73 protein-coding genes are annotated in these 86,475 nt (G+C 67.2%); 42 read left to right on the plus strand and 31 right to left on the minus strand.

The features are described from left to right. The first annotated feature begins 161 nt into the window (after positions 1-161). From C664_RS03490 to C664_RS03505, 4 genes are all read left to right on the plus strand, one after another. Entirely contained in the window at positions 162-1,301 is a 1,140-nt protein-coding gene (locus tag C664_RS03490; protein ID WP_004253327.1) for an ABC transporter permease, read from the plus strand. Continuing rightward, complete coding sequence (locus tag C664_RS03495; protein ID WP_004253332.1) at positions 1,298-2,113, plus strand: ABC transporter ATP-binding protein; 816 nt, start codon at positions 1,298-1,300, stop codon at positions 2,111-2,113. The genes C664_RS03490 and C664_RS03495 overlap by 4 nt, the downstream gene beginning before the upstream one ends. Positions 2,114-2,199: 86 nt before the next feature. Next, complete coding sequence (locus C664_RS03500) at positions 2,200-3,144, plus strand: MlaD family protein (protein ID WP_004253336.1); 945 nt, start codon at positions 2,200-2,202, stop codon at positions 3,142-3,144. Further along, positions 3,141-3,815, plus strand: a complete 675-nt coding sequence (locus C664_RS03505) for an ABC-type transport auxiliary lipoprotein family protein (RefSeq protein WP_004253339.1) — start codon at positions 3,141-3,143, stop codon at positions 3,813-3,815. The genes C664_RS03500 and C664_RS03505 overlap by 4 nt, the downstream gene beginning before the upstream one ends. Positions 3,816-3,834: 19 nt before the next feature. Here C664_RS03505 and C664_RS03510 read toward each other — a convergent pair whose 3' ends face one another. Further along, on the minus strand, positions 3,835-7,041 hold the full coding sequence (locus tag C664_RS03510) for an error-prone DNA polymerase (protein WP_004253341.1): 3,207 nt from the start codon (positions 7,039-7,041) through the stop codon (positions 3,835-3,837). Positions 7,042-7,242: 201 nt separating this feature from the next. Between C664_RS03510 and C664_RS03515 the strand changes: the two genes are divergently transcribed. The 4 genes from C664_RS03515 to gltX all read left to right on the plus strand — a co-directional run bounded on the left by C664_RS03515 (position 7,243) and on the right by gltX (position 11,482). Beyond that, positions 7,243-8,214, plus strand: coding sequence for an ABC transporter substrate-binding protein (locus C664_RS03515; protein ID WP_004253343.1), 972 nt, complete (start codon positions 7,243-7,245; stop codon positions 8,212-8,214). Positions 8,215-8,305: 91 nt separating this feature from the next. Beyond that, positions 8,306-9,196 (plus strand): ABC transporter permease, encoded by an 891-nt coding sequence (locus tag C664_RS03520; protein ID WP_004253346.1) that lies wholly within the window; start codon positions 8,306-8,308, stop codon positions 9,194-9,196. 1 nt (position 9,197) lies between these two features. Further along, positions 9,198-9,992 (plus strand): ABC transporter ATP-binding protein, encoded by a 795-nt coding sequence (locus tag C664_RS03525; RefSeq protein WP_004253347.1) that lies wholly within the window; start codon positions 9,198-9,200, stop codon positions 9,990-9,992. Positions 9,993-10,069: 77 nt separating this feature from the next. Next, positions 10,070-11,482 (plus strand): glutamate--tRNA ligase, encoded by a 1,413-nt coding sequence (gltX, locus tag C664_RS03530; protein WP_004253348.1) that lies wholly within the window; start codon positions 10,070-10,072, stop codon positions 11,480-11,482. 80 nt (positions 11,483-11,562) lie between these two features. Here gltX and C664_RS03535 read toward each other — a convergent pair whose 3' ends face one another. From C664_RS03535 to lysS, 6 genes are all read right to left on the minus strand, one after another. Beyond that, positions 11,563-12,000 carry a phasin family protein gene (locus tag C664_RS03535; protein WP_004253351.1) on the minus strand — a complete coding sequence of 146 codons (438 nt, stop codon included), beginning with the start codon at positions 11,998-12,000 and terminating at the stop codon, positions 11,563-11,565. A 153-nt stretch (positions 12,001-12,153) separates the two neighbouring features. Beyond that, complete coding sequence (locus tag C664_RS03540; RefSeq protein ID WP_004253354.1) at positions 12,154-12,801, minus strand: response regulator; 648 nt, start codon at positions 12,799-12,801, stop codon at positions 12,154-12,156. A gap of 11 nt (positions 12,802-12,812) precedes the next feature. After that, a complete protein-coding gene (locus C664_RS03545) occupies positions 12,813-13,937 on the minus strand; it encodes a PAS domain-containing sensor histidine kinase (protein WP_038010767.1) in 1,125 nt (374 codons plus the stop codon). Positions 13,938-14,115: 178 nt separating this feature from the next. Beyond that, positions 14,116-16,035, minus strand: coding sequence for a bifunctional tRNA (5-methylaminomethyl-2-thiouridine)(34)-methyltransferase MnmD/FAD-dependent 5-carboxymethylaminomethyl-2-thiouridine(34) oxidoreductase MnmC (mnmC, locus tag C664_RS03550; protein WP_004253360.1), 1,920 nt, complete (start codon positions 16,033-16,035; stop codon positions 14,116-14,118). A gap of 37 nt (positions 16,036-16,072) precedes the next feature. Next, positions 16,073-16,993 carry a DUF808 domain-containing protein gene (locus C664_RS03555; RefSeq protein ID WP_004253362.1) on the minus strand — a complete coding sequence of 307 codons (921 nt, stop codon included), beginning with the start codon at positions 16,991-16,993 and terminating at the stop codon, positions 16,073-16,075. 8 nt (positions 16,994-17,001) lie between these two features. Continuing rightward, positions 17,002-18,501: a lysine--tRNA ligase gene (gene lysS, locus C664_RS03560; protein ID WP_004253365.1), complete on the minus strand. Its 1,500-nt coding sequence runs from the start codon at positions 18,499-18,501 to the stop codon at positions 17,002-17,004. Positions 18,502-18,765: 264 nt separating this feature from the next. Here lysS and C664_RS03565 point away from each other — a divergent pair, with 264 nt between their 5' ends. Further along, complete coding sequence (locus C664_RS03565; protein ID WP_004253369.1) at positions 18,766-20,553, plus strand: methyl-accepting chemotaxis protein; 1,788 nt, start codon at positions 18,766-18,768, stop codon at positions 20,551-20,553. 10 nt (positions 20,554-20,563) lie between these two features. Here the strand turns inward: C664_RS03565 and C664_RS03570 are convergent, their stop codons facing one another. From C664_RS03570 to prfB, 5 genes are all read right to left on the minus strand, one after another. Beyond that, positions 20,564-21,403: a phosphate/phosphite/phosphonate ABC transporter substrate-binding protein gene (locus tag C664_RS03570; protein WP_083483042.1), complete on the minus strand. Its 840-nt coding sequence runs from the start codon at positions 21,401-21,403 to the stop codon at positions 20,564-20,566. 104 nt (positions 21,404-21,507) lie between these two features. Further along, entirely contained in the window at positions 21,508-24,300 is a 2,793-nt protein-coding gene (locus C664_RS03575; protein WP_004253376.1) for an AAA family ATPase, read from the minus strand. Beyond that, positions 24,300-25,016, minus strand: coding sequence for a hypothetical protein (locus C664_RS03580; RefSeq protein ID WP_004253379.1), 717 nt, complete (start codon positions 25,014-25,016; stop codon positions 24,300-24,302). The genes C664_RS03575 and C664_RS03580 overlap by 1 nt, the downstream gene beginning before the upstream one ends. A gap of 11 nt (positions 25,017-25,027) precedes the next feature. Beyond that, positions 25,028-26,308 (minus strand): hypothetical protein, encoded by a 1,281-nt coding sequence (locus C664_RS03585; protein ID WP_004253382.1) that lies wholly within the window; start codon positions 26,306-26,308, stop codon positions 25,028-25,030. A 449-nt stretch (positions 26,309-26,757) separates the two neighbouring features. Then, a protein-coding gene (gene prfB, locus C664_RS03590) for a peptide chain release factor 2 (RefSeq protein WP_157353923.1) occupies positions 26,758-27,862 on the minus strand; the annotation gives its coding sequence in 2 pieces (ribosomal slippage) (positions 26,758-27,780 and positions 27,782-27,862; 1,104 coding nt in all). Between the two features lie 345 nt (positions 27,863-28,207). Between prfB and C664_RS03595 the strand changes: the two genes are divergently transcribed. Further along, positions 28,208-30,859 (plus strand): bifunctional diguanylate cyclase/phosphodiesterase, encoded by a 2,652-nt coding sequence (locus C664_RS03595; protein WP_004253387.1) that lies wholly within the window; start codon positions 28,208-28,210, stop codon positions 30,857-30,859. Between the two features lie 13 nt (positions 30,860-30,872). Here C664_RS03595 and recJ read toward each other — a convergent pair whose 3' ends face one another. Continuing rightward, positions 30,873-32,576: a single-stranded-DNA-specific exonuclease RecJ gene (gene recJ / locus C664_RS03600; RefSeq protein WP_004253390.1), complete on the minus strand. Its 1,704-nt coding sequence runs from the start codon at positions 32,574-32,576 to the stop codon at positions 30,873-30,875. Continuing rightward, entirely contained in the window at positions 32,573-33,649 is a 1,077-nt protein-coding gene (locus C664_RS03605; protein ID WP_004253393.1) for a hypothetical protein, read from the minus strand. The genes recJ and C664_RS03605 overlap by 4 nt, the downstream gene beginning before the upstream one ends. A 172-nt stretch (positions 33,650-33,821) precedes the next feature. Here C664_RS03605 and parS point away from each other — a divergent pair, with 172 nt between their 5' ends. Together parS and C664_RS03615 are read left to right on the plus strand one after the other, a co-directional pair. Then, positions 33,822-34,292 (plus strand): type II RES/Xre toxin-antitoxin system antitoxin, encoded by a 471-nt coding sequence (gene parS, locus C664_RS03610; RefSeq protein WP_038010770.1) that lies wholly within the window; start codon positions 33,822-33,824, stop codon positions 34,290-34,292. Further along, positions 34,292-34,804 carry an RES family NAD+ phosphorylase gene (locus C664_RS03615; protein ID WP_004253399.1) on the plus strand — a complete coding sequence of 171 codons (513 nt, stop codon included), beginning with the start codon at positions 34,292-34,294 and terminating at the stop codon, positions 34,802-34,804. Before parS ends, C664_RS03615 begins: the two co-directional genes overlap by 1 nt. 73 nt (positions 34,805-34,877) lie before the next feature. Here C664_RS03615 and C664_RS03620 read toward each other — a convergent pair whose 3' ends face one another. Together C664_RS03620 and C664_RS03625 are read right to left on the minus strand one after the other, a co-directional pair. Next, the gene (locus C664_RS03620) at positions 34,878-35,240 is read right to left on the minus strand and encodes a hypothetical protein (protein ID WP_004253402.1); all 363 of its coding nucleotides are present in this window, start codon (positions 35,238-35,240) and stop codon (positions 34,878-34,880) included. 234 nt (positions 35,241-35,474) lie between these two features. Continuing rightward, entirely contained in the window at positions 35,475-35,681 is a 207-nt protein-coding gene (locus tag C664_RS03625) for a cold-shock protein (RefSeq protein ID WP_004253404.1), read from the minus strand. Positions 35,682-36,047: 366 nt separating this feature from the next. On the opposite strand from C664_RS03625, the gene C664_RS03630 reads away from it, so the two are divergent. Then, positions 36,048-38,159 (plus strand): YgiQ family radical SAM protein, encoded by a 2,112-nt coding sequence (locus tag C664_RS03630; RefSeq protein ID WP_083483044.1) that lies wholly within the window; start codon positions 36,048-36,050, stop codon positions 38,157-38,159. 22 nt (positions 38,160-38,181) lie between these two features. Here C664_RS03630 and C664_RS03635 read toward each other — a convergent pair whose 3' ends face one another. Beyond that, positions 38,182-40,191 (minus strand): GGDEF domain-containing protein, encoded by a 2,010-nt coding sequence (locus C664_RS03635; protein ID WP_232435058.1) that lies wholly within the window; start codon positions 40,189-40,191, stop codon positions 38,182-38,184. Between the two features lie 176 nt (positions 40,192-40,367). Here C664_RS03635 and C664_RS03640 point away from each other — a divergent pair, with 176 nt between their 5' ends. The 3 genes from C664_RS03640 to C664_RS03650 all read left to right on the plus strand — a co-directional run bounded on the left by C664_RS03640 (position 40,368) and on the right by C664_RS03650 (position 44,541). After that, positions 40,368-41,624 (plus strand): lipoprotein-releasing ABC transporter permease subunit, encoded by a 1,257-nt coding sequence (locus tag C664_RS03640; RefSeq protein ID WP_004253414.1) that lies wholly within the window; start codon positions 40,368-40,370, stop codon positions 41,622-41,624. Next, positions 41,617-42,312: a lipoprotein-releasing ABC transporter ATP-binding protein LolD gene (lolD, locus tag C664_RS03645; protein ID WP_004253417.1), complete on the plus strand. Its 696-nt coding sequence runs from the start codon at positions 41,617-41,619 to the stop codon at positions 42,310-42,312. The genes C664_RS03640 and lolD overlap by 8 nt, the downstream gene beginning before the upstream one ends. Positions 42,313-42,516: 204 nt before the next feature. After that, positions 42,517-44,541, plus strand: coding sequence for a methyl-accepting chemotaxis protein (locus C664_RS03650; protein WP_004253419.1), 2,025 nt, complete (start codon positions 42,517-42,519; stop codon positions 44,539-44,541). A 63-nt stretch (positions 44,542-44,604) separates the two neighbouring features. On the opposite strand, the gene C664_RS03655 is transcribed toward C664_RS03650, so the two are convergent. Continuing rightward, on the minus strand, positions 44,605-45,150 hold the full coding sequence (locus C664_RS03655) for a DUF2062 domain-containing protein (RefSeq protein ID WP_004253421.1): 546 nt from the start codon (positions 45,148-45,150) through the stop codon (positions 44,605-44,607). A gap of 145 nt (positions 45,151-45,295) precedes the next feature. Between C664_RS03655 and C664_RS03660 the strand changes: the two genes are divergently transcribed. Together C664_RS03660 and C664_RS03665 are read left to right on the plus strand one after the other, a co-directional pair. Then, positions 45,296-47,731, plus strand: coding sequence for a DNA internalization-related competence protein ComEC/Rec2 (locus tag C664_RS03660; RefSeq protein ID WP_157353926.1), 2,436 nt, complete (start codon positions 45,296-45,298; stop codon positions 47,729-47,731). 187 nt (positions 47,732-47,918) lie between these two features. After that, entirely contained in the window at positions 47,919-48,725 is an 807-nt protein-coding gene (locus C664_RS03665; RefSeq protein ID WP_004253425.1) for an alpha/beta fold hydrolase, read from the plus strand. 9 nt (positions 48,726-48,734) lie between these two features. Here the strand turns inward: C664_RS03665 and rsgA are convergent, their stop codons facing one another. From rsgA to C664_RS03680, 3 genes are read right to left on the minus strand one after another with little or no spacing between them, the layout of a single operon-like run. Then, complete coding sequence (gene rsgA / locus C664_RS03670; protein ID WP_004253428.1) at positions 48,735-49,679, minus strand: ribosome small subunit-dependent GTPase A; 945 nt, start codon at positions 49,677-49,679, stop codon at positions 48,735-48,737. Next, complete coding sequence (locus tag C664_RS03675; RefSeq protein ID WP_004253429.1) at positions 49,676-50,017, minus strand: hypothetical protein; 342 nt, start codon at positions 50,015-50,017, stop codon at positions 49,676-49,678. Before C664_RS03675 ends, rsgA begins: the two co-directional genes overlap by 4 nt. Before the next feature lie 23 nt (positions 50,018-50,040). Then, complete coding sequence (locus C664_RS03680; RefSeq protein ID WP_004253431.1) at positions 50,041-51,315, minus strand: M48 family metallopeptidase; 1,275 nt, start codon at positions 51,313-51,315, stop codon at positions 50,041-50,043. Positions 51,316-51,473: 158 nt separating this feature from the next. Here C664_RS03680 and orn point away from each other — a divergent pair, with 158 nt between their 5' ends. Continuing rightward, positions 51,474-52,022: an oligoribonuclease gene (gene orn, locus C664_RS03685; protein ID WP_004253433.1), complete on the plus strand. Its 549-nt coding sequence runs from the start codon at positions 51,474-51,476 to the stop codon at positions 52,020-52,022. 4 nt (positions 52,023-52,026) lie between these two features. Here the strand turns inward: orn and C664_RS03690 are convergent, their stop codons facing one another. After that, a complete protein-coding gene (locus C664_RS03690; RefSeq protein ID WP_004253436.1) occupies positions 52,027-53,682 on the minus strand; it encodes an ArnT family glycosyltransferase in 1,656 nt (551 codons plus the stop codon). A gap of 176 nt (positions 53,683-53,858) precedes the next feature. Further along, complete coding sequence (gene rpmE, locus C664_RS03695) at positions 53,859-54,077, minus strand: 50S ribosomal protein L31 (RefSeq protein ID WP_004253439.1); 219 nt, start codon at positions 54,075-54,077, stop codon at positions 53,859-53,861. A 190-nt stretch (positions 54,078-54,267) separates the two neighbouring features. Between rpmE and C664_RS03700 the strand changes: the two genes are divergently transcribed. The 4 genes from C664_RS03700 to C664_RS03715 all read left to right on the plus strand — a co-directional run bounded on the left by C664_RS03700 (position 54,268) and on the right by C664_RS03715 (position 57,414). Beyond that, entirely contained in the window at positions 54,268-55,287 is a 1,020-nt protein-coding gene (locus C664_RS03700) for a tRNA dihydrouridine synthase (protein ID WP_004253442.1), read from the plus strand. A 30-nt stretch (positions 55,288-55,317) separates the two neighbouring features. Then, positions 55,318-56,019, plus strand: coding sequence for a tRNA (guanine(46)-N(7))-methyltransferase TrmB (gene trmB / locus C664_RS03705; protein ID WP_004253445.1), 702 nt, complete (start codon positions 55,318-55,320; stop codon positions 56,017-56,019). A gap of 54 nt (positions 56,020-56,073) precedes the next feature. Beyond that, the gene (locus C664_RS03710) at positions 56,074-56,802 is read left to right on the plus strand and encodes a YecA/YgfB family protein (protein WP_004253448.1); all 729 of its coding nucleotides are present in this window, start codon (positions 56,074-56,076) and stop codon (positions 56,800-56,802) included. A 237-nt stretch (positions 56,803-57,039) separates the two neighbouring features. After that, positions 57,040-57,414, plus strand: coding sequence for a YkgJ family cysteine cluster protein (locus C664_RS03715; protein ID WP_004253451.1), 375 nt, complete (start codon positions 57,040-57,042; stop codon positions 57,412-57,414). Positions 57,415-57,435: 21 nt separating this feature from the next. Here the strand turns inward: C664_RS03715 and C664_RS03720 are convergent, their stop codons facing one another. Continuing rightward, complete coding sequence (locus C664_RS03720) at positions 57,436-58,344, minus strand: ATP adenylyltransferase family protein (protein WP_004253455.1); 909 nt, start codon at positions 58,342-58,344, stop codon at positions 57,436-57,438. A 96-nt stretch (positions 58,345-58,440) separates the two neighbouring features. Here C664_RS03720 and C664_RS03725 point away from each other — a divergent pair, with 96 nt between their 5' ends. After that, the gene (locus C664_RS03725; protein ID WP_004253458.1) at positions 58,441-58,665 is read left to right on the plus strand and encodes an RNA-binding S4 domain-containing protein; all 225 of its coding nucleotides are present in this window, start codon (positions 58,441-58,443) and stop codon (positions 58,663-58,665) included. Positions 58,666-58,691: 26 nt separating this feature from the next. On the opposite strand, the gene C664_RS03730 is transcribed toward C664_RS03725, so the two are convergent. The 3 genes from C664_RS03730 to C664_RS03740 all read right to left on the minus strand — a co-directional run bounded on the left by C664_RS03730 (position 58,692) and on the right by C664_RS03740 (position 61,312). After that, positions 58,692-60,392, minus strand: a complete 1,701-nt coding sequence (locus tag C664_RS03730; protein ID WP_004253461.1) for an NAD-binding protein — start codon at positions 60,390-60,392, stop codon at positions 58,692-58,694. Between the two features lie 62 nt (positions 60,393-60,454). After that, positions 60,455-60,838 carry a DUF6394 family protein gene (locus tag C664_RS03735; RefSeq protein ID WP_004253464.1) on the minus strand — a complete coding sequence of 128 codons (384 nt, stop codon included), beginning with the start codon at positions 60,836-60,838 and terminating at the stop codon, positions 60,455-60,457. A gap of 75 nt (positions 60,839-60,913) precedes the next feature. After that, positions 60,914-61,312: a YchJ family protein gene (locus C664_RS03740; RefSeq protein ID WP_038010782.1), complete on the minus strand. Its 399-nt coding sequence runs from the start codon at positions 61,310-61,312 to the stop codon at positions 60,914-60,916. 279 nt (positions 61,313-61,591) lie between these two features. On the opposite strand from C664_RS03740, the gene acnB reads away from it, so the two are divergent. The 3 genes from acnB to C664_RS03755 all read left to right on the plus strand — a co-directional run bounded on the left by acnB (position 61,592) and on the right by C664_RS03755 (position 67,521). After that, positions 61,592-64,189 carry a bifunctional aconitate hydratase 2/2-methylisocitrate dehydratase gene (acnB, locus tag C664_RS03745; RefSeq protein WP_004253469.1) on the plus strand — a complete coding sequence of 866 codons (2,598 nt, stop codon included), beginning with the start codon at positions 61,592-61,594 and terminating at the stop codon, positions 64,187-64,189. 197 nt (positions 64,190-64,386) lie between these two features. After that, positions 64,387-66,690, plus strand: coding sequence for a diguanylate cyclase (locus C664_RS03750; protein WP_004253473.1), 2,304 nt, complete (start codon positions 64,387-64,389; stop codon positions 66,688-66,690). An 18-nt stretch (positions 66,691-66,708) separates the two neighbouring features. After that, positions 66,709-67,521: an ABC transporter substrate-binding protein gene (locus tag C664_RS03755; protein WP_004253475.1), complete on the plus strand. Its 813-nt coding sequence runs from the start codon at positions 66,709-66,711 to the stop codon at positions 67,519-67,521. A 25-nt stretch (positions 67,522-67,546) separates the two neighbouring features. Here C664_RS03755 and C664_RS03760 read toward each other — a convergent pair whose 3' ends face one another. Continuing rightward, positions 67,547-68,569, minus strand: coding sequence for an LLM class flavin-dependent oxidoreductase (locus C664_RS03760; RefSeq protein ID WP_004253478.1), 1,023 nt, complete (start codon positions 68,567-68,569; stop codon positions 67,547-67,549). Positions 68,570-68,630: 61 nt separating this feature from the next. Between C664_RS03760 and C664_RS03765 the strand changes: the two genes are divergently transcribed. The 5 genes from C664_RS03765 (at position 68,631) to C664_RS03785 (ending at position 72,768) form a co-directional block, all read left to right on the plus strand. Beyond that, positions 68,631-69,536 carry an ATP-grasp domain-containing protein gene (locus C664_RS03765; protein ID WP_004253481.1) on the plus strand — a complete coding sequence of 302 codons (906 nt, stop codon included), beginning with the start codon at positions 68,631-68,633 and terminating at the stop codon, positions 69,534-69,536. A gap of 109 nt (positions 69,537-69,645) precedes the next feature. Then, positions 69,646-70,437 carry an ABC transporter substrate-binding protein gene (locus C664_RS03770; protein WP_038010794.1) on the plus strand — a complete coding sequence of 264 codons (792 nt, stop codon included), beginning with the start codon at positions 69,646-69,648 and terminating at the stop codon, positions 70,435-70,437. 129 nt (positions 70,438-70,566) lie between these two features. Continuing rightward, positions 70,567-71,259, plus strand: a complete 693-nt coding sequence (locus C664_RS03775) for an ABC transporter permease (RefSeq protein ID WP_004253486.1) — start codon at positions 70,567-70,569, stop codon at positions 71,257-71,259. Beyond that, positions 71,256-71,981 carry an ABC transporter permease gene (locus C664_RS03780; protein ID WP_004253490.1) on the plus strand — a complete coding sequence of 242 codons (726 nt, stop codon included), beginning with the start codon at positions 71,256-71,258 and terminating at the stop codon, positions 71,979-71,981. Before C664_RS03775 ends, C664_RS03780 begins: the two co-directional genes overlap by 4 nt. A gap of 22 nt (positions 71,982-72,003) precedes the next feature. Continuing rightward, positions 72,004-72,768, plus strand: a complete 765-nt coding sequence (locus C664_RS03785; RefSeq protein WP_004253493.1) for an ABC transporter ATP-binding protein — start codon at positions 72,004-72,006, stop codon at positions 72,766-72,768. 39 nt (positions 72,769-72,807) lie between these two features. Here C664_RS03785 and C664_RS03790 read toward each other — a convergent pair whose 3' ends face one another. Next, on the minus strand, positions 72,808-73,953 hold the full coding sequence (locus tag C664_RS03790) for an MFS transporter (RefSeq protein WP_038010874.1): 1,146 nt from the start codon (positions 73,951-73,953) through the stop codon (positions 72,808-72,810). A 204-nt stretch (positions 73,954-74,157) separates the two neighbouring features. Here C664_RS03790 and C664_RS03795 point away from each other — a divergent pair, with 204 nt between their 5' ends. Then, complete coding sequence (locus C664_RS03795; RefSeq protein WP_004253498.1) at positions 74,158-75,057, plus strand: LysR substrate-binding domain-containing protein; 900 nt, start codon at positions 74,158-74,160, stop codon at positions 75,055-75,057. 19 nt (positions 75,058-75,076) lie between these two features. On the opposite strand, the gene C664_RS03800 is transcribed toward C664_RS03795, so the two are convergent. Together C664_RS03800 and C664_RS03805 are read right to left on the minus strand one after the other, a co-directional pair. After that, positions 75,077-76,066: an HpcH/HpaI aldolase/citrate lyase family protein gene (locus C664_RS03800; protein WP_004253501.1), complete on the minus strand. Its 990-nt coding sequence runs from the start codon at positions 76,064-76,066 to the stop codon at positions 75,077-75,079. 110 nt (positions 76,067-76,176) lie between these two features. Continuing rightward, on the minus strand, positions 76,177-77,166 hold the full coding sequence (locus C664_RS03805) for a malate dehydrogenase (protein WP_004253503.1): 990 nt from the start codon (positions 77,164-77,166) through the stop codon (positions 76,177-76,179). Positions 77,167-77,401: 235 nt separating this feature from the next. On the opposite strand from C664_RS03805, the gene C664_RS03810 reads away from it, so the two are divergent. The 9 genes from C664_RS03810 to C664_RS03850 form a co-directional block, all read left to right on the plus strand. Next, positions 77,402-78,130, plus strand: a complete 729-nt coding sequence (locus C664_RS03810; RefSeq protein WP_038010876.1) for a GntR family transcriptional regulator — start codon at positions 77,402-77,404, stop codon at positions 78,128-78,130. A gap of 111 nt (positions 78,131-78,241) precedes the next feature. Further along, on the plus strand, positions 78,242-78,631 hold the full coding sequence (sdhC, locus tag C664_RS03815; protein WP_004253518.1) for a succinate dehydrogenase, cytochrome b556 subunit: 390 nt from the start codon (positions 78,242-78,244) through the stop codon (positions 78,629-78,631). After that, positions 78,625-78,972, plus strand: a complete 348-nt coding sequence (gene sdhD / locus C664_RS03820; protein ID WP_004253521.1) for a succinate dehydrogenase, hydrophobic membrane anchor protein — start codon at positions 78,625-78,627, stop codon at positions 78,970-78,972. Before sdhC ends, sdhD begins: the two co-directional genes overlap by 7 nt. Positions 78,973-78,974: 2 nt before the next feature. Next, positions 78,975-80,768, plus strand: a complete 1,794-nt coding sequence (sdhA, locus tag C664_RS03825) for a succinate dehydrogenase flavoprotein subunit (protein WP_004253524.1) — start codon at positions 78,975-78,977, stop codon at positions 80,766-80,768. Positions 80,769-80,799: 31 nt separating this feature from the next. Next, positions 80,800-81,510 carry a succinate dehydrogenase iron-sulfur subunit gene (locus C664_RS03830; RefSeq protein WP_004253526.1) on the plus strand — a complete coding sequence of 237 codons (711 nt, stop codon included), beginning with the start codon at positions 80,800-80,802 and terminating at the stop codon, positions 81,508-81,510. A gap of 15 nt (positions 81,511-81,525) precedes the next feature. Continuing rightward, positions 81,526-81,762, plus strand: a complete 237-nt coding sequence (locus C664_RS03835; protein WP_004253529.1) for an FAD assembly factor SdhE — start codon at positions 81,526-81,528, stop codon at positions 81,760-81,762. Positions 81,763-81,822: 60 nt separating this feature from the next. Further along, positions 81,823-83,118, plus strand: a complete 1,296-nt coding sequence (gltA, locus tag C664_RS03840) for a citrate synthase (RefSeq protein WP_004253532.1) — start codon at positions 81,823-81,825, stop codon at positions 83,116-83,118. Between the two features lie 161 nt (positions 83,119-83,279). Next, positions 83,280-86,132, plus strand: a complete 2,853-nt coding sequence (locus C664_RS03845; RefSeq protein ID WP_038010878.1) for a 2-oxoglutarate dehydrogenase E1 component — start codon at positions 83,280-83,282, stop codon at positions 86,130-86,132. 24 nt (positions 86,133-86,156) lie between these two features. Continuing rightward, positions 86,157-86,475, plus strand: a 319-nt coding sequence (locus C664_RS03850; protein WP_004253536.1) for a biotin/lipoyl-containing protein, incomplete at its 3' end; no start/stop codon positions are given.

The raw sequence follows: 86,475 nt of genomic DNA on the forward strand, positions 1-86,475 counted from the left end.
GCGCGGCGCGCGTGACGGTGATGACACTCTAGCAAGAATTGTTGCACTGCACTTTAATTGGTCCGCTTGACGGTGCATGCGGTGTGACAATCTGCGGGTGATGACGAATTGGTGAGGGTTTCGATGAACACAAGGCTGGGCAACAGGGAGTGCGGAGCGCGATGACGAGCGCAGGCGAAGGCACGGTCGTGTTGTCCCGCAGCGCAGGCGAGAGCCGCCTGGCGCTGAGCGGCGACTGGACGATCGCGCACTATGGCGCACTCGCGTCGCGCGTTGCGGCCTTGCGGTCGCAGGTCGAGTCTGGCACGCGGGTCGAGGTCGCCGCGTTGGGCGCGCTCGACACCGCCGGCGTGGCCTTGCTGCACGATCTGCTGGGCGCCACACACCTCGCGCACCTGGCCGGCGATGCGAGTCCGCTGGGCGCGGAACGGCGCGCGCTGCTGAAGGCCGTGGCGGATGCCCTCACGAGCGAACCCGCTGCGCCCCTGCGTCGGGGCTACGCGTTGGGCGACGTGCTCGAGCATGTCGGCCGCACGACGGTGGTGTTCTGGCGCCATGTCGTGGATATCGCCGGCTTCATCGGCATCACGCTGCAGACGGCCTTCGCTGTGCTGCTGCGGCCGCGACGCTGGCGCATGACCTCGCTGGTCGCCAACCTCGAGCGCACGGCGCTGGATGCCGTGCCCATCGTCGCGTTGCTGACCTTCCTGGTCGGTGCGGTGGTGGCCTTTCTCGGCGCCACGGTGCTGGCGGAGTTCGGCGCCAGCATCTTTACCGTCGACCTGGTGGCCTATTCCTTCCTGCGCGAGTTCGGCGTGCTGCTGACCGCGATCATCGTCGCCGGCCGCACCGCGAGTTCCTTCACCGCGCAGATCGGCTCGATGCGCGCCAACGAGGAGGTGGACGCGATCCGCGTGCTCGGGCTCGACCCGGTCGAACTGCTGGTGCTGCCGCGGGTGGCGGCCTTGCTGATCGCGCTGCCGATGCTCACCTTCGTCGCGATGATCTCCGGCATCGTCGGCGGCATGCTGGTGTGCGCCGCGAAGCTCGACATCTCGCCGGTGATGTTCCTGTCGGTGGTGGAGAACAACGTCGGCATCACGCATTTCCTGGTCGGCATGGCCAAGGCGCCGATCTTCGCCTTCCTCATCGGCATCATCGGCTGCCTCGAGGGCTTTCGCGTCAGCGGCAGCGCGCAGTCGGTGGGCGAGCACACGACCTCGGCGGTGGTGCAGTCGATCTTCACCGTGATCGTGGTCGATGCGGTGGCGGCGCTGTTCTGCATGGAGATGGGCTGGTGAAACGCCCTGGCGAGAACATCATCGAGGTGCGCGGCGTGCGCAACCAGTTCGGCACCCAGGTGGTGCATGACGGGCTTGACCTGGACGTGCGCCGCGGCGAGATCCTGAGCGTGGTGGGCGGGTCGGGCACCGGCAAGTCGGTCCTGCTGCGCACCATCGTCGGCCTCAACCGGCCGGCGGTGGGCACGGTCAGCGTGTTCGGCGAGGACCTGCTGACGCTGCCGCCCGCGCGCCGCAGCGCGGTCGAGCGCCGCTTCGGCGTGCTGTTCCAGAAGGGGGCGCTGTTCTCGTCGCTGACGGTGGCCGAGAACGTGGCGCTGCCCTTGATCGAGCATGCCGGGCTGAAGGCGGCCGATGCCGCGCGGCTGGCGCGGCTCAAGATCGCGCTCGCTGGGCTGCCGGCCAATGCCGGCGACAAGTATCCGTCGGACCTGTCTGGTGGCATGGTCAAGCGCGCGGCGCTGGCGCGCGCCCTGGCGCTCGACCCGGACATCCTGTTCCTCGACGAGCCCACCGCCGGCCTCGACCCGATCGGCGCGGCGGCCTTCGACCAGCTGATCCTCACTTTGCGCGACGCGCTCGGGCTGACGGTGTTCATCGTCACCCACGATCTCGACACCATCTACACCATCACCGACCGCATCGCCGTGCTGGCGCAGAAGAAGGTGCTGATCAACGACACGCTCGCGGCGGTGGCCGCCACCGACGATGCGTGGATCCGCGAATACTTTCACGGGCCGCGCGGCCGCGCCGCTGCGGATGCAGCACAGGCGAGCGGCTGCGAACCCGAATCCACACCGGAGCAAACCTGAGATGAAACGATCCCTACGCGCATTGCGTTTGCTGTCCACCAAGGGGGCGCAGGCCGCCCTTGGGGCGACCCGGCGGGAGGCCTGACATGGAAACGCGTGCCCATCACGTGCTGATCGGCTTCTTCACCGTGCTGGTGGTCGGTGCGGCGTTGCTGTTCGCGCTGTGGCTCGGCAAGGCCGACGCCGACAAGCAGTTCCAGAGCTACGACATCGTCTTCCAGGAGGCGGTGAGCGGCCTGTCCAAGGGCAGCACGGTCGAGTTCAACGGCATCAAGATCGGTGACGTCTCCAGCCTGCGGCTCGACCCGCAGGACCCGCGCCGGGTCATCGCCCGCGTGCGCGTCGATAGCGCCGCGCCGGTGCGCACCGACACCCAGGCCCGGCTGGTGCCGGCGGGCATCACCGGGATGTCGATCATCCGCCTGAGCAGCGGCGAGAACATGGCGAGCCCGCCGCTGACCGCCGCATCGGGAGACGAAGTGCCGGTCATCATCGCCACGCCGTCACCGCTGACCAAGCTCCTGGCCGACGGCGAGGACGTGGTGCTGAACGTCAACGAACTGCTGATCCAGGCACGTGAGCTGTTCTCGGCCGACAACGTCGACAGCATCGGCCGCACCCTGCACAACCTGGAACAGGCGACCGGCACGATCGCAGCCGAGCGCGAGGAAATCACGCTGGCGCTGCGCGAACTGGCGCGCGCCAGCGGGCAGGCCAACGCCGCACTGGTCGAGGCGACGAAGCTCGTCGGTGCAGCCAACCGGCTGGTGGACGTGCATGGCGCGCAGACGCTGAAGAGCGCGCAGCAGTCGATGGCGGCGTTCGAGCGCGCCATGCTGACGGTGGATGCCCTGGTCAGTGACAACCGCGGCGCGCTCGACAGCGGCGTGCGCGGCGTGGCCGAACTCGGCCCGGCACTGGCCGAGCTGCGCGACACGCTGGCCTCGCTGCGCGCCATCACGCGTCAGCTCGAGAACAGACCGACCGACTATCTGCTCGGCCTCGAGCCGGTGAAGGAGTTCACGCCATGAGCATCCGCAAAGCCGATGTTTCGTCCCTGAACCGGATCGCGGCCCGTGCCGGCCTCGTTGCCGTGATCGTGCTGTCCTCGGCCTGCTCGGTGCTGCCACGGCCCGAGCCCGTCGACACCTATCTGCTGCCGGGCGCGCCGGCGAGTCGCATGGCTGCGCAAGGGCAGGGGGAGCCGACCTTGCCCGTGTCGCTGCGGGTGTCCCGCCCGGTGGCGGGCACGCAGCTGTCCGGCCAGCGCATCCTCGTCGTGCCCGACGCGAACCGCGTCAGCGTGTACAAGGGCGCGAACTGGAGCGAACCCGTGCCGGTGCTGCTGCGCGACCGCATCGTCGAGGCCTTCCGCAGCGACGGCCGCATCGCGGCGCTGAGCAGCGATGAACAGCGGCTGCAGGCGGACTACGAGATCGCCAGCGAACTGCTGGCCTTCCACAGCGAGTACCGCGACGGTGCGCCCGAGGTGGTCGTGCGCCTGGACGCGCGCCTGGTCCAGCGCGACGGGCGCCGGATCGTCGCCTCGCGGCTGTTCGAGGCGCGCCAACGCCCGGCGGGCGTGGCGGTGCCGCAGGTGGTGGCGGGCTTCGGCGAGGCATCGACGACGGTTGCGGACGCGCTGGTAGGGTGGGCGGCCGGCGAGATCGCACGCTGCCTGCCGAAGGCCTGCGCCGACTGAAATCGCGCCTGGGGCGCGCTCAGTGAAAGTCGCGGCTCCTGGCCTGCAGCGTGCCCAGCAGTTCGGAGTGGTCCACCACCCGGCTCGCCACCAGATGCACGACCCGCCCCTGGCGGCTGATCTGGCCGAACACGCCCATCAGCCGCGCGCCGAGCAGGATGCGGCGCTGCTGCTCGAACAGCTCGGGGCGGACGATGACGTTGGTCAGGCCGGTCTCGTCCTCCAGCGTGACGAACAGCGTGCCCTTGGCGGTGGCCGGGCGCTGGCGGCAGGTGACCAGTCCGGCGCCGCGAGCGAGCATGCGGTCGGGCGCGCGGGCGATGTCGGTCGCGGTGAGGAAGCGTAGCCGCGCGAGCTGGTCGCGCACGAATGACAGCGGATGGCGGCCCAGCGTGAAGCCGAGGCGGGCGTAGTCGGCGAGCAGGTCCTCCGTCTCGGCCGGGGCGGCGAGGCTGACGGCCGCATCACCTCCCGGCGCATTCGCCAGCACGCCGGGCAGGGGGGCTGCGCCGCTGGCCTGCCACAGCGCCTGGCGGCGATGACCGGCCAGCGTGGCCAGTGCGCCACCGGCGGCGAGCGTGCGCAGCGTGCCGGCATCGAGCCGGGCGCGGGCGGCGAGCTCCTGCACGTCGGCGAAGGCGTGCGAGCGGCGGGCCGTGGCGATGCGGGCGGCAGCATCCTGCCCGAGGCCGTGGATCATGCGCAGGCCGAGGCGAACGGCGGGCTGTGGCTGAACGGGGGGGGTGGCGCCGGCATCCGTCGGTGCGGGCGTCGTCGGGTCCGAGATCTGCACGCCTGCCGGCTCCAGCGTGCAGTCCCAGTCGCTGACGGTGACGTCCGCCGGGCGCACTTCCACGCCGTGGCGGCGTGCGTCCTGGATCAGCTGCGAAGGCGAATAGAAGCCCATCGGCTGGCTGTTGAGCAGCGCGGCGAGGAAGGCGGCGGGTTCGAAGCACTTCAGCCAGGCCGAGGCATAGACCAGCAGCGCGAAGCTGGCGGCGTGGGATTCGGGAAAGCCGTAGCTGCCGAAGCCCTCGATCTGCTGGCACAGGCGCTGGGCGAAATCGGCGTCGTAGCCGTTGTCGGCCAGGCCCTGCAACAGCTTGTCGCGGTAGCGCTCGAGCTCGCCCTTGCGTCGCCAGGCACCCATCGCGCGCCGCAACTGGTCGGCCTCGCCACCGGTGAAGCCGGCCGCCACCACCGCGAGCTGCATCACCTGTTCCTGGAAGATCGGTACGCCCAGCGTGCGCGCCAGCACGCCGCGGATCTCCGCGCGCAGGCCGTCCATCGGGTCTTCGTGCCGCGCCGCGCGTTCGCGCGCGTGCAGGTAGGGATGGACCATGCCGCCCTGGATCGGACCGGGGCGCACGATGGCGACCTCCACCACCAGGTCGTAGAAGCAGTGCGGCTTGAGGCGCGGCAGCATGGTCATCTGCGCGCGCGATTCGACCTGGAACACGCCGACCGAATCGGCGCGCGACAGCATTTCATACACCGCGTGCCGTTCGCGCGGAATGCTCGCCAGCGTCAATGACTGCCCGCGCCAGGCCGACACCAGCGCCAGCCCGCGGCGCAGCGCCGACAGCATGCCAAGCGCGAGCACGTCGATCTTCATCAGGCCGACCGCGTCGAGGTCGTCCTTGTCCCACTGGATCACGGTGCGCTCGGGCATCGCGGCGTTCTCGACCGGCACCAGCTCGTCGAGCCGGCCGCGGGCGATGACGAAGCCGCCGACATGCTGCGACAGGTGGCGCGGAAAGCCGATGAGTTCCTCGGTGAGTGCGACCAGGCGCCGGGTGACCGGGCTGGCGGGGTCGAGTCCGGCTTCAGCCAGGCGCTCGGGCAGGATGCGGCGGCCGTCGAACCAGTGGTGCTCGCGCGTCAGGCGTTCGATCTGCGTCTCGCCCAGGCCGAGCGCGCGGCCGACGTCGCGCAGCGCGCTGCGGGCGCGGTAGCTGATGACGGTGGCGGCGAGCGCGGCGCGGTCGCGGCCGTACTTGCGGTAGATGTACTGGATGACCTCCTCGCGCCGGTCATGCTCGAAATCGACGTCGATGTCGGGCGGCTCGTTGCGCTCGCGCGAGATGAAGCGCTCGACCAGCATGATGCCCAGGGTCGGATCGACTTCGGTGATGCCCAGCGCCCAGCACACGGCCGAGTTGGCCGCCGAGCCGCGGCCCTGGCACAGGATGCCCTGGCTGCGGGCGAAGCGGACGATGTCGTGCACGGTGAGGAAGTAGGGCTCGTAGCCGAGTTCGGCGATCAGCGCCAGTTCGTGTTCGATCTGGGTCCGCACCGACGGTGGTGCCGTTGCGTCCGTCTGGTCGCGGTAGCGCCAGGCCAGGCCGTCTTCCACCAGGCGGCGCAGCCAGCTGGCCGGTGTTGCGCCATCGGGCACGAGTTCGGCCGGGTATTCGTAGCGCAGCTCGTCGAGGCTGAAGCTGCAGCGGGCGGCGACGGCCAGGGTTTCGGCGAGCAGCGCGGGTGGATAGCGGCGGGCGAGGGTGTCGCGGTCGTGCAGCCGGCGTTCGGCGTTGGGGGCGAGCGCCAGGCCCGCCTCGGCCACGCTGCAGTGCAGGCGTAGCGCCGTCATCACGTCGGCCAGCGGGCGGCGCGCGGCGTCGTGCATCAGTGCGCCGCTGGCGGCCACGGCCGGGATGCCGGTGCCACGGGCGATGCGGCGCAGCAAGGTGATGCGTGCGCGGTCGCGGCCGTCGAGCTGCGTCGTCACCGCGATCCACGCTCGACCGGGAAAGTGCTGCGCCAGCCAGGCGGCGTCAGCCTCCAGTGCAAGGTGGTCTTCTGCGCCGTCCTTCAAGGGCGGAAAGCCGGGAGGGGGCACGAGCAGGGCGAGGCAATCGGGACAGGCGCCGTCGAGCATCGCCCGCGTGATCCGGTAGGTGCCCTTGTCGGCGGCGCGCCGGGCGCGGGTGACGAGGCGCGACAGCTGGCCGTAGCCGGCGCGGTTGGTCGCCAGCAGCACGACGCAGGGACCGTCGGCCAGATGCAGCTCACTGCCGATGATCAGCTTCGGGCGATTGTCCTCGGGCAGTGCCTTCAGTGCGCGATGGGCGCGCACGATGCCGGCCAGCGAGCATTCGTCGGTGAGGGCGATGGCCGCGTAGCCGAATGCGGCTGCCTGCGCGACGAGCTCCTCGGGGTGAGAGGCGCCGCGCTGGAAGCTGAAGTTGCTCAGGCAGTGGAGTTCGGCATGTTCGTTCGCCATGTGTTGACTGTAAAAAAATACAGTCATCGAGGCAATGCCGGCTTCCGGATCTCGCCTCGTTCGCTGGCGCAGCGTTCAATTTCGGGTCCACCACAGTCGCCTAAATCATTGATGCCCGGTACACTTCGCAGCCTTGCTCCGCCCCGGCGGAGCGAAGCCTGTCCAACCTTCCTGGCCGAGATGGCCGCAGAGGAGTCCTGAATGCCTTTCATCAAGTCCCGCAAGGTCCTGTTCGGTGCGATGGCGCTGGCTTTTGCGATGGCGGCACCGGTCCATGCCCAGCAGAAATCCGTCGCGATCACCGCCATCGTCGAGCATCCGGCGCTGGATTCCGTACGTGACGGCGTCAAGGAAGCGCTGACCGCCGCCGGCTACGAGGAAGGCAAGAACCTCAAGTGGCAGTACCAGAGCGCACAGGGCAACACCGGCACCGCGGCGCAGATCGCGCGCAAGTTCGTCGGCGACAAGTCGGACGTGATCGTCGCCATCGCCACGCCCTCGGCCCAGGCCGTGGCTGCGGCGACCAAGGACATCCCGCTGGTGTTCTCGGCGGTGACCGACCCGGTGGCGGCCAAGCTGGTGCCCTCGATGGCCGCGTCGGGTACGAACATCACCGGCGTGTCCGATGCGCTCGAACTCGGCAAGCAGATCGAGCTGATCAAGCGCGTAGCGCCCAACGCCAAGCGCGTCGGCATGGTGTTCAACCCGGGTGAGGCCAACTCGGTGGTGGTGCTGGAGCAGCTGCGCAAGCTACTGCCCGAGCACGGCATGAGCCTGGTCGATGCGGCCGCGCCGCGTTCGGTCGACGTCGGCTCGGCCGCCCGCAGCCTGATCGGCAAGGTCGATGTGTTCTACACCAGCACCGACAACAACGTGGTGTCGGCCTACGAGGCGCTGGTCAAGGTCGGCATGGATGCCAAGATCCCGCTGATTGCCGCCGATACCGACAGTGTCGGGCGCGGCGCGGTGGCCGCCTATGGCATGGACTACAAGGCCCTCGGCGTGCAGACCGGCCAGATGGTGGTGCGCATCCTCAAGGGCGAGAAGCCGGGTGCCATCGCCCCCGAGACCAGCAACAAGCTCGAACTGCACGTGAACCCCGGCGCAGCCCGGAAGCAGGGCGTCACGCTGTCCGAAGAACTCGTCAAGGACGCTTCCAAGGTCGTCCAGTAACAACGACCCGCACGCGGCCGGCTGGTGCCGGCCACGGCGGGTGCTTCCCTTCTGAACGCCCGCCAGGTTTCCTCCCCCAACGGTATCCCCCATGTCCCTCTACACCCTGCTCGGGGCGCTGGAGATCGGCCTGATCTTCAGCCTCGTCGCCCTCGGCGTGTACATCTCCTTCCGCCTGCTGCGCTTCCCCGACCTCACCGTCGACGGCAGCTTCCCGCTCGGCGGCGCCGTGGCCGCCACCATGATCGCGGCCGGCTACGATCCCTTCGTCTCGACCATCGTGGCGACCATCGCCGGCGCGGTCGCGGGGCTGATCACCGGCTGGCTCAACGTGCGCCTCAAGATCATGGACCTGCTCGCCAGCATCCTGATGATGATCGCGCTGTACTCGATCAACCTGCGCATCATGGGCAAGCCCAACGTGCCGTTGATCATGGAGCCCACCGTCTTCAACCTGCTGCAGCCCGAGGCGCTGGCGGACTACGTGTTCCGTCCGCTGCTGCTGGTGTTCGTGGTGCTGGCGGTGAAGCTGATGCTCGATGCCTACTTCGCCACCCAGAGCGGTCTGGCGATCCGCGCGACCGGCTCCAATGCGCGCATGGCGCGGGCGCAGGGCGTCAATACGGGGCTGGCGGTGCTGGCCGGCATGGCGCTGTCGAACGCGCTGGTGAGCCTGGCTGGCGCACTGTTCGCGCAGACCCAGGGCGGAGCGGACATCTCGATGGGGGTGGGCACCATCGTCATCGGCCTCGCGGCGGTGATCGTCGGCGAGAGCCTGCTGCCCTCGCGCAAGCTCTACCTGGCGACGATCGCGGTAATCGTCGGCGCCATCGTCTATCGCTTCTTCATCGCACTCGCGCTCAACTCGGACTTCATCGGCCTGCAGGCGCAGGATCTCAACCTCGTCACCGCGGTGCTGGTGACGGTCGCGCTGGTGGTGCCCAAGCTGCGCGCCCACTGGTCTGGAAAGAAGGGAAACTGAGATGTTGAAAGCAACCGACCTGCGCCTGACCTTCAACCCCGGCACGCCGATCGAAACCCAGGCCCTGCGCGGCATGAGCCTCGAGATCCCGACCGGACAGTTCGTCACCGTGATCGGCTCCAACGGCGCCGGCAAGTCGACCTTCCTCAACGCCGTCTCGGGCGAACAGCGTGTCGACAGCGGCAGTATCGAGATCGACGGCATCGACATGACCCGCCAGCCGGTGTGGGGGCGCGCGCGCCATGTGGCGCGGGTGTTCCAGGACCCGCTCGCCGGCACCTGCGAGGACCTGACGATCGAGGAGAACATGGCGCTCGCCAAGATGCGCGGCCAGCGCCGCGGTTTCTCCTTCGCGGTCAAGCCGGCGCTGCGCGAGGAGTTCCGCGCCCAGCTCGCCACGCTCGGCCTCGGCCTGGAGAACCGCCTGTCCGACCGCATCGGCCTGCTCTCCGGTGGCCAGCGCCAGGCGGTGAGCCTGCTGATGGCGGCGCTGCAGCCTTCGCGCCTGTTGCTGCTCGACGAGCACACCGCGGCGCTCGATCCGCGCACCGCCGCCTTCGTGCTGGAGCTGACCGTGCGCATCGTCGCCGAGCACAAGCTCACGACGATGATGGTCACGCATTCGATGCGCCAGGCGCTCGACGTTGGCCAGCGCACCGTGATGCTGCACCAGGGCCGCGTGGTGCTGGATGTCTCCGGCCCCGATCGTGAAGGGCTCGACGTGCATCACCTGCTCGACATGTTCGAGAAGGTGCGCGGCGAGGAGGTCGACGACGATGCGCTGCTGCTGAGCTGAGCGCCGGCCCCCCCGTCAGCTCCTTTTCAATCCCTTAGAATCCGCGCTTCGCCCGAGCGTCACCAACGAATTCCACCATGTCCCAGTCTCCTGCTTCCCGTCCCGTCCGTACCCGCTTCGCCCCCAGTCCCACCGGCTACCTGCACATCGGCGGCGCGCGCACCGCGCTGTTCTCGTGGGCGTTTGCCCGTCGCCATGGCGGCACCTTCATCCTGCGCATCGAGGACACCGACGTCGCCCGCTCCACCCCCGAAGCGGTGCAGGCCATCCTCGACGGCATGCACTGGCTGGGCCTGGAGCATGACGAGGGCCCGTTCTACCAGATGCAACGCATGGACCGGTACAAGGATGTCATCCAGCAGATGCTGGCCGCCGGCACCGCCTACCACTGCTACATGTCGTCTGAAGAACTCGACCGCATCCGCGAGGAGCAGCGCGCCCGCGGCGAGAAGCCGCGCTATGACGGCCGCTGGCGTCCCGAGGCGGGCAAGACCCTGCCGCAGCCGCCGGAAGGCGTGCAGCCCGTGGTGCGCTTCCGCAACCCGACCGACGGTGTCGTGGCCTGGGACGACCTGGTGAAGGGGCGCATCGAGATCGGCAACGCCGAACTGGACGACTTCATCATCGCTCGCGCCGACGGCACGCCGACCTACAACTTCTGCGTGGTGGTGGACGACTGGGACATGGGCATCACCCACGTCATCCGTGGCGACGACCATGTGAACAACACCCCGCGCCAGATCAACGTGCTGCGCGCGCTCGGCGCCGAGGTGCCGCTTTACGCCCACCTGTCGATGATCCTCGGCGACGACGGCACCAAGCTCTCCAAGCGCCACGGCGCGGTGAGCGTGATGCAGTACGACGACGACGGCTACCTGCCGGACGCGGTCATCAACTACCTGGCGCGCCTGGGCTGGAGCCACGGCGACGATGAAGTCTTCAGTCGTCAGCAGTTCGTCGAGTGGTTCGACCTCGACCACATCACGCCTTCGGCCGCCCAGTTCAACACCGAGAAGCTCAACTGGCTGAACGCCCAGTACATCAAGAAGGCGGACGACGCTTTCCTGGCCGCGCAGGTGGCGAATCGTCTTGCCCGTCGCGGCGTTAACCCCGAGACCGGCGTGACGCTGGAGGCGGCGGTGGCGCTGTACAAGGATCGTGTCGCGAACCTGAACGAACTGGCCGATTCGGTCGAGTTGTTTGTCGCGGACGTGCATCCGGCGCCCGAGCTCATCGGCCAGCACCTCACCGATGCGGCGAAGGCGGCGCTTGCCAGCCTGCGCGGACGCCTGGCGGGCGCCGACTGGAACAAGGCGGCGCTGTCGCAGGCGATCAAGGACACCATGGCCGAGCACGGCCTGAAGATGCCGCAGGTCGCCATTCCGCTGCGGGTGGCGGTGCTGGGTGTGCCGCAGACACCGTCGATCGATGCCGTGCTCGAGGTGCTCGGGCGCGAACGGGTACTGGCACGTCTGGACCGCCATGCCTGAGCTGGACTGCCTCGCCGCGTAAACGACGAAGGCCCCGGAATTCCGGGGCCTTCGTCGTTCTACCGCGCGCGTTTCGGCGATCAGGCCGCCTTGCGCGTCGTCCGCGTGCTCGCCGGGGTGGCGATCATTTCCAGGCCGGCAGCCGGCGTCAGCTTGGCGACTTCGCCGAACAGCGTCTGCATCGAGCTGCTCATTTCGTTGATGTGACGGGTGCCGATCTCGGCGACTTCCGACTGCGTGCGCAGGCAGATCTCATTCACGTTGCGCAGGTATTCCGCAGCCTGCTCCAGACCCTGGTGTTGCGCGGCGATGCGGTCGGCCAACTGGTTGGGCAGGGCTTCGCCACTGACCGGCAGGCTCTGGGCCGAGGCGAAGGCGCACAGCGAGCGGGCGGCACCGACGTTCAGCGCAATCAGTTGCTCGGTGGCATCGAGCACGATGTCGGTGAGCGACTGGAAAGTCTGCAGGCTGGATTCGGTGGTGGTGGAAAAACGCTGCATGGACGGATGGATGTTCATCTGGTCTTCCTCTCGATTGACTCGGAGCGTGTGTGGAGCCCAGATGCTAATGCCTTGGGCATGAGCCGGATATACCTCGTTCTTGGTGTTTATACGTACCGGAAAACCGGTAGATCGTGTCACGTGGTGGAAAGGTGGCCGAACTTGGAACGCTCAGTCAGCCGCCCGGCATATGCCGTTGACGATGGCGTAGCGGGTGAGATCGGCGACGTTGTGCAGATCGAGCTTGCGCATGATGTTGCGGCGATGGACCTCGACCGTCGACGCCGCAATGTGCAGCCGATCGGCGATGCGCGCCGAGGTATGGCCTTCTGCGATCAGCTGCAGGACCTGACGCTCGCGGGCGGTGAGTTGCCGCGCACTGGCCTGCGCATCGGTGCCGAAGCGCAGGGCGCTGGCAATGGCGCCCGCCACATCCGGGCACAGGTAGGTGCGTCCCTGCCTTACGTTGTGGATGGCGCGCAGCAGTTCGTCGCCCGCGTCGGCCTTGGTCACGTAACCGTGTGCGCCGGCGTTGAGCAGGTCGATGACGAACTGGCGGTCGGCGTAGGCGGACAGGCCGATCACACGGATGTCCGGGCGCACTGCATGCAGGCGCCGCGTGGCTTCGATGCCGTTCATGCCCGGCATGCCGATGTCGATGCAGACGATGTCCACAGGCGCTTGCTCGACGAGCCGCAGCAATGCCTCGCCGTCGGCGGCCTCACCGACCACTTCGATCCCGGGATCGTTCTCCAGCAGCGCGCGCAGGGCGTGACGGAACATCTGATGGTCGTCGGCGAGCACGATGCGTAGCTTCATGGCGGACTCCTTCATGCGGTGCACGGCGGTACCGCAAGTTCCACTTCGATGTCGCATCCCTGATCCGCAGCCGAGCGTAGCTGGAAACGCCCGCCGGCCAGTTCGGCGCGTTCGCGCATGGTGATCAGGCCGAGCCCCGGCCTTGTGCCGGGCTGCCCCAGTTCCGCGGGCTCGAAGCCGCAGCCATCGTCGCTGATCCGCAAGCGGATGCATCCGTCCTCACTGTGCAGGCTGACGCGCACGAGGCTGGCGGACGCATGCTTGGCACAGTTGGTGAGTGCTTCCTGTGCGATGCGGAACAGCAGTGTCTGGAGGTCGGGCGGCAAGCGAATGTCGTCGTCGGCCAGATCGAGCAATACCGCGCTGCCGCTATGACGTGCGACCTGATTGGCGTATTCGCGGATGGCCGGCGCGAGGCCGGCGTAGTCGAGCGTGGCCGGGCGCAGTGTCGTGCAGATCTCGCGGATGCCCGCATCGGTGTCGGCCAGCAGCGCGATGGCATCGTCGAGCAAGGGTTCGAGTTCCGTGCGTACCGGGGCGGGCAGGGCGCCGACCAGATTGGTGAAGGTCAGCTTCAGCGCGGCCAGGTTCGGGCTCGCGTGGTCGTGCAGGGCCGCAGCAAGTTGTCGTCGCTCGCGTTCGCCCACGTCCAGCAGCCGGCGCGACAGTTCGGCCACGCGCGCCACATGGCTCAGGCGTTCCGCCTCGAGGGCCTTGCGTTCGGTGATGTCCTGCACCGTTCCATATAGCATGAACACCCTGCCGCGTTCATCGGCTACCGGAACGATCACGGTGACATGATGCCGCCTTGCGCCTGACGGCAGGATGACTTCCTGTTCAAGCGTGCAGCGTTCGCCGCTGTCGATGGCGTGCCAGAAGGCCGTGCGCGTGAGCTCGAGCGACTCGGCGCCGAAATAGGACAGGGCTTCATTTACGTCCGGCACGCCGTATTCGAGGGGTCGCTCGAACAGCCGGAACAGTTCGGGCGACCAGGTCATGCGCGCGGTGTCGCGCTCCAGGGTCCAGTCGCCGACGCGGGCGAGCGCCTGCGTCGCCGCCAGCCGCCGCTCCACCGCCTCGAGCGCGGATGCGATGTCGGCATCTCGGATGGCGTGGCCCAGGGTGCGGACGGACATGCTCACCTCGTTCGACAAGAAACCTGTCTCTGCCTCGAGCGAAGAGGCCCGTGGCGTCATTCGGCGTTGCGGACGCCAAGCTCCGGCGCACTCGAGGCATGCATGTTACGTACTCGCCCCAATTCTAGGTCATGGCGCCACGGTGTGCCGAGTCAGGCACCTGCAGTGCCGGATTGGATCAGTCCTCCAGGCGGACTGCGCGCGGCGGGCGCAGCAGGAAGCGTGCAGGATCGACGGCATCGCACAGATCGCGTTCAAGGGGCAGGGGGTCTCCCTCGATCTGGCTCGCCAGCAGCTCGGCTGCGATCGCCGACCACACCAGGCCGCGTGCGCCGTAGCCCGACAGCACGTATGCCCCCGGCTGGCGCGGAATGTCGCTCAAGACCGTTCCGCGGTCGATGCCGTGCGCCGCCGGCAGGGCGCCGACCATCGGCAGGCGGTCGGGTGAGGCCGGGCGGAAGCCGACGCGCCCGGCCAGCTGGTCGGCGTCGAACCCGGTCGCTGCGCCGGGCAGCATGTTCTCGAGCTTGGCCAGGTTCTCAGCATGATCGGCGGCGCGCAGTGCGGGCTCGGCATCGTCGACCGCGAACGTCGCGCCGGCGCAACGCACACCATCGACCTCGGGGCTGACGTAGCCGCCGCAGCAGACCACGACGCGTGGCGGGCTGCCGGCGCCGGCGGGCAGGAGGGAAACCTGGCCACGGGCGCTGACGACGGGCAGGCCGTGCGCCACCGGGAAGCGCATGACGCCGGTTCCCGCCGCCAGGATCAGCGTCGGCGCCTCGGCAATGACGCTGCCGTCTGCGGCGAGCGCTTGCCACCGCCCATCCACGCGGGCGAGACCTTCCACCTGGCGACCGAAGTGGGTGCGCAGCGGGGCACTGGCTTCGGCGCGCTGCAGCAGCGCACGGCACAGGCTGGGCGGTTGCACCCAGCCGCTGTCGCTGAAGAACCAGCCGCCGTACTGGACGGCACAGCCTGCGATCGCCGCTGCTTCGGCGCTGTCGACGAAGCGCAGGTGGGCCCGAGGCAGGTCCAGCGCATCGACGACCTTGCGCATCTTGCCCTCCTGCACGCCGTCGCGCGCGAGATGAAGCACGCCGCACGCGTCGGCCTTTGGTGCCAGGCCCTCGCGGTGCAGCCTGGCGATCGTCTGCCAGCCGTACAGGCTGCCGGCGCGGGTCAGCCGGCTCATGCGGTTGTCGTCGAGGCTGGGCAGCGGGCGCAGCACGCCGGCGTGGTTGCCGGAGGCGCCCTGGCCAGGGCCGTCGGCGGCATCGATCAGGTCGATGCGCCAGCCACGCGCAGCCAGCCGCTCGGCAATGCTGCAACCGGCGATGCCGGCGCCGAGGATCAGGGCGTGACGGTCTGGAGTGGACTCGCGCTGTGCGGGCCAGGTGCGGTGGCCGCGCAGCATCTGGCGCTTGCCGCCGAAGCCGGGCGACTTCTCGAGTTCGAAGCCGGCGCGGCGCAGCCCTTCGCGGACCGGGCCGGCGACCGACCAGGTGGCGAGCGTGGCGTCCGGTGCAGCCAGGCGGGCCAGCAGGTGGAAGATGCGCTCGGACCACAGTTCGGGGTTGCGCGCGGGCGAGAAGCCATCCAGATAGAAGGCGTCGGCGCAGAGCGTCAGGCGGTCGAGTCCGTCGCGTGCATCGCCGAGATAGAGCGTCAGGCTGACGCGTCCGCCGTCGAGGTGCAGCCGGTGCAGGCCGGGCGCAAGGACCGGCCAGCGGTCCTGGAGTTCGGCCGCGAGCGGCGCCAGTTCCGGCCAGCGGGCGTGCAGGGTGGCGAGATCCTCGCGGCTGAACGGGTGCAGCTCGCAGGAGATGAAGTGCAGCCGGGCGCAACGTTGCGGGTCGGCTCGCCAGGTCGCCCAGGTGGCGAGGAAGTTGAGCCCGAGGCCGAAGCCGGTTTCGAGGATGACAAAGCGTTCGCGCCCCTGCCAGCGCCGTGGCAGGTCGTTGCCCGCGAGAAAGACATGGCGGGCCTGTCCGAGACCGCCGTCGGCCGAGTGGTAGACGTCGTCGAAAGTAGCGGAGTAGGGCGTGCCACCTGCGGCGAAGGCCAGCCGAGCGGGGATGAGGGGTTTTGCTGCCATGCTGCGACCGGAAGGAAATCGCCTGGTGCGCCGCCGCTCAGTGCGTGGCGGCGCGGCGGGGCAGCAGACGCTTGCCGAGGCCGACGACCACCAGCACCAGGGCGCCGACGACCATCCCGACCACGCCGTCGAGCAGGGTGGGCAGCAGGGCGCCCGTCAGGCCCGTCATGCCGGCCGTGAGGGTTTCGATCAGGTGATGCACCGGCGGAAGACCGTGGCTGAGGATGCCGCCGCCGACCAGGAACATCGCCGCCGTGCCCAGCACCGACAGGGCCCGCAGCAGCCAGGGGGCGAGCCACAGGACGGCCGCACCGATGCCGCGCGCCACCGCATTGCCCATGCGGCTGAGCAAGAGCCCGGCGTCGTCGAGCTTGACGATGCCAGCGACAAGGCCATAGACCCCGATCGTCATCATCACCGCGATGCTGATCAGCACCGCGACCTGCGTGCCGAACGGCATGCCGCCCACCACGCCGAGCGCGATCACGATGATCTCGGCCGACAGGATGAAGTCGGTGCGCACAGCGCCCTTGATCTTGTCCTTCTCCAGCGCGACCAGGTCGACCTCGAGGGCGGCCAGCGCCCTGACCACCTCGCTGCGGTGTCCGGCTTCTTCCTTGCCGTGAAGGAACTTGTGCGCCAGCTTCTCGAAGCCCTCGAAGCACAGGAAGGCGCCGCCCAGCATCAGCAGCGGGGCGATCAGCCAGGGCGCGAACACGCTGATTGCCAGCGCTGCCGGCACCAGGATGGCCTTGTTGAGCAGCGAGCCCTTCGCCACGGCCCACACCACCGCGATTTCGCGGTCGGCGCGCACGCCCGTTACCTGCTGGGCGTTGAGGGCAAGGTCATCGCCCAGTACGCCTGCGGTCTTCTTGGTCGCCACCTTGGTCATCGTGGCGACGTCGTCGAGCACGCTCGCGATGTCGTCGAGAAGCAGGAACAGGCTGCCGCCGGCCATGGTGGGGATTACTCCGGACGCATCTGCGGGAACAGGATGACGTCGCGGATCGAGGGCGAGTCGGTCAGCAGCATCACCAGGCGATCGATGCCGATGCCGCAGCCGCCGGTCGGGGGCAGGCCGTACTCGAGCGCGCGGATGTAGTCGGCGTCGAAGTACATGGCTTCCTCGTCGCCGGCCTCCTTGGCCTCGACCTGAGCGCGGAAGCGCGCGGCCTGGTCCTCGGGATCGTTGAGCTCGGAGAAGCCGTTGGCGATCTCGCGGCCGACGATGAAGAGTTCGAAGCGCTCGGTGATCTCGGGGTCGGTGTCCGAGGCGCGCGCCAGCGGCGAGACCTCCACCGGGTAGTCGATGATGAAGGTCGGCTCCCACAGCTCGGCTTCGGCGCAGGCTTCGAACAGCTGCAGCTGCAGGCTGCCCAGCCCGCCCGGCTTCACCTTTTCGCCGAAGGCGACGATCTTCTCCTTCAGCCACGCGGCGTCAGCCAGCTGTTCCTCGGTGAAGCCCGGGTGGTACTTGCGGATCGCCTGCACGATGGTCAGGCGGTGGAAGGGCTTGGACAGGTCCAGCTCGCGACCCTGGTAGACGAAGGATTCGGTGCCCAGCGCCTCGCGTGCGGCCTGGCGGATCAGGCCTTCGGTGAAGTCCATCAGCGTCTTGTAGTTCGCGTACGCCTCATAGAACTCCATCATGGTGAATTCGGGGTTGTGGCGCGGGCTGAGGCCTTCGTTGCGGAAGTTGCGGTTGACCTCGAACACCTTCTCGAAGCCGCCCACCACCAGGCGCTTGAGGTAGAGCTCCGGCGCGATGCGCAGGAACAGCTCCATGTCGAGCGCGTTGTGGTGGGTGATGAAGGGCTTGGCCGCTGCGCCGCCGGGAATGGGGTGCATCATCGGCGTCTCGACCTCGAGGAAGCCGTGGCCGGTCATGTAGTTGCGGATCGACTGCACCATGCGGCTGCGCGCCACGAAGGTGAAGCGCGTCTGCTCGTTCATGATCATGTCGACGTAGCGCTGGCGGTATTTCTGCTCGACGTCGGTGAGGCCGTGGAACTTGTCCGGCAGCGGGCGCAGGCTCTTGGTCAGCAGGCGGATCTCGCTGGCCTTGACCGACAGCTCGCCGGTCTTGGTCTTGAACACGGTGCCCACGCAGCCGACGATGTCGCCGATGTCCCAGGTCTTGAACTGGGCATACACGTCCTCGCCCACGCCGTCGCGCTGCACGTACAGCTGGATGCGGCCGGAGAGGTCCTGGATGGTGACGAAGCTCGCCTTGCCCATCACGCGCTTCAACATGATGCGCCCGGCCACCTTGACCTCGACCGGCATCGCTTCCAGCGCTTCGGCGTCCTTCTCGCCATACAGTTCGTCGAGCTTGCCGGCCGTGTTCTCGCGCGAGAAGTCGTTGGGGAAGGCGCGGCCGCTCTGGCGCCAGGCGGCGAGTTTCTCGCGGCGCTCGGCGATCAGGTGGTTCTCGTCCTGCGGCGGGGTGTTCGTCTGGTCGGACATGGTGTCGATTCGGATCGGATGGAAATTCGTCGGCGCCGGCGCGATGCCGGCGGCAAAGGCGTGATTGTCGCAGGCGGAGGGGGGGCAGGGCAATTGCGGCGGCGGGCCGGGGGGCTCGCGGACGGGCGGGCGAAGCGCGGCGGTGCAGCGCGAGGGTCGCAACCGTGCATTGTTTCGCGGAAATATTTCATCTTCAGCTCTAAAGTGCGCGTTTTGCACACCGATAGTGCATTTACCGATCCATCTCGTCTCAGGAACCCGGCGATGAGCAGTTTCCGCGAGCTTTACGAATCAGTCGAAAAGACTTTCTGGAACTCACTGACCAAGAAGCTCAGCAGTCTGCTGCTGCTGTTCGTGATCAACATCCTGTACCTGGCCGTTTACTGGTGGCATGCCTCCGAGATCGAGACGATGCTCGGACGTGGTCCCGAGGTCGCCGCGGGCATCATGGCGATGCTCGACAAGGGGTTCGTCATGATGGTCTCGCTCAGCGTGTTTGCACTGCTGCTGACGGTGGGACAGATCCTCTACCTGCGCCACCTGATCGTGCGGCCGGTACGCGCGATCCGCGAAGTCTTCGACGATGTCAGTCATGGCGAGGGCGATTTCTCGCGCAACCTGCCGCTGTGCAGCCACGACGAGTTCCGCGATCTCGCGATCAGCTTCAACCGCTTCGCCGACCGCATGCGCGAGATCATCGGCGAGGTGCGTAACATGAGCGTGAACATCGCCCGCGAGGCCGTGCAGGTGAAGCTGCGCATCGAGAACTCGGCGGCCGGCGCCCGCGAGCAGGAGCGCATGACGGCCGAGGTCTTCGAGACCAGCACCGCCTCGACCGCGGCGATCGAGGAGGTGTCGCACGGCGCCCGCCAGATCACCGAATCGACCAGCGCGAACCTCGTCATCGCGCGTGATTCGCTCGCGGAGATGCAGGAGATCGCCGGCAAGATCAACACGGTCAGCGAGAAGGTGCTGAAGTTCAACACCACGGTGGATGACCTGTCGACGCGGTCCGAGAGCGTGAAGCACATCGCGGTGCTGATCCGTGAGATCGCCGACCAGACCAACCTGCTGGCCCTGAACGCCGCCATCGAGGCGGCGCGGGCGGGCGAGGCCGGTCGCGGTTTCGCCGTCGTCGCGGACGAAGTGCGCAAGCTAGCCGAGCGGGTGAACAAGGCCACCGAGGAGATCGTCGGCAACATCAACGGCATGCTGGGCCTGGTGGCCAACACCCGCAGCGAGAACGAGGTCATCAACGTCGATGTGCAGGACACGCGCGCCGTGGTCGAGCGCTCGGCGAGGCAGTTCGAGCACATGGTCGGCGAGTTCGAGACCTCCGGCCGGCAACTGAGCCAGATCGCCGTCGCGATGGAATCGCTGAGCGAGACCAACGCGCGTGTCCATGAGAACGTCACCGCCATCAACCAGCTCTCTGCCAAGGTCGGCGAGCAGATGCAGGACAGCGAACGACGCACGCTTGATCTCACGGAGGCGACCGAAGCGGTGCAGGAGCTGGTGTCCCGCTTCAAGATCGGCCGCGGCGCGTTCGACCTCGCGGTGGACCAGACCCGTATCTTCCGCGACCGCATCCAGGCGCAGCTCGAAGAGATGGCCGCCAGCCGCATCGACGTGTTCGACCGCCGCTACCAGCCGATACCCGGCACCAATCCGCAGAAGTTCAAGGTCACGTGGGGCGATGAATTCACCCGACGCTGCCAGGCCCTGCTGGATGGCACCCTGGGCGCGACCCAGGGCGCGGCCTTCGCGGTGGCGGTCAATACCGATGGCTACCTGTCGGCGCACAACGGCAAGTTCTCGAAGCCGCTCACCGGCAACTACGAGGCCGATCTGGTGGGCAACCGCACCTGCCGCAAGTTCGAGCGTCCGCCCGAGCTGCGTGCCGCACGCAACACCGAGTCGATGCTGCTGCAGACCTACCTGCGCGACACCGGCGAGATCCTGTGCGACATTGCCATGCCGATCATGATCGGCGGGCGGCATTGGGGCAACGTCCGGGTCGGCATGCCGGCCGAGGCGCTGCTGGGACGCTGACGGCCGCCGATCACACGCCCAGCCAGCCCAGCAGCTTGCGCAGGCGGTCTTCCTCGCCGGCGGAGAAGCCGGTGATGCCGAGCTGGCGCAGGAAGGCCTGACCGGCCTCGTCGCTCGACAGGCCGACCAGCACCTGGCGTGCCTTGGCGATGTCTCCGGGCGACAGGCCGGGATGGCCGACCACCGGCATGTAAGGCTGGCCGACCGATTCGTGCAGGATGCGCTGCCCGCTCTCGCGCCACTTGCGTACGGCGCCCGAGTACGACGCCAGGCCGCCGACATCGGCAATGCCTTTCTCGAGCCCGAAGGGAATCGCACCCTGTTCGCGCACGTAGAAGACGCTTTCCTTGCTGAGGTCGATGCCCTTGTCGCGCAGTTCGGCGCGGCAGAAGCGCGTCATGTAGGCAACCTCTTCCGGCAGCACGAAGGTCTTGCCGCGCAGGTCGGCGAACGACTTGACCGGCGAGTCGGCGCGGACCACCAGCATGCAGTGGCCTTCGGGTTCGGCGTTGGCGACATACTGGTAGCGGTAGTCGCGCAGACCGCGTGCCGGGTAGTCCGACGGGCGGGCGATCACGAAGTCGAACTTGCCGTCGCGCATGCCTTCTTCGAGCGCGGCAAATTCGCGCACGAAGGCGACTTCGACCTTGCGCCCGAGCGCGGCGGACAGGCGGTCGGCCATCGGCGCGTACTTCTTGCGCGCGGTGGCGGCGTCGATGCCGCCCGAAGTGCCTTCGCTGACCGCGAGGCTGAGGGGCCTCGCATCCTGAGCCACGGCAGGCAACCCATGTCCGAGGGCAAGGGCGGAGATCAGGGCGAGCAGCGAACGTTGGGGCAGGGATGTCGTCATGTCTTTACCGGCGGCAGGAAAGTTGGAATGCATGAATTGAGAATGCAGCCGGGATGGTCTCAATTTTGATGCAGGTCAAGGTGTGGAATCGGTCACGGCAGGCATTAGTCCAAGGCCCTCTGCAACACGCCGACCGGCGGAGCCCAGTCGTTGCCCGGCTGTTTCTTGCGCGTCACGAGCGTGAGCTGCGCCGGCGCGAACACGTTGGCGTTGTGTGTGACCGGCGTGGTGATCAGGTACTGCGCGCGGGTGGCGCGCAGGAAGGTGCCGACGCGGTCGATGTTGGCGACGTCGAGGTGAGCGAAGGGCTCGTCGATGAAGACGAAACCGCCGGGGCGGGCTTCGTCCATCAGCAGGCCGATCAGCAGGATCAGCGACTTCATGACCTGCTGGCCGCCCGAGGCTTCGCCGTCGTTCAGGCCCACCGCACCCTTGCGGTCGAAATCGAAGCGGACCTCCAGCCCGGCCTGCGATAGCGAGACGTCGTCGTTCTCGAGGTGCGGCGTGGGGCAGTCCACGCTGACGTTGGCGAGGTCGCCCAGGGCCTTGAGGTTCTTCGCGTACTGGCGCACGGTGGCGCGCAGCTTGGCGATGTAGGCGGCGCGTGCGTTGTCGCTGTGGTTGCGCGCGGTGGCGCAGTAGCCCTGGCGGTCGAGGTAGTCGCGCTCGCGGCGGCCAACGTCGGCGGCGAGGCGGTCGCGCACGACCAGCACGGCCGGGTCGGTGATCCAGTCGCCCTCGTCGATGTGGCGGCGCAGGCGCTCGAGCTGGAGCCGGGCGCCCCGGGCGTCGCCGTACTTTTCGGCGAGCAGGGCGAGTTCCCCGGCGTCCAGCCAGTGCGCCGGCATCCCCCTGCGGCGACGGCGCAGCGTCACGATGCGTTCGGCCTGCGTGCGGCGGCGCGGGCCGTGCTCGCGGGCGATGTCGGCCAGACGCAGCTCGATGGCCTTGAGCTCGCGCTGGCGGCGGTCGACCTCGATCTGGATGCCGCTGAGCTTCTCGTTGAGCGCGTCGAGGGTGCCGCGCATGTCGGTTCGCTCGGCGATCGCGGCCGTCAGCGCCTTGCGCGCCTGGGGCAGCTCCGAATCGGCGGTGGCGTAGCGTTCGGCATTGGCCGCCAGCAGTTGGGCCGACTGCAGGCCGAGCATGCGCTGACGGATCGTGGTGACGCGCGCAGTGGCTTCGTCCAGCTTCGGGCGCAGGGCCTGGAGCTGCTTGTCGAGCGCGATGATTTCCTCTTGCAGCGCGGCGATGCGCGACTGGCGGGCGAGCTCGCCGAAGTGGAACTCCTGCGGCCGGCCGAGGTGGCGGGCGCCGCGGCGCTCGCGGTGGTAGCCGTCGCGGGTGATCCATTCCTGCTCGCGCGGCAGGTCGCGGGCGGCCTGGGCATCCTCGACGCGGCGGATGCGGTTGAGCAGGTCGGCCAGCCAGCGCGGCACCGGGCCGTTGAATTCGACGACTTCGGCCAGGCTCATCGGGCGCGGCGGCGGGGCGGGCTCGCGCTCGGGCACGATGAAGTGGCGGAAGCGCTCGCGCTCGCCCAACGCCCAGGCGGCGTGGCGGTCGGCCTCGCGCTCGAGCAGGATCAGGTGACGGTAGGGGCGCAGGATGGCCTCGAGCGCCGCCTGCCAGGCCGGATCGGTGATCTCGACGACCTCGGCCAGGCTCTGGTGGGCGATGCCCTCGGCGCTGAGCTTGACGCGGAAGCGCGACACCTCGGCGTCGCCCGGCGGGCCGCTGCGGTTGCGTTCGCTGCGCAGGGTCTCGGTGCGGTCCTCGAAGGCGGCGACGAGCTCGCGTTCCCGGGCGCGCAGGCGGGCGCGCTCGGCGTCGGCCTCCTCGTGTTTCTTCTCCAGCGCCACCGCGTCGGCACCGTGCTCGGTGGCGAGCTGGGCGCGCAGGGCGTCGCGCTCGGCCAGCAGCTTCTCGAGGTCGCGCACGCGGTCGTGGGCAGCCAGATAGCGCTGCTCGGTGGCGGTGTCGCCCTCCTTCAGGCGCTTGCGTTCGGCGCTGGCGGCGTCCTGTTCGGCGCGCACGGCGTCGAGCCGCAGACGGGCCTCGCGCTGCTCCGCGATCCTGTCGATGCGTTCGCGGCTGACGCGGCGCAATGCGTCGCGCTCGTCGGCGATCTCGCGCGCCAGCTCGGCGATCTCGAGCCGCGGCACGATCTCCGCCTGCAGGGCCTGGGCTTCGTCGGCGAGCTGCTTCCATTCGAGGAAGCGGTTGGCCTCGGCCTTCTTTTCCTCGGCCTGGGTCTTCAGGCGGTCGAGATCGATGCCGAGTTCGCCCAGCTCGCGCTCGGCGTTCTTCTGCTCCTCCCGCGCGGCCTGGTAGTTGTCCAGCACCTCCTTGTCGCCGAAGACATCGAACACCAGCTCGAGCAGGGCCTTGGGCGAGTACTCGCACAGCTTGTCGGTGTCGCCCTGTTCCAGCGCCAGCACCTTGGTGATGGCCGGGGTCAGGCCGCCCCAGGCGAGGCGGTTCTGGTAGTCGCGCAGGCCGATCCAGTCGTTGTTGGCCTCGAGCGCCTCGATGTCCTGGTTGCCGTCGACGATGGCGTAATCGCGGATCCAGTCGCCGCCGGCCTTGCGGATGCGGCAGGCGAGCGTCACTTCGTCCGACAGGCAGGGGAAGAACGGGCGCTTGCCGGTGCTGCCGGGCACGTTGGCCACGATGGCGCGGATCCACGCGAAGCTGCGGTCGGCGCGGCGCACGTAGCGGCGGAAGTCGCGCTTGCCCGAGCAGCGCAGCGCGAACAGCGTGCGCAGGGCGTCGAGCAGGGTGGTCTTGCCCGAGCCGTTGGGGCCGACGATGGTGATGATCTGGGCGTCCAGCGGCAGCGAGAAGCGGCGCCAGAAGTCCCAGTGCACGAGTTCGAGCGTCTTGATATGGAACATCAGCGGTTGTCTCCGGCGTCGTCGTCAGTCCCGTCCTCGTCGGGCAGAATGTCCGCCACCTCGAAGGCATTGGTTTCGGGCACGGCATGGCCGGCGGCGGCGAGCACTTCGCCCAGCGTGCCGTGGATGATGCGGTCGGCCATCACGCGGTAGTCGAGCGCCACGTCGAGCAGTGGCCCTTCGCTGATGACACCGTTGCGGCGCTCGATGAAGCCCAGCCGCGCGAGCTTGCCGAGCGCTATGGTCATCTTGGTCTTGCCGCCCAGGCGCGGGCCGAAGTCGGCCACCAGCGAGCTTTCGGCCAGGCTGCCGGAGACGCTGTCGCCGTGGGCGACGGGCTTGTCGCCGCCGAACATGTCGGTCTGGCCGTCGTCGATCAGTTCGCGCCGCGTGACCTGGCGCTCGCGCTTGGGTAGCACGACCAGCGACCAGATCACCACCAGCAGCGCGATCTCGTCGCGCGCCAGGCCGAGGTTGCTGGCGGCGTACTCGCGGCCGGCACCGAACACGGGTTCGGCCATCTCGGCCTGCAGTGCGACACCGACGTGGGCGGCGTAGGGGTTGTCGAGCAGTTGCAGGCCGACGTCGGCCAGCCGGCGGTCGAGCTCGAGGCGGAAGGTCTCGTCGACCAGTGCGCGCCGCACCATGCGGTCGCTGCGCGGCAGCCAGCGCTGCGCGAGCAGGCGCGCGGTGAGCGTCTTCAGTTCATGTTCCATGGGCGCACCGTTCAGGATTGGGCGGGCAGGGCGGTCGCACGCGGGACCACCTCGCCGGCGTTGATGGCAGCGATCTCGTCTTCGCCGACCGGCACCAGCTCGTCGCCGAAGCGCACGTCGAGCGGCAGACGCATGAAGGCGCCGATCGGGCCGTCGACCGGACTGGCGTCCTCGCCGTCGGCCAGCAGCGCGAGCAGCGACAGGCGGTAGCTGGCCAGCGCAAAGCCGCCGCCCGCGATGACGTGGTGCAGGGGGCGCGGTTCCGGCAGGGACTCGAGACGATGGGTGAAGTGCTCGAGCATCGCCAGGTCTTCGGCGTCGGGTGCGGTGTCGACGGGCGAGCTGTCCGGTGGCGGCAGCGTGGCATCGACCTCGCCGCGCACCTTGTCGTCGCCGAGCGCGGTCTCGGCGCGGTCCAGCAGTTCGTGGCCGCCGGCCAGCAGCGGCAGGTCCGGCACCGCCGCCAGCCCGCCTTCGGCGAAGCCTGCCAGCGTGGCGATGTCGAGCCGCCGCAGCCAGGCGGCAACGTCCGACGACGAGATGCCCGAGCCGCCCAGCGTCACGCGCTGCGCTTCGATCTTGTTCAGCGCGCGCTGGAAGGCGGCATCCACGCGTGCCAGCCGCGACTGCGCGAGGCCGATGCGCTGTGCGATGCGGGCGATGTCGAAGTCGACCTCGGGATCGGCGAGCAGCTTGTTGAGGATGTCGGTGCCGCGCTCGAGCCAGCGCCCGTTGGCCGACAGGCGGCGACGGGCGTCGAGGATGCGGAATTCGGAACCGGAGGCGATGGCTTCCTCGAAGTGCCAGGTGAGGTCGTTGAGCTTGGACAGCAGGTGGCCGAGCGATTCTGCGGTGACGCCGCCCACGGCCTGCAGGCCGGCAAGCTGGGCGGTGAGGAAGCCGAGCTCGGCATCCTCTTCCTCGCCGAAGCGCAGCAGCATGGCGATGGCGGCCACCGCGTTGCGGCCGATGTCGGAGAGGTGGTACTGCCCGTCTTCGCCGATGGCGAGCAGGGCGTTGTCGCGCAGGCGCTTGAGTACGGTCTCGAGCTTGACCGGGTCGAGATAGGTGAAGCGCGCGCGCAGGGCGTCCGGCGACCAGCGTGGGGCCTCGGCTTCGCGGCCGATCTCGCGCAGCACGAGCAGGCGCATGAGGACTTCGGCCTCGGTGCCGCGGAAGAGCGTGATGAAGGCGTCGAGCAGCGGCCTGGCGCTATTCAGCGCCGCGAGTTCCGGCACTTCGTCGGCATCGACGCCGGGTGCGAGAAAGTCCGACAGGAACGGTTCAGTCATCGATTCTGGGAGCGCTGCAAAGTCGGGTTGAGTCGGTTCGGTGTACCTGCCGTCGGTGGGAATCAAGCCGGTTGGAGAGGGCGATAGGCTCGATCCGGGTATGGTTCTTCAGCCGATTCAGCCTCGGTTGCCGGAGGACGTGCGGGGTGTTTGTGGAGCCGGCGAGGACTGTCCGAGCGAAGCGAGTTCCGCAGCCGGCGGAACAAATACCCCGTGCGTCCGACCGGAAGGCCGCCGTCTCTGCAGCCACTGAGCACAGTGGTGCTGCAGCTGCGGTGACAGAAATCGGCTCGACTGGGGCACTTGTTCCGAAGGCTGCGGAACTCGCCTGCGCTGCGCTTGGCTCAGACAGTCCTCGCCTTCTCCACAAGTGCCCCAGCCAAGCCTCAGGTTGTTCCTGGCTCAACGGCCGACGAAAGGCGTCGGTCGAGTAATGAGGGCGGCGCGTCTTAAACGCCCTGTTTCAGACTCGCCGCAATGAAGTCATCCAGGTCGCCATCCAGCACCGCCTGCGTGTTGCCCACTTCGTAGTTCGTGCGCAGATCCTTGATGCGGGACTGGTCCAGCACGTAGCTGCGGATCTGGTGGCCCCAGCCGATGTCGCTCTTGCTGTCTTCCAGCTTCTGCTGCTCGGACTGGCGCTTGCGCAGTTCCAGCTCGTACAGGCGCGCCTTCAGCATCGACATCGCTTCAGCCTTGTTCTTGTGCTGCGAACGGTCGTTCTGGCATTGCACGACGATGCCGGTCGGCTCGTGCGTGATCCGCACCGCCGAGTCGGTCTTGTTGATGTGCTGGCCGCCCGCGCCGGAGGCACGGTAGGTGTCGATGCGCAGGTCGGCCGGGTTGATCTCGATCTCGATCGAGTCGTCCACTTCCGGATACACGAACACCGAGGTGAAGCTGGTGTGGCGGCGGGCGTTGGAGTCGAACGGCGACTTGCGCACCAGACGGTGAATGCCGGTCTCGGTGCGCAGATAGCCGTAGGCGTACTCGCCGCTGACCTTGATCGTGCAGTTCTTGATGCCTGCGACTTCGCCCTCGGTCTCTTCCATCAGCTCGACACCGAAGCCCTTCTTCTCGCTGTAGCGCAGGTACATGCGTTCGAGCATGCCCGCCCAGTCCTGCGCTTCGGTGCCGCCGGCGCCGGCCTGGATTTCGATGAAGCAGTTGTTCGGGTCCATGGGATTGCTGAACATGCGGCGGAACTCGAGCTTCTCGACTTCCGCTTCCAGTCCGTCGAGGTCGGACTCGACAGCCTCGAAGGTGTCGTCGTCGTCCTCGGCTTCGGCCAGCTCGTACAGGTCCTTGAGGTCGCGCGACTGCGCGTCGATCGTCTGCAGCGTCAGCACAACGTCTTCGAGCTGGCGCTTCTCCTTGCCGAGTTCCTGCGCGCGTTCGGCGTTGTTCCAGACCGCCGGGTCTTCCAGCGCGCGATTGACTTCTTCGAGCTTCGATGCTTTCACATCGTAGTCAAAGATACCTCCGAAGTTCCCGACCGCGGGCGGCGAGGTCGGCGAGTTTTTCGGCGATGGCGTTCTGGCGTTCGGCTTCCATGGGCAAGGCTCCGGCGGAATCTGGAAAACCGCTTATTATACCGGTAGCGAGGTCGGGGCAGGCGGCGATGCGAGGGAGGGCGTTGATACACCAGCCGGTCGCAGACGATGCCGGGTCCGCGGGAGCGCCGGGTCTTCATGCTGGTGTCGTGTCAAATGTCATGAATCCGGGCTTCAGACCCTGCGCGAGTGCGGCCGGTGCAGTACCATCGGAGCCCGGGAGCCGAATGGGGTCAGTCCATCTTAACCGCCGTGCGAGCGGCAGCAGGATTGACCTGCATGGGAGGGCGGCGTGGCGCGTTGCGTCCTCGCTGTCGTGGGTATTCATACGAACTGGCGTGGCCAGATGCACCAGAGCAAGAAAAATCTCACCCGAATCCTGATTGCCGGGGTGCTGTTGCTGAACTTGTTCATCCTGGGCTTGCTCGCCTATACGCTGCATGCGTCCAAGGTGCGCAAGGAGGAAGAGGTCAGCACCATGGTCGAGAACCTCGCCCTGCTGCTGGACCAGAGCGTCAGCTCATCGGTGCGCGAGATTGATCTCGCATTGAAGGAAATCCAGTCCCGGCTGGAGCGCGATCTGCGCCGACGGGATCGGCCGGACACCGACGACACGCTGCTCGCCATCGACTTTCATCAGGATTGGCTGGCGCAGGTTGCCGAGATCCGCATCACCGACGAATCCGGCACGCCGATCCTGGGCTATGGCGTGACGCCGCAGACACGGGTGAGCTATGCCGATCGCAGCTTCTTCGAGGAGCACCGGAAACATGCCGACCGGGGGCTGATTGCGAGCAAGTTGCTGTACGGCCGGATTGCCGGGACCTGGATCATCGTGTTCTCGCGACGCTACAACAATCCCGACGGAGATTTTGCCGGGATGGTGACGGCGGCCGTGCCTGCCGCCTACTTCGAGCGCCTGCTGTCCGGGCTGAAACTCGGCGATCACGGCATTGCGCTGATGCGCGACCTGGACAAGACCATGATCGCGCGCTTCCCGCCGCTGGCAACGCAGGCGGGAGAGGTCGGCTCCCGGGGCGGCTCGAAGGAGCTGACCGACATCATTGCGTCCGGGGTCGAGGCGCAATCCTTCTACAGCGCGCGCACGGCGGATGGTGTCAGCCGCATCAATGCCTACCGCAAGCTTTCGTTGATGCCCGCTTTCGTCGTCGTCGGGCGGGGGGAAGACGACTATCTCGCGCAGTGGCGGGACGAGGTCCAGAAGGGCGCGGCGCTGGCGATCCTGTTCCTTGTGGTGACTTCACTCGCCGCCTGGCTGTTGTGGCGCCTGATCGAGGCGAACGAGCGCGCCAACCGGCGCAGCCAGATCCTGCTGCAGAACGCCAGCGACGGCATCCACATCACCGATCTCGAAGGTACGGTGATCGAGGCGAGCGACGCCTTCTGCCGGATGCTGGGCTATGACCGCGCAGACGTGATCGGCATGGGCGTGGCGCAGTGGGAGGCCGGCCTGTCGCCTGAAGGCGTCCGCGACATCATCGATCGCGTACATCGTTCGGGCGACCTGCTCACCTTCGAGACCCTGCACCGGCGCAGCAACGGGGAGGTCTTTCCGGTCGAGGTCACCTCGTTTCCGCTGCAGCTGGACGACAAGCCGGTGCTGTTTCATTCGGCGCGCGACATCACGCTGCGCAAGTCGTCGGAAGAGGAGGTGAGGAAGCTCGCCTTCTTCGATCCGCTCACCGGGCTGCCGAACCGCCGCCTCCTGATGGAACGCCTCGAGCATGCCATGGCGAGCTGTGCGCGGCAGGGCGAGCATGGGGCGTTGCTCTTTGTCGATCTGGACAACTTCAAGTCGGTCAACGATACGGCGGGGCACAACCAGGGCGACCTGCTACTGCAGGAAGTCGCGACGATTCTGGGCAAGTGCGTCAGGCGTGACGACACGGTGGCGCGACTGGGCGGCGACGAGTTCGTGGTGATGCTCGACGGACTGGGGCGCGAGGCGCTCGAGGCCGTGCGGCATGCGGAAACGGTTGCGACCAAGATCCTGCATGCGCTGCACAAGACCTTCGACCTGGGTGGGTCCGAGCATCGCGCGTCTGCCAGCATCGGCATCACGCTGTTTGGCGAGCATCCCGATGAACGTGTGGATGAGCCGCTCAAACGCGCCGACCTTGCCATGTACGAGGCCAAGGTTGCAGGCCGGAACACCCTGCGTTTCTTCGATCCGAAGATGCAGGCGAGGGTGAGTACGCGCGCGGAGCTGGAGTCGGCCTTGTGGGTGGGGCTGGAGAAGGGCCAGTTCCTGCTCCAGTACCAGCCTCAGGTTCAGGCCGTGGGGCAGATCACCGGTGTCGAAGCCCTCCTGCGCTGGCGTCATCCCGAGCGAGGCATGGTGTCGCCCGCCGAGTTCATCCCGCTCGCCGAAGAGAACGGCTTCATTCTTCCGCTCGGGCGCTGGGTGCTGGAGACCGCCTGTGCGCAACTGGCGCTCTGGGCACGCGATGCGCGGATGGCGCAGCTGTCGATCGCTGTCAATGTGAGCGCGCGCCAGTTCCGCCAGGACGATTTCGTCGCAGAGGTGCTCGACATCCTCGACCGCAGCGGCGCCAATCCGGCGCGCCTGAAGATCGAGCTCACCGAGAATTCGCTGGTGACGGACATCGAGAGCGTGATCGCCAAGATGGGCGCGCTCAAGGCGCGCGGCGTCGGCTTCTCGCTCGACGATTTCGGGACCGGCTATTCCTCGCTGGCCTATCTCAAGCGCCTGCCGCTGGACCAGATCAAGATCGACCAGGGCTTCGTCCGCGACATCCTGGTCGATCCGAACGATGCAGCGATCGCGAAGATGGTCATCGTGCTGGCCGACAGCCTTGGACTGGCCGTGATCGCCGAAGGGGTCGAGACCGAGGATCAGCGCGATTATCTGGCACAGCAGGGCTGCCTGTCATACCAGGGCTACTACTTCAGCCGGCCATTGGTCGAGTCCGACCTGCGCGAGCTGATTGGCAGGTGGCCCTCGCCGCACGACTGAGTCGCGCGCGCGTTCAGGCGGCTTCGAAGTGCTCCAGCATCAACTGCACGCTCGACACGCCGTTGTACTCGTTGATGCTCAGCCGGTAGGCGGCATGGATCTGCGCCGCAGCGCCTTCGGCGTGGTTGAACTGGATCGCCTCGTACCGGGTGGTGCCGCGCGTCAGTTCGAGCTTGAGATGCTTGTCCTTCAGCACCCGCTGGCGTTCGACGCGAAACACGTCGTCGAACACCGGTGCCGGAAAGCCCTGGCCCCAGATCTCGTTGTCGAGCATGCGCACGGCGTCGAGCGCGAAGTAGCCGGACTCCAGGTTGCCGTCGGTCTCGATGCGGCGCTCGAGTTGGGCGGGTTCGAGCAGTTCGCTGACGACGTCCTCGAAGGCGGCGTCGAAGCGGGCGAGTTCGGATTCGCGGATGGTGAGTCCGGCTGCCATCGCGTGGCCGCCGAAACGCACGATCAGGTCGGGATGGCGCTTGGTCACGAGATCGAGCGCGTCGCGCAGGTGCAGGCCCGGAATCGAGCGACCCGAGCCCTTGAGCTCGCCATCGTTCGCGCGTGCGAAGGCAATGGTGGGCCGGTGCAGCTTTTCCTTGATACGGCCGGCGACGATGCCGATCACGCCCTGGTGCCAGTCGGGCTCGAACAGGGCGATGGTCGCGCGGTTGCCGGCGCTCACTTCCCCATTGAACCCGGACAGGCGCGCCAGCGCTTCTTCCTGCATGCCGGCCTCGATGCTGCGGCGCTCGCGGTTGAGCTTGTCGAGTTCCTGGGCGATGTTCATGGCGCGCCCGGCGTCGTCGGTGATCAGGCATTCGATGCCCAGGCTCATGTCCGACAGACGGCCGGCCGCGTTGAGGCGCGGACCGATCATGAAGCCGAGGTCGGTGGTGCTGGCGCGTGCCGGATCGCGCCCGGCCAGTGCGAACAGGGCGCGGATGCCCGGCTGCAGGCGGCCGGCGCGCATGCGCGCGAGTCCTTGCGCGACCAGGATGCGGTTGTTGCGGTCGAGCTTGACCACGTCGGCCACGGTGCCCAGCGCCACCAGATCGAGCAGGTCGGCCAGGTTCGGTTCCTTGTCCCCGGCAAAGGCGCCGCGTTCGCGCAACTCGGCGCGCAGCGCGAGCATGGTGTAGAACATCGCACCCACGCCAGCCAGCGCCTTGCTCGGGAAGTCGCAGCCGGGCTGGTTCGGATTCACGATCACATCGGCCTCGGGCAGCACGTCGCCGGGCAGGTGGTGGTCGGTGATGACGGTGGCCATGCCGTGCGCGCGCGCAGCGGCGATGCCTTCGACGCTGGCGATGCCGTTGTCGACCGTGATCAGCACGTCAGGCTCGAGCCGGGCGGCGATCTCGACCATCGCCGGCGTGAGGCCGTAACCGAGCGTGACGCGATCCGGAACCAGGTAATGCACGTCGGCGCCGAAGGCGCGCAGTGCACGCATGCCCACCGCGCAGGCGGTGGCGCCGTCACAGTCGTAGTCGGCGACGATCACCATGCGCGCGCCGGCCTCAATGGCGTCAGCGAGCAGCGCGGCGGCCTCCTGGGTGCCGGTCAGCGCTTCGGGCGGAAGCAGGTTCTTGAGGCTGGTGTCGAGCTCGTCGGCGCGGGCAATGCCGCGTGCGGCATACAGGCGGGCGAGCAGCGGGTGCAGGCCGGCATCGGCGAGGCGGGTCAGGGCTTGCTGCGAGACAGGGCGGGACTGGATGCGGGTCATCGGTCGGTATGCGGGGCGGTGGGCGGGGGGGCGTCCGGCAGGGTGATCGGCGCGGGGGCAGTCGATTTCAGCAGTGCATCGAAGGCGTAGGGCTTGCGCCAGAACTTCCAGCGGTCGCTGCGGCGGTTGGCGACGACCAGCGTGCCGCGATCACCCGGCGCGGTGAGGCGCAGGGTATCGATGCGACCGCGTCGCAGTGCCTCGGCAAGGGGGGCGAACCAGTCGCGTTCCAGCGCTTCGAGCCCGCGGCGCCAGGCGTCGAGATCGAGGCGTTGCGCCGGCTTGTGCAAGCTGTCGATGACGACGAGCGTGTCCTGCCTCAGCGCCGAAGCGAGATCGGGCGTGGCGACCGGGCACTGGCTTGCACGTGCGAGGCCGATGCTGAGCGGATCGGTGGCCTGCACCAGGGCAGCGGGCGCCTGCGGCATCCGCTCGAGCTCGCCTGCGCCCCACAGCCACACGCTGTTGACGGCACGCAGGCCGGACGCTTCCCGGGCCCGGCTGAGCGCATGGTTGTGCAGCACGATCTGCGCTTCGTTCATGGTCCGCTGCCACAGCCGCGCGTCCTCGCCTTCGGGCAGGAAGTGCTTCACCGGCCGGCCGACGACGTCATCCAGGGGGTACAGCGTGACCCGGCTGGCCTGCGGCAGGCGCAGATACCAGCGCGTCGGTGTGCACGCCTCGAAGCGGCCGAGATCGGCGAAGACTTCATTGAGTGCCGCGACGAGCTGACCGGACTCCTCTGCGGGCAGCTGGTCGTCGTCGAATCCCTGCAGCAGCAAGTGCTCGCGCGCGAACGACAGGTTGACCGGGTCGGCGCACAGCCAGTGGTTGCCGTCCGTCGGGGGCGGGGCGTCGGTTTCGCCGAGACGCCTCAGCGCGGCCAGCGGCAGGGCGTCACCTTCGAGGCCGAACAGGCGCGCCAGTTGCCGGTCGTACGGCTCGAAGCCGAGCATCGAGTGCGTGCCGCGGCCGAGCAAGGCCGCCAGCCCGTCGAGCGCAAGCCCGGCAGCAGGGCCGAGCAGGGTTGCGGTGGGCCACAGCAGGCCGGGGATCAGGAGCTGAATCTGCATCGGAAGCGCATCATTGGGAGCGGCGCGAGTCTAGCACGCGTGACCGTGCCGCCTCTTTGCATCACCCTTTCCCGCCGCCGCAGGCAGGTGCAATGGACGCCGGTTGACAGATGGGGCTGGGAAGTATTCAATTGATGTGTATGAGTGAATCACATGATTGCATGGATGAAGCATGAAGACGACAAGAGCCCTTGTCCGCGAGCCTGAAGCGGCGTACTCCGCGCGCGGTAGTGTGGGCGGCGCAAGCATCGAACATTACCTGCATGCCGCGTCGGCACTCGAGCGCGACCACATGGTGCGTGAAGGCTTCGAGACCGGCTCGCTGGATGTGTTCGCCCACCGTTTCGGCCGCAGCGGGCGGAGTCTCGCGCAACTGCTGGGTGTGGCGCCGGCCACCTACGACCGCCGTGTGCGCGAGGGCAAGCCCTTGTCGCAGGACGATTCCGATCGCGTCGCCCGGTTGATCGATGTGGAGCGCGCGGCCGCGCGCGTGTTCGGCGACGAAAGCGCCGCCCGCGAATGGCTGGCCGCGCCCATTCCCGTACTGGGTGGCGCGATCCCCATCGAGTTGGTGGCCACCACGCCTGGCCACCAGGCAGTGATGAATGCCCTGCGCCGCATCATGGCCGGCACTGCCGCCTGATGGCGGCGAGAACGGCTACGCTGTGGCGGCTGGCGCAGGACTGGATCGACCTTGAAACCGGCGCGCTGCTATGTGCGGCCGAGGATTTCACGTGCGCGGGCAATGGCGCGGCGGCCGTAGGGGGGCGCTGGAACAGCGTTGGCAAGCCGGTCATCTACCTGGCCGACAGCCTTGCGCTGGCCCAGCTCGAGAAGCGGGTGCATACGCCGCTGCGGCCGCCGCGGGATCTGGTCGCAGTCGAGGTGACCCTGCCCGCTGCGCTGGTCGCCGCGGCCGAGACCGTCGAGCCGCCCGAGGGCTGGGATGCGCCCAACGTGGATTGGTCGGTGGGCAGCACGGTGTCGCAGCGCACAGGCGATGAATGGTTGGCGCGCGGCACGTCGCTGCTGCTGCGCGTCCCTTCGGTCGTGGTGCCCGTTGGATGGAACTACCTTCTGAACCCGGCTCACGCCGGTGCGCGGCGCCTGGTGACGCGGCGTATCGGCTACCGGCCCGATCAGTGTTTGTGGTGAGTGGGTAGGGCTGCGGCGCGGCGCTTGCGTACCGGAGCGCGCCAGTGCTCAGCGCCCCCGGTCTGCGGGCGCCTTACTCGATCGGGGCAAAACCGTAGTAGGAGCCGTATGCGGACGGCGCCGGCGCGTAGGCAGCCACCTTGATCGCATCGGCCAGGCTCACCTTGTCCGTGAGCCCGTCAATGCCCCGTCCGTCCGCGAGCCACCGGGCTTCGATATCCTGTTCCGACATCCCGCTGAGGCGGAGATTCTGGTCGAGACGCTCCGAACGGTATTCGAAAGCCGTGTCGTGCGCGATGAACAGCGTGTGCGGGCAGGCGGTGATGCGCGTCTCGTCGTCGGGATCGGCCCCCATGACACGCACGCCACAGAACGGACAATGGACTGGCGTGTAGTAGAAGGTCTTGAGTTCGGTTCTCTGGATCAGATGGGACATGGGACTTTCCTTGTTCGATGGAGATGAGCGTAGGGCGCGGCGCTGCTGGAGGGCGCATGTCGGGCCGACGTCGCGGGGCTACCTCGTCGTGGGTGTCGTTGCGGAGGCAAGGCTCAATCCGGCTGCCCGGTAAGCGGGCACGGTCCGGTATTTACGGAGGGCAAAATGCAAAAGGCCCGACGCACGTCGGGCCTTCGGGTGACCTGCGCCGAAGGCGCGAGGTCGCAGCGCTGCTTAGTTGGCCGCGCGGATGTTGGACGCTTGTAGACCCTTGGGGCCGGTGGTCACGTCGAAGGTGACGCGCTGGCCTTCTGCGAGGGTCTTGAAACCCTGGCCTTCAATGGCGGAAAAGTGGGCGAAAAGGTCGTCACCGCCGGCTTCCGGCGTGATGAAACCAAAGCCCTTCGAATCGTTGAACCACTTGACGGTACCTGTTGCCATGTCTTGAATCTCCTGAAAATGGGGAAAGCCCCCTGAATGGGGCGAGTATCAAGACAGCGAGGTATGACTTGGAGGTACGACCGAAGAATCGGATATGCCGACAAACAAACTACACGACTTGAAGTTCGCTGCGGCGCAGTATGAGTGAAGTGCGGCAATAAAGATAGCTATATTTACAGCAGCAAGGCATGCCGGGCAGGGCAATGGCGCGCAAGCGAGATTGCAAGGATGCCGCCCGCGCCTGTCACGACCGATACAATGGCGTCCATCATGCGTTCACTCACTACTTCCTCTGCCGTAGAACTTGCGGCCCCCAGCCTGTTGTCCGGTGCCGTTCCCGGCTACGCCGCCGCGCCCTTCCTGCCCATGTCGCGCGAGGAGATGGAGGCGCTCGGCTGGGACCAATGCGACGTCATCCTGGTGACCGGCGATGCCTACATCGACCACCCCAGCTTCGGCATGGCCCTGGTCGGACGCTTGCTCGAGGCGTACGGATTCCGTGTGGGCATCATCAGCCAGCCGGACTGGCACTCCGCCGAGAGCTTCCGTGTGCTCGGCAAGCCGCGCCTGTACTTCGGCATCACTGCCGGCAACATGGATTCGCTGGTCAACCGCTACACCTCGGACCGCAAGATCCGCTCCGAGGACGCCTACACGCCCAACGCCGAGGCGGGCAAGCGGCCAGACCGTGCCGTGACGGTCTATGCGCAGCGTGCGCGCGAGGCATTTCCGGGTACCCCCGTCGTTGTCGGCAGCATCGAGGCCTCGCTGCGCCGCATCGCGCACTACGACTACTGGTCCGACAAGGTAAGGCGTTCGGTGCTGCCGGACTCGAAGGCCGACATCCTGCTGTTCGGCAATGCCGAGCGCGCGCTGGTGGCGCTGACCCACCGCCTGGCGGCCGGCGAGCCGATCGAGTCGATCCGCGACCTGCGCGGCACGGCCTTCATGGTCAGGCCGGGCTGGCGGCCGTCGGAGCAATGGCACGAGATCGATTCACTCGCGCTCGACAAGCCGGGCCGCATCGACACGCATCCCGACCCCTACGCCATGGAGCCGGCTGCTGCCGTTCCCAAGCCTGCGGCAGATGGCGCGCAGCCGGTGCGCATCGTGCCGGCTGCCGAACGTGTCGCCGCCCGTCGTGCCGATCGTGCGCAGACGGTGATTCGCCTTCCGTCTTACGAACAGGTGAAGGACGATGCGGTGATGTATGCCCATGCCTCGCGGGTTTTCCATCTCGAGTCCAATCCGGGCAACGCGCGCGCGATGGTGCAGTGCCATGGCGAGGGGCCGGGTGCGCGGGACGTGTGGATCAATCCGCCGCCGGTACCGCTGACCACGCCGGAGATGGACTTCGTCTATGACCGTCCGTATGCCCGCGCCCCGCATCCCGGCTACGGCGATGCGCGCATCCCGGCCTGGGACATGATCAGGTTCTCGATCAACATCATGCGCGGCTGTTTCGGCGGCTGTACCTTCTGCTCCATCACCGAGCACGAAGGCCGCATCATCCAGAGCCGCTCGCACGAGTCGATCATCCACGAGATCGAGGAGATCCGCGACAAGTCGCCCGACTTCAAGGGCCACATCACCGACCTCGGGGGGCCGACCGCCAACATGTACCGCATGGCGTGCAAGAGCAAGGCGATCGAGGAGAACTGTCGCCGACTGTCCTGCGTGTATCCGGGCATCTGCGAGAACCTGAACACCGATCACTCCTCGCTGGTCGAGCTCTACCGCAAGGCGCGGGCGGTGCCCGGGGTCAAGCGCATCACCATCGGTTCGGGCCTGCGCTACGACCTTGCGGTGCGTTCGCCCGAGTACGTGAAGGAGCTCGTCACGCACCACGTCAGCGGCCTGCTCAAGATCGCGCCCGAGCACACCGAGGAGAACACCCTCTCCAAGATGATGAAGCCCGGCATCGGCGCGTACGAGGAGTTCGAGCGCATGTTCGAGAAGTACTCGAAGCTCGCAGGCAAGAAGCAGCATCTGGTGCCGTACTTCATCGCCGCGCATCCCGGGACGACCGACGAGGACATGCTGAACCTCGCGCTCTGGCTCAAGGCACACAATTTCCGCCTCGACCAGGTGCAGACCTTCCTGCCCACGCCGATGGCGCTGGCGACCACGATGTACCACTCGCGCAAGAATCCGCTGAAGAAGGTGTCGGCGGACTCGGAAACGGTCGAGACCGCGCGTGCCAGCAAGGTCCGCAAGCTGCACAAGGCCTTCCTGCGCTGGCACGACCCGGAGAACTGGCCGGTCCTGCGCGAGGGGCTGATGCGGATGGGGCGCGCAGACCTGATCGGCAACGGGCCCAATTGCCTGGTGCCGCGCCAGCAGCCGGTAGCAGCCGCGCCCGCCGCCGGTCGTGAAGGCTGTGCCAAGCGCAAGCCGGCGGGTCCGGCGGCGCACAAGGGCCGGCGCGACAAGCCTGTGGCTGCAGCCACGCCGCGACCTGTACGTCGCCCGCGCTGAACCCGGCGCGCCGCCGCCGCACTCAGAAGGCGAGATGGTGTTCGATACGGTTGCGGCCTGCGGCCTTGGCGCGGTACATCGCGCGATCGGCGCGCTGGATGAGTTCGTCGGCGCCCGGGTCCTGTCCGCAGAAGATTGAAATGCCGATGCTCGGTGTCGCGGTGACGGCATGTCCGCCGACTGTGAGCGGCTCGCCGAGTTCGGCGAGGATCTTGCCGGCAATGGCCTCGGCCTTCTCGACCGCGTCCTCCGCCTTGTCGCCCAGGTTCTCGAGCATGACGATGAACTCGTCGCCGCCGAGACGCGCGACCGTGTCGCCTTCGCGCACGCCGTGCTTGAGCCGCTGCGAGATCTCGGTCAGCACGCTGTCGCCCGCTTCGTGCCCAAGGGTGTCGTTGACGTCCTTGAAGTGATCGAGGTCGATGAAGAGCAGGGCGCCAAAGAGGCGGGTGCGGTCGCTGTTGGCGAGCGCCTGACGCAGGCGGTCGAGCAGGAAGCGTCGGTTCGGCAACTGCGTCAGCGGGTCGATGAAGGCGAGCTGGCGGATGGCGGCCTCGGCCGCCCGGCGCTCGGTGATGTCCAGCATCACGCCGTCCATCCAGCGCGCGCTGCCGTTGCGGTCGAACACGCCCTGCCCACGTGCGCTGACCCAATGTATCCGACCAAAGCGGCTGCGGACGCGGAACTCGGCCTCGTAAGGCGTCCGCCCGAGGATCGAGGACATCATCGTCTCTTCGAACCGCGGCCGGTCGTCCGGATGGATGACTTCGGCAAGCGAGTGCGCTTGCCCCATGAAGTGCTCCGGCGGCTCGCCGGTCAGGTCGAGGATGCCCTTGTTGATGTGCAGGATGCGCCAGGGCGGCTGGGGGGCACAGCGGAAGACCACTCCGGGGACGTTTTCGACCAGCGTGCGAAATTCGTCCCGGCTTTCGGCCAGGCGGGCCGCGGAACGGCGCATCTTGCGACGATGGCGGATGCTGCCGTAGATCACCGCGAAGATGAGGATGTCGACGACGATGCCGGCCAGAAGCACGAGGTAGGGTTCGGAGTGGCGAACGTCCTGTTCGAACTGCGCGCTGCTGCCGATGCGCAGGACCCAAACCCGTCCGCCGAATTCGACCATGCGGTCGGTGGTGAAGCGGGGCGTGTGATCGGGGGTACGGGACGAATAGAGCAGGTTTCGTGGATCGGCTTCAAGGTCGTAGACCTCGATCTCCACGTCATATGTCGTCGTGCCGCTGGTGTTGCGGCTGGTGTTGCGGCTGGAGTTGCCGCTGGGGTTGCCAAATACGCCTTGCATCAGGTCGTGGGCGCGGAAGGGGCTGTAGACGAATCCGTGCAGCAGCGCACGGCGGCTCAGCACGTCATCGACGTCGTTGTCGCGGTATACCGGCAGATAGATCAGGAAGCCGGCCTGCAGGTCGTCCTCGGTTTCCTGCACCAGCACGACCTTGCCCGACACGGCGGCACGCCCGGTATCCCGCGCGCGGTTCATCGCCTCCCTGCGGATCGGTTCGGAATACATGTCGTAGCCGAACGCACGCAGGTTCCGCCCTTCGAAAGGCTCGAGGTACAGGATGGTGCTGTAGGTGTCGCGCTCGCCTTCCGGATGGATGCGGTAATCGGGGAAGCCCTCGGCACGTACGGCGGCCTCGTGGGCAGGGCGCTGGGTGCCCGGGACCATCAGGGTGAAGCCGGTTCCCTGGATGCCGGGCAGCGCCTCATCCAGTTCGAGGGACTCGACGTAGCGGCGGAACTCGGCACGACTGACCTCGGTGCTCGCGGCGAAAAGGCCGGCGGTCCCATTCAGCACCTGTTCGTAGGCCTGCATGCGGTTCTTGAGCGCACTGCGGGCGTTGTCGACCTGGTGCTGGAAGCGGTCGTGCGAGCGGTCTTCGAGCTGGGCATCGAAGAAGCGCCACATCGAGAACGTGAACAGCAGCAGGACGCCAAGCACGATCCAGGCCGCGGCGCTCTGGTCGAGCAACCCTTGAGGCCGGATCGCTGGTGCGTCGTCTGGCTGCGCCATCATGGCTCTCCCGCGTTCTGCGTGTCGTGAGTGTTCCACGAAATGCCGTGCCGAACCAGTGCGCCGGCGCTTCCCGGCCCGGCCAGCGCTTACAGTCCGATGCCATTCACGCTGGCCACGTGGCGCGGTCCACGGGCACAATGCCGGGCTTGTCGCATTCCCAACACACCGTCCACTCGATGCGCTACGAATTCCTTGTCGGCCTGCGCTACACCCGCTCGCGCAAGCGTGCCCAGGGCCGCAACCGCTTCATCTCCTTCATCTCCTTCGTTTCCATGCTGGGCATCGCGCTCGGTGTCGCGGCGCTGATCGTCGTGCTTTCGGTGATGAACGGTTTCCAGGAGGAACTGCGCTCGCGCATCCTCGGCGTCGCCTCGCACGTGCAGGTGCAGAGCATGGACGGCGGGCTCTACAACTGGCAGCAGGTCGCCGAGGATGCACGGCGTCATCCCTCTGTGCTCGCGACCGCGCCCTATGTGCAGGAGCAGGGCATGCTGTCCTTCGACGAGGGCGTACGCGGCACCATCGTGCGCGGCGTGATCCCGAGCGAGGAGGACAAGGTCGCCGACTTTGGCGCCTACATGAAGGCGGGCAGCTTCGATGCGCTGCAGCCCGGTCGTTTCGGCATCGTGCTGGGGCGGGACCTGGCGCTGGCACTGCGCGTCCAGCTCGGCGACAAGGTCACGCTGATTGCGCCCCAGGGGCTGGTGACGCCGGCGGCCGTGCTGCCGCGGGTGAAGCAGTTCGAGGTGGTCGGGGTGTTCGAGGCCGGCATGTACGAGTACGACTCGGGCCTGGCCCTGGTGCATGTCGAGGATGCGCAGGCCCTGTACCGGCTGGGCGACGCGGTGAGCGGCGTGCGCCTGAAGCTGGCGGATCTGTTCGCGGCGCCGCGCGTGGCCCGCGAGCTGGCCGGACTGATCACCGAACCGGGGCTGATGGTCAACGACTGGACGCGCAGTCACGCCAACTTCTTCCGTGCCGTCGCACTGGAGAAAACGATGATGACCCTGATCCTGTTCCTGATCGTCGCCGTCGCCGCATTCAACATCGTGTCGACGCTGGTGATGGCGGTGCAGGAGAAGTACGCCGATATCGCGATCCTGCGCACGCTGGGCGCGAGCCCCGCGTCGATCATGACGATCTTCGTGCTGCAGGGTTCGATCATCGGCCTGGTCGGCCTGCTGGCCGGTGTCGTCGGCGGGCTGGCGATCGCAAACAACCTCGACGTCGTGATCCCGGCGCTCGAGGCCGTTACCGGCGCGACCTTGTGGAACAAGGAGATCTACTACATCAACGAGCTGCCGTCGAAGGTGCTGCCCGCCGACGTCATCAGCATCGTGTCGGTGTCCTTCGTGCTGACGCTGCTCGCGGCGCTGTATCCGAGCTGGCGCGCGTCGCGCGTGAATCCGGCGGAGGCCCTGCGCTATGAGTGAGGCTGCGATGAAGCAGGATGATCCGGTACTGGCCTGCGACGGGCTGGCGAAGCATTTCCGTGAGGGCGCGGACGCTGTGGCTGTGCTCGACGGGGTGAGCCTTTCTGTGCAGCGCGGAGAGCGCGTGGCGATCGTCGGTGCCTCGGGCTCGGGCAAGAGCACCCTGCTGCACCTGCTGGGTGGACTGGACGTGCCCAGCGCAGGATCGGTGCGGCTGATGGGACGCGATTTCTCCACGCTGTCGGAGACCGAGCGCGGCCGCCTGCGCAACAGTGCGCTGGGTTTCGTCTACCAGTTCCACCACCTGCTGCCCGAGTTCTCCGCGCTCGAGAACGTGGCAATGCCGCTCTACATCCGCCGTGTCGACAAGGCTGCGGCGGATGAGCAGGCGGCCGCCATGCTGCGCGAAGTGGGGCTGGGACACCGCCTGACGCATGCGCCGGGTGAGCTGTCGGGCGGCGAGCGCCAGCGCGCGGCGATCGCACGGGCGCTGGTGACGCAGCCAGCCTGCGTGCTGGCCGACGAGCCGACGGGCAACCTCGACCGCCGCACCGCGGAGGCCGTCTTCGACCTGATGCTGTCGCTCAACGAGCGGCTGTCGACCAGCTTCGTCATCGTCACCCACGACGAAAGCCTGGCCGCGCGTGCGCAGCGCACCCTGCGGCTGACCGACGGCCGGCTCGACTGAGAACGGGGCTTCGCCCACCGGCCTCATCCCCAGTCGCGACGCGAACCCGGTCGGTGGCCTGTCATGGCCGGGCATTGCTGCACACTTATCCGTAGAAAAGGACAGCAGTGCCCGCCATATTGATGCGGGTCATTAAGTTACGACGGGGCATGCCGATAATTCGTAACATCAAGAACGGCAGCCGGCTCCCGCCGGTACATCGAAATGAAAGCCCTATTCCTGCCGGCCATCCGGCTTCTGGATCGCCTCAATTACCCGCTCAAGTTCAGCCTGATCCTGCTCGTCTGCGGTCTGTCGGCCGCGGCCTTGCTGGCACAGATCTTCGTCAGCCTGCGCGAGGACATGACGGTGGCCGAACGCGAGATCGCCGGCCTGACGCTGTTCGACGCCGGCTTCGGTGTGGTGCTGCTGGCCCAGCAGCATCGTGGCCTGAACGCTGGCGTGCTGGGTGGCAGCACCGGGCTGATTCCCCGACGCGAGGCGAAGGCGGCCGAAATCGAAGGCGCCATCTCCAAGCTGGACGCCGCGATCGCGGCCGAGCCGATGTGGCAGCCGCTGCAGCCCGACTGGCTGGCGGCGCGTGGCGAGCTGCAGCGCATCCTGGCGGGCGCCAGCCAGATGTCTGCGCCGCAGAGCTTCAAGGCGCACACCGAGGCGATTGCACGCCTGCTGCGCTGGATCGGGGATCTGGGCGGCGTGTCGGGCTTGTCGCAGGATCCGGATCCTGCGACCTCCAACCTCATCGGCCCGCTGCTGACCTCGCTGCCCGAGTTGAGCGAGCGCCTGGGACAGCTTCGTGCGCGTGGCACCAACATCATTGCGCGCCGCGAGGTGCTGCGCGCTGACGAACACGGCGTGGTGGCCCTGCTGGCCGAGATCGCCCGCACCGAGGCCACCCTGCTGGAAAGCCTGGAGCGCGCGGGCAAGGCGAATGCCGGGATGGCCGCGGCGCTCGAACGCTCGCGCACCGAGATCGCGGCGGCGATCGCGAACGTCCGCCAGGCGGTGACCCGCGACATCCTCGAACAGCAGTTCACGCTCGCTGCGCCGGCCTACTTCGATCTCACGACCCAGGCAATCACCACGGCGGTGCGCAATTTCGATGAAGTGCTGCGTCCGCAGACCGGGCAGTTGCTGCAGCAGCGGCTCGACCTGCTGTCGGATCGGCTGCAGTTACAGATTGCGCTTTCGGTGGTGGCGATGCTTGTCGCGGGCTATCTCTTCACCGCGGTGTATCTGGCGATCGTGCGCTCGGTGCGCGAGCTGTCGGCCGGTGCCAAGCGCTACGCGGCGGGCGACTACCGCACGCGCGTCGAATTTTCGGCGCGCGACGAACTGTCGGAAGTCGCAGCGCAGTTCAACGTGATGGCCGACGAGGTCGCCGCATTGATCCGCGAGATCCAGCAAGGGGCGAGCCAGGTGGGGAGCTCTGCAACCGAACTGTCGGCCTCGGCGCGGCGGGTGTCGGACGGTTCGGACGCGCAGAGCCAGTCGGCGTCCGACGTGGCGGTCGCGGTCGAGGAGATGACCGTGGGCGTGGAGGAGATTTCGCGCCACGCCGGCACGGCGCAGCAGCTGGCAGAGGCCTCGGGGCGCCTGTCGACCGAAGGTGGCGTCGTGATGCGCAGGTCGGTCGAGGAGATGGAGCGCATCGCGCAGGCAGTGGATCAGTCCAGTGACGCCATCCGCGAACTGGGCGAGAAGTCGCGCGAGATCACGGCGATCGTCGGCTCGATTCGCGAGATTGCCGACCAGACGAACCTGCTGGCGCTGAACGCGGCGATCGAGGCGGCGCGCGCCGGGGAATCGGGCCGCGGTTTCGCGGTGGTGGCCGACGAGGTCAGGAAGCTGGCCGAGCGTACGACATTGGCGACGCAGGAGATCGCTAGCATGGTACAGGCGATCCAGGACGGCACGGGCCGGGCAGTCGATACGATGCAACAGGGTGTGCAGCGGGTGCGCGACGGGGTGGCGTTGAGCAACCAGGCGGGGGCCTCGATGGCGCAGATCAACGACGGGGCGCAGCAGGTGCTGGCCGCGGTGCGGGAGATTTCGCTGGCGCTCAGCGAGCAGAGCACGGCGAGCAACGAGATTGCGCAGAACGTGGAGCGCATCGCAACGATGGCGAGCGAGAACAGCGTGGCGGTGCACCAGACGACGGCGACGGCCGACCTGCTGGAGAGCCTGGCGGCAAACCTGCGCAAGCAGGTGGAGCGCTTCCAGTTGTGACGCAGTCGCGTCCGGAACGGGCGCGCAACGTTAACGGCACGGGCCTGCGGGCCCGTGCCGCGTTTACGGCTGCGGACTCTTTGCCTGCCGCTTGCGCCACTGGCGGATCAGCCAGGCTCGCCAGGTCCATTTGACCGCGACATAGCCGGTCACCGACAGCAGGGCGGCCAGCAGCACCAGGCCGAGGGCGAGCGGTCTCCCAAGGCTCGCCATCCAGTCGATGAGCATCGGGATCCAGTTGGCGATGGCGAGGCCATCCAGGTCGGGCGGTGCCGTGAACTCGGCCTCGCCATCGCCGAGCGCCAGCTTGCCGAGCCCGAAGGCGAGCACATACAGCGGGACGATGGTGAGCGGGTTGCTGTAGAGCGTGGTGATCAGCGCCAGCGGCAGATTCACGCGGAACAGCACACAGAAGATTGCTGCGCCGAGCATTTGCAGCGGCCCCGGGATCAGGCCGCAGAAGAGTCCGACAGCGACGGCGCCCGCAGCGGAATGGCGGTTGAGGTGCCACAGGCGCGGATGCAGCAGCGTCGATGCGAACGGCCGCAGCCAGCGATTGTCGTGAATCGCGGCATGATCGGGCAGGAGGTTCTTGAGCCGTTTGCGCATGATGTCTGGTGCGCGGGAGTTTAGCAGCGGGCCGCCGGGACAAGGTACGGCCGAAGGCGGCGAATGTGTCGCAGAACGTGAATTTGCGAGGACAGGGTGCGGGCCGGATTGTCCGTGTGTGTATGCCAATGGCAACATGGCGGACATGAGACGCTTCGCCGCAAGTTTCGCCCTGGGGGTCGTCGTGCTCCAGATGCAGCCGGACCTGCCGGTGACCGAGAGTGCGCTGGGAGCGGTGCTGGGAGTGGTGCTGGGAGTGGTGCTGGCATTGGCGCTGGTATTGGCGCAGGGGCCGGCCGCGGCGGCGATGCTGCTGTCCCTCGGCAGCAGGGGCACAGGCACTCGCACTGCGGGTCGGTCGTGGTCTTTCGGGCAACGCTGTGTCGTGCTGGCATGCGCCGCCGTGCTCGGATTCTCCTGGGCTGCGGTGCGCGCCGACTGGCGCCTGGCGGATGCGCTGCGGAGCGACCTGGAAGGCCGCGATGTGATGGTCGCCGGCCGCGTGAGCGCGCTGCCGCAACTGCTGGACGAGGGCGTACGTTTTCACTTCGAGCTCGCGTCGCCGCCCGAGGGGGTGCCGCAGCACCTGCTCCTGTCGTGGTACCGCCCACGGGACGGGATGGCAGCGCTCCCGGTCGTGCGCGCTGGCGAGGCGTGGCGCTTCTCCGTGCGCCTGAAACGCCCCCATGGCCAGGCTAATCCGGGTGGGTTCGATTACGAGGCCTGGCTCCTCGAGCAGGGCGTCCGCGCCACCGGGCATGTGCGCGGATCGGCCGAGCGGCTGGCTGCGGAGCCCGGATCGGCCATGCAGTGGATTCATCGGCTAAGAGGCGACATCCGTGAGCGCTTCATCGTCGCGCTCGGCGACAGGCCCTATTCCGGCATGCTGGTCGCGCTGGCGATCGGTGAGCAGCGCGGCATCTCGCCGGCGCAGTGGGAGGTGTTCCGGCGCACCGGCATTGCCCATCTGGTGGCCATCTCCGGGCTTCACATCACGCTGGTGGCGACCGTTGCAGGTGCCGTCGCCGGCTGGGTGTGGCGCCGCCGGACGGCACTGGTGTTGCGCTGGCCGGTACGCAAGGCACAGGCGATCGCTGCCCTGGGGGCGGCGGCTGCGTATGGGTTGCTGGCCGGTCTGGGTATTCCGGTGCAACGTGCCTTGATCATGCTTGCGGTCGTCGTGGCGGCGCTGCTGTCTGATCGCCGTGCGGCACCGTCCCGCGTGCTGGCGGTGGCCCTGCTGTGCGTGCTGATCGCCGACCCGTGGGCATGCCTGTCGGCGGGTTTCTGGCTGTCCTTTGGCGCGGTGGGGGTGATCCTGCTGTTGATCACGGGTCGGCCCGCGCGCGAGTCGCAATGGCGGGCTGCGCTGCGCATCCAGATGGGGATCAGCGTTGCGCTGCTGCCTCTGCTGGTGCTGATGTTCAATGCCTTTCCGGTGCTGTCGCCGCTTGCCAACGCGCTCGCCATTCCGGTCGTCAGCTTCGTCGTGACGCCGCTGGTGCTGGTCGCTGCGTTGCTGCCGTTCGAGTTTCCATTGCATCTGGCGCATGCGGTGACCGCCGTCACGATGCGCTGGGTGGAGTGGCTGTCGGGCTTGGACATGGCGCTGTGGCGCCAGCCTTCGCCACCATTGTGGCTGGCGCTGGCTGCGGTGGTCGGGATGATGATCCTGCTGCTGCCGCGGGGCACGCCGGGTCGGCTGGCCGCTGCGGTGCTCGTTGCCGCTCTGGTGGCCTGGCAGGGCGCTCGTCCGGAAGAGGGCGCATTCAGGGTGACGGTGCTGGATGTCGGTCAGGGGCTCGCCGTGCATGTGCAGACCGCCAGACATGACCTGCTGTTCGATGCGGGGCCGCCCTATGGCACGAGTGCGGATGCCGGCGACCGGGTGGTGCTGCCCTATCTGGCTGCCGCGGGGGTGAGCCGGTTGAACGCCGTGGTGCTTTCGCACGGTGACAAGGATCACGTCGGCGGGGCGGAGAGTGTCGCCCGTGGCATCGCGGTGGAGCGCTGGCTGATGGGGGGCGCGTTTCCCGATGCGCCGCATCGGGCAGGCCTGGACAGCGTCCGCGTGACACCCTGTCTTGCAGGCGCGGGCTGGTCGTGGGATGGCGTCGGTTTCGAGTTCCTGCATCCGACACCGCCGATGCAACACCGCGCGTCGACCGAAGACAACGACGGTTCCTGCGTGCTCCGGGTGAGCAACGCCGCAGGGCGCCTGCTGATCATGGGCGACGTCGGTGCCGCGGCCGAGCGTGACATCGTCGAGCGTGAGCACGGTGGCGGTGGTGAGCTGGCGGCCGAGGTCGTGGTGAGCGGCCATCACGGCAGTCGTTCGTCGTCATCGGACGCGCTCGTGGTGGCGACCCTGCCCGAGGCGGTGATCCATTCCGCCGGTCACCGCAATCCCTTCGGCCATCCGCATCCCGAGGTGTGGGCGCGCTGGGCGCAGGCCGGTGCGCGCAACTGGCGGACTGACAGCCAGGGTGCGGTCCACGCGCTGTTTCCGCCCGGGGAGGGCGACGGCGTCGAACTGAGCGCGCAGCGGCAGGTCGAGCCCCGCTACTGGCATGGCCGCTGAATGCGTGGCACGGGGCCTGTCCGCAGCGGTGCTAGACTCGGGCTCGTCGCGTCAACCACAGCTCCCTGCCATGTCCCTGTCTTTCGAACCGAATGCTGCCGTTCCGTCGTCTCATCGAGTGTCCCGCCCGCTGGAGGGGGTGCGGGAACGGCACGTCCAGTGCATCGGACCTCATGGCTTGCATCGCATGGCCTACACGGAATGGGGGGCGCCGGACAATCCGCGTGTCGTTGTCTGTGTTCATGGGCTGACACGCAACGGACGCGATTTCGACGATCTCGCCCGGGCGCTGGCCGACGATTTCCGCGTCGTGTGTCCGGACGTGGTGGGGCGCGGGCGCAGCGACTGGCTGGCGGTGAAGGCCGACTACGGCTTCCCGCTTTACGTGGCGGACATGATCACGCTCATCGCGCGGCTCGACGTCGAGCAGGTGAACTGGGTCGGCACATCGATGGGCGGCATCATCGGCATGCTCGTCGCCAGTCAGCCACATACCCCGATCGCGCGGCTGGTGCTCAACGATGTCGGTCCGGTGATCACTGCGGTGTCGTTGCAGCGCATCGCACAGTACGTGGGTACGGCGCCGAAGTTCCCGACGATGGAGGCCGCCGAGGCCTATATCCGCATGGTGAGCGCGCCCTTCGGTCCGCTGAGCGATGCCCAGTGGCGGCACCTCACCAACTTTTCGGTGCGTCCGGTGGGTGGTCCCGGCGGCGGCTTTGCGATGGTGTACGACCCGGGCCTGGGCGATGTCTTCCGCGCGGCGCCCGTCAGCGAGGACATCGACCTGTGGCCGGTGTACGAGCGCGTCGCCTGTCCGACCCTGGCCCTGCGCGGTGCCGAGTCCGACCTGCTGGAGCGCTCGACCTTCCTTGCCATGGCCGAGCAGGGCCCGCGGGCGCGGACGGTCGAGTTTGCTGGCGTCGGTCACGCGCCGATGCTGATGGATCCCGCGCAGATCGCCGTCGTACGCGACTTCCTGCTGGCAGCTTGAGTCCCGGCCTTACCAGCCGGGGTTGAGTCGTTTCGCTTCGGCGATCTCGGCGCGAATGGTGCGGTAGTGCTCGAAGCGCCGAGGATGGATGCGACCGTCGGCCAGCGCCGCCAGCAGTGCGCAACCGGGTTCGGCTTCGTGCCGGCAATCGCGGAAGCGGCATTGGCCCAGCAGCGGGCGAAACTCGATGAAGGATTCGGCGAGGTCGTCCGCTGCGAGGTGGGCGAGGCCGAAGACCTGCAGGCCCGGGCTGTCGATCAGCCAGCCGTGGGCGTTGTCGGGCGCAGTGCCGTCCAGCGCGTAGAGGCGGGCGAAGGTCGTGGTGTGCTTGCCCGAATCCAGGGCTTCGGAAATCTCGCGGGTGGCGGCATTCGCCTCCGGGATCAGGGCGTTGGTCAGCGTCGACTTGCCCATGCCGGACTGCCCCACGAGGATGGCGTGGAGACCCGCCAGGCGCTTCATCAGCCCTTCGGCCCCGTTCAGGGCCGACACCTCGATGACCTCATAGCCGAGTGCGCGGAAGGGGGCGAGTTGCGCACGCGCCGCCTCGAGTCGTTCCCCCAGGTCGGCCTTGTTCAGCACGATCAGGGGCGTGATGTCCTGGCTTTCGGCGGCGACGATGCAGCGTGACACCAGCAGATCGGAAAAGCCCGGCTCGGTCGCGACGACGATCAGGATATGGCTGAGGTTCGCGGCGATCAGCTTTTCGCGGAAGGCATCCGAACGCCACAGCAGGTTGCGGCGCGGGTGCAGGGTTTCGATCACGCCCTGGCCGTCGCCGCCGGGAACGACCGCGACCCGGTCGCCGCAGGCGAAGCTGCTTTTCTTGCCACGCGGGTAGCACTGCAGGCGGCCCGCAGGCGTTGCGACTTCGTAATGGCGGCCGAAGGCGGCAACGATCACGCCCTCGATCGCGGAGGCGCCCTTGTTACTGCGCTGGTGTCGTTGGGTCACTGAAACTTGTAGTAGTGCGTGTTGAGATAGCCCGCGAGGTGATGCTCGTCTTCGGGAAAAAGATCGAGGTTGAGCATCGTGGTACAGGCGGTGAGTTGCTGCGCGAGTCCGCTGGGGGTGGTCACGCGGCGGTCGAAGCGAGTGTAGATCTCCGAGCCGTCCTCACCGCCGAAGCGCTTGGCATGGCATTCGACGCATTGCGCGGCATGCATCTGCTTGGCGACGGCGAGGTCAGCGCCGGGGAAGGGATCGGCCACGGCCGGCGCGGCGAGGCTGGCGAGGGCGATGCTCGCAGCGATACGAAGTGCATTCCGGGTGTGGGGGCGCGGGGTCGTCATGTTCTCGTCTCCTCTGGTGGGGGTCAGGACTGCAGGGACTGCAGGCGGGCGACACGCAGGGCGGCCGGCGGGTGGGAATCGAAGAAACGCGAATAGAGCGGGTCGGGTGTCAGTGTCGAGGCATTGTCGCGGTACAGCTTGACCAGCGCGGCGACCAGATCGGCCGCGCGCGTCTGCTGTGCGGCATACGCGTCGGCTTCGAACTCGTGCACCCGTGACCAGTAGCTCAGGATCGGGGCGAGCGGAAAGGTGAAGGCCGGCAACACCAGGAAGAACAGCGCCAGCGCGGTCGCGGTGTCGGTGGCCGTGCTGCCCAGGCCGGTGAAGAACCAGGGCTGCTCGATCAGCCAGCCCAGCAGTGCGAGCAGGGCCAGGCTGGCGGGAGCGAGGACGGCCAGGCGCTTGATGATGTGGCGGTGGCGGAAGTGGCCCAGTTCGTGCGCCAGCACCGCCTCGACTTCGTCCGGGTTGAGCTTGTCGAGCAGGGTGTCGAAGAACACGATGCGCTTGGAGGCGCCGAAGCCGGTGAAGTAGGCGTTGCCGTGGGCCGAGCGTCGCGAGCCGTCCATGACGAACAGACCCTTGGACTGGAAGCCGCAGCGCGCCAGCAGGCCTTCGACGCGGGTCTTGAGCGCCTCGTCGGCGAGCGGGGTGAAGCGGTTGAACAGCGGAGCGATGAAGGTCGGCCAGATCAGCATCACCAGCAGGTTGAACGACAGCCAGAAGGCCCATACCCACAGCCACCACAGGCTGCCCATCGCGGCGGTGAGCCACAGCAGCACGGCCAGCAGCGGCAGGCCGATCGCCGCGGCCAGTGCAGCCTCGCGTGCGGTGTCGGCCGCGAACAGGCCCGGCGTCATGCGGTTGAAGCCGAAGCGTTTTTCGATGACGAAGGTCTTGACCAGCACGAACGGCAGGTCGATCAGCCAGCCGAGCACACCGAGCGTGGCCAGCAGGGCAACGCCATGGGCGATGCCGCCCGGCGGGAACATGGCGGACCAGGCGTCATGGATCGCCTGCAGTCCGCCGCCCAGGGTGAGCAGCAGCACGAACAGCGCACTTACCGCGATCTCGGACATCGCCAGGCGCATGCGCGCGGCGGTGTAGTCGGCTGCGCGCTGATGCGAGGCGAGGGTGATCGATTCGGCGAAGGCCTGCGGAACTTGCTCGCGGCGCGCCAGCACATGGCGGATCTGGCGTCGCATCAGCCCGGTCTTGACGACCAGGCTCAGCAGCAGCAGCGTGACGAAGAGGGCGGCGAAACCGCTGGCAGCGGAGGAAACAGGGTCTGCGGACATGGTGCGGTCGTGGGGTCGAGCGTTTCAGGCAGGCCCGGGCCGACAGGCGACGGGCGGTTCGGGCGTCGGCTCCGGTCTGCGCCGAATGCCAACACGTTCTGTGACACAATCGCGCCCTCGAATGTTTCGCATGAATACGTCAGAAAGGCGCACGGATTATGGCACAGGACCCGAACACCCTGATATGGCTGGACATGGAGATGACCGGCCTCGAACCCGATGGCGATCGCATCATCGAGATCGCCATCGTGCTGACCAATGAGAAGCTGGAGACCATCGCCGAGGCGCCGGTGATCACCGTGCATCAGCCCGATGAGGTGCTCGATGCGATGGACGACTGGAACAAGAACACCCACGGCAAGTCCGGTCTCATCGATCGCGTGCGTGCGTCGACGGTGTCGGAGGCCGAGGCCGAGGCGCAGATGATCGAGTTCCTGAAGGAGTGGGTGCCCGCGCGCACCTCGCCGATGTGCGGCAACTCGGTGTGCCAGGACCGCCGTTTCCTCGCGCGCTGGATGCCGCAGTTCGAGGCCTGGTTCCACTACCGCAACCTGGACGTCTCCACGCTGAAGGAACTCGCCAAGCGCTGGCGGCCCGAGGTGTACGCCGGCGTGAAGAAGTCGGGCGCACACACGGCGCTGGCCGACATCCAGGAGTCCATCTCCGAACTGCGCCACTACCGCGACAATTTCCTGCGCCTGGAATGAGGTATCAGGACCCTTCGCGTCGCAGCAGCGTGAAGGTTTCGGCGCGGCGGCCGGCCCCGCGGCGGAATTCCCACACGGGTTTCCATTCGGGTGCGAGCCGCATGACGGGCTTGCGGTCGTTCATGACCAGCAGCAGCGGGCAGGGCGTGCTGTCGCCTACGATCGGTACGGTCCGGATGTCGGCAAAGTAATCCAGCGAGCTCTTCACGTGGTCCGGCAGACCGGTGCTGGCGATGCAGGCGCCGGGCGTGCTGCTGCGCTCGCCCGCCACGGCGATCTCGAGCGAGCGAACGGTCTCGCGGTAGCTGCGGCCGTTGTCGAACCACGGCATCAGCAGCACGACCGCCAGACACCACAGCATCGTCAGGCCAATGGCCCAGTTTGCCGGCGCCCGCGAACTCGAGCGCGGCAGCCTGGAGACGAGCGCGATCCACAGCAGGGTGATGCCGGCGCCGAGCGCAAGCTGCAGGCCCGGCTGGTGCAGCACGAAGTCCGGCGCATTGCGCGCCACGTGCCGGGCCAGGCCTGGCGGCCAGCCCACGGCCTGCGCCGACCAGGCGAGCCAGACGAGGATGCCGAATACGGCCAGACTCATGAGCGAGAACCAGTCGAAGGCGTTGGCGGCGCCGCGGCGCAGTGTGGGTACGCCGGCGGCGGCCAGCAGCGCCATCGCCGGAATCAGGGGCAGGGCGTTGGCCTGGGACAGGTCGCCCTGGATGACGAAATGGGTCAGCACGAGGACGGCGCTCAGCAGCGGCAGCAGCCAGCGCAACTGGCTGATGGTGCGGCGGGCGCGCCACAGGCTCCACAGCACGATGGGCCACAGCGGCCAGGTGAACCAGCCCAGCAGTTCGAGTCCGCGCACGATGTCGCCACCCGACAGCGCCGGGCCGCTCAAGCGTGCCCATTCGCCGCGCAGCCAGAGACCCAGCTGATCGGGCTGACTCAGGTGGATGGCCAGCGGCCACAGCGCCGCAAGCGCGAGGGCCAGGCAGAGTCCCAGCAAGAGCGCGCCACTGGCGCGCGGCGTGCGGCAGTCGGCGCTGAGCATCATCACCAGTGGCAACAGGGGGGCGGTGGCGATCAGGCCCCCGATGCCGCCGGCGAGAAATGCGAGCGCCGTGCCTGCGGCGGCCAGCAGGCTGCCGGCGACAGGCTGCTGCGGCACCAGTGCGAGGCCGCGCAGCGTCATCGCCAGCATGGCCAGCACGGCGAGCAGGGGCTGGATCTCGTGGGCGTGCAGCACGAGGCCAAGCCCGCCCATCGTCAGCAGCGCGGCGGGCGTCCGGGCCGGGCGGCCATACAGCGCCTCGGCGGTACGCGCGGAAAAATACACCCCAATGGCGACGAATACCGCACTGGCGAGCCGTGCGCCCTCGTGCAGTGCGAGGAACCCGCTTCCGGCCCAGGCTAGCAGGGCACCCACCCAGTAGTAGAGCGGCGGGTAGTCGACGAGTGGCTCGCCCGCCAGCATCGGGAACAGCCAGCCCTCACCACGCAGCATGCTCAGGATCGGACCGAGGTAGCGCGCGTCATCGCCGCGCCAGGGGTCGTGGCCGACAAGACCGACGAGCAGGTAAAGGGCCACCAGCACCGCGATGCCGACGGTGCCGTAGATGCGGCGCTGCAGCAGGGAAGGTGTTTCGGGTTCTCGAGTCATTCGCGCATTGTGGGGCGGAGCGTTGATCGAGGCAAAGCCCCGGACGGCGGGATGCAATGCCGGCCAAAGGCCGGAGATGCATGGGGCATGCGGCCAGACGTGAAAAAAGGCAGCCGCAGCTGCCTTTCTTGCGGTGCGCCCGCAGGCGGGCGCATGTTCCAGTGTCGCGGCCGGGATCAGCTGGCGCGCTGGACGTTACCGTACTTCTGGCGGAAGCGCTCGACGCGACCGGCGGTGTCGACGATCTTCTGCTTGCCGGTGTAGAACGGGTGGCATGCGGAGCAGACTTCGACGTGGTACTGGGGCTTGCCGAGGGTGGAGCGGGTGACGAAGGTGTTGCCGCAGGAGCAGGTCACATTCACGTCGTTGTACTTCGGATGGATGTCCGCTTTCATGATCGATTCCTGATTCGAGCGGGCGGCGGTTGTGACCGCCCTGATTGGTAAAGAGGCGAGATTATCCGCTGGCGCGCAAGGACTGGCAAGCGAAAAAAGGGGTTTCGCGCCGGACTGCATTAGAATTGCGGTCCTTTGCGCGGCCCGCTTCGGCACGCGTCCGTCCGATTGTCTGATAGGAATTCCCGGCTTGCGTCTTCTGCTCGCCCCCATGGAAGGTCTGCTCGATGACGTCTTGCGCGCGGTGCTCACCGCGTCAGGCGGATACGACTATGCAGTGACCGAGTTCGCGCGCGTGTCCGGCACGCTGCTGCCCGAACGCTTCTTCCGCCGTCTTTCCCCGGAGCTTCAGCAGGGCAGTCGAACCGTAGGAGGGACTCCGGTGCGGGTGCAACTGCTCGGCTCGGACCCGGCCTGCATGGGGGAGAATGCCGCGCGGCTCGCGGCGCTGGCGCCGGCGGGCATCGACCTCAACTTCGGCTGTCCGGCACCGACGGTGAATCGCCATCGTGGCGGCGCGGCCCTGCTCGATGAGCCGGAACTGCTCGGCCGCATCGCGGCAGCGGTGCGCCGCGCCGTTCCGCAACGGATTCCGCTGACGGCGAAGATGCGGCTTGGCATCAACGATCCGGGACGTGCCGTCGAATGTGCCCAGGCGCTGGTCGATGGTGGTGCCGGGGGGCTGGTTGTGCATGCGCGCACCAAGGCCGACGGTTACCGGCCGCCGGCGCACTGGGAATGGGTGGCGCGCATCGCCGAAGCGGTCGCGGTGCCGGTGGTGGCCAACGGCGAAGTGTGGTCTGCGGCGGACTGGCAGCGTTGCCGGGCGGTGTCGGGCGCCGCCGATGTGATGCTGGGCCGTGGCGCGGTCGCCGATCCCTTTCTGGCCGCGCGTATCCGTGCCGGCCGGCTCGATGTGCCCGATGCCGACGAACGTGCCCGCGAGTGGGCTGCCCTCCTGCCGCTGCTGGGCGATTTCCGCGACCGGGTGCTGCGCAAGGTCGAGCCACGGCATGCACCCGGCCGCATCAAGCAGTGGCTGCACCTGCTGGCGCGCAACTACCTGCAGGCTCAGCATCTGTTCGCGGCGATCCGCCCCCTGCGCACCTTGCCCGAGATCGAGTGCATGCTCGTGCTGCATGGCGTGCCGGCCGCCGCGGTCCGCCCAATGGCGCCGGCCAGGGCGCTGCGGTTGCTCGAAGCCGCCTGAGCCCGCACGCCGCAACAGACTGGATTCATCATGAGCTACGCCAATTCCCGTATCCCGCAAAGCGCCCAGTCCGGCGTGCATGAGCGCCTCGAGGCGGTGGTGCGCAAACACCTTGCCGAGCCTTTCCGCAAACCGATCGCGCCCTATAACCGGGAAGCCTTCGATGCGGCCCTCGCAGACTGGAACCGCGCTGCGCCGCTGATCCTCGATGCCGGCTGCGGTGTCGGACACAGCACGATCCAGATCGCACGCGCCCATCCCGAGCACTGGGTGATCGGCGTCGATCAGTCACAGGACCGCCTCGAACGCAAGAAGCCCTATCCGGATGCGCTGATGCCGCGCAACCTGGTGTTCGTGCGTGCGGATCTGGTCGATTTCTGGCGCCTGCTCGACGAGGCCGACCTGCGGCTCGCCCGGCACTACATCCTGTATCCCAATCCCTGGCCCAAGATCGGCCATCTCGCCCGGCGCTGGCATGCCCACCCCGTGTTCCCCTTCATTCCGCGGCTGGGCGGCGTGCTGGAATGCCGCAGCAACTGGGATGTCTATATGCACGAGATGGCCACCGCGCTGTCGATCGTGCTCGGGCACGACGTGCCCTGGGGCGCGTTCGAGGCCGAGGTGCCGCTGACACCGTTCGAGCGCAAGTACCGCGACTCGGGGCAGACCCTTTACCGGCTCACGCTCGACCTCGACGCTGCGCGCCCTGTGGCGCACCCGCGCGAGATTTGACTTGCCGATCACCGTGGCTTGGGCCACCCTTCGTCCCATTTCCGGAGAACTGCCATGACCGAGACCACGCCCCAGCAAGACAATCCTTACCTGATGAGCGATGACGACTTCGAGGCGCTCGAAGAGGTGCTGACCTCGGACATCGTGCCCGAGGACTGCATGGATCTCGAGATGCTCGACGGCTTCCTCGCCGGCGTGCTCATTTCGCCGCGGCCGATTGCGGTCGAACGCTGGTTGCCCAACGTGTGGTCGGCGCATGGAGAAGAAGCGAGCTTTGGCGGCGGCAGTGGGCTGCAGCGCGCGATCCGACTGGTGAAGGCCTACCACAACGAGATGGTGACCACCCTCGGCCTGGACGATGAGGAAGAGGTGTGCTGGGAGCCGTTCTGCTTCGCCATCGCAGAGGGCGATCCGCTAAAGATTGGCGAGGAGTGGCTGGAGGGCTTCGCCCAGGGGCTCGACCTCTGGCCGGAAGGCTGGGAGGAGGGACTCGACGCCGAGGCGGTCGAGGCCGTGCGCGAGACGCTCGACGAAGTGCTGGCGCCGTGGGCCGAGGATTCCGCTGCCGAGGCCGACGACGAGACGCGCCTCGGCTGGCTGGGGGCGCTGGGCGAGGCGGTCAATGACATCTACGCCCACTGGCGTGACATCGGCCTGCCGGCGCCGCAGGTGCTGCAGGCCGATGCGCCGGCCGCGCCCGCCGTCGCCGGCCCCGGTCGCAACGACCCCTGCCCCTGCGGCAGCGGCAAGAAGTACAAGAAGTGCTGCGGTGCGTTGAGCTGAGGCCGGGCCACGGCTTCCCTTGAGCGGATTGCGGCGCCCTCCGTGCCGCAGTCTCGCGCCCGTGCGTGACGAGGGGCGCGCGCTCAAGGGGAGGACTGTCGTGCAATGACAGTTCTATTGCTGAAATATTGTCCGCAAACGATTGATCGAAAAGCGCTTTCCGTCTCTTGCAGGCGCCGTGCGAGCCGCTAGAATGCGCGCCGAACCCGGTCCTGCAACCTGCTCCAGAAAGCGCTCATGGAAGACCCGAATCCCTGCATCAGTTGTGGCATCTGCTGCACCCACTTCCGTATCTCCTTCTACTGGGCCGAGGCAGACGACGCACCCGGGGGATTCGTGCCCGCAGGCATGACCGAGAAGCTCAACCACACGATGCGCTGCATGAAGGGAAGCAACGAGGTGCCGCGCCGCTGTTCGGCGCTGTCGGGCAAGGTGGGCGAGCAGGTTGCGTGCACCATCTACGAGAACCGTCCCACGCCCTGTCGCGAGTTCCCGGTGTATTTCGAGGATGGCTCGCCCAATCCGAAATGTGACGAACTGCGCGCGACGATCGGCTTGCCGCCGCTGCCCCGTTCTCCGCTGCCCAACGCGCCGCTGCCGCAGGCCGCCTGAGCGTCGCCCGTCTGCCCACCTTCAGCGCGGATAGCCGACCGCACGCAACACCGCCAGCGGACCCTCGGCGCGCAATCTCTCGATCTGCGCCGGGCTGCGCACGAACAGCGATCCGGCGTAGCCCAGCGCGTTCACCGAGACGTCCTGCCATTTCTCGAACTGGCGGGGCACGACCAGAAGCCACTGGCGGCTTGCCAGCAGGTTGTAGGGTGGCATCGGGTTGGCGTTCGATGGCAGCGAGAGGGCGCGGCAGGCGCTTTCGAAGGTCAGCTGCAGCTGCCTGCCCGCCTGCGGCGCGTCGCACCAGTCGATGTCGGCCAGGCTCATGAAGGCGTGCTGCCAAGGCAGTTCTGCCCTGGTCTGCGCCTCGGCGGTCTGCTGGCTGTCCAGCCCGCTGCTGAAGGTCGCAAAACCATCGTCAGCGCGCAGGGCTGCTTCGGGTACCCACTGCAGATGCTTGTGCGGCTGGCTTGCGCCGGCGACGCTGCCGCCGTTGTAGAAACCGAGCCCCCCTTGTGCGGCGAGCACGGTCGCCAGGGCGCGAAAATCATCCTTCGTCAGCGGCGCCGTCTGCGCCTCGAACGCCCGTGTCACGATCAGCAGGTGATGGTCGATCACCGGAAACTTGTTGAGCACGACGAAGTGCTGCGCGCCCAGTCGGCTGACCGTCAGTGCGGGCTCGGGGGGCAGGAAGGGATTGAAGTCCGGCCGCCGGCGGGTGACCGTGTCTACGCGGGCGCGATCCTTGAGGGCAAGCGACGACACCCAGCGAACCGAGAAACTGAAGCCACGATCGGTGAGCGTCGTGCTTTCGGTTTCGATCGGCTGCAGTGCGCCGGTGGCCAGCGCATTGCGGATCGTCTTCTCGGAGAGGTCCAGCAGCGCATTGCTGCGGCAGTCGAGCGGGGCGGTAGCGGAGAAGCTGTTCATGGGCAGGCGGAACGGGCGACAATTCCCGGATTCTGACATGGCCACGCCCGTACGCATCCCATGCGGGTGGTAGCCGAACCCTTTGCGGAGCGCTTCATGAGCATTTCCTTTGCCGTTCGCGGCGATCACATCCAGCTCGATCAACTGCTCAAGGCCGTCGGCCTGGTGGGTTCGGGCGGTGCCGCACATGCGATGGTCGAGGCGGGCGAGGTGCGGGTCGATGGGCGGGTCGAAAGCCGCAAGCGCGCCAAGCTGCGTCCGGGTCAGCGTGTCCAGCTCGGCGGCGAGGAGATCGTGCTCGTCGCCGGCGACGGCGCCTGAGGGAAAACGGCGCGAGATCGACGCCGTCAGGGCAGGAGCGGTTTCATGGGGCGGCGGCTGTCGCGTGACAGCCGTTCCCAGATCCATCCGCCGGGCAGCTCCTTGCCGGTGACGAGATACTCGAGGGTGTGCTCGTTGGCGAGGTTGAGCGCCAGATCGTTCCGCGCGTCCCGGGTGCCGGCGAGCAGCAGCTCGTCGCCCGCTCGCAGCACCGTGCTGCCCGCGGGCATCAGGAGATGATCGTCGTCATCGCGGTCCAGGTAGAGGACCTCGCAATCGAGCGCGCTGCTGCGGTCGGTGGGCGAACGCAGCAAGGTGTCGAGCGTCAGGTGCTCGCCCTGCATCAGGCGCCTGTGCAGGGCGGGTGACCGGGCCAGATTCACCCGCTCGCTCCACACCTCGGGCACGGTCCAGCCCAGGCGGCCGGCCAGGCGTTCGAGCTGGGCCGCGCACCAGGTTTCGTCGCGCAGGCGCACTTCGCGCAGGAAGGGGGCGAGCAAGGGCGTGCCGAGGATTGCGAGGCATTCGTGGGCGATGATCTCGCTCGGCAGCACGGTGATGTCGGACTCGAAGGCGTCGAACAGCGCCTGGTTGGCGGATTGGTTCTGGCGCAGGATCACGAACAGGCCGGGGTTCAGTTCGCGCGCGGTCACCGCGATCGACAGGTTGTCGACGTCGGAGCTTGTCCCGGCGACGATGCCGGTTGCCTGCAGCACGCCGGCTTCGCGGAGGGCGCCGGCGCCCGTGCCGTCGCCATGTACCCAGCGATGGGTGCCGTCGGGCAGCGGGTTGCGGTCGATGATCGTCACCGGCAGGTCCTCGGCGTCCATCGCGTCGACCATCGAGCGGCCGAAACGCCCATGGCCGCAAACGATCCAGTGGCCGCGGGGCGGATCGCGCCGGCGCTCTACGGTGCTGCCGGGCAGGCCGGCGAGCCAGCGGAGCAGTTGCGAGGCGGCCGGGGCATGCAGGGCGAGGGCGAGCGTTTCACCGAAGCGCTCGAAGGGGTTGATGATGTGGCGGGTGCCGAAGGACGCCATGTTGGCGGCGGTTTCCCGGTGCTCCGCGCGGCACAGTGCCGGCAGCTTCGGCGCCAGCAGGCGGGCGGCGATCGCGATGGCGAGGTTGGTGGCGTCCTGGTTCGTCAGGGCGATCACGCCTGCGCAGTGCGGGTGAGTGAGGCCAGCGTACTTCAGTGTCTCCGGGCTGGATGCGTCGGCGCACAGCGCCGGCACATCGGCGGAGAAGCTGTGCAACTCGATCTCGCCAACCCTGGCCTCGTCGATCTCGATCACCACCGAGCGCAGCCCTATGCGCTCGAGCGCGCTGCAGATCAGGCGGCCGGTCTCGCCGTAGCCGCACACCAGGTAGAAGGGTTCCCGCAGCCGGCGCACGGCGCGCACGAAGCGCTGTGTAGCGATGGCCTGCTGCAGGCTGCGGTCGGAGAGCAGGCTGAACACCGAGCCGAGGGTATAGGCCCAGCCCACGACCGACAGGTAGATGCTGACGACGACCCAGAGGCGCTGCTCGTCGGAGAAGCTGTAGGGGATCTCGCCGAAGCCGATCGTGGTGGCGGTGTAGCTGATGAAGTAGAAGGCGTGGAAGAAGCTGAGGTACTGCACGTTGCCGTGCTCGTCCTGGCCGGGTGCGAGCGTCAGCCCGAGCACGGATACCGACATCAGCACGATCAGCAGGATCAGCGGCGCGCGCAGGCGGCGCAGGATCATGAGGAAGATGCTGTGGTGGCGGGGCAGGGCTTGCACGTCGGGGCCTTGTCGCGCGGCGGGGCTCAGCGGCGCTGCATGATCGTCTCGGCGATGAGGATGATCACCGAGACGATGTTGGCGAACAGCGCGCCGCCTGAGAGCGAGACGATCCTCGACACCATCTCGGGACTCAGTCCCGAAGCCGAGACGTGTGCGGCATAACCCCACACCATGGCGGCTGCGATCAACTGCAGGTCGGCCACCAGGCTCGTCGAGAGGTGCACTGCGCCGATCTGCGTGCGGTCGCCGAACTTGAGCACGGTTGCGATCAGGCTGACGACCAGGGCGGCGAACAGCTCATACACATCGTGGTGTGCCGGGTTGTCGATGTCGCCGACGAAGAAGCCGAAGTTCAGCGTGGCGGCAAGGACGATGAAGAAACCGAAGATGACTTTTTCGAGGTTCATGGCCTGGGTGTGCTCGGCGTGCAGCGCGGATGGGCGGTCGATGTTCGGATTATGCGCGTGCCCACAGCGCTTGCGTCAGCCGTGGATGATGCCGTCGACGTAGTACCAGCGGCCGTCCTGCAGCAGGAAGCGGCTGGTCTCGTGGAGGCGGTGGGCGCGGCCGCCGACACGGTAGCGCGCGACGAACTCCACCTCCGCGGCGGGCGGTTCGCGACCGGCGATGGTGGCCGTTCGGCGGACCTCGAGCCCGATCCATTTCGGACGGGGCTCCTCGTCGAGCTCGAGGTTCGCCGGGCGCGTGTCCGGGTGCCAGGTGGCGAGCAGGTAGTCGCCGCGCTGCAGCACGAACGCCGTGTAGCGCGAGCGCATCAGTGTTCTTGCGTCGCCGGCGGGCGTCTGGCCAGCGATGATCGGTCCGCAACAGGCTTCGAGGGGGTGGCCGGAGCCGCAGGGGCAGGATGAGGCGGGCTTCATGAGGTTCGGGTGGGTGAGATGGGGTACGGGCACGTTGCCCGCACAAGGTGCGATGGTTCGTGCGCAGTATGCTTCCGGTCACATCCCGAAACGATACGCGCATGTGACGAACCTGCACGCTGCAGGAGTAGAATTCAAAAGATTTTTTGCACCCGCTTCCTTCGCGCGGGTGTTGCACTGCACCGCAAGTCTTATAAAAGACATATAATTCTTTCCGATTCGCGCGGGCGATCCCCGTGCGGAGCCCTGAACACCGCCACGAAAAGTGAGGAAGTCGCCGTGCTTGAAGCCTACCGTGCCCATGTCGCCGAACGTGCCGCCCTCGGCATCCCGCCGCTGCCGCTGAGCAAGCAGCAGGTCACCGAGCTGGTCGCTCTGCTGAAGAACCCCCCCGCTGGCGAGGAGGCTTTCCTCGTCGAGTTGCTGACCTATCGCGTGCCCGCCGGCGTGGACGACGCCGCCAAGGTCAAGGCCGAGTTCCTGGCCAAGGTCGCCAAGGGCGAAGAAGCCTGTGCCCTGGTGTCGCGCGCCAAGGCCACCGAGCTGCTCGGCACCATGCTGGGCGGCTTCAACATCAAGCCGATGATCGACCTGCTCGCCGACGCCGAAGTCGGTGCGGTCGCGGCCGAGGGCCTGAAGAAGACCCTGCTGATGTTCGACTACTTCCACGATGTCAAGGAACTGGCCGCTGCCGGCAACGCCAACGCCAAGGCCGTCATGCAGTCGTGGGCCGACGCCGAGTGGTTCACCAGCCGCCCGGAAGTCCCGGCTTCGCAGAAGCTGACCGTGTTCAAGGTCACCGGCGAGACCAACACCGACGACCTGTCGCCCGCGCCGGACGCCTGGTCGCGCCCCGACATCCCGCTGCACGCGCTGGCCATGCTCAAGAACCCGCGTCCGGGCATCGAGCCGGAAGAGGCCGGCGTGCGCGGCCCGGTCAAGTTCCTCGAAGACCTGCGTGCGAAGGGCAACCTGGTCGCCTACGTCGGTGACGTGGTCGGTACCGGTTCGTCGCGCAAGTCCGCCACCAACTCGGTGCTGTGGTTCACCGGCGAAGACATCCCCTTCGTCCCGAACAAGCGCTTCGGCGGCGTGTGCCTGGGCTCCAAGATCGCCCCGATCTTCTTCAACACCATGGAAGACGCCGGCGCGCTGCCGATCGAGATCGACGCCGGTCAGATGGACATGGGCGACGAGATCGAGCTCAAGGTCGATCACGCCTCCGGCAAGGTCACCGCGCTCAAGAACGGCGCCGTGATCGCCGAATCGCAGCTCAAGACCCTGGTGATCCTCGACGAAGTGCGCGCCGGTGGCCGCATCCCGCTGATCATTGGCCGTGGCCTCACCACCAAGGCGCGCGAAGCGCTGGGCCTGCCGCCCTCGACCCTGTTCCGCCTGCCGCAGGCGCCCGCCGACTCCGGCAAGGGCTTCTCGCTGGCGCAGAAGATGGTCGGCCGCGCCTGCGGCATGCCGGAAGGCCAGGGCATCCGTCCGGGCACCTACTGCGAGCCCAAGATGACCACCGTCGGCTCGCAGGACACCACCGGCCCGATGACCCGTGACGAACTGAAAGACCTCGCCTGCCTCGGCTTCTCCGCCGATCTGGTGATGCAGTCCTTCTGCCACACCGCCGCCTACCCGAAGCTGGTCGACGTCAAGATGCACCGCGAGCTGCCGAGCTTCATCAGCACCCGCGGCGGCGTGTCCCTGCGTCCGGGCGACGGCGTCATCCACTCCTGGCTCAACCGCCTGCTGCTGCCCGATACCGTCGGCACCGGCGGCGACAGCCATACCCGCTTCCCGATCGGCATCTCCTTCCCGGCCGGCTCCGGCCTGGTGGCCTTTGCCGCCGCGACCGGCGTCATGCCGCTCGACATGCCGGAATCGGTGCTGGTGCGCTTCAAGGGCACGATGCAGCCGGGCGTCACCCTGCGCGATCTGGTCAACGCCATTCCGCTGTATGCGATCAAGGCCGGCCTGCTGACCGTCGAGAAGAAGGGCAAGAAGAACGTCTTCTCCGGCCGCATCCTCGAGATCGAAGGCTTGCCGGACCTGAAGGTCGAACAGGCTTTCGAGCTCACCGACGCCTCGGCCGAGCGCTCCGCCGCCGGCTGCACGGTCCACCTCAACAAGGCGCCGATCGTCGAGTACATGAACTCGAACATCACGCTGATGAAGTGGATGATCGCCAACGGCTACGAAGACAAGCGCACCCTGGGCCGCCGCATCAAGGCCATGGAAGAGTGGATCGCCAACGGCGAACTGCTGAAGGGCGATGCCGACGCCGAGTACGCTGCGGTGATCGAGATCGACCTCGCCGACATCAAGGAGCCGATCGTTGCCTGCCCGAACGATCCGGACGACGTGAAGCTGCTGTCCGAAGTCGCCGGCGACAAGATCGACGAAGTCTTCATCGGCTCGTGCATGACCAACATCGGTCACTTCCGCGCCGCGGGCAAGGTGCTGGACGGCAAGTCCGACATCCCGACCCGCCTGTGGATCGCCCCGCCCACCAAGATGGACGCGATGATCCTCAACGAGGAAGGCTACTACGGCGTGCTCGGCAAGTCCGGCGCCCGCATGGAGATGCCGGGCTGCTCGCTGTGCATGGGCAACCAGGCGCAGATCCGCAAGGGCAGTACCGCGATGTCGACCTCGACGCGCAACTTCCCGAACCGCCTCGGCATCGACACCCGCGTCTATCTGGGTTCCGCCGAGCTGGCTGCGGTGTGCGCGCTGATGGGCAAGATCCCGACCGTGGCCGAGTACATGGCGCAGGTGGAAGTGGTGAACAAGAAGGCCGCCGACATCTACCGCTACATGAACTTCGACCAGATCGAGGAGTTCCGCAGTGTGGCGGACACCGTGACGGTCTGATCCCGGCCTGATCGGTCCGGCTCGACCGGACCCCGACGACGCCCCCGGCGCGCATCGTGCGCCCGGGGGCGTCGTCTTTTCTGCACCCACCGAACCCGATTGAGCGGTGCCACGGGCGCCGGTCACGGCTGGACGTGAGGCCATCGTTTATCATTCGGAAAAAATGACGACGCCCCTCCGCGGGCGCCCACGATCCCTTGCTCTCCAAGCTCCTGCTCCATCACCGTCGCACCGATGCGGTGCTTCCTCTCCCGCGTAGTGCCCTGTGGCGCGCCGTTGCCGGCTGGATGGCCATCCTGCTCTGCCTGGGCGTGTATTGGTCCGAGTTGAGCCAGACGCACCAGTCCCAGCTCGACGAGGTCGAGGCCAATGTCAGGTTGCGTGCGGAGCAGACGGTGCACGCACTGGCGCTGCAGGTCAGCACCATGATCGAGAAGCTGGATTACCTGACGCTGCAGCTTGGGGAAAGCTGGCTGACCGAGGACGAGCGGACGTTCCGCCGCACCGTCGCCGTCGCGCAGGGGGCCTTGCCCGCGGGCGCCGTGGTGCAGGTCGCAATCGCAGACGAACGCGGAGAGATCCTCTTTTCCAGCCTCGTGCCCGCGGGCGCCACCGCCGCGGCGACGAAAGTCTCGATCGCGGACCGGCCGCATTTCGCGGTGCACCTCAACCGCGTCGAGCCGGCCTTGCACATCAGTCATCCGGTCCTCGGACGCATATCGGGCCAATGGACCGTGCAGCTGTCGCGGCCCGTGCTCCGCGATGGGCAGATCAGGGGGGTGATCGTCGTCTCGGTGTCGGCGGAACACCTGTCGCAGGCCCTGCGCGAGATCTTCCCCGACCCGGCGGATGTCGCCTTGCTGTTGCGTGAGGACGGCGCCTACATCGCGCGTTCGCATCTGCTCGAGGGCGTGCTGGGAAAGAAGGTGCCGGACGACCGTAGCTTCCTGCAGGACCGCGCGATACGGCACGGCTTCTACGACGTCGTCGCACCCGTCGACGGCGTGGAGCGCTATTACGCATGGCGCCGGGTGCCGGACCGGCCGCTCGTCGTCAGCCTCGGTCTCAGCAAGTCGGCGGCGATGGCGACGGTGCGCGATTCGGTGCGGAGCAGCGGACTGTACAACCTCCTCACCACTGCGGCGCTGCTGCTCGCGGCGCTGTGGATCACGCGGTTGTTCCTGCTGAAGAGCCGTCAGACCGCAGCCTTGGCGGAAGCCCGGGAGCGACTCGACTTCGCCCTCCAGGGGGGCGGACTCGGTGCCTGGGACTGGAACTGCGTGACCGGCGAGAACCGCTGTAACGCACAGTGGGCGAAGATACTCGGCTATGCGCCCGGCGAGGCCGCGCCCAATTTCGCGACCTGGGACACCAACATCCACCCCGGCGACCGCGATCGGGTGCATGCGGCGCTCGATGCTCACCTGCGAGGCGAGACCCGTCAGTACCACGCTACCTACCGCATGCTGCGCCGCGACGGCGAGACGATCTGGGTGCTCGACCGCGGGCGGGTGGTGGCAAGAGATGAGAGCGGGATGCCCTTGCGCGCCGCCGGTACCCTGGCGGACATCACCGAGCGCCACGCCGTCGAGCTTGCGCTGGATGCCGAACGGCTGCGGCTGACCACGCTGCTGCAACGCTTCCCCGGGGGCGTGCTGATGGAAGATGCGACGGGAAGGGTGACGATCGTCAATCGCGGCATGTGCGAACTGCTGGGCCTCGGCGACGATCCGGATGCGCTGCAGGGCCTGACGCACGAGGCGCTGTGTGCCCGGATCGGACCGCAGCGGGCCGCCTGGCTGCACGTTCCCGATGCCCGCCGCGACGGCGAGCGCCGGCGCTCGGTCGAGCTCACCGATGGCGACGGTCGTACTTTCGAAATCGACTGGGTGCCGATCATGCGCGACGACGCCCAGCTCGGGCGAGTCTGGCTGGTGCGCGACGTATCCGACCGCAAGCAGCGGGAGACGATGCTGGCGACGCTGGCCTCGACCGATGCGCTGACCGCGTTGCCCAACCGGCGCAGCTTCATGAGCAGCCTGGAGGCGGCGACCGCGGCGCTGCGCAGCAACCCCGGGCGCCAGGGGGTGCTGCTGATGATCGACATCGACTATTTCAAGCGCGTCAACGACACCTACGGCCATGCTGCGGGGGACCGGGTGCTGTGCCATGTCGCCAGCCTCATCCGCAATGGGCTGCGCCAGCAGGACGTGGCCGCCCGGCTGGGCGGGGAGGAGTTCTCGGCGCTGCTTCTCGCCGTGGGACTGGAGGATGCCCGCCTGCTCGCCGATCGGCTGCGCGCCCGCATCGCGGAATCGTCGGCGGAGATTGGCGAGGGGGGCGAGGGCGGGGACGGCGTGACGGTCACCGTCAGCATCGGTCTCTCTGCGCTCAGTTCGGCCGGCGCCGAAGCGGTGCTGAAACAGGCCGATCACGCCCTCTACGCGGCCAAGGCCGGCGGCCGCAACCAGGTCCGGGTGTATGCCGGCGAACAGACTTGACACACTGATGCTCAACACATGACTACCGCTCGCCTTCCTTCACGCATCGTCTGCCTGACCACCGAGACGGTCGAGGTCCTCTACGCCCTCGGCGAGGAGGACCGCATTGCCGGCATCAGCGGCTACACCGTGATTCCGCCCCGCGCGCGCAAGGAGAAACCGAAGGTGTTCGCGTTCTCCAGCGGTGACCTGGAGAAGATCCTCGCGGTCGAACCGGATCTGGTGCTGGGCTTTTCGGACATGCAGGCCGACGTGGCGCGTGACCTCATCAAGGCCGGCGTGACGGTGCATGTGTTCAACCAGCGCAGCATCGACGGCATCCTGGCCATGATCGAGACGATCGGCCGCCTGGTCGGCGCCGCGCAGCGTGCGCTGGCCCTGGTGGCGGAACTGGAGGCGACGATGGATGCGGTGCGCGCGCGGGCCGCTGCGCTGCCGCGGCGGCCGCGGGTGTATTTCGAGGAGTGGGACGAGCCGCCGATCAGTGCGGTGGGCTGGGTGTCGGAGCTGATCGCGATCGCCGGCGGCGAGGACGTGTTTGCCGAGCGTGCGCGTCATCCGGGTGCAGCGCAGCGCATTCTCGCCGATCCGCTGGAAGCGGCGCGGCGGGCGCCGGACATCGTCATCGGTTCATGGTGCGGCAAGCGCTTCCGGCCGGAACGGGTCGCTGCGCGGGCGGGGTGGGAAAGCGTCCCCGCCGTGCGCGACGGCGAGTTGCACGAGGTGAAGTCGGCGCTGATCCTGGCGCCGGGGCCGGTGGCGATTCGCGAGGGGCTGCCGGCGCTGGCGGAGATCTTCGCGCGCTGGGCGGCGCGTCAACCCGCGTCCTGAGCGCTCGCGCCGGCAGCCGGGCGCGTCAGCTGGCGGTCCCCGCGAGCCCCCAGGCGTCGGCGACCAGCGCGAACGACTTCAGTCGGGCTGCGTGTTCGAAGATCTGCGCCGTCAGGATCAGCTCATCGGCGCCGGTTTGCGCGATCAGCGCCTGCAGCTGGCTGCGTACTGTGGTCGGCGCGCCGACCGCCGAGCAGGCGAGCGATTCGTCCGCGAAGGCGAGTTCGGCCGCCGTCCAGTCGGTTTCGACGAAGGCCTCGGGCGGTGGCAGCTGGCCGCGCACGCCACGGGCCATGGCGGCAAAGCGCAGTCGCAGCGAGCCCATCAGGTGCTGTGCTTCGGCGTCGCTGTCGGCGGCGATGGCGTTGGCGGCGACCGCGACGTAGGGCCGATCGAGGGCTTCGGATGGCTGGAAACGGCTGCGGTAGAGCTCGATGGCGCGGTCGAGGAAACGCGGCGCGAAATGGGACGCGAAGGCGAAGGGCAGGCCGAGATGGGCAGCGAGTTCCGCGCTGTAGAGGCTGGAGCCGAGCAGCCAGATCGGCACCGGCAATCCGGCACCGGGCACGGCCTGCACCGCCTGGTTCTGCTGCACCGGCCTGAAGTAGGACTGCAGCTCGATCACGTCCTGCGGGAAGCTGTCGTCGCTGCCCATGCGGTTGCGGCGCAGCGCGCGGGCGGTGAGCTGATCGGTGCCGGGCGCGCGCCCCAGTCCGAGATCGATGCGACCGGGAAACAGGGATTCGAGGGTGCCGAACTGCTCGGCGATCACCAGCGGGGCGTGATTGGGCAGCATGATGCCGCCTGCGCCGACGCGGATGCGTTGGGTCGCGCCGGCCACGTGGCCGATGACGACTGCGGTGGCCGCGCTGGCGATGCCAGTCATGTTGTGATGCTCCGCGAGCCAGTAGCGGGTGTAGCCGCTACGGTCGGCGAGCTGGGCCAGTTCGCGCGTGTTGCGCAGCGCGTCGGCCGGCGTGCTGCCGGCGGTGATGGGCGCCAGGTCGAGGATCGAGAGCGGAACGGAGGTCGGGGGCGGTGTGGGCATGGGCGAGGACCTGCAGGAGTCTTGCTAGAATCGCGGCCCCCGATTACGCCACAGGCCGCCCATGCATGCAAAGCCGATCGACGTCGTGATCCTGACCGAGGATCGCTACGTCCGCCCCGACCTCGACGACTGGTACCAGGCCCAGATCGCGCGCGAGGAGGGCCTCGTCGCGGCCGCGCTCGAGGCGTATGGCCTTCGGGTGGAGCGCCGGGCCTGGTCCGATGGCGACATGGACTGGACGCAATGTCGCGGCGTACTGTTCCGCTCGACCTGGGACTACTTCGACCGCTTCACCGAATTCGCGCCGTGGCTCGAGCGCGTTTCGGGCGAGACACGACTCTTCAACGACGCGCCCCTGATCCGCTGGAACGTGGACAAGCACTATCTCGCCGAGCTCGCTGCGCGAGGCGTGCCGATCGTGCCGACCCGCTTCGTCGAGCGGGGAGATGCCGTATCGCTGGCTGCGATCATGGAGGCCGAGGGCTGGGACGAGATCGTGTTCAAGCCCGCGGTTTCGGGCGCTGCGCGCCTCACGTTCCGCGCGAACCGGGCCTCGCTGGCGCAGCACGAGCCCGTGTTCGCACGCTGCGTGGCCGACGAGGCGATGATGGTGCAGCGTTTCGAACCGGCGATCGTGAATGAGGGCGAACTGTCATTGATCGTCATCGCCGGCCGCGCGACGCATGCGATCCGCAAGACGGCGCGCGCGGGCGACTTTCGCGTGCAGGACGACCATGGCGGTACCGTGCACCCGCATGCGCCGGATGCGGCGCAGTGCGCCTTTGCCGAGGCGGCGGTGGCGGCATGCCCGGCGCTGCCGCTGTATGCGCGCGTGGATTTCGTTCGCGCACAAGCCGGCGGCTACCGCTTGATGGAACTCGAACTGGTCGAGCCCGAGCTGTTCTTTCGCTTCCACCCTCCGGCCGCCGACGCCCTTGCGCAGGAGCTGGCGGAAAAGCTGCGTTGAATCAATGGTTTTTGCGCATTGCAACATGGTCCGCTGTGGTGAAATCCGCAAGCAGCCCGGCGGGTACAGCGGTTAGAATGCCGCGATAAACAAAGATGAAGGACTCCACATGATTCGACGCACACTTATGCTCGCCGCGCTGGCCCTGGCCGCCCAGGGCGCGATGGCAAAGGACTGGAGCACCATCCGTTTCGCGACCGAAGGGGCGTACCCCCCGTTCAACACGGTCGATACCAGCGGCGCGGTCCAGGGCCTGGACGTGGATATCGCCAACGCCCTGTGCGAGGAGATGAAGGCCAAGTGCGTGTGGGTCAAGCAGGAGTGGGACGGCATGATTCCCGCGCTGCTGAGCCGCAAGTTCGACGCGATCTCGGCCTCGATGTCGATCACCGAGGAGCGCAAGAAGCGCGTCGACTTCACCGACAAGTATTACGCGACCCCGCTCGCGCTGGTGGCGAAGAAGGGCAGTAGCCTGCTGCCCGAGCTGAACCTGATCAAGGGCAAACGCATCGGTGTGCAGCGTGGCACCGTAGCCGACAGCTTCGCGACCCGTTTCTGGGCCGAGCAAGGCGTGACGATCGTGCGCTATGCACGCCAGGAAGAGGCCTACCTCGACCTCTCCGCCGGCCGTATCGACGCGGCCTGGGCGGACGCACTGGTCGCCGACGGTGGTTTCCTGAAACAGCCTGCGGGTGCCGACTACGAGTTCGCCGGTGGCCTTTACCACGGCCGCAACGCGGACGAGAAGGGCGTGATCGGCGAAGGCGTGGGCATCGCGCTGCGCAAGCAGGATGCCGAGCTCAAGGACAAGCTCAACAAGGCGCTGGCGGCGATCCGCGCCAATGGCAAGTACGACGAGATCCGCAAGAAGTACTTCGACTACGACATCTACGGCGAGTGATTCCGAGGCTGCGCGCGGGCGTGAGGATGCGCCCGCGGCGCTTCGCATCCGAACCGGCGGCCTGACGGCCGCCTTCATGTTTCTGCTTTCTGTCCGCGGCCATCGTGCGTCCGGGACAGGGCTTCTGCGATGCTCCACGGCTACCTTCCTTCCCTTCTCGATGGCGCCTGGGTGACGCTGCGCGTGGCGGTGTTCTCGCTGCTGCTCGCGCTCGCGCTCGTGCTCGGGCTGATCGGCGCTTCGTCGCGACTGTCGCCCAATCCGCTGCTGCGCCTGCCCGCGACGCTCTACACCACGGTGGTCCGCGGCATTCCCGACCTCGTCATGATGTTGCTGATCTTCTACGGCGGGCAGGTCGGCATCAACCTCGTCACCGACGCCCTCGGCCTCGAGTATGTCGACGTCAATCCATTCGTCGCCGGCATCCTGACGCTGGGCTTCATCTTCGGCGCCTACTTCACCGAGACCTTCCGCGGTGCCTTCATGGCCGTGCCCGCGGGGCAGCTCGAGGCCGGGCGCGCTTACGGCATGAGCCGCTGGCAGGTCTTCCATCGCGTGCTGTTCCCGCAGATGCTGCGGTACGCGCTGCCCGGCCTGGGCAACAACTGGCAGGTCATGCAGAAGAGCACTGCGCTCGTGTCCATCATCGGCCTGTCCGACATCACCTGGCTGGCCGACCAGGCCGGGCGGACGACTCATGAACCCTTCCTGTTCTACGGAGTGGTGTGCGTGTTCTACCTGCTGATGACGGCGGTGTCCGGGCTGCTGTTCCGCTGGCTCGAGCGACGCTACTCGGTGGGTATGCGGAGGGCGGCGGCATGATCGAATGGAGTCTGTTCGCCGAGAGCTGGCCGGCGTATGCGGGCGGCCTGTGGCTGACGTTGAAGCTCACCGTCCTGTCGCTGGCGGCCGGCCTGGTACTCGCGATCCCGCTGGCGGTGCTGCGCGTGTCGCCTTCGCGCTGGGTCTCGGGCCCGGTGTGGGCCTACAGCTATTTCTTCCGCGGCACGCCGATGCTGGTCCAACTGCTGCTGATGTACTACGGCCTCGGCCAGTTCGAGTGGATACAAGCGCAGTGGGACGCCGGCAACGCTTTCTGGCTGGTGTTTCGCGACCCCTACGGCTGTGCGCTGATCACCTTCGCGCTCAACACCGGCGCCTACACCACCGAGATCATCGCCGGCGCCTTGCGCGCCATGCCGCATGGCGAGATCGAGGCCGCGCGCGCCTGTGGCATGAGCCGCTACACCATGCTGCGCCGCATCCTGCTGCCGGGTGCGCTGCGCCGCGCCCTGCCGGCCTACAGCAACGAGATCATCTTCATGCTGCATGGCACGGCAATCGCATCGACGGTCACCCTGGTCGATCTCACCGGTGCCGCGCGCAATGCGTATTCACAGTTCTTCGCGCCGTTCGAGGCCTTCATCTTCGCCGGCCTGATCTACCTCTGCATCACCTTCGCGCTGGTCGGCCTGTTCCGCGTTGCCGAGCGGCGCTGGCTCGCCCACCTGCGGCCGCGCACCACGACGCGCAAGGCCGCCTGAGCGCGCTTCGAGGAAACCTCTCATGACCCAACTTACCGTCCAGGATCTGCACAAGCGCTACGGCGACCACGAGGTGCTCAAGGGCGTCTCGCTGTCGGCCGAGGCTGGCGACGTCATCACCATGATCGGTTCGTCCGGCTCGGGCAAGAGCACCTTCCTGCGCTGCATCAACTTCCTCGAGCAGCCCGACGCCGGCCGCATCCAGGTGGCGGGCGAGGAGATCCGTCTGGTGCCCGGCAAGGACGGCCACCTGCGCGTGGCCGACGCCAAGCAGTTGCAGCGGCTGCGCACGCGGCTGGCGATGGTGTTCCAGCATTTCAACCTGTGGGCGCACATGACGGTGCTGGAGAACGTGATCGAGGCGCCGGTGCATGTATTGGGCGTGTCTAGGCGCGAGGCGACGGAGCGTGCGATGGCCTACCTGGACAAGGTCGGGATCACCCGCTTCAAGGACAGCTATCCGGCGCACCTGTCGGGCGGCCAGCAGCAGCGCGTGGCGATTGCCCGCGCACTGGCGATGGAGCCGGCGGTGCTGCTGTTCGACGAGCCGACTTCGGCACTCGACCCCGAGCTGGTCGGCGAGGTGCTGAAGGTGATGCGCGGGCTGGCCGAGGAGGGGCGCACGATGGTGGTCGTGACGCACGAGATGGGCTTTGCGCGTGAGGTCTCGAGCAAGGTGATGTTCCTGCATCAGGGACTCGTCGAGGAGTACGGCCCGCCGGCAGAGGTGTTCGGCAACACGCGCAGCGAGCGCTTGAAGCAGTTCCTTTCCGGCAACCTCAAATAGATTGCAGTCTGGCTGCGGCGCAACTGGGTACAGCGCGCTTCAATCCCGGTTGGAGGCGGCCGGCAGCCGGCGCAGCCGCAGTGCGACCGCGGCGGTCAGCAGCAGGCAGGCGCCGAGCAGGGCGGTGAGCCCACTCCAGTGTCCGGCGCTCCAGGCCATGCCCGCAAGGCTGCCGATCACGCTGGCGCCCAGGTAATAGCTCGACAGATACAAGGCCGACGCAAGCGCCCGCCGTTCGCCGGCACGGCGTCCCACCCATCCGCTCGCCAGTGCGTGTGCGGCGAAGAAGCCGAAGGTGAAGATGCCGACCCCGGCGATGATCAGCCACAGCGGCGAGGCCAGCGTCAGGGCCAGGCCGGAGCCCATCACCGTCACCATGACCCACAGGGTGTTGCGCCGCCCGTAGCGTTCGGCGAGACGCCCGCTGAGCGCCGAGGCCCAGGTGCCGACCAGATACAGCAGGAAGATCGCGCCGATCGCGGTCTGGCCCAGCGTGTAGGGCGCTTCGAGCAGGCGGAACCCCAGGAAGTTGTAGAGGCCGACGAAGGCGCCCATGCCGAGGAATGCGGTCAGGAAGAGCCAGGGCAGCCCCGCGTCGCGATAGATGGCGAGCGTGTCGCCGACGATGCGTGCCGGCGTGGCGGCCCGGGGGCGGAAGTGGCGCGAGGCCGGCAGGCCGCGCCAGAAGACGAAGGCGGCAAGCAGGCCCAGCAGGCCGATCACGCCGAGCGCGATCCGCCACGAGGCGACATCCGTGAGCAGGGCGGCGATGAAGCGCCCGCTCATGCCGCCGAGCGCGTTGCCGGCGATGTAGAGACCCATGGCGCGCGCCTGCGCGTTGGCAGCGAACTCCTCGCCGATGTACGCCATCGCTGCCGCCGGCAGGCCGGCAATCACGGCGCCGAGCAGCGCGCGCAGCACCAGCAAGGTAGCGAAGTCCGGAGCGGCGGCGGTCGCGAGGGCGAGGACGGCTGCCATGGCCAGCGCGATCTTCATAACCGGCTGGCGGCCGAGCCGGTCGGCGAGGACGCTGCCCGGGATCAGCATCAGGGCCAGCCCGGCGGCGGTGGCCGAGACGGTCAGGCTGGCACTGGCCGCGCTCACGCCGAAGTCGTCCGCCAGCAGGGGCAGCAGGGGCTGCGTGCTGTACACCATCGCGAACGTGGCGAAGCCGCCGACGAACATCGCGAGGTTGGCGTTCCGGTAGGCGAGCGTGCCGGCCTCGAGCTGGGTCGAAGCGGGGGCGGTGTCGGCGGTCGGGGATGAAGCGGCAGTGTGCGCCATGCGGATGGGCCGGGGGTGCGGGTTGGCGATGTCGTGATGCTAGGTTGTCGCGACGCTGCGGGTCCAATATATTCGAACGCTGTGATTGATATCGAAGAGATATGAATGGAGCTGCGACATCTGCGCTACTTCGTGGCCGTTGCCGAAGAACTGAACTTCACCCGTGCCGCGGCGCGCCTCCACATCGGGCAGCCGCCGTTGTCGATTCAGATCCGGGCGCTGGAAGAGGAGATTGGCGCCCGGCTGTTCGACCGGAACCAGCGCCGGGTGAGCCTGACGCTGGCGGGCGAACGGCTGCTGCTGCATGCGCGCGGGGTGCTGTCTGCGGTCGAGGCGGCCGTGATCGACACGCAGCGCGCGGCGCGCGGGGAGCTGGGAGAGCTTCGCGTCGGCTTCACGTCCTCGCTGCCGTTCACCGATCTGCTGCCCGATGCGTTGCAGGCCTATCGCCGGCGCTATCCGGGTGTCCGGCTCCAGTTGCGCGAGATGTTCACCCCGCGCCAGTTCGAGGCGATCGCCGGTGGCGAGCTCGATGTCGGCTTCGTGCGCCTTCAGACCGACGCCGCGCCGCGTGGGATCGTGGTGCGCGAGATCGCGCGCAATCCGCTGCGACTCGTGGTGAATGCCTCACACCGGCTGGCGGGTGCCGCGTCGGTGTCCTTCCGCGACCTGGTGGATGAGGACTTCGTCAGCTTTCCGCCGGATCTCGGCACCGATCTGCCCGAGGTGCTGCGCCGGCTGTGCCTGGAGGCCGGTTTCGAGCCGCGCATCGTGCAGACCGCGCGCGAGGCAACGACGCAGATCGGGCTGGTCGCGGCAGGGCTGGGCGTCGCCCTGCTGCCCGCGCCGCTCGAATCGGTGCGCATGCCGCGTGTGCGCTACGTGCCGCTGCAGGAGGCGGATGCGCAGTTCCGCATGGCGATCGCGGTGGCTGCGCAGTCGACGTCGCCCCTCGTGGCCGGGTTTCTGGAAAGCGTCGAGCGGATCCGCGACGGCGCTGCGTGAGCTCGCCGCGGGGGGGAACTCAGTGGGCGAAGAAGCGTTGCCGCGCCTCGTCTGGCAGTTCCATGCCGGTGTGGCGGGCGCGCTGCAGCAACTCCCAGTAGTAGCGATAGGAGGCGCGGTCGTGCAGGCGACCCTTGTGCTGGATGGGTCCCCAGGCGGTGTCCTGCGCGGCGATCAGGATCTCGGCGGCTTCCGCCACTTCCGAGAAGTCGGGCTGCATCGCAGCGATGATCGGCAGGATTTGGTTCGGATGGATGCTCCACATGCGCAGGTAGCCGAACTCGCGCCGCGCGCGCTCGGCGTCATGGCGAATCACGGCGACGTCCTGCAACTCGGTGGTGACGTTGTGCGAGGGCACCACGCCGTTGGCGAGCGCGGCGGCGGCGATGTCGGTCTTGGCGCGCACGATCAGCGGATGCTCGAACTGCCCGGGACTCTTCATGGCGCTACCGGGAATCGCGCCGTGGTGGCCGGAGACGAAGTCCATCAGGCCGAAGTCGAGCGACTCGACCCCGTCGAGCGCGGCAATCTCCCAGGCCTCGCGCAGCGCGCCGTGGGTCTCGATCAGCACGTGAACCGGCAGCGAGCGCCCGGTGGCGAAGGCGGCCTCGATCCGGCGCAGTTCGGCGATCTGGGTCGCCGCGTCGGCGCAGGAGCGCACCTTCGGCAGCGTGACGAAGGCGAGCCGCTTGCCGCCGCCGCCGACGAGGATCTCGAGGTCCTGCACCCAGTGCGGATGCGTGATGTCGTGGATGCGAGCGCCCACACGGCCGAAATGGTTCTCCGCGCCATTGACGATGTCGACCACCATGCGCGCGTGTTCGGCCTCGGCGCCCGCCCGGGCGCCGTCCTCGCAGTCGCAGGTGATGTCGAACACCGGGCCGAGTTCCTGCTGCAGCTTGAGCGCCTTCAGCATCAGTTTCTCGGCGCCCGCATAGTGGTCGACCGCGGGCAGGGCGGGGAAGGGCTTTTCGCCGGCGAACAGGACATCGGCAGGGTGCAGGTGCATGAGGGATTCCTTGATGGGCACCGCAGGTGGCGGGGCAGGAAACAAAAAAGCCACGGGATTTTACCCCCGTGGCCTCTCGCGAAGGCGGCTCGACGCCGCGCTTGCGTCGCTTACTTCAGCATTTCGGCAACGGCCGCGCGCTCTTCCTCGAGTTCCTTCAGGGTGTTGGCGATCTTGCCCTTGGAGTACTCGTCGATTTCCAGACCCTGGATGATCTTGAACTCGCCGTTCTTGCATTCGCACGGGAAGCCGAACACCACGCCTTCGGGGATGCCGTAGGAGCCGTCGGAGGGCACGCCCATGGTGACCCAGTCGTCGGAGCCGAGGGCCCAGTCGCGCATGTGGTCGATGGCAGCGTTGGCGGCCGAGGCGGCCGAGGACAGGCCGCGAGCCTCGATGATGGCGGCGCCGCGCTTGCCGACGGTCGGCAGGAACACGTCGTTGTTCCAGGCGTGGTCGTTGATCAGCGCCTTGACCGAGTCACCGTTCGAGGTGCAGAAGCGGTAGTCGGCGTACATCGAGGGCGAGTGGTTGCCCCACACGACCATCTTCTTCAGGCTCGACACCGGGCGGCCGGCTTTCTGGGCCAGCTGCGTCAGGGCGCGGTTGTGGTCCAGGCGCAGCATGCCGTGGTAGTTGGCCGGGTTGGTGCGGCCCACCTTGATGGCGGCAGCGCGGGCGATGTAGGCGTTGGTGTTGCAGGGGTTGCCCACGACCAGCACCTTGACGTTCTCGTTGGCGTTCTCGGCGATTGCCTTGCCCTGAACGGTGAAGATGGCGCCGTTGGCGGTCAGCAGGTCGGCACGCTCCATGCCGGGGCCGCGCGGACGGGCACCGACCAGCAGGCAGTAGTCGGCGTCCTTGAAGGCGACGTTCGGGTCATCGGTGGCGACCATGCCGGCCAGCAGCGGGAAGGCGCAGTCGTCCAGTTCCATCATCACGCCCTTAACCGCCTTCTGGGCCTGGGGCAGATCGAGCAGCTGCAGGATCACGGGCTGGTCCTTGCCCAGCATTTCGCCACTGGCGATGCGGAACAGCAGGCTGTAGCCGATCTGGCCGGCTGCGCCGGTGACTGCAACGCGGACGGGGGCTTTGCTCATGTGGATACTCCCTCTAAAGAAGTCGGTCGGTGATGTCGGTATCGAGAATTCGACGCTCGGGTGCGCGCTGTGGAACCGGCGGCGAATTCCACCGTTTCCTGACTCGTGGCACGTGCATCTCGGGCGCGGAGATACTAAGATCATTCAGGTACGGTGTCAAATCATGGCTTATATCTTATATAAGATATAAGACACTGCGTGGACGATTCCGGATTTTTGTGATCAAATGGCGCGCATGTCACAGGAAGCCCCCACTTTCAGCCCGCTCTACCGGCAGATCAAGGCCTTGATTCTTCAGGCGCTTGAGTCCGGCGAGTGGCGTCCTGGTCAGGCGATTCCGAGCGAACAGGAACTGGCGAGCCGCTTCAGCGTTTCGCAGGGAACCGTTCGCAAGGCGATCGACGAGATGGCCGCTGAGAACCTGCTTGTGCGCAAGCAGGGCAAGGGCACTTATGTGGCCTCGCACAACGATCCGAGAGCCTTGTTCCGCTTCCTTCGCCTCGTACCGATGGATGGAGACCTGTCCCATCCGCAGAGCGTGCCGCTCGACTGCTGGCGGGCAAAGGCGGGGCAGGAGGCGTCGCGCATGCTCGGGATCGAGCTTGGCGCGCCCATCATCATCGTTCGGCGTCTGCTCAAGTTTGCCAACAAGCCGGTGGTCATCGACGAGATCTATCTTTCGGGCGAGATCTTCCAGGGCTTGACCGCCGAAGTCCTGCAGGGCTGGAGTGGGTCGCTGTACAGCCTGTTCGAGACCCGCTTCGGGCTGCGGATGATCCGCGCGCAGGAGCGCATCCGCGCCGTGGCCGCCGACCGCAACGCGAGCGAGGCGCTCAAGGTGGCGGAAGGCACGCCGCTGCTGTCGGTCGAGCGCGTCACCTACACCTACGGCGACAAGCCGGTGGAGTGGCGCCGCGGGCTGTATTCGACGGCCGAGCACTTTTATCTGAACGAGTTGAGTTGACGTAATGGTGCGCTGCGAGACGGCGCTATAATTACGAATTACGTATAACGCCGTACGTAATTTTGAAAGTCCGCGGCGAATCTTTCGTCGTGCATGCAGAGGGGAGTCTTCATGTCAGATGTGACTGTGCGCAAACCGAGGCCGAAGCACCTGGCCTTGAACCAGATCCGGCTGCCGCTGCCGGGTATCGTGTCGATCCTTCACCGGATCAGCGGGGCAGGCCTGTTCCTGTTGCTGCCCTTCCTGTTGTTCCTGCTCGATCGCAGCCTTGGCTCGCCCGAGACCTTCGAGACCTTCAGCGCGGTGGTCGGCCATCCGCTGGTCAAGCTGCTTCTCATCGGTCTGCTGTGGGCCTACCTGCACCACTTCTGTGCCGGCATCCGCTTCCTGCTGCTCGACATGCATAAGGGGCTGGAGCTCGAAGCGGCTCGCAACTCCTCGCGCATCGTTCTGGTCGTGAGCATCGTGCTTACCGTCATCATCGGGGTGAAACTATGGTGAAGCGTCAACCTGTCGGCGCGCACTACGGTCTGAAGGACTGGATTGCGCAGCGTGCCACTGCGGTCTTCATGGCCATCTATACGATCATCTTCGCGGTCTGTGCGCTGGCGCTGCCGGAGTTCAGCTACGAAGCCTGGTCCGGGCTGTTCTCCGCCGGCCTGTTCCGGTTCCTGAGCTTCCTGTTCTTCCTGTCGCTGTTCTACCACGCCTGGATCGGCGTGCGTGACATCTGGATGGACTACGTCAAGCCGAGCGGTGTGCGCCTGGCGCTGCACCTCGTCACTCTCTTCCTGCTCGTCGGCTACGCCGGCTGGGCGGCCCAGATTCTTTGGAGGCTGTAAGCGTGAACGTCGCAAAGCGTACCTTTGATGCGGTCATCGTCGGCGCGGGCGGTGCTGGCCTGCGTGCGGCCCTGCAACTGTCCGAATCCGGTCTCAAGACCGCAGTGCTGACCAAGGTCTTCCCGACGCGTTCGCATACCGTCGCAGCCCAGGGTGGCGTCGCCGCCTCGCTCGGCAACTCGACCGAGGATAACTGGCACTGGCACATGTACGACACCGTGAAGGGGTCGGACTGGCTGGGTGACCAGGATGCCATCGAGTTCATGTGCAAGAAGGCGAACGAAGTCGTCGTCGAGCTGGAACACTACGGCATGCCTTTCGACCGCACCGACAATGGCAAGATCTATCAGCGCCCGTTCGGTGGTCACTCGATGAACTACGGCCAGGCGCCGGTGATGCGCTCCTGTGCGGCTGCCGACCGTACCGGTCACGCCATGCTGCATGCGCTCTATCAGCGCAACGTTCGCGCGAACACGCAGTTCTTCGTCGAATGGATGGCGCTGGACCTGATCCGCAACGCCGATGGCGACGTGCTCGGTGTGACCGCGATGGAGATGGAGACCGGCGAGGTCTCGATCTTCCACGCCAAGGCCACCATCTTCGCGACCGGCGGCGCCGGCCGTATCTACTACTCCTCGACCAACGCCTTCATCAACACCGGGGACGGCGTGGGCATGGCGGCGCGTGCCGGCATTCCGCTGGAAGACATGGAGTTCTGGCAGTTCCACCCGACTGGCGTGGCCGGTGCGGGCGTGCTGATCACCGAAGGTGTCCGTGGCGAAGGCGGCATCCTGCGCAACGCCTCGGGCGAGCGTTTCATGGAGCGCTACGCGCCGAACCTGAAGGATCTGGCCTCGCGCGACGTCGTCTCGCGCGCGATGACCACCGAGATCAACGAGGGTCGCGGTGCCGGTCCGGACAAGGATCACGTGCTGCTGGATATCACCCACCTGTCGCCCGACACGATCATGAAGCGCCTGCCGGGCATTCGCGAGATCGCGATCCAGTTCGCCGGCGTCGATCCGATCAAGGCGCCGATCCCGGTCGTGCCGACCTGCCACTATCAGATGGGCGGTATTCCGACCAACTACAAGGGCCAGGTCGTGGTGCCGAAGGACGGCAATCCGAACACGCCGGTCCAGGGTTTCTACGCCGCTGGCGAATGCGCCTGCGCCTCGGTCCACGGCGCGAACCGCCTCGGCACGAACTCGCTGCTCGACCTGCTGGTGTTCGGCAAGTCGGCGGGTGAGACCGTGGTCGAGGACTTCAAGTCGGGTCAGCTGACCCTCAAGCCGCTGCCCGAGAACGCGGCCGATGTCTCCCTGGCTCGCCTCGCGCGCCTGGAGTCGCAGACCAACGGCGAGAGCGTGTTCGACGTCGGCATGGAAATGCGCCGCACGATGCAGAAGCATGCCGGCGTGTTCCGCTTCGACCAGCTGTTGAAGGAAGGCGTGCAGAAGATCGGCGAGGTGGCCGAGCGTGCCAAGCGCACCGAGATCAAGGACAAGTCCAAGGTCTGGAACGTGGCTCGCATGGAAGCGCTGGAACTGGACAACCTGATCGAAGTCGCCCGCGCCACGATGGTGTCGGCCGAGGCCCGCAAGGAGTCGCGTGGTGCTCACGTGCGCGACGACGCGCCGGATACGCCGGAGAATCCGAACGGTCGCGACGACGCCAACTGGCTCAAGCACACCCTGTGGTACAGCGAAGGCAACCGTCTGGATTACAAGCCGGTCAACCTGAAGCCGCTGTCCGACGACGTCGAGCCGATCGCGCTCGCCAAGCGCACTTATTGATCAGCGTGATGAGCGCACGGGAGAAACACACATGACCAAGCGTACCGTTCAATTCAAGATCTACCGCTACGATCCGGACAAGGACGAGAAGCCCTACATGCAGGACATCTCGGTCGAGCTCGAGGCCTCCGACAAGAAGCTGCTCGATGCGATTGTCCGCCTGCGCGCCAAGGACGATTCGCTGTCCTTCCGCCGCTCATGCCGCGAAGGCGTGTGCGGTTCGGACGCGATGAACATCAACGGCAAGAACGGTCTGGCCTGCCTGACCGACATCGACAGCCTGCAGCAGCCGATCACGCTGCGCCCGCTGCCGGGCCTGCCGGTCATCCGCGACCTGATCGTCGACATGACGCAGTTCTTCAAGCAGTACCACTCGATCAAGCCCTATCTGGTCAACAACGACCCGACCCCCGAGCGCGAGCGCCTGCAGTCGCCGGAAGACCGCGAGGAGCTGAACGGCCTGTACGAGTGCATCCTGTGCGCGTGCTGCTCGACGTCCTGCCCGTCGTTCTGGTGGAACCCGGACAAGTTCGTTGGCCCGGCCGGTCTGCTTGCCGCATACCGCTTCCTGGCCGACACGCGCGACCAGGATACGAACGCGCGCCTCGACAACCTCGAGGACCCGTACCGTCTGTTCCGTTGCCACTCCATCATGAACTGCGTCGACGTCTGTCCGAAGGGTCTGAACCCGACCCGCGCGATCGGCAAGATCAAGGACATGATGGTTCGGCGTGCGGTATAAGGGCGAGACAGACCTATGAGCATCAACAGGGGGCGTGTGCGCTGGCAGTGCCGCAGGGCTTTGCTGGAGCTTGATCTCGTGTTCACGCGCTTCCTCGAGCGGCATTTCGATCGTCTCACCGACGATCAGCTGGCGGATCTGGATGACCTGCTGCGCTGCGACGACTACGACATCTGGGCGATGGTCAATGGCAGCAAGGCGTGCGAGGTGGACCGCTGGAAGGAGATGGTCGACCTGCTGCGTCAGACTTGACGCGGCAGGTACGGCTGCAACACGACAAGCAGTTAAACCGGCAAGTAGAAGGGACGATCTATGAGCACTGAACGCACGGCAACGCTAACCGTCGATGGCAAGACCGTCGAATTCCCGGTGATGACCGGCACCCATGGTCAGGATGTGATCGACATCCGTACCCTGGGCGGCAAGACTGGTCTGTTCACCTACGATTCGGGCTTCCTGTCAACTGCGAGCTGCAAGTCGAAAATCACCTTCATCGACGGCGACAAGGGCGAGCTGCTCTATCGCGGTTATCCGATCGAGCAGCTGGCCGAGAAGTGCAACTTCCTCGAGGTCGCCTATCTGCTCAAGAATGGCGAACTGCCCAATCAGTCGCAGAAGGTCGAGTTCGAGGATCTGATCAAGCGGCATTCGATGCTGCACGACCAGATCACGAAGTTCTACTCGGGCTTCCGTCGCGACGCACATCCGATGGCAGTCATGGTCGGCGTCGTGGGTGCCCTGTCGGCCTTCTACCACGAGGCGATGGATTTCTCCGACGCCGAGCACCGCAGCGTGTCGATCAACCGCCTGATCGCCAAGCTGCCGACCATCGTTGCGATGGCCTACAAGTACAACAAGGGCGAGCCCTTCATGTACCCGCGCAACGATCTCGACTACACCGCCAACTTCATGCACATGATGTTCGGCACCCCGTGCGAGAAGTACGAGCCGAACCCGGTGCTGGTGCGTGCGCTGGACGTGATCTTCACGCTGCATGCCGACCACGAGCAGAACGCCTCGACCTCGACCGTCCGCCTGGCTGGTTCGTCGGGTGCCAATCCCTTCGCTTGCATTTCGGCGGGTATCGCCTGCCTGTGGGGGCCGGCGCACGGCGGTGCGAACGAAGCCTGCCTGAACATGCTCGAGGAAATCGGCGACGTGTCGCGTGTCGGCGAATACATCAAGCGTGCCAAGGACAAGAACGACAGCTTCAAGCTGATGGGCTTCGGCCACCGCGTGTACAAGAACTTCGATCCGCGCGCCAAGCTGATGGGCAAGGTGTGCGCCGACGTGCTGGGCGAACTGGGCCTCGAGAATGACCGCCTGTTCAAGCTCGCCAAGGAACTCGAGCGCATCGCGCTGGAAGACGAGTACTTCGTGGAGAAGAAGCTCTACCCGAACGTCGACTTCTACTCAGGCATCGTCCAGAAGGCCCTGGGTATCCCGACCTCCATGTTCACCTGCATCTTCGCGCTGGCGCGCACGGTGGGCTGGATCACCCAGTGGGAAGAAATGATCACCGATCCGGAATACAAGATCGGCCGTCCGCGTCAGCTCTATATCGGTGCTGCGCGACGCGACGTTCCGGCGATGGAACAACGTCCGTAAGAGACGATGGAGAGGGGAGGGAGTTTCCGCCGACTCTGACGAAAACGGGGTGGCTGCGCCTGCGCGGTCATCCCGTTTTTCCTTAAGGGATCGGATCCAGGTTTCTCCGACCACCGTAATACCCGTAAGCAGGGCAACAGAAAACACAGGTGGCTTTCATCATGATGAAGCAACTCGAACAGACATCGCACTTGTTCGGCGCGAACGCGCCGTTCATTGAAGAGCAATACGAGAATTACCTCGCCGATCCGGCCTCGGTGTCGGAAGAATGGCGTGCCTATTTCGACCAGCTGCAGAACCAGGCGGGTGCCGCCGCGCGCGATGTCGCGCACGGTCCGGTCATCGCCGCCTTCGAGCAGATGGCCAAGCGCGGACCGGTCCGTACCGTCGTCTCCGGCGGCGGCGAGGACAAGCAGCAGGTTTCGGTGCTGCAGCTGATCAACGCCTATCGTTTCCTCGGTAACCGCTGGGCCAATCTCGACCCCCTGAAGCGCACCGAGCGTCCGCAGATCGCCGAGCTCGAGCCGTCCTACTACGGCTTCACCGAGGCCGATCTGTCGAAGAGCTTCAACGTCGGCTCCTTCCACGGCTTCTCGACCGAGCATGCCAGCCTGCGCGAGATCCTCGAGGCGCTGCGCCAGACCTACTGCGGCTCGATCGGCGCCGAGTACATGTACATGACCGACATCGGTCAGAAGCGCTGGATCCAGAGCCGCCTCGAGAGCGTGCGTGGCACGCCCAAGTTCTCGGCGGAGATGAAGAAGCGCATCCTCGAACGCACCACCGCAGCCGAGACCCTCGAGCGCTACCTGCACACCAAGTACGTCGGCCAGAAGCGCTTCTCGCTCGAAGGCGGCGAATCGGCCATCGTGGCGATGGACGAACTGATCCGCGTCGGCGGCAGCCTCGGCGTGAGTGAGACGGTGATCGGCATGGCCCACCGCGGCCGCCTCAACGTGCTGGTCAACACGCTGGGCAAGTCGCCGTCGATGCTCTTCTCCGAGTTCGAAGGCAAGGCCGCGGCCGACCTGAGCGCCGGCGACGTGAAGTACCACATGGGCTTCTCGAGCGACGTGATGACCCCGGGCGGTCCGATGCACCTGACCCTCGCGTTCAACCCCTCGCACCTCGAGATCATCAACCCCGTGGTCGCCGGTTCGGTGTATGCGCGCCAGGTGCGTCGCAAGGATGCGGGCAAGTCCCAGGTGTTGCCGGTGCTCATCCACGGCGATGCGGCGGTCGCCGGCCAGGGCGTCAACCAGGAAATGCTGAACTTCTCGCAGACTCGCGGCTACGGCACGGGCGGCTCGGTTCACATCGTCATCAACAACCAGATCGGCTTCACCACATCCGATCCGCGCGACTACCGCTCATCGCTGTACTGCACCGACATCTTCAAGATGGTCGAGGCGCCGATCTTCCACGTGAATGGCGACGACCCCGAGGCGGTTGCCTTCGTCACGGCGCTGGCCGTCGAGTTCCGCCAGGAATTCAAGAAGGACGTCGTCATCGATATCGTCTGCTTCCGCAAGCTCGGTCACAACGAGCAGGACGAGCCGATGGTCACGCAGCCGCTGATGTACCGCAAGGTGCAGCAGCATCCGGGCACGCGCAAGCTCTACGCCGACCGTCTGGTGGTGGAAGGCACCCTGAAGTCCGACGAGCCCGAGAAGATGATCGCGGACTACCGCGAGCACCTCGACCGCGGCGAACTGCTCTACAACCCGGTGCTGTCGGGCCACAACCGCCAGTACGCGGCTGACTGGACGCCGTACCTGAAGAAGTCCTACACCGACGAGTGCGATACCACGGTGCCGGTGCAGGAGGTCAAGCGCCTCGCCGGACGCCTGACCGATATCCCCGCGACCTTCGCGCTGCATTCGCGCGTCAAGAAGATCATCGAGGACCGCGCTGCGATGGGCCGCGGCGAACTGCCGCTGGACTGGGGCATGGGCGAGAACCTCGCCTACGCCAGCCTGCTTGCGCAGGGCTACGCGGTGCGCATCTCGGGCGAGGACGTGGGCCGTGGCACCTTCTTCCACCGTCACGCGGTGCTGCACGACCAGAAGCGCGAGCGCTGGGACGAGGGCAGCTACAAGCCGCTGGAACACATCCAGGATGGCCAGGCCGGCTTCCAGCTCTTCGACTCCGTGCTGTCCGAGGAGGCCGTGCTGGCCTTCGAGTACGGCTACTCGACCACCGAACCCGACGAACTCGTGGTCTGGGAGGCGCAGTTCGGCGACTTCGTGAACGGTGCCCAGGTCGTGATCGACCAGTTCATCAGTTCCGGCGAGGCCAAGTGGGGCCGCCTGTCGGGCCTGGTGATGATGCTGCCGCACGGCTACGAGGGCCAGGGTCCGGAGCACTCTTCGGCCCGTCCGGAGCGCTTCATGAACATGGCGGCAGAGAACAACTGGCAGATCTGCGTGCCGACCACGCCGGCCCAGATCTTCCACCTGCTGCGCCGCCAGATGATCCGCAAGCTGCGCAAGCCGCTGATCATCATCACGCCGAAGTCGCTGCTGCGTCACAAGGAGGCGATCTCGACCATCGACGAACTGGCGAACGGCCGCTTCCAGACCGTGATCCCGGAAGTCGAGAAGCTGGATCCGAAGAAGGTCAAGCGCGTGGTCCTGTGCCAGGGCAAGATCTACTACGAGCTGCTGGCCCACCGCCGCGAGAACAAGATCACCGACACCGCGCTGGTCCGCGTCGAGCAGCTCTATCCCTTCCCGGCGGACGACTTCGCCAAGGCGATCGAGCAGTTCCCGAACGCCAAGGAAGTGGTCTGGTGCCAGGAAGAGCCGCGCAACCAGGGTGCGTGGTACTGGCTCGCGTCGCGCCAGCACCTGGTCAACGTGCTCGGCACCAAGCGCAAGCTCCTGCTGGTCAGCCGTCCCGCAGCCGCGTCGCCGGCCGTGGGTTACTACGCCAAGCACAACCAGCAGCAGAAGGCCGTGATCGAACACGCTTTCGGTCCGATCCAGGAAACCACGCCGCAGTCCCCGAACTGACAGAACAACCAGGGAGAGAACTCCATGCTGATCGAAGTCAAAGTACCGCAGCTGTCCGAATCCGTCTCCGAAGCCACGCTGGTCGCGTGGCACAAGAAGGAAGGCGACGCCGTCTCGCGCGACGAGAATCTCATCGACATCGAGACCGACAAGGTCGTGCTCGAGACGCCGGCGCCTGCCGACGGCGTGCTGGTCAAGATCATCAAGGCCAACGGTGACACCGTGACCTCGGGTGAGCTGATCGCGCAGATCGACACCGAAGCCAAGGCCGCGGGCGCCTCGGCACCGGTGGCCGCGCCGGTGCAGGCCGTGACCCCGCCGCCGGCCGCTTCGGCCGCCGGCG

Origin of the sequence: Thauera sp. 63 (assembly GCF_000310165.2) — a bacterium.
Lineage (GTDB): Bacteria > Pseudomonadota > Gammaproteobacteria > Burkholderiales > Rhodocyclaceae > Thauera > Thauera humireducens.

What these genes read in the sequence shown, in the direction of transcription:
- C664_RS03490 (WP_004253327.1), top strand. Translation starts at nt 162, where the DNA reads ATGACGAGCGCAGGCGAAGGCACGGTCGTGTTGTCCCGCAGCGCAGGC.
- C664_RS03500 (WP_004253336.1), top strand. Translation starts at nt 2,200, where the DNA reads ATGGAAACGCGTGCCCATCACGTGCTGATCGGCTTCTTCACCGTGCTG.
- C664_RS03505 (WP_004253339.1), top strand. Translation starts at nt 3,141, where the DNA reads ATGAGCATCCGCAAAGCCGATGTTTCGTCCCTGAACCGGATCGCGGCC.
- C664_RS03510 (WP_004253341.1), bottom strand. Translation starts at nt 7,041, where the DNA reads ATGGCGAACGAACATGCCGAACTCCACTGCCTGAGCAACTTCAGCTTC.
- C664_RS03515 (WP_004253343.1), top strand. Translation starts at nt 7,243, where the DNA reads ATGCCTTTCATCAAGTCCCGCAAGGTCCTGTTCGGTGCGATGGCGCTG.
- C664_RS03520 (WP_004253346.1), top strand. Translation starts at nt 8,306, where the DNA reads ATGTCCCTCTACACCCTGCTCGGGGCGCTGGAGATCGGCCTGATCTTC.
- C664_RS03525 (WP_004253347.1), top strand. Translation starts at nt 9,198, where the DNA reads ATGTTGAAAGCAACCGACCTGCGCCTGACCTTCAACCCCGGCACGCCG.
- gltX (WP_004253348.1), top strand. Translation starts at nt 10,070, where the DNA reads ATGTCCCAGTCTCCTGCTTCCCGTCCCGTCCGTACCCGCTTCGCCCCC.
- C664_RS03535 (WP_004253351.1), bottom strand. Translation starts at nt 12,000, where the DNA reads ATGAACATCCATCCGTCCATGCAGCGTTTTTCCACCACCACCGAATCC.
- C664_RS03540 (WP_004253354.1), bottom strand. Translation starts at nt 12,801, where the DNA reads ATGAAGCTACGCATCGTGCTCGCCGACGACCATCAGATGTTCCGTCAC.
- C664_RS03545 (WP_038010767.1), bottom strand. Translation starts at nt 13,937, where the DNA reads ATGTCCGTCCGCACCCTGGGCCACGCCATCCGAGATGCCGACATCGCA.
- mnmC (WP_004253360.1), bottom strand. Translation starts at nt 16,035, where the DNA reads ATGGCAGCAAAACCCCTCATCCCCGCTCGGCTGGCCTTCGCCGCAGGT.
- C664_RS03555 (WP_004253362.1), bottom strand. Translation starts at nt 16,993, where the DNA reads ATGGCCGGCGGCAGCCTGTTCCTGCTTCTCGACGACATCGCGAGCGTG.
- lysS (WP_004253365.1), bottom strand. Translation starts at nt 18,501, where the DNA reads ATGTCCGACCAGACGAACACCCCGCCGCAGGACGAGAACCACCTGATC.
- C664_RS03565 (WP_004253369.1), top strand. Translation starts at nt 18,766, where the DNA reads ATGAGCAGTTTCCGCGAGCTTTACGAATCAGTCGAAAAGACTTTCTGG.
- C664_RS03570 (WP_083483042.1), bottom strand. Translation starts at nt 21,403, where the DNA reads ATGACGACATCCCTGCCCCAACGTTCGCTGCTCGCCCTGATCTCCGCC.
- C664_RS03575 (WP_004253376.1), bottom strand. Translation starts at nt 24,300, where the DNA reads ATGTTCCATATCAAGACGCTCGAACTCGTGCACTGGGACTTCTGGCGC.
- C664_RS03580 (WP_004253379.1), bottom strand. Translation starts at nt 25,016, where the DNA reads ATGGAACATGAACTGAAGACGCTCACCGCGCGCCTGCTCGCGCAGCGC.
- C664_RS03585 (WP_004253382.1), bottom strand. Translation starts at nt 26,308, where the DNA reads ATGACTGAACCGTTCCTGTCGGACTTTCTCGCACCCGGCGTCGATGCC.
- C664_RS03595 (WP_004253387.1), top strand. Translation starts at nt 28,208, where the DNA reads ATGCACCAGAGCAAGAAAAATCTCACCCGAATCCTGATTGCCGGGGTG.
- recJ (WP_004253390.1), bottom strand. Translation starts at nt 32,576, where the DNA reads ATGACCCGCATCCAGTCCCGCCCTGTCTCGCAGCAAGCCCTGACCCGC.
- C664_RS03605 (WP_004253393.1), bottom strand. Translation starts at nt 33,649, where the DNA reads ATGCAGATTCAGCTCCTGATCCCCGGCCTGCTGTGGCCCACCGCAACC.
- parS (WP_038010770.1), top strand. Translation starts at nt 33,822, where the DNA reads ATGAAGACGACAAGAGCCCTTGTCCGCGAGCCTGAAGCGGCGTACTCC.
- C664_RS03615 (WP_004253399.1), top strand. Translation starts at nt 34,292, where the DNA reads ATGGCGGCGAGAACGGCTACGCTGTGGCGGCTGGCGCAGGACTGGATC.
- C664_RS03620 (WP_004253402.1), bottom strand. Translation starts at nt 35,240, where the DNA reads ATGTCCCATCTGATCCAGAGAACCGAACTCAAGACCTTCTACTACACG.
- C664_RS03625 (WP_004253404.1), bottom strand. Translation starts at nt 35,681, where the DNA reads ATGGCAACAGGTACCGTCAAGTGGTTCAACGATTCGAAGGGCTTTGGT.
- C664_RS03630 (WP_083483044.1), top strand. Translation starts at nt 36,048, where the DNA reads ATGTCGCGCGAGGAGATGGAGGCGCTCGGCTGGGACCAATGCGACGTC.
- C664_RS03635 (WP_232435058.1), bottom strand. Translation starts at nt 40,191, where the DNA reads ATGATGGCGCAGCCAGACGACGCACCAGCGATCCGGCCTCAAGGGTTG.
- C664_RS03640 (WP_004253414.1), top strand. Translation starts at nt 40,368, where the DNA reads ATGCGCTACGAATTCCTTGTCGGCCTGCGCTACACCCGCTCGCGCAAG.
- lolD (WP_004253417.1), top strand. Translation starts at nt 41,617, where the DNA reads ATGAGTGAGGCTGCGATGAAGCAGGATGATCCGGTACTGGCCTGCGAC.
- C664_RS03650 (WP_004253419.1), top strand. Translation starts at nt 42,517, where the DNA reads ATGAAAGCCCTATTCCTGCCGGCCATCCGGCTTCTGGATCGCCTCAAT.
- C664_RS03655 (WP_004253421.1), bottom strand. Translation starts at nt 45,150, where the DNA reads ATGCGCAAACGGCTCAAGAACCTCCTGCCCGATCATGCCGCGATTCAC.
- C664_RS03660 (WP_157353926.1), top strand. Translation starts at nt 45,296, where the DNA reads ATGAGACGCTTCGCCGCAAGTTTCGCCCTGGGGGTCGTCGTGCTCCAG.
- C664_RS03665 (WP_004253425.1), top strand. Translation starts at nt 47,919, where the DNA reads ATGGCCTACACGGAATGGGGGGCGCCGGACAATCCGCGTGTCGTTGTC.
- C664_RS03675 (WP_004253429.1), bottom strand. Translation starts at nt 50,017, where the DNA reads ATGACGACCCCGCGCCCCCACACCCGGAATGCACTTCGTATCGCTGCG.
- C664_RS03680 (WP_004253431.1), bottom strand. Translation starts at nt 51,315, where the DNA reads ATGTCCGCAGACCCTGTTTCCTCCGCTGCCAGCGGTTTCGCCGCCCTC.
- orn (WP_004253433.1), top strand. Translation starts at nt 51,474, where the DNA reads ATGGCACAGGACCCGAACACCCTGATATGGCTGGACATGGAGATGACC.
- C664_RS03690 (WP_004253436.1), bottom strand. Translation starts at nt 53,682, where the DNA reads ATGACTCGAGAACCCGAAACACCTTCCCTGCTGCAGCGCCGCATCTAC.
- rpmE (WP_004253439.1), bottom strand. Translation starts at nt 54,077, where the DNA reads ATGAAAGCGGACATCCATCCGAAGTACAACGACGTGAATGTGACCTGC.
- trmB (WP_004253445.1), top strand. Translation starts at nt 55,318, where the DNA reads ATGAGCTACGCCAATTCCCGTATCCCGCAAAGCGCCCAGTCCGGCGTG.
- C664_RS03710 (WP_004253448.1), top strand. Translation starts at nt 56,074, where the DNA reads ATGACCGAGACCACGCCCCAGCAAGACAATCCTTACCTGATGAGCGAT.
- C664_RS03715 (WP_004253451.1), top strand. Translation starts at nt 57,040, where the DNA reads ATGGAAGACCCGAATCCCTGCATCAGTTGTGGCATCTGCTGCACCCAC.
- C664_RS03720 (WP_004253455.1), bottom strand. Translation starts at nt 58,344, where the DNA reads ATGAACAGCTTCTCCGCTACCGCCCCGCTCGACTGCCGCAGCAATGCG.
- C664_RS03725 (WP_004253458.1), top strand. Translation starts at nt 58,441, where the DNA reads ATGAGCATTTCCTTTGCCGTTCGCGGCGATCACATCCAGCTCGATCAA.
- C664_RS03730 (WP_004253461.1), bottom strand. Translation starts at nt 60,392, where the DNA reads ATGATCCTGCGCCGCCTGCGCGCGCCGCTGATCCTGCTGATCGTGCTG.
- C664_RS03735 (WP_004253464.1), bottom strand. Translation starts at nt 60,838, where the DNA reads ATGAACCTCGAAAAAGTCATCTTCGGTTTCTTCATCGTCCTTGCCGCC.
- C664_RS03740 (WP_038010782.1), bottom strand. Translation starts at nt 61,312, where the DNA reads ATGAAGCCCGCCTCATCCTGCCCCTGCGGCTCCGGCCACCCCCTCGAA.
- C664_RS03755 (WP_004253475.1), top strand. Translation starts at nt 66,709, where the DNA reads ATGACTACCGCTCGCCTTCCTTCACGCATCGTCTGCCTGACCACCGAG.
- C664_RS03760 (WP_004253478.1), bottom strand. Translation starts at nt 68,569, where the DNA reads ATGCCCACACCGCCCCCGACCTCCGTTCCGCTCTCGATCCTCGACCTG.
- C664_RS03765 (WP_004253481.1), top strand. Translation starts at nt 68,631, where the DNA reads ATGCATGCAAAGCCGATCGACGTCGTGATCCTGACCGAGGATCGCTAC.
- C664_RS03770 (WP_038010794.1), top strand. Translation starts at nt 69,646, where the DNA reads ATGATTCGACGCACACTTATGCTCGCCGCGCTGGCCCTGGCCGCCCAG.
- C664_RS03775 (WP_004253486.1), top strand. Translation starts at nt 70,567, where the DNA reads ATGCTCCACGGCTACCTTCCTTCCCTTCTCGATGGCGCCTGGGTGACG.
- C664_RS03780 (WP_004253490.1), top strand. Translation starts at nt 71,256, where the DNA reads ATGATCGAATGGAGTCTGTTCGCCGAGAGCTGGCCGGCGTATGCGGGC.
- C664_RS03785 (WP_004253493.1), top strand. Translation starts at nt 72,004, where the DNA reads ATGACCCAACTTACCGTCCAGGATCTGCACAAGCGCTACGGCGACCAC.
- C664_RS03790 (WP_038010874.1), bottom strand. Translation starts at nt 73,953, where the DNA reads ATGTTCGTCGGCGGCTTCGCCACGTTCGCGATGGTGTACAGCACGCAG.
- C664_RS03795 (WP_004253498.1), top strand. Translation starts at nt 74,158, where the DNA reads ATGGAGCTGCGACATCTGCGCTACTTCGTGGCCGTTGCCGAAGAACTG.
- C664_RS03800 (WP_004253501.1), bottom strand. Translation starts at nt 76,066, where the DNA reads ATGCACCTGCACCCTGCCGATGTCCTGTTCGCCGGCGAAAAGCCCTTC.
- C664_RS03805 (WP_004253503.1), bottom strand. Translation starts at nt 77,166, where the DNA reads ATGAGCAAAGCCCCCGTCCGCGTTGCAGTCACCGGCGCAGCCGGCCAG.
- C664_RS03810 (WP_038010876.1), top strand. Translation starts at nt 77,402, where the DNA reads ATGTCACAGGAAGCCCCCACTTTCAGCCCGCTCTACCGGCAGATCAAG.
- sdhC (WP_004253518.1), top strand. Translation starts at nt 78,242, where the DNA reads ATGTCAGATGTGACTGTGCGCAAACCGAGGCCGAAGCACCTGGCCTTG.
- sdhD (WP_004253521.1), top strand. Translation starts at nt 78,625, where the DNA reads ATGGTGAAGCGTCAACCTGTCGGCGCGCACTACGGTCTGAAGGACTGG.
- C664_RS03830 (WP_004253526.1), top strand. Translation starts at nt 80,800, where the DNA reads ATGACCAAGCGTACCGTTCAATTCAAGATCTACCGCTACGATCCGGAC.
- C664_RS03835 (WP_004253529.1), top strand. Translation starts at nt 81,526, where the DNA reads ATGAGCATCAACAGGGGGCGTGTGCGCTGGCAGTGCCGCAGGGCTTTG.
- gltA (WP_004253532.1), top strand. Translation starts at nt 81,823, where the DNA reads ATGAGCACTGAACGCACGGCAACGCTAACCGTCGATGGCAAGACCGTC.
- C664_RS03845 (WP_038010878.1), top strand. Translation starts at nt 83,280, where the DNA reads ATGATGAAGCAACTCGAACAGACATCGCACTTGTTCGGCGCGAACGCG.